This window comes from Pseudomonas lactis, assembly GCF_001439845.1.
Lineage (GTDB): Bacteria > Pseudomonadota > Gammaproteobacteria > Pseudomonadales > Pseudomonadaceae > Aquipseudomonas > Aquipseudomonas lactis.
The window spans coordinates 172,365-287,707 of sequence record NZ_JYLO01000007.1 but is presented as its reverse complement, the minus strand read 5'-3'; the positions used below and the strand labels follow the sequence as shown (position 1 = coordinate 287,707).

Here is a 115,343-nt window from a genome sequence, read left to right as displayed (position 1 = left end):
AGCGTCAACGCGGTGATTGCCTGCATGGCGGGTTCCATCGCGGTGTTCTTCGTCACCCGGCCTGGTTGGCAGGTGCTGCAGCGCTGGCTGATGGGGTCGGTATTGATGGGCTTGGCGGTGCGGATGGCGGTGGAAGGGCGCAAGTAAGTCCACGTCACAGGATGGCTTTCAGGTAATCCTTGAGTGCGTGGAGCGGGGCGTCGAGTGTTTCCAGGGTCTGTGCTTCGCGCACGTCCGCTGCGAGCCGCTGCAACTCGCGACCCATGACGGTATCGGCGCCACCCAGGGTGTCGAGTGCCAGATACAGGCATTCATCGAGCTTCACTTGGATCTCGGCCAGGTTTCCCTGGCGCACCAACAACCCAAACACCTCGCGATCATAGCCCTCCATCACGGGATCATCGCGCAGCAACGGGCTACCGTCGTCAGTCTCATGCACCAGCTTCAATGCAAACAACGCAACCGCTTCAAGCGTCAACTCCATGGTCCCGCTCCCTCCACTGCCACGCCTGGCACTTTTTTGCAGGCGAAAAAAAAGACCTTGAATTTCAAGGTCTTTTTTTAAGATGGTGCCCCGAGGGAGACTCGAACTCCCACTCCTTTCGAAAACGGATTTTGAATCCGCCGCGTCTACCAATTCCGCCATCAGGGCTCAATGGCGGCGAAGTATAGAGATGAGATTACCGTTGGTCAATCACGTTTCATGGTCTATTTTCACTATTTCCGCTAGACTTCCCGGCCCTGCTAGACGAACCCCATCATGCGCGTTGCTGACTTTACTTTTGAGCTCCCTGATTCGCTGATCGCTCGCCACCCTTTGGCCGAGCGTCGCGCCAGTCGACTGCTGACCCTGGACGGGCCCAGCGGTGCCCTCGCACACCGTCAATTCACTGATTTGCTTGAGCATTTGCGCCCAGGCGATCTGATGGTTTTCAACAATACCCGGGTGATTCCGGCGCGGCTGTTTGGCCAGAAGGCTTCCGGCGGCAAGCTGGAAATTCTGGTGGAGCGGGTGCTGGACAGCCACCGCGTGCTGGCCCATGTGCGCTCCAGCAAGTCGCCCAAACCGGGGTCGAGCATCCTGATCGAGGGCGGTGGCGAAGCCGAGATGGTCGCGCGCCACGATGCCTTGTTCGAGCTCAAGTTTGCTGAAGAGGTGTTGCCGCTGTTGGAGCGTGTCGGCCATATGCCGTTGCCTCCTTATATAGACCGCCCCGACGAAGACGCGGACCGCGAGCGTTATCAGACCGTGTACTCACAGCGCCTCGGCGCCGTCGCCGCCCCGACCGCCGGGTTGCACTTCGACCAGCCACTGCTGGATGCGATTGCTGCCAAGGGCGTCGACACCGCCTATGTGACCCTGCACGTGGGGGCCGGGACGTTTCAGCCGGTGCGTGTGGATAACATCGAAGACCACCATATGCACAGCGAATGGCTGGAAGTCAGCCAGGATGTAGTGGATGCGGTGGCGGCGTGCAAGGTGCGGGGCGGTCGAGTGGTGGCCGTGGGCACCACCAGCGTGCGTTCGCTGGAGAGCGCGGCACGTGATGGCGTGCTCAAACCGTTCAGTGGCGACACCGATATCTTCATTTTTCCAGGGCGACCTTTTCATGTGGTCGATTGCCTGGTCACCAACTTCCATTTGCCGGAATCCACGCTGTTGATGCTGGTGTCGGCATTTGCCGGTTACCCGGAAACCATGGCTGCCTACCAGGCCGCCATTGCTAACGAGTACCGTTTTTTCAGCTACGGTGATGCGATGTTTATCACCCGTAACCCGGCGCCGCGCGGCCCTGAGGACAACTTATGAGTCGTATGTCGTTTGAATTGCTCGCTACGGACGGCAAAGCCCGTCGCGGCCGCCTGACCTTCCCGCGCGGCACTGTGGAGACCCCGGCCTTCATGCCGGTCGGCACCTACGGCACCGTCAAGGGCATGTTGCCGCGCGACATCGTCGCCACTGGCGCCGAAATCATCCTCGGCAATACCTTCCACCTGTGGCTGCGCCCGGGCACGGAAGTGATCAAGAAGCATGGCGACCTGCATGACTTCATGAAGTGGCAAGGCCCGATCCTCACCGACTCCGGTGGTTTCCAGGTGTTCAGCCTGGGCGCCATGCGCAAGATCAAGGAAGAGGGCGTGACCTTCGCCTCACCGGTCGACGGCGCCAAGGTGTTCATGGGCCCGGAAGAGTCGATGCAGGTCCAGCGCGACCTGGGTTCGGACATCGTGATGATTTTCGACGAGTGCACGCCGTACCCGGCTGATGAAGACGTGGCGCGTATTTCCATGGAGTTGTCGCTGCGCTGGGCCCAGCGTTCGAAGAACGCCCATGGCGATAACACGGCGGCGCTGTTCGGTATTGTCCAGGGCGGCATGCATGAAAGCCTGCGCAAACGCTCGTTGGAAGGCCTCGACAAGATCGGCTTTGACGGCCTGGCCATCGGCGGTTTGTCGGTGGGCGAGCCCAAGCACGAAATGATCAAGGTGCTGGATTATCTGCCGGGCCTGATGCCCGCAGACAAACCTCGTTACCTTATGGGCGTTGGCAAACCGGAAGATCTCGTAGAGGGTGTGCGCCGCGGTGTGGACATGTTCGATTGCGTGATGCCAACCCGTAATGCCCGCAATGGGCATCTGTTCATCGATACAGGCGTGCTGAAGATCCGTAACGCGTTCCATCGCCATGATGATTCGCCGCTGGATCCTACCTGTGACTGCTACACCTGCCAGAACTTCTCCCGTGCTTATCTGCACCATCTGGACAAGTGCGGGGAAATGCTGGGTAGCATGTTGAATACCATCCACAATTTGCGTCATTACCAAGTCCTGATGGCTGGTTTGCGCGAGGCTATTCAACAGGGTACATTGGCCGCCTTCGTCGATGCCTTCTATGCCAAGCGTGGCCTCCCTGTGCCGCCCTTGGACTGAGTTTTCCGACCCTAAGATTCACTATTTGCAACTGGAGTGCTAAATGAGCTTTTTTATCTCTAACGCCATGGCTGACGCCGCTGCGCCTGCTGCTGCCGGCCCTATGGGCGGTGGTTTCGAGTGGATTTTCCTGGTCGGCTTCCTGGTCATCTTCTACCTGATGATCTGGCGTCCACAGGCCAAGCGCGCCAAAGAGCAGAAAAACCTGCTGGGCAGCCTGCAAAAAGGCGACGAAGTCGTGACCACTGGCGGCATCGCCGGCAAGATCACCAAGGTTTCCGATGCTTTCGTGGTACTGGAAGTCTCCGACACCGTGGAAATGAAGTTCCAGAAGGGCGCCATCGCCGCCACGCTGCCTAAAGGCACGCTCAAAGCGATCTAAGTAACAACCTTTACCAATCGACGGGGCGCGCAAGGCGCCCCGCGTTATAAGCGGGCGGCGTGATGCTGAACAAATACCCTCTGTGGAAATACGTACTGATCCTGGCGGTGCTGGCGATCGGCTTTATTTATTCCGCTCCCAATCTCTATCCTGATGACCCGGCGATCCAGATCTCTGGCGCCAGCACTTCGCTGCAGGTCAATCAGGCTGATCTGGACCGTGCGAGCAAAGCGCTCAACGACGCGGGTATCCAGGTTAAAGCGGCAACCTTGGCAGCTGGTTCCAAAGGCGGCTTGTTGCGCCTGACCAAGCAAGAAGACCAATTGCCGGCCAAAGATGTCGTACGCAAGGCCATGGGTGATGACTACGTTGTCGCGCTCAACCTGGCCCAGACCACGCCACAATGGCTGCGCAGCATTGGCGCGCACCCGATGAAGCTGGGTCTGGACTTGTCCGGTGGTGTGCACTTCCTGCTGGAAGTCGACATGGACAAGGCCCTGGACGCACGTCTGAAAGTCTACGAAGGCGACGTGAAGAGCCTGCTGCGCAAAGAGAAGCTGCGCTATCGCAGCCTGCCACAGCTCAACGGTGCCATTCAGCTGGGCTTTGCTGACGAAGCGTCCCGCGAACAGGCCCGTGCGCTGATCCGCAAGAACTTCAATGATTTCGACATCGTGCCTGCCGACCTCAATGGTCAAGCGGTACTGCGTCTGGCGATGAGCCCGGCCAAGATCGCCGAAATCCGCGAATACTCCATCAAGCAGAACTTGACCACGGTGCGTAACCGCGTCAACGAGCTGGGTGTGGCCGAGCCGATCGTGCAGCGCCAGGGTGCCAACCGTATCGTGGTTGAGTTGCCGGGCGTACAGGACACCGCTGAAGCCAAGCGTATCCTCGGCAAGACCGCCAACCTGGAGTTCCGTCTCGCGGCAGACCCAGGCGCTACGCGTGCCACTTCCGAAGAGTTCGAATTCCGTGAAGGCAACCGTCCTCCCGCGCTGATCGAGCGTGGTTTGATCATCACCGGTGACCAGGTGACCGACGCCAAGGCCGGTTTCGGCGAGCACGGTACGCCTGAAGTGAACATCCGCCTGGATGGCCATGGCGGCGAACTGATGAGCCGCGCCACGCGCAGCAACGTCGGTCGCAGCATGGCAGTGATCTTCATCGAGCAGCGCCCGGTGACCACCTACACCAAGCAGATGGTCAACGGCGTCGAGAAAGACGTGCCGGTGCAGACCTTCAAGGAAGAGAAGAAGATCATCAGCCTGGCGACCATCCAGTCGCCGCTGGGTGCTCAGTTCCGTATCACTGGCCTGAACGGCCAGGGCGAGTCGTCCGAGCTGGCGTTGCTGCTGCGTGCCGGTGGCCTGGCTGCACCGATGTACTTCGCTGAAGAGCGTACCATTGGCCCGAGCCTGGGTGCCGACAACATCACCAAGGGTGTCGATGCAGCGCTGTGGGGCATGTTGTTCGTGTCGCTGTTCATCATCGCCATCTACCGCTTCTTTGGTGTGATCGCCACCGTTGCCCTGGCGGGCAACATGGTGATGCTGCTGGCCCTGATGTCGTTGCTGGGTGCCACACTGACCCTGCCAGGTATTGCCGGTATCGTACTCACCATGGGTATGGCGGTGGACGCCAACGTGCTGATCTTCTCGCGGATTCGTGAAGAGATCGCCGCCGGCATGACCGTACAGCGTGCAATCAACGAAGGCTTCGGCCGGGCATTTACCGCGATCCTCGACTCCAACCTGACCACACTGTTGGTCGGCGGGATTCTCTTCGCCATGGGCACCGGCCCGGTGAAAGGCTTTGCGGTGACCATGTCCCTCGGGATCTTTACCTCGATGTTCACGGCCATCATGGTGACCCGCGCAATGGTCAACCTGATCTTTGGCGGGCGTGACTTCAAGAAGTTGTGGATTTAAGGGGCTGCCATGTTACGTACAATCAACTTCATGGGCGTTCGCAACGTTGCGTTCGGCGTCACCGTGCTCCTTACCGTTCTGGCGTTGTTCAGCTGGTTCCATAAGGGTCTGAACTACGGCCTGGACTTCACCGGCGGTACGCTCATCGAGCTGACCTACGAGAAGCCGGCCGACGTTACCCTGGTGCGCAGCGAGCTGGTCAAGGCCGGCTATCACGAAGCCGTGGTACAGAGCTTTGGTGCCACCACCGACCTGCTGGTGCGTATGCCTGGCGAAGACCCGCAACTGGGTCACCAGGTAGCCGAGGCCTTGCAAAAGGTCGGCGGCGATAACCCTGCATCGGTCAAACGCGTCGAGTTCGTCGGCCCGCAAGTGGGTGAAGAACTGCGCGACCAGGGCGGCCTCGGCATGCTGATGGCGCTGGTCGGCATCATGATCTACCTGGCGTTCCGCTTTCAGTGGAAGTTCGGTGTCGGCGCCATTGTGTCGCTGATCCACGACGTGGTCGTCACCGTGGGTATCCTGGCCTACTTCCAGATCACCTTCGACCTGACCGTATTGGCAGCCGTGCTGGCGATCATTGGTTACTCGCTCAACGACACCATCGTGGTATTCGACCGAGTTCGTGAGAACTTCCGTGTACTGCGCAAGGCGACGTTGATCGAGAACATCAACATCTCCACCACCCAGACCCTGCTGCGGACCATGGCGACGTCGATCTCCACCTTGCTGGCGATTGCTGCGCTGATGATCTTCGGCGGCGACAACCTGTGGGGCTTCTCCCTGGCGCTGTTTATCGGCGTTCTGGCGGGTACCTACTCGTCGATCTACATCGCCAACGTGGTGCTGATCTGGCTGAACCTCAACAGCGAAGACTTGATCCCTCCTGCCGCTACCGACAAGGAGGTCGACGACCGTCCTTGATGGGCGCTTGTTGATCCGCTGTTACAAGAAAGGCGCGAGTATTGAACTCGCGCCTTTTTTTTTGCTCCAAGGCTGGGTATAGCGCGGATCTTTCGGTCCGCTTGTGATGGTCAGGAGGTTCATGTGAACAAGTCGTTGCTGGTTGGTGCGGTATTGGGTGCTGTCGGTGTGACTGCCGGAGGCGCTGTTGCCACCTACAGCCTGGTAAAAAGCGGCCCTGAGTATGCGCAAGTGCTGGCGGTGCAGCCGGTGAAAACCCAGATTAAAACCCCTCGTGAGGTCTGCAAGGACGTCACTGTGACCCGGCAGCGTCCGGTGCAGGATCAACATCAAATCGCCGGTACCGTGGTGGGCGCCCTTGCGGGTGGCCTGCTGGGCAACCAGATTGGTGGCGGTAACGGTAAGAAGCTGGCCACCGTGGCTGGTGCAGTCGGTGGTGGCTACGCCGGTAACAAGGTTCAGGAAGGTATGCAGAACCGCGATACCTACACCACTACTCAAACTCGCTGTAATACCGTTAACGACATCAGTGACAAGGTGGTCGGTTATGACGTGCGTTACAACCTGGATGGCAAGGAAGGTACCGTGCGTATGGAGCGTGACCCTGGCAGCCAGATTCCGGTGGATAAAGAAGGTCGTCTGATCCTGGGTCAGAACCAGCAGTAATCCCCAGGTCTGGTTTCGATCCAAATGTGGGAGCAGGCAAGCCAGCTCCCACATTGGATTGTATTGAGTCAGTTGGAATTGGTTTTTTGCTAAATCCCAGGCATAAAAAAAGCACCCCGTGGGGTGCTTTTTTTTTGCTCGCTCGCTTAACGCTTCAGCGAAGCCGGCAGGTGCGGCTGGATCGCCGTCAGTACTGCCTTGAAGCATTTGGTGTTGCCAGCCACGACGTGGCCTTTCTCCAGGAAGTCATGACCACCGGTGAAGTCGCTCACCAGGCCGCCCGCTTCCTGAATCAGCAGGGCGCCAGCAGCCATGTCCCACTCTGACAGGCCCGACTCCCAGAACGCATCAAAACGACCGGCGGCTACATACGCCAGGTCCAGGCTGGCTGCACCGGCGCGACGGATGCCGGCGGTCTGGCCAACCAGGGCGCGGAACATGCCCAGGTAGTTTTCCAGGTTGTCCATCTGGTCGTCGCGGAACGGGAAGCCGGTGCCCAGCAGGGCGCCGTCCAGGCTGGTGCGGCCGCTGACACGCAGGCGGCGGCCGTTCAACTGGGCACCACGACCACGGCTGGCGGTGAATTCTTCCTGGCGAACCGGGTCCAGCACAACGGCGTGTTCCAGGCGGCCACGGTATTTGCAGGCGATGCTCACGGCAAAGTGCGGGATGCCGCGCAGGAAGTTGGTGGTGCCATCCAGTGGGTCGATGATCCACAGGTAGTCTTCGCCTTCGCCGCTGCCTTTGTGCAGGCCGGTTTCTTCGCCGAGGATGCCGTGGGTAGGATAGGCCTTACGCAGAGCGTCGATGATTTTCTGTTCGGCGGCGCGATCCACCTCGGATACATAATCCTTGGCGTCTTTTTCGTCGACCTTGATGGTATCCAGGCGCTCGATGGAGCGGAAAATCAATTCACTGGCGCTGCGGGCGGCGCGCAGCGCGATATTCAGCATGGGCTGCATGGATAGGTCACCTAAGGTTGTTAAAGAAAGCCGAGCATTCTAGCAGAAACTTTCTTCAGGTGAAGGACGACGTTCGCTTTCATGGCATAACCTTAGGCGGTTCTGTAAGATTTGCTCCCCTTTCCTGTGTCCGAGAGCGCCTCCCTTGCTGCAAAACATTCGTGTCGTCTTGGTCAATACCAGTCATCCCGGCAACATCGGCGGGGTGGCGCGAGCCATGAAAAACATGGGGCTGACGCGCCTGGTGCTGGTCGAACCGCGGATATTCCCGCACCACGAGGCTGATGCCCGTGCGTCCGGCGCCAATGACTTGCTTGAAAATGCCCAGGTGGTCGCCACCTTGGAGGAAGCCCTGGTCGGCTGCAATCTGGTGCTCGGCACCAGCGCCCGTGATCGGCGTATCCCTTGGCCGCTGCTGGATCCGCGTGAATGCGGCACCAAAGTGGTGGAAGAGGCTGCTGGCGGTGCTGAAATCGCCTTGGTATTCGGCCGTGAAGACTCCGGCCTTACCAACGAAGAGCTGCAGCGATGTCATTACCACGTGCATATCCCCTCAGATCCTGAGTTCAGTTCGCTGAACCTCGGGGCGGCGGTGCAGGTGCTGACTTATGAAGTGCGCATGGCCTGGCTGGCTGCTGCCGGCCAGCCGAGCAAAGTGGAAAAGGAAGAGGTTGCCTCAACCAAAAGTGGCGAGTTGGCCACCATGGACGAGCTGGAACGGTTCTATGAGCACCTGGAGCAAACCCTGGTCGCCATCGAATTCCTCGACCCTGAAAAGCCACGGCACTTGATGGCGCGCCTGCGTCGCTTGTACGGCCGCAGCTCGGTGAGCCGGGCTGAAATGAACATATTGCGTGGCATCCTCACGGAAACCCAGAAAGCGGCCCGTGGTGAGCTTCTTAAGCGGAAGGATTAAAAATGTTCGAGCGTTTGCGAGAAGATATCCAAAGTGTTTTCCACCGTGACCCGGCGGCGCGCAACGCCTTTGAAGTGCTGACCTGCTACCCGGGCATGCATGCGATCTGGATCCACCGCCTGTCCGGCGCCCTGTGGGGCATGGGCTGGAAATGGCTGGCGCGGCTGGTATCGAACTTCGGGCGCTGGTTGACCGGTATCGAGATCCATCCGGGTGCCAAGGTGGGTCGCCGGTTCTTTATCGATCACGGCATGGGCATTGTGATTGGCGAAACGGCTGAGATCGGCGATGACGTCACCCTCTATCAAGGCGTGACCCTGGGCGGCACCACCTGGAACAAGGGTAAGCGCCACCCAACGCTGGGCGATGGCGTGGTGGTAGGGGCGGGCGCCAAGGTGCTCGGGCCGTTTACCGTGGGTGCCGGCGCCAAGGTTGGCTCCAACGCGGTAGTGACCAAGGCTGTGCCGCCGGGTGCCACGGTTGTGGGCATTCCGGGCCGGATCATCGTCAAGCCACAAGTCGGTGATGAGCAAGAGGCCAAGCGCAAGGCCATGGCCGAGAAGATTGGCTTTGATGCCTATGGCGTCAGTGAAGACATGCCCGACCCGGTGGCTCGTGCGATTGGTCAATTGCTTGATCATCTGCAGGCGGTGGATGGCAAGCTGGAGGGTATGTGCGGGGCGCTGAAGGAGCTTGGCAGCCCGTACTGTGCCAAAGACTTGCCTGAGCTGCGCGAAGAGGATTTTGCTGAGATCAAGGACGAAACCGCTACCACCAAGGCAGGCTGAGCGTGGTCCACTGTGGGAGCTGGCTTGCCTGCGATTGCGGCGGGCCAGCAACCTATAAGCTAGCTGATAGATAGCTATCGCAGGCAAGCCAGCTCCCACATTTGATCTCCATTGGCTCAGTGGTCTTGCAGCAGGCCTGGTTGCGCTGTTCGATCCGACCCCATCCTGCTATGATTCGCGCGCCCTTTTTACGGGTAATCCTGACTAAAGTACTAGGTCTTATAGTTGACTTAAATACTCGGGAATCGCATACTTGCTCCCATTCTGAAACACCTTGGTACTTGTCCATGAGACTGACTACAAAAGGCCGATACGCGGTGACCGCCATGCTCGACTTGGCCTTGCACGCGCAAACTGGGCCGGTGTCCCTGGCCGATATCTCCGAGCGCCAAGGCATTTCCCTGTCCTACCTCGAGCAGTTGTTCGCCAAATTGCGCCGTAGCAATCTGGTTTCCAGCGTTCGCGGTCCGGGTGGTGGCTATCAGTTGTCCCGCGACATGCAGGGCATTCAGGTGGCTCAGGTGATCGACGCGGTCAACGAATCCGTCGATGCCACCAAATGCCAGGGTTTGGGTGATTGCCATGCCGGCGACACCTGCCTGACGCACCACTTGTGGTGTGACTTGAGCCTGCAGATCCATGAGTTTTTGAGTGGTATCAGCTTGGCTGATCTTGTGACTCGCCGTGAGGTGCAAGAAGTAGCCCAGCGTCAGGACCAGCGCCGTTGCAACACCAAGGCGCCGCGTCTGGACAAGATTGAAGCGTCCGCCGTCGAGTGACAGCCGAAGAGCTAACGGCACGCCAGCCAGCCTGATTTAGGAGAAAGTCCATGAAATTGCCGATTTACCTTGATTACTCAGCGACCACCCCGGTTGATCCGCGTGTCGCGCAAAAAATGAGCGAATGCCTGCTGGTCGACGGAAACTTCGGCAACCCGGCCTCCCGTTCCCACGTGTTCGGCTGGAAAGCCGAGGAAGCGGTCGAGAACGCTCGTCGCCAAGTCGCTGACCTGGTCAATGCCGACCCGCGCGAAATCGTCTGGACCTCCGGTGCCACCGAGTCCGACAACCTGGCTATCAAGGGCGCGGCGCATTTCTACGCGACCAAAGGCAAACACCTGATCACCACCAAGATTGAGCACAAGGCTGTCCTGGACACCATGCGCCAACTGGAGCGTGAAGGTTTCGAGGTCACCTACCTCGAGCCGACCACCGACGGTATCGTCACCCCGGCCATGATCGAAGCTGCGATGCGTGAAGACACCATCCTGGTTTCGGTGATCCACGTGAACAACGAAATCGGCACCATCAATGACATCGCCGCCATCGGCGAACTCACCCGCTCCAAGGGTGTGTTGCTGCACGTCGACGCTGCTCAGTCCACCGGCAAGGTCGATATCGACCTGTCCAAGCTGAAAGTCGACCTGATGTCGTTCTCTGCCCACAAGACTTACGGCCCTAAAGGCATCGGTGCTCTCTACGTAAGCCGCAAGCCTCGCGTGCGCATCGAAGCCACCATGCACGGCGGCGGTCACGAGCGCGGCATGCGTTCGGGCACCCTGGCAACCCACCAGATCGTCGGCATGGGCGAAGCCTTCCGTGTAGCCAAGGAAGACATGGCTGCCGAAAACGTGCGCATCAAGGCGCTGAGTGACCGCTTCTACAAGCAGGTCGAAAACCTTGAAGAGCTGTACATCAACGGCAGCATGACCGCCCGTGTACCGCACAACCTGAATTTGAGCTTCAACTACGTCGAAGGCGAGTCGCTGATCATGGCGCTCAAGGACCTGGCGGTATCGTCCGGTTCGGCCTGCACCTCGGCGTCCCTTGAGCCTTCGTATGTACTGCGCGCCCTGGGCCGCAACGACGAACTGGCACACAGCTCGATCCGCTTTACGTTCGGCCGCTTCACCACCGAAGAGCAAGTCGACTACGCCGCGCAGAAGGTCTGCGAAGCCGTCAACAAGCTGCGCGTTCTGTCGCCACTGTGGGACATGTACAAAGACGGTGTCGATATTTCCAAGATCGAGTGGGCGGCACACTAACTATAGAAGCCGCCACCCAAGCTCTGTAGGAACGTGGCGGAAAACGCAGGCGTTTCTACAGGGTTCCAGAGCGGCCCTGATGAGTGAGGATTCAGTACCATGGCTTACAGCGAAAAGGTCATCGACCACTACGAAAACCCGCGCAACGTCGGCAAGATGAACGCGGAAGATCCTGATGTCGGCACCGGCATGGTCGGCGCTCCGGCGTGCGGCGATGTGATGCGCCTGCAGATCAAGGTCAACGATGCTGGTGTTATCGAAGACGCCAAATTCAAGACTTACGGCTGCGGTTCGGCCATCGCCTCCAGTTCCTTGGCGACCGAATGGATGAAAGGCAAGACCTTGGATGAGGCTGTCACCATCAGCAACACCCAGCTGGCCGAAGAACTGGCGCTGCCGCCAGTGAAAATCCACTGCTCGGTACTCGCGGAAGACGCCATCAAGGCGGCCGTTCGCGACTACAAGCAGAAGAAAGGCTTGATCTAAGCATTTGGCGACGAGTAAGGAGTCAACGATGGCTATCAGCATGACAGAAGCGGCTGCGCAGCACATTCGCCGCTCCCTGAATGGGCGCGGTAAAGGTGAGGGGATTCGTCTGGGTGTACGCACCACGGGCTGTTCCGGCCTTGCCTACGTGCTGGAGTTTGTCGACGAGGTGGTTGCAGAGGATCAGGTGTTCGAAAGTCACGGCGAGAAAGTGATTATCGACCCGAAAAGTCTGACCTACCTGGACGGCACCGAACTCGATTTCGTCAAGGAAGGGTTGAACGAAGGCTTCAAGTTCAACAACCCTAACGTGCGCGGTGAATGTGGCTGCGGCGAAAGCTTCAACATCTGAGGCTACTCGTGGGTACTCCTTGTCATTTCGCTTTATTCGAGCTGCAGCCGAGCTTTCGGCTGGACCTTGAGCAGCTTGCCACGCGCTACCGTGAATTGGCGCGTGGCGTGCATCCGGACCGCTTTGCCGACGCTTCCGAGCGTGAGCAACGCTTGGCGCTGGAGCAATCGGCCAGCCTCAACGAAGCCTATCAGACGCTAAAAAGCCCCCCGAAACGCGCACGTTATTTACTGGCGATGACGGGCGGCGAGTTGCCGATGGAAGTCACCGTGCATGACCCGGACTTCCTGATGCAGCAGATGCAGTGGCGCGAAGAGCTCGAAGACTTGCAGGACGAAGCCGATGTGGCGGGTGTCGTGGTCTTCAAGCGCCGTCTGAAGGCGGCCCAGGATGAGCTCAACGAAAGCTTCGCAGCCTGTTGGGATGATGCGGCGCAACGTGAGCAGGCCGAACGCCTGATGCGGCGCATGCAATTCCTCGACAAGCTCACCTACGAAGTGCGCCAGCTAGAAGAGCGCCTCGACGATTAACCCAGTGCTGCCCGTGATGCACGCCTGATAGACAGATAAGACCTGATTACCATGGCTCTACTGCAAATCGCCGAACCCGGCCAAAGCCCTCAACCGCACCAGCGTCGCCTGGCGGTCGGGATTGACCTGGGCACCACCAATTCCCTGGTTGCTGCCTTGCGCAGCGGCCTGTCCGAGCCACTGCCTGACGCCGATGGGCAGGTGATCCTGCCGTCCGCCGTGCGTTATCACGCCGACCGCACTGAAGTGGGCGAATCGGCCAAATTGGCCGCGTCCGCAGACCCTTTGAACACGGTGTTGTCGGTCAAGCGCTTGATGGGTCGTGGGTTGTCCGACGTCAAGCAATTGGGCGACCAACTGCCGTACCGCTTTGTCGGCGGTGAATCCCATATGCCGTTCATCGACACCGTCCAGGGGCCCAAGAGCCCGGTGGAAGTGTCGGCTGATATCCTCAAGGTGCTGCGCCAGCGTGCAGAAAGCACCCTGGGCGGTGAGCTGGTAGGGGCGGTGATCACTGTTCCGGCGTATTTCGATGACGCCCAGCGCCAAGCCACCAAGGATGCGGCGAAACTTGCCGGCTTGAACGTGCTGCGCTTGCTCAACGAACCGACTGCGGCGGCGGTGGCCTACGGCCTCGATCAGCACGCTGAAGGCCTGGTCGCTATTTATGACCTGGGCGGCGGCACCTTCGATATTTCGATCCTGCGCCTGACCGGCGGTGTGTTCGAAGTGCTCGCGACCGGCGGCGACAGCGCCCTGGGTGGCGATGATTTCGATCACGCTATTGCTGGCTGGATCATCAGCAGTGCTGGCTTATCGGCCGACCTGGACCCAGGCGCGCAGCGCAACCTGCTGCAAACTGCCTGCGCGGCCAAAGAGGCGCTGACTGACGCTGCTTCTGTTGAAGTGTCCTACGGTGACTGGTCGGCACAGCTGACCCGCGAAGCCTTTGATGCGCTGATCGAGCCGATGGTCGCCCGCAGCCTCAAAGCATGTCGTCGTGCTGTGCGTGATTCCGGTATCGAGTTGGAAGACGTCGGTGCAGTGGTCATGGTCGGCGGTTCCACCCGCGTGCCGCGCGTGCGCGAAGCGGTCGCCGAAGCCTTTGGGCGCCAACCGCTGACCGAAATCGACCCGGATCAAGTCGTCGCCATCGGCGCTGCCATCCAGGCCGATACCCTGGCTGGTAACAAGCGCGATGGCGGCGAATTGCTGTTGCTCGACGTGATCCCGTTGTCCCTGGGCCTGGAAACCATGGGTGGCCTGATGGAGAAGGTGATTCCGCGCAACACCACCATCCCCGTCGCCCGTGCCCAGGACTTTACTACCTACAAAGACGGCCAGACAGCCATGATGATTCATGTGCTGCAAGGTGAGCGCGAGCTGATCAGCGACTGCCGTTCCCTGGCGCGCTTTGAATTGCGTGGCATTCCGGCGATGGTGGCCGGTGCCGCCAAGATTCGCGTGACCTTCCAGGTCGATGCCGATGGCTTGCTCAGCGTGGCTGCGCGTGAGCTGGCTTCGGGCGTGGAGGCCAGCATCCAGGTCAAGCCGTCCTACGGCCTCACCGATGGCGAAATCGCCAAGATGCTCAAGGATTCGTTCCAGTATGCCGGTGACGATAAGGTCGCCCGTGTATTACGCGAGCATCAAGTAGATGCCCAGCGCCTGCTCGAAGCGGTGCAGGGTGCCCTTGAAGCCGATGGCGAGCGCCTGCTGGATGCCGAAGAACGCATGGTCATTGACCTGCAAATGCAGGAACTGGCCGAACTGATGAAAGGCAACGATGGCTACGCCATCGAGCAACAGACCAAGCGCCTGTCGCAAGTGACTGATGCCTTTGCCGCCCGCCGTATGGATCAGACGGTTAAAGCCGCGCTGGCGGGCCGCAACCTGAATGAAATTGAGGAATAACTGATGCCGCAGGTCACTTTTCTACCGCACGCGGAGCATTGCCCGGATGGCATGGTCGTGGAGGCCGAGACCGGCAAGTCCCTGCTCGACGTCGCGCATGACAACCACATCGAGATCGAAAGTGCCTGTGGCGGTGTCAATGCCTGCACCACTTGCCACTGCATCATTCGTAAAGGTTTCGATAGCCTCAATGAGGCTGACGACCTGGAAGAAGACTATCTTGATAGGGCGTGGGGCCTGGAGCCGACGTCGCGCCTCAGTTGCCAGGCGAAAGTGGGGACTGAAGACCTCACCGTCGAAATCCCGAAATATTCGCTCAACCATGCGGCCGAAGCGCCGCATTGATTCAAGGAAGTGTCATGAGTCTTAAATGGGTTGATGTACAAGAGATCGCTATCCTGTTGGCTGATGGCAACCCGGATCTGGATCCTTACTCCCTGAACTTTGTGGCTTTGCGTGACATGGTCATGGCGTTGCCTGGGTTCGAAGATGAGCGTGATCGTGGTGGTGAAAAGGTCCTGGAAGCTATCCAGACTGCCTGGAAAGAAGAACAGGACTGACGCCTCCCTCACGCAGTTAGGCAATACCCAATAACCCGCGTATAATTCGCGGGTTTAATTTTTCGTAAATTACCGTTTCTGGAGTTACACCATGGCTGTTCAACGTACTTTCTCCATCATCAAGCCTGACGCTGTTGCAAAAAACGTCATCGGCGAGATCACCACTCGTTTCGAAAAAGCCGGCCTGAAGGTTGTAGCTTCGAAACTCAAGCAACTGTCCAAGGCTGAAGCTGAAGGCTTCTACGCTGAGCACAGCGCTCGTGGCTTCTTCGGCGACCTGGTTGCCTTCATGATCTCCGGTCCTGTTGTTGTTCAGGTTCTGGAAGGCGAAAACGCTATCGCTCTGAACCGTGAGCTGATGGGCGCTACCAACCCTAAAGAAGCGGCTGCTGGCACCATCCGTGCTGACTTCGCTGAATCCATCGACGCCAACGCTGTTCACGGCTCGGACTCCGAAGCTGCCGCTGCTCGCGAAATCTCGTACTTTTTCGCTGCTACTGAAGTAACCGCTCGCTAAGCATCGGCTTAAAGAGTGAGGGTGAATCCATGACTACATCGACTGTTAAAACCAACCTGCTGGGTCTGACTCAGCCGGAAATGGAGAAATTCTTCGACTCAATCGGGGAGAAGCGTTTCCGTGCCGGTCAGGTAATGAAGTGGATTCACCACTTTGGCGTCGACGATTTCGACGCCATGACGAACGTCAGCAAGGCCCTGCGCGACAAGCTCAAGGCCATTGCCGAGGTGCGTGGTCCCGAAGTGGTCAGCGAGGACATCTCCAGCGACGGTACCCGTAAGTGGGTCGTGCGCGTGGCGTCCGGCAGCTGTGTCGAGACCGTGTACATTCCCCAGGGCAAACGTGGCACTTTGTGCGTTTCGTCCCAGGCAGGCTGTGCCCTGGATTGCAGTTTCTGCTCCACCGGCAAGCAAGGCTTCAATAGCAACCTCACCGCCGCCGAAGTTATCGGCCAGGTGTGGATTGCCAACAAATCCTTTGGCAGCGTCCCGGCGACCGTCGACCGTGCCATCACCAACGTGGTGATGATGGGCATGGGTGAGCCGCTGCTGAACTTCGACAACGTGATTGCGGCCATGCACCTGATGATGGACGACCTGGGCTACGGCATCTCCAAGCGCCGTGTGACCCTGTCGACCTCCGGCGTGGTACCGATGATCGATGAGCTGGCCAAGCACATTGACGTCTCCCTTGCGTTGTCGCTGCACGCACCTAATGACGCATTGCGTAACCAATTGGTGCCGATCAACAAGAAGTATCCGCTTAAGATGCTGCTCGAGTCGTGCCAGCGTTATATGGCGACCCTGGGTGAAAAGCGTGTGTTGACCATTGAGTACACCATGCTCAAGGACGTCAATGACAAGCTGGAACACGCGGTCGAGATGATCGAATTGCTCAAGGACACCCCGTGCAAGATCAACTTGATCCCGTTCAACCCGTTTCCCCATTCTGGCTACGAGCGGCCGAGCAACAACGCCATCCGTCGTTTCCAGGATCAACTGCACCAGGCCGGCTATAACGTCACTGTGCGAACCACCCGTGGTGAAGACATCGACGCCGCGTGTGGCCAATTGGTAGGGCAGGTGATGGACCGCACCCGCCGCAGTGAACGTTATATCGCCGTGCGCGAACTTAACGCCGCTGAAGATTTGCCGCAAATCGCTGTGAATCGAATCTGAGAGAGGATCTCTATGCCCTTGCGCCTTGCGCTGCTTTTACTGTTTACCGGCCTCGTGGCCGGTTGCGTTTCATCGGGCCATGACAGCCCGTTGCGCACTGATAAAGGCCGTGATGAGGCGCGAGTTGCCTATGTGCAACTGGGTTTGGGGTACCTGCGCCAAGGCATGAGCGAGCAGGCCAAGGTGCCGTTGAAAAAGGCCCTTGAGCTGGACGCCGATGATGCTGATGCCAATGCTGCGCTGGCCCTGGTGTTTCAGGCCCAGGCCGAGCCCGAGCTGGCCGACCGCTATTTTCACAAGGCCCTGGCCTCCCGTCCTGCCGACCCGCGGCTGCTGAACAACTACGGCAGTTTCCTGTTCGAGCAGCAACGGTATGACCTGGCGTCACGTTATTTCCAGCAAGCCGCCACCGATACTCTCTACCCGCAGCGTTCGCGGGTGTTCGAGAACCTCGGTGTAACCTCGATGCGCCTCGGCCAACGCGACAGCGCCCGCCAGCAACTGGAAAAAGCCCTGCATTTGAACAGTCACCAGCCACGGGCATTGCTCGAAATGGCTGAGTTGTCTTACGAAGACAGGCATTATGTGCCGGCACGTGACTATTACGAGCGTTTTAGCCTGCTCAGCGGGCAAAATGCACGTAGTCTATTGCTCGGTGTGCGCCTGGCGACGGTTCATGAAGAACACGACACGGCCGCACGTTTTGGCCAGCAACTCGAACGACTCTATCCCGGTACGCCGGAATATCAGCAATACCTGTCGGAGCAATGATGAAAGCCGCGCACCCGGAAGATGTAGCAGCTAATCGCGTCAACCCAGGCGAAACCTTGCGCCAGGCCCGCGAAAGCAATGGTTGGTCGCTGGCGGAAGTGGCCCTCAAGCTCAATTTGACCAGCACCTCCCTGGCCAATCTGGAAGCCGGCGCGTTCGACAAGCTGCCTGGGCACACCTTTGCCCGCGGCTATATCCGCGCCTATGCCAAATTGCTGGGTATCGACCAGGCCGTGCTGGTCCAGGAGTTCGACCAGTTCACCGGTACCGACGCCCAGGGCAGTAATGTCCATGGGTTGGGGCGTATCGAGGAGCCAACGCGGGTTTCCCACACGATTTTGCGAATTGTCAGCCTGTTGTTGCTGATTGCCGTGGTCGGCGGCGGTTTTGTCTGGTGGCAGGACCAGACCTCCCAGCGCAACAAAGACCTGACCAGCAATGCCATGGAACATGTCGAAGTCGAAAGCGCCGACGGCACTACCCAGATTCACCCGTTGGACGAGCCGGAAGACCAGGCCGTGGTAGAAGGGCAAGCCGCGCCGCAAGCGCCGGCCACTGCCGAGCAACCCGCGCCAGACGCTGGCACGGCCCCGGCTGTGACGGCTGCGGTGCCGGCTCCGGCGGTTCCAACCGCTCCGGCAGCACCCGTGGCCCAGGCTCCGGTGGTTCCGACACCTGCTCCTGCGACCCCTGCGCCAGCCGCACCCGCAGCGCCGGCGATGTCGCCTCCCACCACCCCTGCGTTGATCGCCGGTGATGGGCGCGTACAGATTACCTTCATCGCTGACTGCTGGACGCAGGTCACCGATGGCAACGGCAAAGTGCTGTTCAGCGGTTTGAAGCGTAAGGGAGATACGCTTGACCAGGGCGGCAAGCCTCCTTTGACGCTGCGTCTGGGCTTTGCCCGTGGCGCGCAAGTGGCCTACAACGGCCAGCCTGTAGACGTGGCGCCGTTCACCAGTGGCGAGACTGCTCGCCTCAAGTTGGGACAATAGTCATGCACGGCGAATCTCCAATCAAACGTCGCGTATCGCGCAAGATCTGGGTCGGCTCGGTGCCGGTGGGTGGCGATGCCCCCATCGCAGTGCAGAGCATGACCAACAGCGACACCAACGATGTGGCCGCCACCGTGGCCCAGATCAACCGTCTGGAAGCTGCCGGCGTGGACATCGTGCGGGTGTCCGTTCCGGACATGGACGCAGCCGAGGCCTTTGGTCGTATCAAGCAGTTGGTCAAGGTGCCACTGGTTGCCGATATTCACTTCGACTACAAGATCGCATTGCGCGTGGCCGAACTGGGTGTGGACTGCCTGCGTATCAACCCCGGCAACATCGGGCGTGAAGATCGCGTGCGTGCCGTGGTTGATGCTGCCCGGGATCGTGGTATTCCAATCCGCATCGGCGTCAACGCCGGCTCCCTGGAAAAAGACCTGCAAAAAAAATACGGCGAGCCCACGCCGGCAGCCCTTGTTGAGTCTGCACTGCGCCACGTTGAACACCTTGAACGCCTGAATTTCCAGGACTTCAAGGTCAGCGTAAAGGCTTCCGACGTGTTCATGGCCGTAGAAGCCTATCGCCTGCTGGCCAAGGAAATCGTGCAACCGTTGCACCTGGGTATCACTGAAGCGGGCGGTTTGCGCTCAGGCACGGTGAAATCTGCGGTGGGTCTCGGTATGCTGCTCGCCGAAGGGATTGGCGATACTATCCGCATCTCCCTGGCGGCAGACCCCGTAGAGGAAGTGAAGGTCGGCTACGACATTCTCAAATCCCTGCGTTTGCGTTCCCGTGGTATCAACTTCATCGCCTGCCCGAGTTGCTCGCGGCAGAACTTCGACGTGGTGAAAACCATGAACGACCTGGAGTTGCGCCTCGAAGACCTGCTGGTGCCGCTGGATGTCGCAGTGATCGGTTGTGTGGTCAACGGGCCGGGTGAGGCCAAAGAGGCCCACGTGGGCCTGACCGGTGGTACACCGAACCTGATTTACATCGACGGTAAGCCGTCGCAGAAGCTAACGAATGACAATCTGGTGGATGAGCTGGAAAAGCTGATCCGCGAGAAAGCGGCCGAGAAGGTCGCCGCTGACGCAGCGCTGATCGCTCGCGGCTGATTGACCGAATTTAAGGATCTGATGTGAGCAAGTCTCTGCAAGCCATTCGTGGCATGAACGACATCCTGCCGGAGCAGACGCCACTGTGGCGCTACTTCGAGAGCACGGTCGCGCGCCTGCTGGATAACTACGGTTACAAGCAGATCCGCATGCCGATCGTCGAGTTCACCGAACTGTTCAAGCGCTCCATCGGTGAAGTGACCGACATCGTCGAAAAAGAGATGTACACCTTTGAAGACCGCAACGGCGACTCCCTGACCCTGCGTCCGGAAGGCACTGCCGCGTGCGTGCGCGCCGTACTGGAACATGGCATCACCGGTGGTGGCCAGACCCAGAAGCTGTGGTACATCGGCCCGATGTTCCGCCACGAGCGCCCTCAGAAAGGCCGTTATCGCCAGTTCCACCAGATCGGTTGCGAAGTTTTCAACCTGGACGGCCCGGACATCGACGCCGAGCTGATCGTGCTGACCTGGCGCCTATGGGGCCAGTTGGGCATTCGTGATGCGGTCAAGCTTGAACTCAACAGCCTGGGCACCAGCGAGTCCCGTGGGCGCTACCGCGAAGCCCTGGTCGAGTACCTGTCCGCCCACCTGGACAAACTGGACGAAGACAGCCAACGCCGTCTGAAATCCAACCCGTTGCGCGTCCTGGATACCAAGAACGCCGACACCCAGGCCGTGCTGGTCGATGCGCCGAAAATGGCCGATTACCTGGACGACGAGTCCCGCGTGCACTTCGAGGGCCTCAAGGCTCGCCTGGATGCAGCCGGTATTCCCTACGTGATCAACCCCAAGCTGGTGCGTGGCCTCGACTACTACAGCAAGACCGTGTTCGAGTGGGTCACCGACAAGCTCGGCGCCCAGGGCACCGTGTGTGCCGGTGGTCGCTACGACGGCTTGGTCGAGCAAATGGGCGGCAAGCCGACCACGGGCGTAGGCTTTGCCATGGGCATTGAGCGGCTGATCCTGCTGCTGGAAACCCTGGAGCAGGTCCCGCAAGAGATTTCCCGCCAGGTGGACGTGTACCTGTGCGCCTTCGGCGAGGCTGCCGAATTGGCGGCCCTGGCCTTGAGCGAAAAAGTACGTGACCAACTGCCGAGCCTGCGCCTGCAGGTTAATGCCGGCGCTGGTAGCTTCAAGAGCCAGTTCAAGAAGGCCGACAAGAGCGGTGCGCTGTACGCACTGATCCTCGGCGATGACGAGCTGGCCCAGCAAGTGGTAGGTTTCAAACCCCTGCGTGGCCAGGGCGAACAACAGAACATTGCCTTTGATGCGCTCGCTGCGCACTTGGCCACCTGCGTCGTGCAGGGTTGAAGCTGTCGAACAGCCGAATTTAGCGATTAAGGAGTATTGGGGTGTCGAGTACTGATGATGAGCAACTGGCCGAGTTCAAGGACTGGTGGCAGCGTAACGGCAAGCCCCTGGTTACGGGCGGTCTGCTGGCTTTAGTGGTGGTGTTCGGCTGGCAAGCCTGGACCAAGTATCAGGCCAACCAGTCCCAAGGCGCCTCGATCGTTTATCAGCAATTGCTGGAAACTACCCTCACACCGGACGGCAAGCCTGATCCTGCGCAGGTTGCAGACCTGGCCGGCAAGCTGAAAAACGAATTCGGCGGTAGCACCTACGCCCAATACGGCAGCCTGTTCGTCGCGAAAGTCGCGGTCGACACCGGCAAGCTGGATGACGCGGCCACCGAGCTGAAGGCCATCGCCGACAAGCCGACCAACCCGACCCTGGGTGAAATCGCACGTCAGCGCCTGGCACAGGTATTGGCGGCACAGAACAAGGCTGACGAAGCACTCAAACTGCTCGACGGCGATGCTGACAAGGCATTCGTGGCCACTCGCGAAGAGCTCAAGGGCGACCTTTTGGTCCAATTGGGTCGTACCGACGAAGCCCATGCTGCGTACCAAAAAGCCAAGGCGGCGCTGTCTGATGAAGCGGCGGTCGGTGGCTTACAAATCAAGCTCGACGACTTGGCCAAAGGGGATGCGTGACGTGATCCGTTGGAAACATGCAGCATTGCTGGCTCTGGCCGTTTTGGCCGCGGGTTGCAGCAGCAACAGTAAAAAAGAACTGCCGCCTGCCGAGCTGACCAGCTTCAAGGAAGAAGTGGTCCTGCAAAAACAATGGAGCCAATCCATTGGTGATGGGCAGGGCGACCTCTATAACCTGTTGCAGCCGGCGATTGACGGCGACAACATCGTGGCCACTGATTCCACTGGCGTTGTAGTTGCCATGGATCGCATGAACGGCGACGTCAAGTGGAAGAAAGACCTCGAACTGCCGGTTTCCGGCGGTGTGGGCGTCGGCTACGGCATGGTGCTGATCGGTACGCTCAAGGGTGACGTGGTCGCGCTGGACTCCAGCACCGGTGAAGAGAAATGGCGCGCTCGCGTGACCAGTGAAGTGCTCTCGGCACCGGCGACCAACGGCGATATCGTCGTGGTGCAAACCCAGGACGACCGCGTGATCGGCCTGGATGCCTCCACCGGCGACCAACGCTGGTTGTACGACAGCACCCCTGCGGTGTTGACCCTGCGTGGTACCAGTGGTCCGATTGTGACCAACAACCTCGCGGTTGCAGGCCTGTCGACCGGTAAAGTGGTTGCCCTCAATACCCAGAACGGCGTGCCGGCCTGGGAAACCCGTGTGGCTATCCCACAAGGTCGTTCCGAACTGGATCGCGTTGTGGACATCGACGGCGGCTTGCTGCTGTCGGGTGAAACGATCTACGTCGCCACCTACCAGGGCCGTGTTGCCGCGCTGGACCTGCAAAGCGGCCGCATCAACTGGCAGCGTGATGCTTCCAGTTATGCGGGTGTCGCCCAAGGGTTTGGCAGCGTCTATGTGAGCCTGGCATCCGGCACCGTTGAAAGTGTCGATGAGCGTTCCACCACTGCACTGTGGAGCAATGACTCCCTGGCTCGCCGTCAACTGTCGGCACCGGAAGTTTTCTCCAGCTACGTGGCGGTGGGTGACTTCGAAGGCTACCTGCACCTGCTGAGCCAGGTGGACGGTCGTTTTGTCGGTCGCCAGCGTATCGACAGCGACGGCCTGCGTGCGCGTCCGCTGGTGGTGGGTAACATGCTTTATGTGTATGGCAACGGCGGCAAGCTGGAAGCCCTGACCATCAAGTAAAGGTTTGACTATGCTTGGGGTAACCCCCAGGCGGCCCTGCTTCAATGCTCTGTGTAGGAGCGAGCTTGCTCGCGAAGGACGTCAACGATAACGCGGGTTTTCTGGATAAACGCGGCGTTCTCGGTTTTTTCGCGAGCAAGCTCGCTCCTACACTAGTAGTGCCAGAGCAGGGCATGTGGCATTTCAAATGCCGCCCCGAGCACCAGCCGCTGCCCTGCAGCGGCTTTTGTATTTTCTGAAATAACGAAGTGGAGAGCCGCATGGTTCCCGTAATCGCCCTGGTGGGCCGACCTAACGTCGGCAAGTCCACCTTGTTCAACCGCCTGACCAGGACTCGTGACGCCATTGTCGGCGACTTGTCCGGTCTGACCCGTGATCGCCAATACGGTGAGGCAAAGTGGCAAGGGCGCTCCTACATTATTGTCGACACCGGTGGTATCTCCGGTGACGAGCATGGCATGGACGAAAAGATGGCCGAGCAGTCGCTGCTCGCTATCGAAGAAGCCGATGTGGTGCTGTTTCTGGTGGACGCCCGCGCGGGCTACACCGCTGCCGACCAGATGATTGGCGAGCACCTGCGCAAGCGCAACAAGCGTTCCTATCTGGTCGCCAACAAGATCGATAACATCGATCCTGAGGCGGCCCGTGCCGAATTCAGCCCGATGGGCCTGGGTGACGCGATCCCGGTCGCCGGTGCTCACGGTCGCGGTATCACCCAGATGCTGGAAATCGCCCTGCGCGACTTCCCCAAGGATGATGTCGAGGAAGAAGAAGGCGAAGAAGAGATCGTTGCTGAAGGCGAGGAAGCCAAGCGCATTCCTGGCCCGAGCGAAAAAGACGGTATCAAGATCGCTATCATCGGCCGCCCGAACGTCGGCAAGTCGACCCTGGTCAACCGTATGCTCGGTGAAGACCGCGTTATCGTCTACGACCAGCCCGGTACTACCCGCGACAGCATCTACATCCCGTTCGAACGCAACGAGGAAAAGTACACGCTGATCGACACGGCCGGTGTGCGCAAGCGCGGCAAGATCCACGAAGAAGTTGAAAAGTTCTCCGTGGTCAAAACCCTGCAAGCCATCAAAGACGCCAACGTGGTGATCTTCGTGATGGACGCCCGCGAAGGCGTGGTAGACCACGACCTCAACTTGCTGGGCTTTGCCCTGGAAGCCGGTCGCGCCCTGGTGATCGCGATCAACAAGTGGGACGGCATGACGCCGAGCGAGCGTGATTTCGTCAAGATCGAGCTGCAACGTCGCTTGTTCTTCGTCGAGTTCGCCGATATCCACTTTATCTCGGCACTGCACGGCACTGGCGTGGGCAACCTGTACGCGTCCGTCCAGAACTCGTTCAAGTCTGCGGTCACCCGCTGGCCGACCAACCGCCTCACCCAGATCCTGGAAGACGCGGTGGGCGAGCACGCACCGCCGATGGTCAACAACCGCCGGATCAAACTGCGTTACGCCCACTTGGGTGGTGCCAACCCGCCGATTATCGTGATCCACGGTAACCAGATCGAGAAGGTGCCCAAGTCGTATGTGCGTTACCTGGAAAACACCTACCGCCGTGTCTTGAAGCTGGTCGGTACGCCGATCCGTATCGAGTTCAAGGGTGGCGATAACCCATACGAAGGCAACAAGAACACACTGACCGACCGTCAGGTGAACAAGAAGCGTCGTTTGATGACTCACCACAAGAAGGCCGACAAGAAGCGCCGTGACAAGAAATAACGGCAGCTTTGAGTGGTAAGCAACACGCTGCAAAAAAGGGCTCCTTTGGAGCCCTTTTTTGTGCGCGACCGTTTGTGCCTTGACCCGATGCAATAGGCAGCTTAAAACTTGGGGCTCACCTGCAGGGGCTTTTGATGATCACCAGTAAGCTGCCAAACGTCAGCACGACCATTTTCACCACCATGTCACAACTCGCCGCTGAAACTGGCGCGCTCAACCTGTCCCAAGGTTTCCCGGATTTCAATGGCCCGCAAGGTTTGCTCGACGCAGTGGGCAAGCATATCGCTCTGGGTCACAACCAATACGCGCCCATGACCGGCTTGCCCATGTTGCGTCAGCAGGTGGCCGCCAAGATTGCTCGCAGTTATGGCGCCACAGTCAATGCCGACAGCGAGGTGACCATCACCCCTGGTGCCACGGAGGCGATCTTCTGCGCGATTCAGGCGGTGATTCATCATGGCGATGAAGTCATCGTGTTCGACCCCAGCTACGACAGCTATGAGCCCTCGGTGGAGCTGGCCGGTGGTCGTTGCGTGCACGTGCAACTGAGCCTGGACGGTTTTGCCCTGGACTTCGAGAAGATCAAGGCGGCGCTGTCACCGCGCACCCGCATGATCATCATCAACTCGCCACATAACCCCACCGGCGCACTGATCAGCCGCGCCGAGCTGGACCAGTTGGCCGAACTGATCCGCGACCGTGATATTTATCTGGTCAGCGATGAGGTCTACGAGCACCTCGTATTCGACGGTGTACCCCACGTCAGCGTATTGGCCCATCAGGAACTGTATCAGCGCGCCTTTGTGGTCAGCTCCTTCGGCAAGACCTATCACGTGACCGGCTGGAAAACCGGTTACGTGGTCGCGCCGCCGGCCCTGACGGCCGAACTGCGCAAGGTGCATCAATATGTCAACTTCTGCGGCGTGACCCCTTTGCAGTACGCTTTGGCGGACTTCATGGCCGAACACCCGGAACATGTCGAAGAGCTGCCGGCCTTCTATCAGGCCAAGCGGGACCTGTTCTGCGACCTGCTGGCGCCATCGCGCTTGAGCTTTACCCGGGTGACCGGCACTTACTTCCAACTGGTGGATTACTCGCAGATTCGCCCAGACCTGGATGACGTGGCCATGTCCCTGTGGATGACCCGCGAACATGGCGTGGCGACCATTCCGGTTTCGGTGTTCTACCAGCACCCACCCCAAGGCCAGCGCCTGGTGCGCCTGTGCTTTGCCAAACGCGAGGAGACGCTGCGACATGCGGCGCAAAAACTATGCGTGATCTGAGTACATTGCCCAATCTGAACATTGCCCTGGTGCAGACGAGCCTAGCCTGGCATGACCGCCAGGCCAATTTCGAACACTTCGAGTTGCTGCTGGAGCAGGCCAAAGGCGCCGACTTGATCGTGCTGCCAGAGATGTTCACCACAGGGTTTTCCATGGAATCAGCAGCCCTCGCCGAGCCGGAAAACGGCCCCACCCATCATTGGCTCCAGGCCCAAGCGGCAAAGTACCAGGCCGTGATTACCGGCAGTGTGATCATCCAGGCCGCCGATGGCAGCCACCGCAACCGCTTGCTGTGGGCGCGGCCGGATGGCGAGGTGTTGCATTACGACAAGCGCCACCTGTTCCGCATGGCCGGTGAACATGACCATTACACCCCAGGCGAGCGCCAGGTGCAGTTCGAATTGAAGGGTTGGCGCATTCGTCCGCTGATCTGCTATGACCTGCGCTTCCCGGTGTGGAGCCGCGATGCCCAGGATACGGACCTGCTGCTGTACACCGCCAACTGGCCAGGTGCGCGGCGTCAGCATTGGAATCGGCTGTTGCCGGCGCGGGCGATTGAGAACCTGTGTTACGTGGCGGCGGTGAATCGGGTCGGCACGGACGGTAAGGGCTTTGCCTACACCGGCGATAGCCAGGTGCTGGATTTTCAGGGGGAGACGTTGCTGAGTGCGGGTGAGGCGGATGGGGTGTTCCAGGTGATCCTGGATGCGGCGGAGCTGGCGGCTTACCGTACGCGGTTCCCGGCGAACCTGGATGCCGATAGCTTTCAGTTTGTCTAAGGCTCTGAGATTGTTCCCACGCTCTGCGTGGGAACGCCTCTTGGGACGCTCTGCGTACCGCTTCTAAGGGCGGACGCAGAGCGTCCAGGGCTGCATTCCCACGCAGAGCGTGGGAACGATCAGGCCCCTGGATTCTCACCCAGGGGCCTTTTGCATTACGGCAATGCTTACGCGGCTTTGGCTTCCAACTGGCTCAACGAACGGTTCAACGCACTGAACAGCGCCTTGAAGCTGGCGGTAGTAATGTTTTCATCGATCCCCACACCATGCACCGGGCGTTCGCCGTTCACGCGCAGTTCAATGTAAGCCGCCGCCTTGGCATTGGTACCCGCACCAATCGCGTGCTCGTTGTAGTCCATGATCTCCACGCCAATCGGCAGGCCCGCTACCAGCGCTTCCAACGCACCGTTGCCTTTGCCCTTCCAATGCAGGTTGGTTTCGCCCTGGCCTTTGCCGGAAACTTCCACCTCGACAAAGCTGTTGCCATTCTCTTCCTGCAGGCGGTGGCTGACCAACGCGTACGGCGTGTTGGCTTGCAGGTATTCACGCTGCAGCAAGGCGTAGATCTGTGGTGCGGTCATCTCCAGGCCCACGCGGTCGGTTTCGGCCTGTACCACCTGGCTGAACTCGATCTGCATGCGACGCGGCAAGCTGATGTCGTATTCCTGCTCCAGCAGGTAGGCGATACCGCCTTTACCCGACTGGCTGTTCACACGGATCACTGCCTCGTAGCTGCGGCCAATATCGGCCGGGTCGATCGGCAAGTACGGCACTTCCCACAAGGCATCGTCTTTCTGCTGGGAGAAGCCTTTACGGATCGCGTCCTGGTGCGAGCCGGAGAACGCGGTGTGTACCAAGTCGCCGACGTATGGGTGACGTGGGTGCACCTGGATCTGGTTACATTCCTCGACCACTTTGCGTACGCCGTCGATGTCGGAGAAGTCCAACTGCGGGTCCAGGCCCTGGGTGTACATGTTCAGCGCCACGGTGACCAGATCGACGTTACCGGTGCGCTCGCCGTTGCCAAACAGGCAGCCTTCAACACGGTCGGCACCGGCCATCAGGCCCAGCTCGGTGGCCGCCACGCCAGTGCCACGGTCGTTGTGGGTGTGCAGGCTGATAATCACGCTGTCGCGACGGTTGATATGGCGACCGAACCACTCGATCTGGTCGGCATAGATATTCGGCGTGGCGCATTCAACCGTGGCGGGCAGGTTGAGGATCATCTTGTGCTCAGGCGTGGGGTTCCACACCTCGATCACTGCGTCACAGACTTCCTTGGCGAATTCCAGCTCAGTGGCGCTGAACGTCTCTGGGGAGTATTCGAACGTCCACTGGGTTTCCGGCTGCTGGGCAGCGTACTTGACGAACAGCTTGGCCGCGTTGACCGCGATGGCCTTGATGCCGTCCTTGTCCTGGTTGAACACGATGCGGCGGAACGACGGCGAGGTGGCATTGTACAAGTGCACAATGGCTTTCTTGGCGCCGCGCAGGGATTCGAAGGTGCGTGCGATCAAATCTTCACGGCCCTGGGTCAGCACCTGGATGGTGGTGTCCTCGGGGATGTGGTTGTCTTCGATCAGGGTACGCACGAAGTCGAAGTCGGTTTGCGAAGCAGCCGGGAACGAGGCTTCGATTTCCTTCACGCCAACGGCCACCAGGGTCTTCCAGAAGCGCAGCTTTTTCACCGCGTCCATCGGCTCGATCAGCGACTGGTTGCCATCACGCAGGTCGGAGCTGCACCAGATAGGCGCTTGGGTGATGGTCTTCGACGGCCAGGTACGGTCCGGGATGTCGATGGTCGGGAACGCGCGGTATTTCGAAGACGGGTCTTTGAGCATGCTCATCGGGAAATCCTTGGTTGTAGGGGCCGAGAAAAGGCGGCCTGCCGTAGAACTGTTATTGGGGATAAAACTTGAGGACGAGGCAGATCGATTCAGCCTGGCAGTCGTGCGCTGACTAGGCACAGGCTGCGGTGCTGGCGGAGCTGAATGAGGGTGTGAGAGGTTTTCATAAGCCCAACCCTAACCGTGGCCAAGTGAGATGGCAAGGTGGCCAGGAAAAATTGATAGATTTTCTGTGTAAAACAAGCTTTATAGATATTTATTGCTAATAATATCTTATGTTCTTCACATTGTTGCGCTGCTGTAGGTGGTGGCGCAATTTTGGTCATGAGGTTTTCACGTGTCCCAGCATGCGACAGTGAGAGGCTCACCATCGCGCAAACAACGCACGACGGTGATTGCTCAAGTGACTTTATGGAAGATCTGATAATCCCCTACCGTGAGGCTATTCGTGACGTTAGCCCCGGGATCTCTCGGGATTGATGGGCCGCTGATGGCAACACTTTTGTTGAATGTTGTGTCGGGGTACACGCCTATGCCCACCCCTCCATTGAGTTCCGCCAGACCTGGAACGTTTCGGGCCGTGTTCATATGGGCCCGGCCTACCAAGGCGAGTACTTTTTCGCCCGGCTTGCGTGTTTCCAAGATACGGCTCGCGAAGTAATTGAATTCTTGCAGGCGAGTAATACCTTCGTCGTTGTCCCCAACGTACTTATAGAAATCGGGCATATCCGATCGGCGGGTCAAGTAGTGGTGCTCGAGGGATTTGACGGTGATTCCATTGTCATTGGCAAGTTGAACCAGTTCCGAGAGCGTGGGAGACGCGCCTTGAGGACGGTGGGCCCCCATGCCCACATCCATGAGCTGGCCCGCGGCATTGGTTTCGACATTCTCAAGATAAAGTGTGGTAACCCCAGACTCTTTGAGGGCCTGCATATTCTCTTTGAGCATCTGGAAACTGGCGATTTCGTTATGGCGCTCGCCCAGTACCACCACATCAGTGATTTCGTAGGCCTTACGCAACAGGTCGGCCGGCGAGGTGCCGGGTGCGAGCTCCAGCCGGGGCGGGCGCGGCGGCATCTGGCCTTGAGTGAGCATGTTCTTGTAGAAGTTATACAAATCCCGCCTGAACCAATACCTGGCCACAGGCAAGGTTTTAGCGGTGAAGTCGGCTTCGACCAGCCGCCCTCTGTTGAGGCTGAAATACTCGGCGTCTGGTAACGCTGGTCGGGCAGGGGCCCCGGCGCCTGTCGTCGAAGTTCCCGGTGTCGGCGTGGGGGCTCCACCGGGCAGTTGATTCAGGCGCCATTCACCGTTGCCCGCATGTTGTACAGAGGCGACGATCCTGCTGCTTTTGGGCGCAGTTGATGGGACGTTCGGGTCGATGATATTGACCCAGCCACTGCGAGCGTGAAAGGCTGAATCGATCTGATAAACCCTCCTCACGCGGGTACTGTCGGTAAATCGGATGAACCACTCGTCGCCAACGTTATAGGTACCGTCACTCCTGAGCGTCCGACCGTTGATCATGTCGCCAGGCCTGGCGTACGCACTCAAGTCGCGCTCTGGAATGACGGCGTCGTTGGGCGTGCGTGAGCCGGCAATAGTGTTGCCGGTGCTGGCGAAGGGGCGCGCCGGCACTGGGCTGACGGGCGCAGGCAGTGCTCTTGGCCCAGGGCGCGGGGTAATCGCGCCTGTGGCCGTCGACGATTTGAATACCGGGCGCATGGGGGCCGCGCGAACATTGGAGATACCCGACGCAGACAGAGTGAAATCACTGTAGATCGCCCGTCCCAGGCCGGGTCTTTTGATCAGGTGTGGCAACACTCTGCTGTTGGCACGCAGTGCGCTGATGCCGGCTTTGCCCAGACGAAAACCCGCAGACACGCCCTTGCCAGCCACGGGTATCAGGTCAGTAAAGATCAATGCCACTTCAATGCCGAACTCGATTTTGTTCTTGAGCGATTGCCGTGCGACCTGCGCACTGCTTACGGACTGGTGATCCGCTCGGTCGATCGCCATCTGTACGTGTTGCTTGTACAGATGGTCTTGGAAATCACCTTTTATGGGCTCAAGGCGAGTGGCGCCTCCCAGCAGCTTGACCGACGAAACCACCAGTTCGGGGGACATCAATTTCGTTGGGTTGTACGCAACTTCTTTAAGCGCTCCCTTGAACTGATCGATCTCATCTTTACTGACCGGTGATTTTCTTTGCGCGATATAGGTTGCCCACTCTTTTTTCTCCAGGAGGGTGTTGAGGGCCGTGTGATCCGCCACTTCGCGATAAGTAATGCCGTCGGGAGCCTTGGGGGTGTACAGCACCAGTGATGGATCTGTCTGGTTGCCGATCACCATTACGCCCTGCACCGCTAGCCCCCTGTGGAGCAGGCTGTTGGCGACGATGGTTTTCCCATCGACTTGAGGGCGGGTGGCCGGGTCGGGGTGAGTCAGTACCGCATCCGCCCACTGCGCCGCGCGTTTATGGATGTTGTCGCTGGCCAGTTCCGTATAGGCGTCGGGGCTGAGTTCTGCCAGAAACGCCTCTTTGTCCATCGCGTCTGCCAGATGAGCTTTCCACGCTGTGCGCAAGTGCACAGCGTTCCCCGATTGGGCATCTGGGGCCATTTCCTGTTTGAGCAGTTTGGTGTATTCGCCCCCGACATCGGTGGTATTGACCAGTGCCTTGAGATCGTCGGTATCCAGGGTAACCGGCTTGCCGCTCAGGTCTCGCACAGGCTTGCCGTGCTTGTCGCGCAGAGGCAAGGTCATTTTCTCATCGGTGTATACACCTCTTTCGACGGCAGGGAAGCCACTGGGATTCTTCAGCGCCAAGTCGGTCAGGGACACCGCGTCTTGTTTCGAATAGAGGGGTTGGCCAGTCCCTCTCCCACCGTGGATGGCGGTGCGGGTGTGGACCTGCACCATGAGTTGATCCGCATCGATTTCTGCTGCCGGGTATCGCTGTTTGATGGCTGCATTCAGGCGATCACGGGCGAAGGTGTTCAGCGCCGGGATTTTTTCAAGCAGGGGCGTCAGCGCATCCAGGCTCTGTTCCTGCGCCTTTTCCAAGTGCAAAAACAAGGCTTCTTGAAAGGGGCTTAGATTCTTCAACCATTCGGGTTGGAGTTTGTCGGTCAGTTTGTCGTCCCGGGCCAGCATGGCGTTGGTGCCATCGATGAGGTACGACCAATCGGCCGCATTATCGATACCTTCCAATGTGGCACTGTCGAGAAGAGGGTTGACGGTTTTGCCTGGCGCCAATGCTGTGCTCAGGTGGGTATTAATGTCTGCCCGCTGGCGTTTGAGCATCCAGGGGATGGATTGCGCCAACACATCCCCGGCCGATGGCTCGACACTGGACATCAGATCTTTTCCGGTAATAGGATCGGGCCGGTTTTGCAGAGCCGGGGGCAGGCCTTGCAGGAGCAACTTGGCCTCGACACCGCCCTGGTCCAGGCGGCTGGCCAAAGCCTGGCGCGCCTGGGCCGGGGTTGCGAATTCCTCGAAACCTTCGCTGGGCGTGTACATCACGACGGGGCCATTGTCATCGTTGAGCGCAAGTGCGCGCCCATTCGGCCAGGTGGGCGGCGTAGCATATGAGCCGTCTTTTCGGGTGATGAGAAAGGCCCCTGGCAGCATCGCGCCATGTTCCGTTTGGTCATCCACAGTGACGGGGTACACCCCAAAGCGATCACCGTCGGTGAAGCGTTTTTCTCGGTCTTGCAGGGTGGGGTAGCGCAATGCGGAGTCGATCAGGTCTTTGCCGGTCGCGCTCAGGGTGCCATCGCTCAGGCGCAGTGAGGCGAGGATCGACAGCTGTTTTTTGTGCAGGAACAACAGTTGCTCTTGCGGCGGCATCTGGAGAGTCGGCTGATTTTCCACCGGCCGTGGTGTGCTCCAGTATTCTTCAAGCGCCTGCGGGTATTGCGTGGTAATGCTGCGAGCAATGGATTGCAGTGTGCTTTCGGTAAAGACCGGTACCGCCAGGTCGGCAATGGTTCGTCGATGAGTGAATTGAGTGCTTATGCCCCGCTCCGGGCGCATCAACGCATTCGGGTTGGCCTGGATGTCGCGGATCATCCTGGCCAGCGCAGTCATCAGGGGTTCTGAAGAGGCCAGTGATTCGCGTCCATCGCCCACGCGGTAGCGATTGAAACTGAGCATGTCGGTATCCAGCGGCCTGATCGCGGGGAACGCCTCCTCAAGTTGCGCCTGCACAAAGGCCTTGAAGCCGGGTTGCTGGCTGTGCAGGCGTTGCATGTCTTCAGTCAGCATCGCGTGTTCAGTGGTGAACTGTATTTCATTGCTGGGTTTGAAATGCTTCACCAACTGTTGGTATCGCATTTTCGCCGGGGTTATACCTGACGAGGCGGGAGTAGGCGGGTGATCGGGGGCGTAATTGGCGGCGGCTGGCAAGGGGACTGATGCAGGTTGTTGCAGAGTTGCGGGTGGTGTAGGCGGGCTGGTCGGGGGGGTACCGGGTGAGGCGTGAGATGAGGTCAAGAGGTTTTGCGAATGTCGCTCTGACAGTGCTGGGGTAAGGGACATGGAAAGAGTCTCATGGGAATTGGATCTCCAATGCTCAGGTCCTGCTCATTACGTCCGTGTAAATCGCTGGTTGAGTGAGTCTCGGGTGTCGGATGGTTCATCGCAAAAGTGTAAGAAGATCACAGTGCATTGCAGCGAACCTGCGGCAGATCAGGCGTCAGCGCAGGAAATCACTGACGCCCCTCACGGCCACGGTATTCAGGGTTGAAACGCGCCGATAAAAATCGCCGGATCTACCCGTGCATCGTTCAGGCTGACGTTCCAGTGCATATGCGGCCCAGTGGCCCGGCCTGTCGAGCCTACTTTGCCGACTACCGCACCGCGCACCAGTTGCTGACCCACCCTCACATCGATCTTCGACATATGGCAGAACATGCTGATAAACCCCTGGCCATGGTCGACAAACACGGTATTGCCGTTGAAGAAGTAATTGCCGACCAGAATCACCTTGCCATTGGCGGGTGTCTTGATCGGTGTGCCGGCCGGTACGGCGAAGTCCAGGCCCGAGTGCGGGTTGCGCTCTTCGCCGTTGAAGAAGCGTCGCACCCCGAACTTGCTCGACAGCGGCCCGTTCACCGGTTTATCCAGCACCAGATTGCTCGGCAAATTCGGGCTGAAGCTGCGGTAAGCCTTGAGCTGCACTGCCAATTCGCCTTCGATGCGCTTGAGCTGGGCCGGGTCGGGGTTGACCTGGCTTTTGTTCTTCAAGGTGATGCGTTGTTCCGGATACTTCTTGTAGCCGACGATAAACGGCAGGTTGCGCCCCCCGCTGCTGATGCGCTCGTTGCCAGGCTTGACCGTCAACGGGATGCCGACAATCGCCAGCCAGTTGTCCTGCTCCTTGACCACCAGCACCGGCTTGCCCTGGTAGGTGGCTTTCGGCGCTGTGGCCGAAGGGCCTAGTTCGACGACGGCCACGCCGCCAGGCACGGGTTTGTTCAGGGTTCGCGTGATGTAGCTGTCGGCGTGGGCGTTAAACGTGAGGCACAACAGCATCAACAGGCTCAGTAGGCGTGGCATCGATCAATCCAATAATGAAAGGGTGACGGGTGTCAGGTGGTTGTCTTCCACCCGCACTTGCAATTGGCCTTCACCCAGGCGCGCGGTGAGGCGCTGGCCGGTGTGGGTTTGTGCGGCGTTGCGAATCGCCTGGCCGCGCTCGTCCAACAGGATGCTGTAGCCACGGCCCAGGGTCGCCAGCGGGCTGACCACCTGCAACGTCTGCACCTGGCTCTGCAGTTGCAGGCGCCGCGCCTTGAGACCTTCGCGCATGGCGCGGGGCAGGCGTTCGGCGAGGCTGTCCAGGCGCTGGCGCAAGAGGGCCAGTTGACGGCCAGGATGCTGGCCGGCGAGGCGGGTTTCCAGGCGGATCAAGCGCTCGCGACGGGTATTGAGGCTGCGCTCAAACGCACGGCGCAAGCGCATGTCCAGGTCATCCAGGCGCTGGGCCTGTTGGCGCAAGCGCTCACCAGGGTGACGCAAGCGGCGGGCCATGCCTTCCAGGCGCAGGCGGCTGTGGCTCAGGCGGTTGCGCATCAGCATCACCAGGCGGCGCTGCAAATTTTCTACTTGGCGCACCAGATGGCTGGCGTCTGGGGCCAGCAACTCGGCGGCGGCGGAGGGGGTAGGGGCGCGCACGTCCGCCACGAAGTCACTGATGGATACATCGGTTTCATGGCCGACGGCACTGACGATGGGGGTAACACAGGCATCAATTGCGCGAGCCACCGCCTCTTCGTTGAAACACCAGAGGTCTTCCAGGGAGCCACCGCCACGGGCCAGGATCAGCGCGTCGAAACCGCGTGCGTCGGCGAGTTTCAGCGCCCGCACAATCTGCGCGATTGCTTCGCGGCCTTGCACGGCGGTAGGGATCAGGGTCAGTTCAACGTTCGGCGCACGGCGGCGGAACACGCTGATGATGTCGCGAATCACCGCGCCGGTGGGTGAGCTGATAATGCCGATGCGCCGAGGATGCACCGGCAGCGCCACTTTGCGTTCGGCACTGAACAGGCCTTCGGCGCTGAGCTTTTCCTTCAGTGCATCAAAGGCCAGGCGCAGCGCACCATCACCGGCCGGCTCCACGGTATCGAGGATCAGTTGGTAATCGCCACGGCCCTCGAACAACGAGACCTTGCCGCGCACCTTCACCGCCAGGCCGTCCTTCAACGCCTGGCGTACCCGCGCCGCGTTATTGCGAAACAGCGCGCAACGCACCTGGGCGCCACTGTCCTTGAGCGTGAAGTACACATGGCCGGAGGCCGGGCGGGCGAGGTTGGAGATCTCGCCTTCCACCCAGATATTGGTGAACACGTCTTCCAGCAACACCCGCGCACGGCCGTTGAGTTGGCTGACAGTCAGGACTTCGCGGTCCAGGCCCAAGCGGGCAAAAGGATCTTTAATCATGGGCGGCAGTTTATAGGCATTCGTGCAGGGTTTGACAGAATTGCTCCACCAGCGCGTTTGGCGCTTGCGCGCAGGCCAGCGCTACGGTGCTGTGGCAGTCCGGGTCGGCCAAGGGCAAAAAATGCACGTTGGGCGGGGCGATGTCCTGCATGGATTTTGGTAACAAGGCAATGCCAAAACCGGCCTGGATCAATTGCAACTGCGTGGTCTTGCGCGACATCACCCGCGCTGCCTTGGGGAAAAAACCTGCACGCATGCACAATTCGGCCGACAGATAACTCAGCCCGCCGCGCTGAGGATGGGGGATCGAGATAAACGCTTGGTCCTTGAGTTGCGCCAACTCCACCGCTGCGTCGCTGCGTGCCAACGGGTGACCTGTCGGCACCGCCAGCGCCAACGGCTCGGTGTACAACGGCACCACGCGCACGCCTTCGCGCTGGCGCAACACCGGCAACCGCAGCAGGCCGACGTCCAGTCGCCCCTCGGCGATTTCCTCCAGTTGGGCTTCGGAGGAGAGCTTGACGATATCCATCGACACACCCGGACAGCGCTCCAGCCACGTGCTGATGCCTTGCAGTAACGCGCCGCTCATCGGCACGGTACTCGAGTGGCTCAGGCGCAGAGTGCCGAGTTGGCCCTGGCCCACTTGCGTCGCCAGGTCGCTGGCCTTGAGCAACTCACTCAGCAGGTTGCGCGCCCGTGGGTAGAAGGCTTCGCCGGCGGCCGTCAGCCGTGGCTGGCGTGCAGTGCGTTCGAACAGCGGGGTTTGCAGTTGTGATTCCAGCTCCTTGATCTGCCGGCTCAACGCCGATTGCGCCACGAACAGGCGTTCGGCCGCGGCACTGAAGCTACCGCTCTCGGTGATTTCGACGAAATAACGCAGTTGGCGAGTGGAGATCAAAAGTCATGCCTTTTTGAGATGGGTAGCGAGCTTTGAAGATATTAGTCGCAACACTCCTCGATGGCTAAAGTGAGTGGCATCTGAAATAGAAGGAATAAGTCATGAGCCCGGTTGAGCTGATGAGCCAGTGGTCGTTCGGCGGTGTTGATTGGCTGGTGATCGGCCTGGGTGTGGCGGTGGCTTACATCGTGTTCGGCATTGCCGGGTTTGGCACCGCGCTGGTGGCGGGGCCGATCCTGATTCTATTCATGCCGCTGTCGAAGATCATCCCGTTGCTGGTGCTTCTGGACTTTGTCGCGGCGTTTGGTGGCCTGCTGCAAACGCGGCGCGATGTGAACAAGCCAGAACTGTTGCGGTTGCTGCCCTGCATGGCCATCGGCTGCACCCTGGGGGTGGTGTTTTTGCTCAACCTGCATTCGGACCTGCTGCTGTTGTTGATGGGGCTGTTTATCAGCGCCTACGCGATTTACAGCCTGGCGGTGAAAGCACGGCCGAGTCAGCTGGCGGCGGGGTGGTCGATTCCCATGGGCACTGTGGGTGGCCTGTTTGGTGCGCTATTTGGCAGTGGCGGCTTTTTATATGCGATCTATCTGAATAGCCGTTTGCCCAAGGACGCAGCGCGGGCTACGCAAAGTGCGCTGATCAGTTGCAGCACGGTTGTGCGTTTGAGTCTGTTCCTGATTGCCGGGGTTTATGCAGATTGGCCGTTATTGATGTTGGCGGTTTGCCTGTTGCCAGCGATGGCCCTGGGGCTGTGGTGTGGGCGCAGGCTGACGATGCGGCTGTCTCGTGAGGCGTTCGTGCGGTTGGTGACCTGGTTGGTATTGGCCAGTGGTATTGCGTTGATCGGGCGGTATGTGAGTACTTGACCTGATTTTTTCAGGGATTAAGCTGCCGTCCTCCCGGGCGTCATCGCGGGCAAGCCCGGCTCCCACACTGGAATGCGATCAACTGTGGGAGCCGGGCTTGCCCGCGATGGCGCCAGTAGCCACACCGCAGGACTCCCATGAATTCCCAAAGCATCCTTGTCCCGAAAATCTCCACCTTGCCCGTCCACGAACCCCGCGCCCGGGCGATTGTGCGCTGGCTGGTGCGCAAGAACATCATCAAGGAAGAGCTCACCACTTGCGGCCGCACCGGCAACCGCATGGGCTACGCCCTGGCCGATGGCGCCCGCGCCGTGGTGCTGCATCCCGAGGCGTTGCCGTTCAACGAGCCGGTCAATGGCTTGGAGATCATCTATAAGCGTTGCATCTATACCCCGGCCAAGGGCTTTCTCGAGGAGGCCGGTTGCCCGGAGTGCCTGAAGGAGGTCGGAGAAGCGCTGTTCGAAAGCCTGGAAGACTGGATGCCCGGCCACACCGATAACTTCACCTGCCCGCTGTGTGGGCATGAAGACGACATTAATGGCTTTTTATTCTTGCAGGAGTGCGGGTTTTCCAACCTGGGCTTCATTTTCAACAACTGGGCGGAGGCGGGGTTCAAGCAGAGCTTTATCGACGAGTTTGCCGATTGGTTGGACCAGAAGGTGAGCTGGGTCAAAGTCGAGCTTTAAACCATCTATCACTATTACCAAGTTTGTCAGAGTTTTACATTGAGCCCGGCAGGGTGCATGTATATAATGGCGCGCTTCCATTTTCCCGCTCGGGAGCCCCCGCGATGCTGCGTATCAGCCAAGAAGCTCTGACATTCGACGACATTCTCCTAGTGCCCGGTTATTCCGAGGTGCTTCCTAACGAAGTCAGTCTCAAGACCCGCCTAACCCGTGGCATCGAGCTGAATATTCCCCTGGTTTCCGCTGCCATGGACACCGTCACCGAAGCCCGTCTGGCCATTGCCATGGCTCAGGAAGGCGGCATCGGCATCATCCACAAGAACATGACCATCGAGCAGCAAGCTGCCGAAGTGCGCAAGGTCAAGCGTTACGAAGCCGGTGTGGTGAAAGATCCGATCACCATCGAAGCTGACGCCACCGTGCGTGATCTGTTCGAACTCACTCGCATGCACAACATCTCCGGCGTCCCGGTGCTGCACGATGGCGACCTGGTCGGCATCGTCACTTCCCGTGACGTGCGTTTCGAGAACCGCCTTGAAGTGACCGTCCGCGAAGTGATGACGCCTAAAGAGCGCCTCGTCACCGTCAAGGAAGGCGCCGACAAGAACGATGTGCGCGAACTGCTGCACAAGCACCGCATCGAGCGCGTGCTGATCGTCGACGACAAATTCGCCCTCAAAGGCATGATGACCGTCAACGACATCGAAAAAGCCAAGGCTTACCCGCTGGCCAGCAAGGATGACCAAGGTCGTCTGCGCGTTGGCGCTGCGGTTGGTACCGGTAAAGACACCGGTGACCGCGTCTCGGCCCTGGTTGCTGCCGGTGTTGACGTGGTGGTGGTCGACACCGCTCACGGCCACTCCAAAGGCGTGATCGACCGCGTGCGTTGGGTCAAGCAGAACTTCCCTGACGTACAGGTGATCGGCGGCAACATCGCCACCGGCGCTGCCGCCAAGGCCTTGGCCGAAGCTGGCGCCGATGCAGTCAAGGTCGGTATCGGCCCAGGTTCCATCTGCACCACGCGCATCGTTGCCGGTGTGGGCGTGCCGCAAATCAGCGCCATCGCCAACGTCGCCGCTGCCCTTGAAGGCACGGGCGTACCGTTGATCGCCGACGGTGGCATCCGGTTCTCCGGTGACCTGTCCAAGGCCATCGTTGCCGGTGCCTCCTGCGTGATGATGGGCTCGATGTTCGCCGGTACCGAAGAAGCGCCAGGTGAGATCGAACTGTTCCAGGGCCGTTCGTACAAGGCTTACCGTGGCATGGGTTCGCTGGGCGCCATGTCCCAGGCGCAAGGCTCTTCCGACCGTTACTTCCAGGACTCTTCGGCAGGCGCCGAGAAGCTCGTACCGGAAGGTATCGAAGGCCGTGTGCCGTACAAAGGCACCCTGAGCGCGATCATTCACCAACTGATGGGCGGCCTGCGTTCCTCGATGGGTTACACCGGCAGCGCCAACATCGAAGAAATGCGCACCAAGCCAGAGTTCGTGCGAATCACCGGCGCCGGCATGGCTGAATCCCATGTCCACGACGTGCAGATCACCAAGGAAGCGCCAAACTACCGTGTAGGTTGAGCCTTCCAGCAAAATGTTAAGTAACCGGGGCTGTTCTTCAGCCCCGAGTTGTTTCTGATTCATTAGACGAGACTGACTTCATGGCCCTCGACATTCACGCCCACCGCATCCTGATCCTCGACTTCGGTTCCCAGTACACCCAACTGATCGCCCGCCGCGTGCGTGAAATCGGCGTGTACTGCGAACTGCACCCGTTCGACATGGACGATGAAGCGATCCGCGAATTCGCCCCCAAAGGCGTCATTCTCGCCGGTGGCCCCGAGTCCGTTCACGAAGCCAACAGCCCGCGCTGCCCGCAGGCGGTATTCGACCTGGGCGTACCGGTATTCGGCATCTGCTACGGCATGCAGACCATGGCCGAGCAACTGGGCGGCAAGGTTGAAGGTTCCGAGCTGCGTGAATTCGGTTATGCCCGTGTGGACGTGGTTGGCAAGAGCCGCCTGCTGGACGGCATCGAAGACCACATCGACGCCGACGGCCTGTTCGGTCTCGACGTGTGGATGAGCCACGGTGACAAGGTCACCAAGATGCCGGAAGACTTCCACATCCTGGCCAGCACCCCGAGCTGCCCGATCGCCGGTATGTTCAGCGACGAGCGTCGTTACTACGGCGTGCAGTTCCACCCGGAAGTGACTCACACCAAGCAAGGCGGGCGCATCCTGTCGCGCTTCATCCTCGACATCTGCGAGTGTGAAGCCCTGTGGACCCCGTCTAAAATCGCTGAAGACGCCATCGCCCAAGTGCGCGCCCAGGTCGGTACCGACAACGTGCTGCTCGGCCTGTCCGGCGGCGTTGACTCCTCGGTTGTGGCGGCCTTGCTGCACAAGGCCATCGGCGACCAGCTGACCTGCGTATTTGTCGACAACGGCCTGCTGCGCCTGCACGAAGGTGAGCAAGTGATGGCCATGTTCGCCGAGAACATGGGCGTCAAGGTGATCCGCGCCAACGCTGAGGACCAGTTCCTCAACAACCTGGCCGGCGAGTCCGACCCGGAGAAGAAGCGCAAGATCATCGGTCGTACCTTCATCGACGTATTCGATGCCGAGTCCACCAAACTGGACAACATCAAGTACCTCGCCCAGGGCACCATCTACCCCGACGTGATCGAGTCGGCCGGCGCCAAGAGCGGCAAGGCCCACGTGATCAAGTCCCACCACAACGTGGGTGGCCTGCCTGAGGAAATGAACCTCAAGCTGGTAGAACCGCTGCGCGAGCTGTTCAAGGACGAAGTCCGCCGTCTGGGCCTGGAACTGGGCCTGCCGTACGATATGGTCTACCGCCACCCATTCCCAGGCCCGGGCCTGGGCGTGCGTATCCTCGGTGAAGTGAAAAAGGAATACGCCGACCTGCTGCGTCGTGCCGACCACATCTTCATCGAAGAACTGCGCAAGGCCGACTGGTACCACAAGGTCAGCCAGGCGTTCGTGGTGTTCCAGCCGGTGAAATCGGTTGGCGTTGTAGGCGATGGCCGTCGTTACGCATGGGTTGTTGCGCTGCGTGCCGTAGAGACCATCGACTTCATGACGGCGCGTTGGGCTCACCTGCCTTACGAACTGCTGGAGACGGTCAGCGGCCGGATTATCAATGAGATCGAAGGTATTTCGCGCGTTACTTATGACGTGTCGAGCAAGCCGCCGGCGACGATTGAGTGGGAATGATCCTGCGATAGCAGGTGAGGACTGAATAACAGAACCCCGGCCATGTGCCGGGGTTTTTGCATGTTAGGCGAGTAGGTTAGAAGAACTCATCCTCTGTACATCAAGGAAGCTGTTCAATACAAAATGCATTGTATATTATGCAAAATTGTAATTTATGAGGTTTTGCATTGTATAGGATGCGATATAGATGGAGGATCTAGGAATTCTGATCAAAACCCTGCGAAAGTCCGCAGGCCTTTCGCAAAGTCAGCTAGCACAGCGGCACGGCATGAGTCGCGCCACCATCTCGGGGATCGAAAACAATACCATCCCTGAAATAGGTATTCGCAAGGTCGCAGCGATTCTTGAAGGCTTGGGATACGAATTGACCGCCACCCCCAATCCTCGACGCATGACTCTCGACGAATTGAAGGCAGGAGGTGTCCATGACTAGCCAACGTGATCGGTTGTACATCGGCACCAACGGTGTGCCTGCTGGAACGCTCGGGCGACGTAATGAAAATCAGCGTGACTCGATTTTTTCGTATAACGACACGGTGGCCCAAGAGCAAGCAGTGTCCTTGACCATGCCGGTGCGCCTGGAAAGCTACAACTGGGAGTACGGCATTCACCCGTTGTTTGAGATGCACATTCCTGAAGGGCATCTCAAGGCCGAACTCGTACGGCGTTTCAGCAAATCGGTGCGCGGTTTTGATGACTTTGCTTTATTGGGCATCGTAGGTCCGCACCAATTGGGTCGTATCAGCGTTGCCCATCAAGCGGGTGATGCGTCGTTGCCTGGGGTCAAGCTGGCTGACCTGCTGGTGTACGACGGGGCTGAAGACCTGTTCGATGAGCTTCTGAAAACCTACGCTGCTTATTCAGGGGTGTCGGGCGTTCAGCCGAAAGTGCTGGTTCGCGATGTTGGCGATATGGCTGCTGATATTGAACGTCTTACCCACAAGGGCGCCACGCATTTGGTAAAGGCGTTCAATGAGTCGGACGTTCCTCAGTTGGCGGCCAATGAATTTTTCTGCATGCGTGCCGCATACCATTGTGGTCTTGAGGTGCCTGAGGTCCAGCTCAGTCATAACGGGAAGTTTCTGGTAGTGAAGCGGTTCGACATCGGTGAAAACGCCTACCTCGGATTTGAGGATATGTGTGTTCTATCGGGATGGGGAACCGGGAAAAAATATGACGGCAGCTATCAAGGGTGCGCAAAACTGATCAGGTCATTTGTCACGCCAAGCCGGGTAGCCAGGGCTCTTGAAGACTTTTTCATAATGGTGGCGCTCTCGGTCGGTATTCAGAACGGTGATGCACACCTGAAAAACTTCGGCTTGCTTTATGAAAACTGCGCCGAGGATGCCGATGTCTGGCTTGCCCCCGTTTATGACCTGGTGACCACTACGGTCTACGCCGGCAACGACATCATGGGGCTGTTGCTTGGCGGTTCGAAGGCGTGGCCAAAGCGCAAGATGCTTGTGCAGTTCGGGCGCAGTTCGTGCAGTTTGACGCAGGCGCGCTGTAACGAATTGCTCGCCAGAGTGGACGATGGCATGAGTCGCGCCATGGCGGAGCTATCCGAGTATCGAAGTACCCACCCGGAGTTCGAAGCCGTGGGGGAAAAGATGGCCGGCGCATGGGCAGCAGGCTTGGCCAGGAGTATCTCGGTGTCGTGAGGGGCCGGGTTTAAGCGAGCCCCAGGGAGCAGCCGGGTTTAGCGCCGTGCCACATCCGAAAAATAAAACTTATCCAACGTATGCCGCGACTCGGTGTACTCGAACTGCCTTCCATCCTGCAAGAACGTCTGGTTGCTCACCACAATCACATGGCTTTGCCCATCCAGATCCAGATGCGCCTGGTCGTCCTTGCTGCGCGGCAAGGCTTCGATGGTGCGCTGCGCATAGCTGATCTGCAGCTGCAGTGTTTGCTCGATAAACGCGTAGATCGACTGCTCGGCGATGTCGCGGTCCAGGCCGGGAATCAGGTCACTGATGAAGTGGTTGATGTCCAGGATCACCCGTTTGCCACCGATGCGGCGTACCCGTTTGATGCGCGTAATGAGGGTGCCGGGTTCGGCCTCGATGTGCTGCAGCAGTGAGCCTTCCAGTGGAATCTGGGTGAACTCGACCACCTCGGTGCGTACGTCATCACCCAGGTCGGCGTGGGTTTCGTGGAAGCTGACGATGCCGCCCAGTTGGAACTCGATCGGGTTGGGCGACAACACAAAGGTGCCCTTGCCGTGGATCTTTTGCGCAAAGCCACGTTCCTGCAACTGCTCGATGGCGCGCCGCACGGTGCCACGGCTGGCCTGGTAGGCGTCCATCAGTTCGGTTTCGGAGGGAAGGCGCGTACCGCGCTGCAGGCGCTCGGTGGTGATGCTGGCAAGCAGATCCGTATAGATCTGGTTGTATTTGCTCATGGGATGGCTCTTGCCCGGCGTTATGAAGGTGGACTGCGCGTTCAAGGCAGGAACCATAGTGGCAGAGGTGGGGTTTGTCCATTGGACGGAGGTACGAGCCGGGGAAAAATCTGACAGAAAGCTCGCAGGCATAAACAAAAGTGTAACTCGTACAGACGAGTTGTTGATTTAACTCGTACAGACGAGTACTTTTCCCTCCTCGGCGTGCTGCCAACGACTGCCACCCATAAAAACAATCACAGTGGAAAACGAGCATGAGCCACGACTATTCAACGATTGCCCGCGAGATTCTCGACAACCTCGGGGGCCGCGAAAACCTTGAGCAGGCTGCCCATTGCGTGACCCGCCTGCGCCTTGCGCTCAAGGACCCTAGCCTGGTCAACAGCAGTGCCATGAACCAGGTCGACCTGGTCAAGGGCTCGTTCTTTACCGGCGGCCTGTTCCAAGTGGTGATCGGCCCCGGCGAAGTGGAGAAGGTCTACGCCGCCCTGCGCGAATTGACCGGCCTGGCCGCGTCGACCATTGCCGACGTCAAGAAAGCCGGCGGCGACAAGACCAACCCCATGCAGCGCCTGGTGCGGGTGTTCTCCGATGTGTTCATGCCGATCCTGCCCGCGCTGATCATCGCCGGCCTGTTGATGGGCGTGAACAACCTGATGGGCGCCAAGGGCATGTTCATCGAAGGCCAGACGCTGCTGGAGGCCTACCCGAACCTGGATGGCCTGTGGAGCCTGATCAACCTGATGGCCAACACCTCCTTCGTGTTCCTGCCGGCGCTGGTGGGCTGGTCGGCGGCCAAGCGGTTCGGCGGCAGTGAAATCCTCGGCATCGTGCTGGGCCTGATGTTGGTACACCCGGACCTGCTCAATGCCTGGAACTACGGCAAGGCGGTCGCCGGCCTCGACGGCCAGAGCCTGCCGTACTTCGATATCTTCGGCTGGTTCCAGATCGAGAAGGTGGGTTACCAGGGGCAGATCCTGCCGATCCTGATGGCCGCCTTTGTCATGAGCGTGATCGAGAAGTGGCTGCGGGCGCGGGTGCCGAATGCCATTCAACTGCTGGTGGTGCCGATCACCACCATCGTTGTCACTGGTGTGCTGGCCCTGGCGATCATCGGCCCGGTGACTCGTCACCTTGGCATCCTGATCACCGAAGGCCTGGTGACCCTGTTCGAGATCGCCCCCATGGTCGGCGGCGCGATTTTCGGCCTGCTCTATGCGCCGCTGGTGATCACCGGCATGCACCACATGTTCCTGGCGGTCGACCTGCAGCTTATCTCCACCCAGGGCGGCACCTTTATCTGGCCGATGATTGTCATGTCCAACCTGGCCCAGGGCAGCGCCGCCCTCGGGGTGTTCTACATGACCCGCAATGCGCGGGACAAAAGCATGGCCTCGACCTCGGCGATTTCCGCTTACTTCGGCATCACCGAGCCTGCGATGTTCGGGGTGAACCTGCGCTTCAAGTTTCCGTTCTACGCCGCGCTGCTGGGCTCGGCGCTGGGCAGCATCTTCCTGTCGTTGAACAAGGTACAGGCGTCGGCCATCGGTGTCGGTGGGTTGCCCGGGTTTATCTCGATCGTGCCAAGCGCGATTCCGATGTTCGTGATCGGCATGGTCGTGGCGATGGTCGTGCCGTTTGCGCTGACGTGCATGTTGAGCATGAAGATCGTTCGGCCTGGTTACCGGGTCGCCTGAAGATCGCTATCGCAGGCAAGCCAGCTCCCACAGTGATGTGTGAACACATTCAAGTGTGGGAGCTGGCTTGCCTGCGATGAGGCCAGAAGGGCCAGCACCCAACTCTACTGAAGGAACCCACCATGCAAACCTGGCAACACTCGGTGATCTACCAGATCTACCCCAAAAGCTTCCACAGCCACGCGGGTAACGCCACCGGTGACCTGTTGGGCATCGTGGACAAACTCGACTACCTCAAATGGCTGGGCGTGGATTGCCTGTGGGTCACGCCGTTCCTGCGCTCGCCCCAGCGCGACAACGGCTACGACATCAGCGACTACTACGCCATCGACCCCAGCTACGGCACCATGGCCGATTGCGAGCTGCTGATCAGCGAAGCCGCCAAGCGTGGCATCAAGCTGATGCTCGATATCGTGGTCAACCACACCTCCATCGAGCACGAATGGTTCCAGCAGGCGCGCAGCAGCCTCGACAATCCCTACCGCGACTTCTATATCTGGCGCGACCAGCCGAACAACTGGGAATCCAAGTTCGGCGGCTCGGCCTGGGAATACGAAGCACAGACCGGCCAGTACTACCTGCACCTGTTCGACCACACCCAGGCCGACCTCAACTGGGACAACCCCCAGGTGCGCGCCGAGGTGTTCAAGATGATGCGTTTCTGGCGCGACAAAGGCGTGGGTGGGTTCCGCCTGGATGTGATCAACCTGATCTCCAAGCCCGCCGATTTCCCCGAGGACAACAGTGACGGCCGCCGTTTCTACACCGACGGCCCGAACGTGCACCAATACTTGCAGCAAATGCATCGTGAAGTCTTTGAAGGCCATGACCTGATCAACGTCGGCGAGATGTCCTCCACCCGCCTGGAACATTGCATTCGCTATTCGAATCCAGCGTCGAAAGAGCTGTCGATGACTTTCAATTTCCACCACCTGAAAGTCGATTACCCGAACCTGCAAAAGTGGGTGAAGGCCGACTTCGATTTCCTTCAACTCAAGCAGATTTTTTCCGACTGGCAGATGGGCATGCAAGCCGGTGGCGGCTGGAACGCGCTGTTCTGGTGCAACCACGACCAGCCACGGGTGGTCTCGCGTTTTGGTGACGACGGCGAATACCGCGTGGTCTCGGCCAAGATGCTCGCCACGGCGCTGCACTTTCTGCAGGGCACGCCGTATGTGTATCAGGGCGAAGAGCTTGGCATGACCAACCCCGGCTTCGACAGCATCTCGCAGTACCGTGATGTGGAAACCCTGAACATCTTCCGGCTCAAGCGCGATGCGGGCGAGTCCGAAGCCGCAAGCATGGCGGCGATCATGCAGAAGTCCCGCGACAACGGGCGTACGCCCATGCAGTGGAGCACCGAAGCGAATGCGGGGTTCAGCCGCGGTGAACCCTGGATCGGCATCCCCGCCAATGCTGCGCAGATCAACGTCAACAGCCAGATGGATGACCCGGATTCGGTGCTGCATCACTACCGCAGGCTGATCGACTTGCGCCGTCGCGAACCGCTGATACAGCAAGGCGTTTACCGCCCGTTGCTGCAAGACCATCTCCAGGTCTGGGCGTACCTGCGTGAAGGCCATGGCGAGCGCCTGTTGGTACTCAACAACTTCTATGGATCGCCATGCGAGATCCAACTGCCAGAAGGCGTGATCAACGCCGAGAGCGAGCAACGCCTGTTGATCAGCAACTACCCCGACTGCCCGCTGTGCACGAGCACGGTGGTGCTACGCCCCTATGAATCCTTCGTGCTGCACCTGACGGGTTGAAACACCCCCTGTAGGAGCGAGCTCGCTCGCGAAGATCGCCAACGAAAACGCGCCCCTCCAGGTGTTGCGTGGAGGCTGCAAATTCTTCGCGAGCAAGCTCGCTCCTACAGGTGATCGCGTCACGCAAGACAGTAAGAAAAAACAATAAAAAGAAAAGGAGCGCTTCATGAAAACAACAATAAAGCTGGGCCTTATTGCCTCCTGCCTCACGGTGCCTTTTGGCGCGCAAGCCCTGGAGTTTGCCGGGTATTTGCGCAGCGGCGTGGGTACGTCAACGGGCAGCGGCAAGCAGCAATGTTTCCAACTGCCGGGTGCGCAAACCAAATACCGCCTGGGTAACGAATGCGAGCAGTACGCCGAGCTGGAACTGCGTCAGGATTTGCTGACCTTCGACGACGGTTCGGTGCTCAGCGTCGATGCCATGGCTTCCCTTTATAACAAGTACGATCGTGCCCTGAAATTCCAGGGTGAAAACAACGGCTCGGCGCGCATGCCGCAGATGTATGCGCAATGGTCCAACCTGCCCAGCCTCAATGGTGGTTCGCTGTGGGCCGGGCGGCGTTACTACAAGCGTAACGATATCCATATCTCCGACTTCTACTACTGGAACCAGAGCGCCACCGGTGGCGGGATCGAGGACGTGCTGATCGGCGGTTTGAAATACAGCTACGCCCTGTCGCGCAAGGACAACCTGTACCAGAAGGAATACGCCACCCGTCACGACTTCAATGTCGCAGGTTTCAAGACCAACCCCGGTGGCGAACTGGAACTGGGCTTGAGCTACATCGCCAAGGCCGGTGGGCGTGACACCAACAGCGGCTGGGCGCTGACGGCGCAGCATGTGCAAGCAGCCTTCCTGGGTGGCAAGAACAAGTTTGCCCTGCAGTACGGCGAAGGCCCCGGCACCGGCCTGGGCTACACCGGCAATACCGCGCTGGACAAGAGCAGCAAAAGTTACCGCGCGGTGGAGTTCTTTGATTGGCAACTGACTCCGCGTTTTGGCGGGCAAGTTGAAGCGGTGTACCAGAAAGATGTGCGCCCAGGGCGTCAGGACCAGAACTGGATGTCCCTGGGTGTGCGCCCGGCGTATGCGCTCAGCGAGCAATTCAAACTGGTTGCTGAGCTGGGGCACGATCAAGTCGATGCCACCGGCGGTACGCGCAAATTGAGCAAATTTACCTTCGCCCCGACCTGGTCGCCCAAAGGCCCTGAATTCTGGGCGCGGCCGGAGGTGCGGTTGTATTACACCTATGCGTCCTGGAACAAAGCGGCCAAGCGTGCGGCCAATGAGCTGGCGGCGGGCACGGCGTTGTCCGACACCGGCGCCTATGGCACGGCGCGGCATGGGTCGAACGTCGGTGTGCAGGTCGAATATTGGTGGAAGTAATCAGGAGGGAGTACGCGGGCTAATGTGGGAGCGGGCTTGCTCGCGAATGCAGTGGGTCAGTCAGTGAATGTGTCGCCTGATACACCGCTTTCGCGAGCAAGCCCGCTCCCACACTGACCTTCGTCAACCTCAACCTTGCATCGACTCAATGATTTTTAAAGAACAACACAAACAGGTGAAGTCATGATCACATCTCAACCCCTGGAACTGCTGGCACCCTTGTCCGGGGTTTTGCTGGCGCTGGACCAGGTGCCCGACCCGGTATTTTCTGGCCGCGTGATTGGCGATGGCCTGTGCATCGACCCCACCTCGCAAACCCTCTGCGCGCCGTTGGCTGGGGTGATCAGCAACATTCAGGACAGCGGCCATGCGGTCAGCGTCACCGCCGATAACGGTGTGCAAGTGCTGCTGCATATTGGCCTGGACACTGTGAACCTGGCGGGCCAGGGCTTCACCCGGCTGGTCGAGGAGGGCCAGCGGGTGGAGGCCGGACAGCCGCTGATTGAGTTCGATGCCGACTATGTCGCGCTCAATGCACGCAGCCTGCTGACCTTGATGCTCATTGTGAGCGGCGAGCCGTTTGTGCCGTTGGTGGCCGGTCAGGCGCTGGTCGAGTCCGGCCAGCCACTGTTGCAGGTCTCACCGGGGCAGATACCCGCAGAGGTGGACGAGGAGGAGGGCAATGCGCTGTTCTCCAAGCCAGTAACCCTGCCCAATGCCAGCGGCTTGCACGCCCGCCCTGCGGCGGTGTTTGCCCAGGCGGCGAAGGGGTTCAGTTCCAGCATTTTCCTGCACAAGCAAACCCTGAGCGCGAATGCCAAGTCTCTCGTGGCGATCATGGCGCTGCAGACCTCCCAGGGCGACAGCGTGCAAGTGAGCGCGGCGGGGGAGGATGCCGAGGCGGCTATCCAGGCGCTGGTGGCGTTGTTGCTCGACGGCTGTGGCGAGACGCTGCCGGTAGCGATCAAGAAAATCAGCAAGCCCGCTGCGCCTGCGTCTTCGGCCTCCGTATTGCGAGGCGTCTGTGCGTCGCCGGGTTCGGCGTTCGGCCAGGTTGTCCAAGTGGCTGAGCCAGCGCTTGAGATTCCCGAAGCCGGTGCGGGAGAAACCTTCGAACGTACTGCATTGGCGCGTGGCCTGCGGGCTGCAAACGAGGCGTTGCAAGCGTTGCAGGCCAAGGCGGCCGGCAGCGCCCAGGCCGAGATCTTCCGCGCCCACCAAGAACTGCTCGAAGACCCGACCCTGCTTGAACAAGCCCATAGCCTGCTGGCCGAAGGCAAGAGTGCCGCCTTTGCCTGGAACACGGCAACGGTGGCGACCGCCAAACTTTTTGAAGGCTTGGGCAAAGCGCTGCTGGCTGAGCGTGCGGCGGACTTGGCCGACGTCGGCCAGCGCGTGCTCAAGTTGATCCTGGGCGTGCCAGAGCGGTCCATGGAGCTGCCGGAATGCGCCATCCTGGTCGCTGAACAACTGACACCCTCACAAACCGCCGGCCTGGACACCAGCAAAGTGCTGGGCTTCGTCACGGTCGCCGGTGGCGCTACCAGCCACGTGGCCATCCTCGCCCGGGCCCTCGGCCTGCCATCCCTTTGCGGCGTACCCAGCCAAGTACTGGCCTTGGCCAACGGCAAGCGGGTATTGCTCAATGCCGACAAAGGCGAGCTGCAGCTGGAGCCGAACCTGGCCGAAATCGAGCAACTGCAGGCGGTGCGCCAACAGCAAAAGCTGCGGCTGCAGCGTGAGGTGGCGCAGGCCTCACGGGCAGCGGTCACCCGCGACGGTCACCACGTCGAGGTCACAGCCAACGTCGCCTCGTTGCAGGAAGTGGAACAATCCCTGACCCTGGGCGGTGAAGGCGTGGGCCTGCTGCGTTCGGAGTTCCTCTACCTGGAACGCAACCGTGCGCCGAGCGCAGAGGAGCAGGCCGACACCTACAGCGCCATCGCCCGCGCCCTCGGCACCGAGCGTAATCTGGTGGTACGTACCCTGGATGTGGGCGGCGATAAACCCTTGGCCTATGTGCCGATGGAAAGCGAGACCAACCCATTCCTTGGCCTGCGCGGTATCCGCCTGTGCCTGGAGCGTCCCGAACTGCTGCGTGAACAGTTGCGTGCGATTCTCGCCAGCGCCGGCTTGGCGCGGCTGCATATCATGTTGCCGATGGTCAGCCTGCTGTCGGAACTGCATCTGGCGCGCAGAATGCTCGAAGAGGAGGCGCAGGCGCTTGGCCTGAGCGAACTGCCCAAGCTGGGCATCATGATCGAAGTGCCGAGCGCGGCGTTAATGGCGGATGTGTTTGCGCCCCATGTGGATTTCTTCTCTATCGGCACCAACGACCTCACCCAATACACCCTGGCCATGGACCGCGACCACCCCCGGCTGGCCAGCCAGGCCGACAGTTTTCACCCGGCGGTGCTGCGCCTGATCGACATCACCGTCAAAGCGGCCCATGCCCACGGCAAATGGGTCGGCGTGTGTGGTGCGCTGGCGTCCGAAACCATGGCGGTGCCGGTGTTGATCGGCCTGGGCGTGGATGAGCTGTCGGTCAGTGTGCCGCTGATCCCCACCATCAAGGCCACCGTGCGCGAGCTGGACCTGCACGACTGCCAGATCATCGCCCGCCAGGTGCTGGGCCTGGAAGAAGCCGACCAAGTACGCGAGGCCCTGCGCCTGTACCACGCGGCCACCGTTGAAACCTCACCTGTTGTGGAGCACTGAGCATGTTCGAGAAATTGCAGCGGGCGTTCTGGAAAGCCCTGACGCCTGATTTGGTGGCGGAGACGGTTACCGCGTCGACACCCAGCCTGTTGTCGGCCGAGGTGCTGAGTGCATTGGGCGGGGAGTGCAACGTCACGTCACAGCAGCGCGTGGCGCTCACGCGGGTGCGGGTGCAATTGAAGGAGGTGGGTGGGTTGGATGAGTCGGCGTTGAAGGCTGCCGGTGTACCCGCAGTGATGGTACTGCCGGGCGGCGTGGTTCATCTGCTCACCGGCCTATAAGGCGACGATGATCAGATGTGGGAGCCGGGCTTGCCCGCGATAGCGGTGTGTCAGGCGCCGAATACCTTGACTGTCAGGCCGCCATCGCGGGCAAGCCCGGCTCCCACAGGGATTTGCAGTGTGCGGGCTGTCGTAATCAGAGTTGTGGGGTGTCTTGCGCAGGCTTGGTCTTGTCCACACCCGGCACATGCAGGTTGCCTTCCACCACCTGGTTACCCTCCAGCTGCGGCTGGGTCACCCAGGTGAGGATGTCGTAGTAACGCCGGATGTTCGCCACAAAATGCACCGGCTCGCCGCCGCGGGCGTAGCCGTAGCGGGTCTTGCTATACCACTGCTTCTGCGACAGGCGTGGCAGCATCTTCTTCACGTCCAGCCACTTGTTCGGGTTCAGGCCTTCTTTCTTCGCCAGGATGCGCGCGTCGTCCAGGTGGCCGGTGCCCACGTTATAGGCGGCGAGGGCGAACCAGGTGCGGTCGGGTTCGGCGATCTTGTCGTCCAGCTCATCCTTGATCCTGGCCAGGTACTTGGCGCCGCCCATGATGCTCTGCTTGGGGTCCAGGCGGTTGGACACGCCCATGGCTTGGGCAGTGTTCTGGGTCAGCATCATCAGGCCACGCACGCCGGTCTTGGACGTGACCGTGGGTTGCCACAGCGATTCCTGATAACCAATGGCTGCCAACAACCGCCAATCGACTTTCTCGGCCTTGGCATAGGCGCGAAAGTGTTTCTCGTACTTGGGCAGGCGTTGTTGCAGGTGCTGGGCAAAGGTATAGGCGCCGACATAGCCGAGTACATCGACGTGCCCGTAGTAGCGATCTTTCAGACGCTGCAGGGTGCCGTTTTTCTCGACCTTGTCCAGGTAACTGTTGATCTCGTTGAGCAGGCTGTTGTCTTCACCGGCCGCCACCGCCCAGCTCTGGTTGCTGGCATTACCGAGGTCGAAGGCCACGCGCACGTTGGGGAAGTACACCTGGTTCATGGCCACTTCGTTGGAGTCCACCAGGGTCAGGTCGATCTGCCCTTCGTCGACCATGCGCAGCAGATCCACCACCTCAACGGCATCGGATTCTTCGTACTCAATCGCCGGGTTCTGTTTTTTCAGTGCCGCCAGTTGTTCGGCGTGGGTGCTGCCCTTGAGCACCATGATCTTCTTGCCCACCAGGTCGGCGGCGTTGGTGGGGCGCGATTGGCCGTTGCGGTAGATGATCTGCGGGGTGACTTCAAGGTACGGGTGGGAGAAGCGCACCTGCTGCTGGCGCTGGTCGCTACTCACCAGGCCGGCGGCAGCGAGTACCGGGCCGTTGGGTTTGCTCAACTGGTTGAACAGGTCGTCAAGGTTGTCGGCCGTCTCGATTTCCAGCTTCACGCCCAGGTCGTCGGCAAAGCGCTTGACCAGTTCGTATTCGAAGCCGGTTTCACCGTTACGGTCCTGGAAATACGTAGCGGGACTGTTGCGAGTGACCACCCGCAATACGCCATCCTCCTTGATTCGCTCCAGTGTGCTGGGTTTATCAACACAGGCACTGAGCATCAGGAAGAGCAAGGTGGCGATGAGCCATTTGACGCATCGCAGGCGCGAAACAGTTGGGAAGAACATCTGCGCAGTATACGCAAACGGCTCACGGCGCCATATCTCGACAGCGGCGCACTTGTCTGCTAGCCAGCGCAAAACTGTGCTGCAGCCCGCAGAAACGGGGCTTGGCGAGCGTTTGTGACGGTTAAAATAACTGCGCCCAATGCCCTGGATAACGCCCTGATCCCAGGCAAAGCGTGCCAACTGACGTTCGGCGGCCGCCACCGGTAGCGTTTCGGGTGCCGTTGGCGAAGGTTTACGCTAGAATGCACGGCCTCAAAGCACACCCCTTCCCGAGGCTGTCCCGAAGATGTTGATCCTGCGCGGCGCTCCTGCCCTTTCTGCCTTTCGCCACAGCAAACTCCTTGAGCAACTGAGCCAGAAGGTTCCAGCTGTTACAGGCCTGTACGCTGAATTTGCTCACTTCGCCGACGTAACCGGCGTCTTGACCGCCGACGAACAGCAAGTGCTGGCACGCCTTCTGAAGTACGGCCCAAGCGTTCCCGTTCAAGAGCCGACTGGCCGCTTGTTCCTGGTTCTGCCACGGTTCGGCACCATCTCGCCCTGGTCGAGCAAGGCCAGCGACATCGCCCGCAACTGCGGCCTGGACAAAATCCAGCGCCTGGAGCGTGGGATCGCCTTCTACGTCGCCGGCCAGTTCAGCGACGCCGAGGCGGAGCTGATCGCCAGCAGCCTGCACGACCGCATGACCCAGATCATCGTCAGTCAGCTGGAACAGGCTGCCGGCCTGTTCAGCCACGCCGAGCCGAAGCCGCTCACCGCCATTGACGTGCTGGGCGGTGGCCGCGCCGCCCTCGAGAAGGCCAACACCGAGCTGGGCCTGGCCCTGGCCGAAGACGAGATCGACTACCTGGTCAACGCCTTCAACGGCTTGAAGCGCAACCCCCACGACATCGAACTGATGATGTTCGCCCAGGCCAACTCCGAGCACTGCCGTCACAAGATCTTCAACGCCAGTTGGGACATCGACGGCCAAAGCCAAGAGAAAAGCCTGTTCGGCATGATCAAGAACACCTACGTGATGCACAGCGAAGGCGTTCTGTCGGCTTATAAGGACAACGCCTCGGTGATCGTCGGCTCCGTCGCCGGCCGTTTCTTCCCGGACCCGGAAACCCGCCAGTACGGCGCGGTGCAGGAGCCGGTGCACATCCTGATGAAGGTTGAAACCCACAACCACCCGACCGCGATTGCCCCGTTCCCGGGCGCAGCTACCGGTTCGGGCGGTGAAATCCGCGATGAAGGTGCTACCGGCCGTGGCGCCAAGCCCAAGGCGGGCCTCACCGGTTTCACCGTATCCAACTTGCAGATCCCGGGCTTTGAACAGCCGTGGGAAGTGCCGTACGGCAAGCCTGAGCGCATCGTCACCGCGCTGGACATCATGATCGAAGGCCCGCTGGGCGGCGCCGCGTTCAACAACGAATTCGGGCGCCCGGCGCTCACCGGTTACTTCCGGACCTTCGAGCAGTCCATCACCACCCCGCGTGGCGATGAAGTGCGCGGTTACCACAAGCCAATCATGTTGGCTGGCGGCATGGGCAACATCCGTGAAGAACACGTCAAGAAAGGCGAGATTCTGGTTGGCTCCAAGCTGATCGTGCTCGGCGGCCCGGCGATGCTGATCGGTCTGGGCGGCGGCGCGGCTTCTTCCATGGCCACCGGCACCAGCTCGGCAGACCTGGACTTCGCTTCCGTACAGCGCGAAAACCCTGAGATGGAGCGCCGCTGCCAGGAAGTCATCGACCGTTGCTGGCAGTTGGGTGACAAGAACCCGATCAGCTTCATCCACGACGTCGGTGCCGGTGGTTTGTCCAACGCCTTCCCGGAACTGGTCAACGACGGCGACCGTGGTGGCCGTTTCGAGCTGCGCAACATTCCAAACGACGAGCCGGGCATGGCCCCGCACGAAATCTGGAGTAACGAATCCCAGGAACGCTACGTACTGGCCGTCGGTCCTGAAGACTTCGCACGCTTCCAGGCCATCTGCGAACGCGAGCGTTGCCCGTTTGCCGTGGTCGGCGAAGCCACTGCCGAGCCGCAACTGACCGTCACCGACAGCCACTTCGGCAACAGCCCCGTGGACATGCCGTTGGAAGTGCTGCTGGGCAAGGCCCCGCGCATGCACCGTTCGGCCAACCGTGAAGCTGAACTGGGCGATGATTTCGACCCAAGCACGCTGGACCTGGCCAACAGCATCGAACGCGTGCTGCACCATCCGGCCGTGGCGAGCAAAAGCTTCCTGATCACCATCGGCGACCGCACCATCACCGGCCTGGTGGCTCGTGACCAAATGGTCGGCCCATGGCAGGTGCCGGTGGCCGACGTTGCCGTCACCGCCACCAGCTTCGATGTGTACACCGGTGAAGCCATGGCCATGGGCGAGCGCACACCGTTGGCCCTGCTGGACGCTCCGGCGTCGGGCCGCATGGCCATTGGTGAAACCCTCACCAACATCGCCGCCTCGCGTATCGGCAAGCTGTCCGACATCAAACTGTCGGCCAACTGGATGTCCGCTGCCGGCCACCCGGGTGAAGATGCGCGCCTGTACGACACGGTTAAAGCCGTCGGCATGGAGCTGTGCCCGGAACTGGGTATCACCATTCCGGTGGGCAAGGACTCCATGTCCATGGCCACCCGTTGGAACGAAGACGGCACCGACAAGAGCGTCACGTCGCCGCTGTCGTTGATCGTCACGGGTTTTGCGCCGGTCACCGACATCCGCCAGACCCTGACCCCGCAACTGCGCATGGACAAGGGCACCACCGACCTGATCCTGATCGACCTGGGCCGTGGCCAGAACCGCATGGGCGCCTCGATCCTGGCGCAAACCCACGGCAAGCTCGGCAAGCAGGCCCCGGACGTCGACGACGCCGAAGACCTCAAGGCCTTCTTCGCCGTGATCCAGGGCCTGAACGCCGACGGCCACCTGTTGGCTTACCACGACCGTTCCGACGGTGGTTTGCTGACCAGCGTTGTCGAAATGGCCTTCGCCGGTCACTGCGGCTTGAACATCGTGCTCGACAGCGTTGCCGAGGATGCTGCCGAAATCAACGGCATCCTGTTCAACGAAGAGTTGGGTGCGGTGATCCAGGTGCGCCAGGACGCTACCCCAGACGTGCTCGCGCAGTTCAGCGCTGCTGGCCTGGCCGAGTGCGTGGCGGTGATTGGCCAGCCGATCAACAACGGCGAAGTCAATATCTCGTTCAACGGCGACACGGTCTTTACCGGCCAGCGCCGCTTGCTGCAACGCCAGTGGGCCGAGACCAGCTACCAGATCCAACGCCTGCGTGATAACGCCGACTGCGCCGAGCAGGAATTCGACGTGATCCTGGAGGAAGACAACCCGGGCCTGAGCACCATGCTCAGCTTCGACGTCAACCAAGACATCGCCGCGCCTTACATCAAGAAGGGCATCCGCCCACAGGTTGCCGTGCTGCGTGAGCAGGGCGTCAACGGCCAGGTGGAAATGGCGGCCGCGTTCGACCGCGCCGGCTTCAATGCGATTGACGTGCACATGAGCGACATCCTCGCCGGTCGCGTTGACCTCAACGAGTTCAAAGGCCTGGTGGCCTGCGGTGGTTTCTCCTACGGCGACGTGCTGGGTGCCGGTGAAGGCTGGGCCAAGTCGGCCCTGTTCAACAGCCGTGCCCGCGATGCGTTCCAGGGCTTCTTCGAGCGCAACGACAGCTTCACCCTGGGTGTGTGCAACGGTTGCCAGATGATGTCCAACCTCAGCGAGCTGATCCCGGGCAGCGAGTTCTGGCCGCACTTTGTGCGCAACCGTTCCGAGCAGTTCGAAGCCCGTGTTGCCATGGTGCAGGTGCAGGAATCCAACTCGATCTTCCTGCAGGGCATGGCCGGTTCGCGCATGCCAATCGCCATCGCCCACGGTGAAGGCCATGCCGAATTCAGCAGCGAAGAAGCGCTGCTTGAAGCCGACCTGTCCGGCACCATTGCCCTGCGCTTTGTCGATAACCACGGCAAGGTCACGGAAAGCTACCCGGCCAACCCGAACGGCTCGCCGCGTGGGATCACCGGCCTTACCAGCCGCGACGGCCGCGTGACCATCATGATGCCGCACCCGGAGCGCGTGTTCCGCGCCGTGCAGAACTCATGGCGCCCGGAAGAGTGGAACGAAGACGGCGCCTGGATGCGCATGTTCCGCAACGCCCGCGTGTGGGTGAACTAAGGCCGTGTACAAGCTCGCCTTCTTCGTGCCCGACAGCCATGTGGAGACGGTAAAAACCGCCGTCTTCGCAGCCGGCGGCGGGCGCATCGGCGACTACGACAGCTGCGCCTGGCAAGTGCTGGGTCAGGGCCAATTCCGCGCGTTGGACGGCAGCCAGCCGTTTATCGGGCAGGTGGGCCAGGTTGAAGTGGTTGAAGAGTGGAAGGTTGAGTTGGTGGTGGCGGATGAATTGATCGTGGCTGTCGTGGCTGCTTTGAAACTCAGTCACCCGTATGAGACACCGGCGTATGAGGTGTGGCAGTTGGCGGATTTTTGATCTGTTGGCTGCATAAACAAGAAACCCGCTGGGCCAGTTTGGTCGGCGGGTTTTTTGTTGGCTGTAAGTGCCAATCGCAGGCAAGCCAGCTCCCACATTTGACCCCGTTGTCAGACCGTACATCAATCCCATGTGGGAGCTGGCTTGCCTGCGATGGCGTCGGTGCAAGCGCCTCAGAACTTTCCGACAAGCCTTTCAGGTTGTCCGTCGGAATCTGTCTCCCTAGCCTCAATCGGTCGCTGATAACTCAGTGATCGGGGCTTGAATTCAAGACCCGTCCAGCAATGATCTTGCGTACGGTTTGAAATTCTATATGCAAATTCCAGATTTCGTTGTTCCTCGCCTCAATACCAGCTCTGCGCTAGGGCAAGCTCTGATTTCAATGTTCAGAGCCATTGAAATGGAATTGACGCTCGAAGGCGCCAGTCCGGGCGCGGTCCAGGTCATTGTATTCGGTGGTTGTGCTGTTCATTTATATACCCACCACCGTGTGTCCACCGACGTGGATGCGGAGATTTATTGCGCAAATACTCAAGACACGCTGCGCCTACGAACATTGCTTGCAGAGTTTCCAGAACAGTTTTTCGATGAGCAGTCTGGCCGTGTCATGGAGTTGAACTATGACCTCCAATACAACACTAGCTTTGGTCCGCTCCACGAAGACTACTGGGAGCGAAGTCTTCCCCTGGAAGAGTTTCCTCTTGAGTCTGCGTTGCATCTTCATGTAGCTGCGCCTATCGACATTGCAATCTCCAAATTGGGCAGAGCCACTGATCAGGATGTAGATGACATCATGGCGTTGCTCAGGGCTGGCTTCATAGTGACCGCTGAGCTCCGTCAGCTGGCATTGCAGGCGATTGATATGTATGTTGGCAACAAAGAGCCACCCAGATCCATACTGACCAATATCTTGCACGATTATCTGGAGACTGCAGATGGCGAAGCCCTTTAACGGTCCGGTCCTCTCTTCCGCCTTGGACACACTGGTCAAAAGCCCCTTGAATCAGGCTGATGATGCTGCCTTGGTCAGTGCAGCGAAAGCTGTGTGGTATTCGGATACCAATCTTGTGGGCGAGGTGAGGGCGTTCATTCAGGAGCACTCCAGTGAGGTAGAGCTTCGTCGCGCAGGCTATTTGCTTGAGCGCTTCACACGCTTTTCGTGTGCGACCGATAGTCGGGTAAAGGAAGCGTTGAAGGCGCTTGAACTGTTCTCAGCCTCAAGGCAATACGTGAAATCCCAAGGCGCTGTTGCGTTGCGCAGTCGTCGTGACGAACTGGCAATGTCCTGGGGATTAAGTGAGGGTCTGGGTTTGAAGGTTCAGACCTTGATGCCTTTTCAGACCCGCCACTATGAAGCCGACCAGCGTGCGAAGTCTGCCTAGGTATAGATAGCTATCAAAGAACTCGGCTTAGGCCTAATGCCGTTCAGTTAAGCGTATATCGCCCTCTGTAGGAGCGAGCTTGCTCGCGAAAAGCGTCAACGATAACGCGTGCTTCCTGAATGAACGCGGCGCCTGTGAGTTTTTCGCGAGCAAGCTCGCTCCTACAAAATGCCTTAACTGAACGGCATTACGGCTTAGGCCGAGTTTTTGCTGTCTGCGATATCTTCAGCTCTCGGAGATTTCCGACAAGCCTTTCAGGTTGTCCGTCGGAACGGGTACCACTAACCTTCGTCAGTCGCTGCCAATTCAGCGACCGGGACTGCAAGCCCGCCGAAACCTCACCAGTTAGTCACAAGCGCCTTTATAATTGCGGCGCTTTTTCATGGTCGCCATTTATGGCGGCTGTGTGCGGGAGACCTTCGGGTCTACCGAGACTTGCTGGTGACTCTCGGTCTTGCAGGCCCGCACACAGCTGCCACCCATCATCTGCAAGTGATGCTGGTAGTTCTTACTTCACACCAGAGGTTTACCATGATCAAAGACAGTCCAAATCCCCCATCTGATTCCCAGCCCACCGACCAAATCTTCACCATCCTAACCAACCTGAACAGCGAAACCCTGCTCGCCAACGCCTCCCAAGACCTGGCATCCGTGCAGGCACTGGCGGGTCAACTGGCTTTTGATGTCGACGGCCCCCTGCGTGATGCAGTGCTGGGGATTCATCGGATGGTGGAAGGGATCCAGTTGATGGTGGATCGGGTGCTGGATCTTCACGAAGTGTCAGCAGCCACCGCTAACTGATCGTTCCCACGCTCCGCGTGGGAATGCATCCTGTGACGCTCTGCGTCACCCTTGCGCAGGGCGGGACGCAGAGCGTCCGGGGCGGCATTCCCACGCAGAGCGTGGGAACGATCGGTCAGGCGTTGATAGGGCGGGTAACCAACCGCTCCAAAGCCTCACCCAAACCTAAAGCCTTGTCACCAATCAACAAGTGCCAAACCCCGCTATCCAGCTGGCTCACACCCTTGCAACCCAGCGCAGTGAGGTCCGCTTCAGACAGCACCGAATCATCCCCCAACTCCACCCGCAACCGGGTCATCGCCACCGCTTCCAGCTGGCGCACATTCCCTCGGCCACCCAGAGCATTCAGCCATTTTTCGGCCTCGTGTACATTCACGGCCACCGGCTTATCCACAGGCGCAACCGCTACAGGCGCTGCAGCAACAAACCCCGGCATCGCCAAGCGAATTTCATCAGCAATGCTATCGGCCATCGGCCCGACCACTACCTGCAAACTGCCGCCGTTCCCCGGCCGCACCACAGCCATGGCGCCCAGCGCTTTCAACGCTGCATCCACCGCCTTGTTGCGATCCACCATGTCCAAGCGCAGCCGCGTGGTGCAAGCACCCACACTCAGCAGATTCTCAGCACCACCCAACGCCTGGATATAAGCCGTCGCACGCTGGTTATCACTCATCGCTTCAGCCTGCACCACCTGGATATCTTCCCGGCCCGGTGTCTTGAGGTTGAAGCGGCGGATGCAGTAGCTGAACACCGTGTAGTAGATCACCGAGTAGGCCAGGCCCACCGGTACCACCAGCCAGCCATTGGTGGACTTGCCCCAACCCAGCACCATGTCGATAAAGCCGCCGGAGAAGGTAAACCCGAGGTGGATGTTCAGCATGTTAGTGACTGCCATCGACAGGCCCGTCAGCACGGCGTGGATCAGGTACAGGAACGGTGCGAGGAACATAAACGCGAATTCAATCGGCTCGGTCACCCCGGTCAAGAATGACGTCAGCGCCATGGACAGGAAAATCCCGCCCATCACTTTACGGCGCTCCGGCAACGCATTGCGGTACATCGCCAGGCACGCAGCCGGCAGGCCGAACAGCATCACGGGGAACATGCCGGTCATGAACTGGCCGCCTTTCGGGTCGCCGGCAAAGTAACGAGTCAGGTCGCCGGTGACCACCGCGCCGGTCACCGGGTCGGTAAAGCTGCCGAACACGAACCAGGCCATGTTGTTAAGGATGTGGTGCAAGCCGGTGACGATCAGCAGGCGGTTGAACACGCCAAACACGAACGCGCCCAGGCTGCCGCTTTCCATCAGCAGCACGCCGAAGCTGTTGATGCCGTGCTGGATCGGCGGCCAGATCAGGCCGAAGATCACGCCCAGGCCCACCGCGCTGAAGCCGGTGACAATCGGCACAAAGCGTCGCCCACCGAAGAACGCCAGGTACTCCGGCAACTTGATGTCCTTGAAACGGTTGTACAGCCCGCCGGCCATCAAGCCGCTGGCGATACCGGCGAGCATGCCCATGTTGATGGTGGTGTCCATCACCTTGAGCGTGGAGATCATCACCAGGTAACCAATCGCCCCGGCCAGGCCCGCAGTGCCGTTGTTGTCACGGGCAAACCCCACGGCAATGCCGATGGCGAAGATCAGCGCCAGGTTGGCGAAGATCGCCTGGCCGGCATCGTGCATCACCGCAATGTTGAGCAAGTCGGTGTCGCCCAGGCGCAGCAACAGGCCGGCAATCGGCAGGATCGCGATCGGCAGCATCAGGGCGCGGCCCAGGCGTTGCAGGCCTTCGATAAAGTGTTGGTACATGGCGTGTCTCCCTATTCTTGTTGTTTTCAGCTCAGCGGCCAGTGGTGTTGACAGGCTTGGCGAACGGCTTTAGCGCTGCTCAGGTCGAGCAGTGCCTGGCTCAGTTGCCGGCATTGCGCCGCGTCCAGATGACGAACGCGGTCCTTGATCTCTCCGATCTGCGGCGGGCTTACCGACAGCTCGGTGACGCCCAGGCCGACCAGTACCGGCGTGGCCAGCGGGTCGGAGGCCAGCGCGCCGCACACGCCAACCCAACGGCCATGCTTGGCTGCGCCGGCGCAGGTTTGGGCGATCAGCCGCAACAACGCCGGGTGCAGCGCGTCGACACGGGCGGCCAGGCCTGCGTGGTCGCGGTCCATGGCGAGGGTGTACTGGGACAGGTCATTGGTGCCGATGGACAAAAAGTCCGCATGCTCGGCGAGCTTTTCGGCCATCAGCGCGGCGGCGGGCACTTCGATCATCACCCCCAGTTCGGGGCGCTGGCTCAAACCCAACTCGGCGCACAGTTCATCCAGGCGCTGGCGAATCTGCAGCAGTTCATCCACCTCGCTGACCATCGGCAGCAGGATGCGGCAACGCCCCAGCGGCGCGACTTGCAGCAGGGCACGCAGTTGCTGGTCGAGCAGTTCCGGGCGTACCTGGGCCATGCGAATGCCGCGCAGGCCCAGCACCGGGTTGGCCTCGACGGGCAGCGGCAGGTAGTCGAGTTGCTTGTCGCCACCCACGTCGATGGTGCGGATGATTACCGACTTGTCGCCCATGGCATCCAGCACGGCTTGATAGGCCTGGCGTTGCTCCTGTTCATCCGGCGCAGTGCGGCGGTCGACGAACAGAAATTCAGTGCGCAGCAGGCCGATGCCGTCGGCGCCGTTGTCAAACGCCACCTTGGCTTCGGCGCTGGAGGCGACATTCGCGGCGACTTCAACCGTCACGCCATCGGTGGTGCTCGCCGGTTGTTGGGCTTGGGCCTGTTGCTGCTGGCGTCGTAATTTCTGTGTTTCGCGAATCTGGTGAACTTCGGTGTGGCGCGCTTCGCTGGGGGCCAGTTCCAGGCGGCCGTTGGCGGCATCGAGCACCACCCGCTGGCCTTGGGGTACGTCGAGCACTTCATTGCCCAGGGCGACGAGGCACGGCAGGCCTTTGCCCCGGGCCAAAATCGCCACATGGGAGGTCGCACCGCCTTCGGCCATGCAGATGCCAGCGGCCTGTTGCGCGCTCAGTTGCAGCAAGTCCGAAGGCGTCAGCTCATGGGCGCTGACAATCGCCCCCGCCGGCAATTCGAAATGCCAGGCTTCACCCAGCAACGCCCGCAGCACCCGTTGTTGCAGGTCGCGCAGGTCATTGGCACGCTCGGCAAACAGCGGCTTGCCCAACGCCAACAGCATGGCGCATTGGGCCTGGATCGCATCACGCCAGGCGTGGGTGGCGGCGCTGCCTTGTTCGATGGCAGCGGTGGCTGCGTCGAGTAATGCCGGGTCTTCCAGCAGGGCGAGGTGGGCGGCGAAGATCTCTTCTTCTTCGACATTCTTGCGTTGGCGCGCCTGGTCCAGCGTGTTGCGGATTTCGCCGCGCACTTGGTCAAGGGCGGCATCCAGGCGTTGCAGTTGTTCGTCGACGCTATGATTGCCGCTGTCTTGCGGCAGCTCGATGCCCGTCAGGCGGAACAATGGCCCACATACCAGGCCCGGTGCCGCGCATACGCCTTGCAGCACATTGGCTTCGGTATTCGCTCGGCGTGGTGTGGCAACGACCGGCGCGTGATGCTCCGCGTGGATCGCCACGGACAGCGCGGCGACCAATGCCTGTAACGCCGCCTCGCCATCCTTGCCACGGCAGGTCACCCGTACCTCGTCACCTTCGCCAATACCCAGCCCCATCAGGCCGATCAGGCTGTCGCAAGCCGCGGTTTTATCACCGAAGTGCAGCTGCGATTGGCTGCTGAAGCCCTGGGCAGTCTTGCGGATCAGCGCGGCAGGGCGCGCATGCAAGCCGCCACGGTGGGTGATGCGCACCGTGGCGCTCACTTCTGCGACCGAGTTATCCACAGCGGTTTGAACCGGCGCGGATGTGCGCAGGGCAATGCGCATCAGCGCTTCACCGACCTTCACGGTCTTGCTCGCGATGGGTTGCAGCTCGAAGCGGTCACTGTTGGTGAGGATGATCAGGCTCACCAAGCTCTTGCACTGGCGCGCAATACGATCCAGATCAAACTGCACCAACGGCTGGCCCTGGCTCACCCGTGTGCCTTCCTTCACCAGCAAGGCAAAGCCTTCGCCATTGAGCTCAACAGTGTCGATGCCGATATGCATCAACACTTCGGCACCGTTGTCGGCGCGAAGCGTTAGCGCATGCCCGGTGCGGGCGACATGGATGATCACGCCGTCGCAGGGCGCCTGCAGGCAATCGTTCAGCGGGTCGATAGCGAGACCGTCGCCCATGGCGCCGCTGGCGAACACTTCGTCGGGGACGCGGTTCAGGGCCAGCACCGGCCCACTCAAGGGGGCGCTAAGGGTCAATGGATTATTGTTGTTGGGCATGGGCACGGTACTCATCAGGAAAACGCCGCTTTAGTGCGTGCGGGTGACTTTGCTCAGGTGGCGCGGCTGGTCCGGGTCCATGCCCCGAGCTTCAGCCAGGCCGGCGGCCATCACGTAGAAACTCTGGATCGCCAGGATCGGGTCCAGGCTTGGGTGTTCAGCGCGGCTCAGGGTCAGGTCGCGTTCGGCGATGTCATCCGGCGCAGCCAGCAGCACGCGGGCACCGCGTTGGCGCATATCGGCGGCCAGGCTCAACAGGCCGGCCTGCTCGGCGCCGCGTGGGGCGAACACCAGCAAGGGGTAGTTCTCGTCGATCAGCGCCATCGGCCCGTGGCGCACTTCGGCGCTGCTGAAGGCTTCGGCCTGGATCGCCGAGGTTTCCTTGAGCTTGAGCGCGGCTTCCTGGGCGATGGCAAACCCGGCGCCTCGGCCGATGACCATCAAGCGCTGGCTGCCTTTAAGGGCGTCGATGGCCGTGCGCCAATCCTGTGTGGCGGCGTCACGCAGGCCATCGGGCAAGGCCTGACAGGCTTGCAGCAAGTCGGCTTCCTGATTCCAGTGGCCGATCAGTTGCGCACTGGCGCTGAGGGTGGCGATAAAACTTTTCGTGGCGGCCACGCTGAGTTCCGGCCCGGCGCACAGCGGCACATGGAATTCGCATGCGGCTTCCAGTGGCGAGTCTTCGGCGTTGACCAGCGAGATGCTCAAGGCGCCACGTTTGCGTAACAGGCGCAGGCTATTGACCAGATCCGGGCTCTGCCCCGATTGGGAGAAACCAAACGCTACCTGGCCGCTGACTTTCATCGGCGCCTGCAACAGGGTCACCACCGACATCGGCAGCGACGCCACGGGAATGCCCACGTGCTGCATGGCCAGGTAAGCGAAGTAACTGGCGGCGTGGTCGGAGCTGCCGCGGGCGATGGTCATCGCCACTTGCGGTGGCTGGCGGCGCAGGCGCCCGGCGACTTCTTCCAGCATGGGATTCAGGCGTTGCAGTTGGGCCGCGACGGCGTCGCAGGAGGCCAGGGCCTCTTCAAGCATTTTTGAAGTCAATGGTGTCTCCTTCGACCATTACGTCGGTGAGTGTCAGGGAGCGGTCCAGGCGCACGCAGTCGGCAAAGCTGCCGGGTTGCAGGCGGCCGCGTTCTTCCAGGCCCAGGTAGTCCGCAGGAAATTGCGACAGGCGTTGTGAGGCTTCACTGATTGGCAGGCCGATTTTCACCAGGTTGCGCAGCGCCTGATCCATGGTCAGGGTGCTGCCGGCCAGGGTGCCGTCGGCCAGGCGCACGCCGCCCAGGCATTTGGTCACGGTGTGGCTGCCCAGCTTGTATTCGCCATCGGGCATACCGGCGGCGGCGGTGGAGTCGGTGACGCAGTACAGGCAGGGGATCGAGCGCAACGCCACGCGCATGGCGCCGGGGTGCACATGCAGCAAGTCCGGGATCAGCTCGGCGTACTGGGCGTGGGCCAGCGCGGCGCCGACGATGCCGGGTTCGCGGTGATGCAGCGGGCTCATGGCGTTGTACAAGTGGGTGAAGCTGGTGGCGCCAGCGGCCAGGGCGGCAACGCCTTCTTCATAGCTGCCCAGGGTGTGGCCGATCTGCATGCGCACGCCGCGTTCGCTGAGGGCGCGGATCAGAGCGTCGTGGCCGGCGATTTCCGGGGCGATGGTGATCACCCGGATCGGCGCCAGGCGCAGGTAGGCTTCCACTTCCTGCATCAACGCGGTGTGGGCGAAGTTGGGTTGGGCGCCGAGTTTTCCCGGATTGATGTAGGGGCCTTCCAGGTGCACGCCGAGTACGCGGGCGCTGCCGGCTGGCCGCTGTTCGCAGAACGTGCCGAGCTCACCGAGTACCCGGGAGATTTCTTCCACCGGCGCCGTCATGGTGGTGGCCAGCAGCGAGGTGGTGCCAAAACGCACGTGGGTACGGGTAATGGTCTCGAAGGCGCCCGCACCTTCCATGATGTCCGCGCCGCCACCGCCATGCACATGCAGGTCGATAAAGCCCGGCAGCAGGTAGGGCAGGTCGTTGTCGGCCGGGTCGCACGGCGTGCCGTCAATGGCGACAACCTTGCCGTGCTCATGCACCAGGCGACCGCGCATCCAGCCGCTGGGCGTGAGGATATTGTCTTCAGTCATGGGCAGTTCTCTAAGTTCGCAATTCGGCGGAATAATCATGGCGGCGCAGCTCTGCGACAAAGTCGTAGTAGTCGTTGCGGCAGTAGGTGTCGGTGATCTCAATCGGCGTGTTGTCGGCGGTGTAGCCCACGCGGGTCATCAGCAGCATGGCGGTGCCGGGGGCGATGCCCACCAGCGCGGCAAACTCATCCGAGGCATTGATCGCCTGGATATGCTGCAAGGCGCGCACGATGGGCTTGCCGATGCTTTCCAGATATTCGTACAACGAATTGCCGATGGCCTGGGGGTGGGGCAACACCGACGCTGGCATGGCAGTCATTTCAATCGCCATCACCGTGTCATCGGCTTTGCGCAGGCGCTTGAGGCGCGCCACTTTGTCGGTGGGCGACAGGCCCAGGCGGATCAGTTCTTCATGGGTCGGCGGGGTGATGTCGCGTTCCAGCCACTGGGATGTGGGCACAAAACCCTTGAGCCGCAGCATTTCGCTGAACCCCGACAGGCGCGACAAGGGTTGTTCCAGGCGCGGCGTGATAAAGGTGCCGGAGCCTTGGCTGCGACGGATCAGGCCTTGAGCCAGCAACACTTCCAGCGCTTTACGAGCGGTGACCCGTGAGATGCTCAACTGCTCGCTGAGGGCGCGTTCCGAAGGCAGGGCCTGTTCGGATTTCCACTGGCCGGCATGGATCGCTGCTTCAAGGCTGCGGGCCAGTTGCAGGTACAGCGGCGTGGATTGCTTGTCGTCGGGGCGCAGGGCCAGGATGGGGTTCATCTGTCAGGTTTCCGATGCGTTATTGGAGTGTTGTCGCCCGGTAATGGCCGAAAACTAATACCACTTAAATACCATGTCAATGCTACCAAAACGGTGCGAATCCCGGTTTCAAGGCACTTTAATGGGGCTTGGTATCAAGTGGTATTAGAGAGGTCTTTGTGGCGCGCATAAGTGCAGGGTCCCGCGCGGTGAACTGGTATTCACCGGCAAGCGCTGCCTGGGGCAGGAATTATTTTCGAATTATTTTACGAACGGCGTGGGATTACGGCCGAATCTCGATGAGGGTGCCGTCTTTGACCAGGTTCCACACTTCGCGCATATCCACGTTGCGCATGCCGATGCAGCCGTCGGTCCAGTCCAGGGTGTGAAACCACTGTTCCGGGTAGTCTTCGGTGTCGGGGGTGCCGTGGATCATGATCATGCTGCCCGGCTTCACGCCTTCGCGGCGTGCGCGGGCGGCGTCGCTGATGTTCGGGTAGGAAATGTGCATGGCCAGGTTGAAGCGGTCGCTGGTCTTGCGCCAGTCGAGCCAGTAGAGGCCTTCGGGCGTGCGGCGGTCGCCTTCGATCAGCTTGTGGCCCTTGGGGTTCTTGCCCAGGGAAATGCGATAGGTCTTGAACGGCTTGCCGTCGTTGATCAACTGCAGCTGGTGGGCGGACTTGAGTACCAGGACTTTCTCGACCGTTTTACCGCCAAGGGTTTGCACCGTGGAGGCCGGAGACAGCGTGGCGAACGACAGGCAGATCAGAGCAAGCAACCAACGCATTGAAACGGTATCCCTTTGGCGACATTGGCCGGCTTGTTATTGGGCGGGCTTGGACAGCGGTGGCACAGATTCGCTACGTACCGGGTACGCCTGTTGGCGACGGTCAGCGAAGAAGCATTCTAAGGTACGCCCGACCGTGCGGAAAGCCAGCTCGGACCAAGGGATATCGGCTTCGTCGAACAGCCTCACTTCCAGGCTCTCCTGGCCAGCGGCGAAGTCCAGATCGATCAATTCGGCGCGGTAGAAGATATGCACCTGACTGATGTGCGGCACATTGATCAGGGTATAGATGCTTAAGTTGCGCACCCGGGCGCAGGCTTCTTCCAGGGTTTCACGCATGGCGGCCTGTTCGACGGTCTCGCCATTTTCCATAAAGCCGGCGGGCAGGGTCCAGTAACCCAGGCGTGGCTCGATGGCGCGGCGGCAAAGCAGCACTTGGTCGCCCCACACCGGCACGGTACCGGCGACGATATTGGGGTTCTGGTAATGAATGGTCGAGCAGTGATCGCATACATAACGCAGGCGCGCGTCGCCTTCGGGAATACGTTGGGTCACCGGTTTGCCGCACTGGCTGCAGAAATTCATGCTGGGGTTCCTGGAGAATGGGCACATCTTGGCTTGGTGCCGGGCGTTCCTGCAAGTTGTCGTTTAGCGACAGCTCTGCGGTTTTGGGGTTGGGCGCTCGCACGCTTTGGTGCATGATGCAAGGTAGCCAACAGACCGAGATGACTCATGCTGGACGAGCTACTTCGCCGGGTAAGCAATCACACCCCCCATACCCTGGAAACCGACGGGCGTTTCCCCGAGGCGGCGGTGCTGGTGCCGATTACCCGCAGTGACGAACCCGAGCTGATCCTGACCCTGCGCGCCAGCGGGCTGTCGACCCACGGTGGCGAAGTGGCCTTTCCCGGCGGGCGCCGCGACCCCGAAGACCCGGACCTGATCTTTACCGCTTTGCGCGAAGCCGAAGAAGAAATCGGCCTGCCGCCGGGGCTGGTTGAAGTCATTGGCCCGTTGAGCCCGCTGATTTCCCTGCACGGCATCCGCGTAACGCCCTATGTGGGCGTGGTCCCCGATTACGTCGAATACCTGGCCAACGACGCCGAGATTGCCGCCGTTTTCAGCGTGCCTTTGGACTTTTTCCGACAGGACCCACGCGAACATACCCACCGCATTGATTACCAGGGCCGCAGTTGGTATGTGCCCAGCTACCGGTTCGGCGAATACAAAATCTGGGGGCTGACGGCAATCATGATTGTCGAGCTGATCAACCTGCTCTATGACGATGCCAAGATCAGCCTGCACCAGCCACCCAAGAGCTTCATCAATCTATAAGCCATCGTTTAAATGGCAAGCCGTGAGGAAAAACCATGAAGTACCGCCTGGGCGACGCCCGCGTCGAGATGCACCCCCACAGCTGGGTGGCACCCAATGCCACCCTGGTGGGCAAGGTCAGGCTGGAGGAGGGCGCCAACGTCTGGTTCAACGCGGTATTGCGTGGCGATAACGAGCTGATCCTGATCGGCAAGAACAGCAACGTGCAGGACGGCAGCGTGATGCACACCGACATGGGCTACCCGCTGACCCTGGGCACTGGCGTGACCATTGGCCATAACGCCATGCTGCACGGCTGCACCGTCGACGACTACAGCCTGATTGGTATCAACGCGGTGATCCTCAACGGCGCCAAGATCGGCAAGCACTGCATCATTGGCGCTAACTCGCTGATCGGCGAAGGCAAGGAAATCCCCGATGGCTCGCTGGTCATGGGCTCGCCAGGCAAAGTGGTGCGTGAGCTGACCGAGGCGCAAAAGCGCATGCTCGAAGCCAGCGCCGCGCACTATGTGCATAACGCGCAGCGTTATGCCCGTGACCTGGCTGAGCAGCAGGAATGAGCACAATTGAACGACCGGTCGCCTCGCCCTGCGTGAGCATTTGCGCACTGGATGATGACGATATCTGCACCGGCTGCCAGCGCAATGTGGATGAAATCACGCGCTGGAGCCGCATGGACAACGCCGAGCGCCGGGTGGTGCTGGGGTTGTGCCATGAACGGGCGGTGGCGAGTGGGATGATGTGGATGACCCCTGGGAAATCCGGCGCCTGACAGGCCGCCATCTCCCACCCTTGATGTGTGAATACCGTCAAATGTGGGAGCTGGCTTGCCTGCGATGAGGCCCTGCCAGACGACATCCTTGTAATTGTGTACCCTGTGCGGCATTACCCACAGGTCCATCCCCATGTTTTTCCTGATCGCCTACATCAGCAGCGTCGTGCTGATCAACTTCGCCTTCTCCACCGCCCCGCACCTGGACGTTATCTGGTCCGCCTGGGGCGGCCTGGTATTTATCCTGCGTGACATGGTGCAAACCCGCTTCGGCCACGGCGCAATCATCGCCATGCTGGCGGCGCTGGTGCTGTCCTATATCACCTCCGACCCGTCCATCGCCCTGGCCAGTGCCACGGCGTTTGCGGTGTCCGAGTGCATCGACTGGCTGGTGTTCAGCATCACCAAGCGCCCGCTGCATGACCGCCTGTGGATAAGTTCGGCGCTGAGCATTCCCCTCGACACCTTTATCTTTTTCGGCCTGATCGGCGCACTGACGCCGGCGGTGGCGGGCACGGCGTTGGTGTCCAAATTCGCCGGGGTCACCGTGGTCTGGCTGATCATGGCCTGGCGCATCCGCCGGCGGGCTGTCGCCAACTGAGGCCAATTTTTGCAGTTCATGTAAAATGCCGGCCTTTCTCCCCCATGATCCGCTCCCCTGAGGACCTGTGATGACCCGAATCGGAACTCCATTGTCGCCAACCGCGACCCGCGTTTTGCTGTGTGGCTGCGGTGAGCTGGGCAAGGAAGTGGTAATCGAACTGCAGCGCCTGGGCGTTGAAGTGATTGCCGTGGATCGCTACGCCAACGCGCCGGCCATGCAGGTGGCGCACCGTAGCCATGTGATCAACATGCTTGACGGGGCCGCGCTGCGTGCGGTGATCGAGGCGGAGAAACCGCACTTTATCGTGCCGGAAATCGAAGCCATCGCCACCGCGACCCTGGTCGAGCTGGAGGCCGAAGGTTTCACCGTGATCCCCACCGCCCGCGCCACGTCGCTGACCATGAACCGTGAAGGCATCCGTCGCCTGGCCGCCGAAGAGCTGGACCTGCCGACCTCGCCGTACCACTTCGCCGATACCTTCGAAGACTACAGCAAGGCCGTCCAGGACCTGGGCTTTCCGTGCGTGGTCAAGCCGGTGATGAGTTCGTCGGGCAAGGGCCAGAGCCTGTTGCGCAGCGCCGACGACGTGCAGAAAGCCTGGGACTACGCCCAAGAGGGCGGGCGTGCCGGCAAGGGCCGGGTGATCATCGAAGGTTTTATCGACTTCGACTACGAAATCACCCTGCTGACCGTGCGCCACATCGGTGGTACTACTTTCTGCGCGCCGGTGGGGCATCGCCAGGAGAAGGGCGATTACCAAGAGTCCTGGCAGCCACAGGCTATGAGCCCGGTTGCCTTGGCAGAATCCGAGCGCGTTGCCAAGGCGGTAACCGAAGCCTTGGGCGGTCGTGGTCTGTTTGGTGTGGAATTGTTCATCAAGGGCGATCAGGTGTGGTTCAGCGAAGTGTCGCCGCGCCCCCATGACACTGGCCTGGTGACCCTGATTTCCCAGGATCTGTCGCAGTTTGCCCTGCACGCACGCGCCATTCTCGGCCTGCCGATCCCGTTGATCCGCCAGTTCGGCCCTTCGGCGTCGGCGGTGATTCTGGTGGAAGGGCAGTCCACCCAGACCGCATTCGCCAACCTTGGCGCCGCGCTGAGCGAGCCGGATACAGCGTTGCGTCTGTTTGGCAAACCTGAAGTGAACGGCCAGCGCCGCATGGGCGTGGCACTGGCGCGGGACGAGTCGATTGAAGCGGCTCGTGCCAAGGCGACCCGTGCTTCCCAAGCAGTTGTTGTAGAGCTCTAAACCGCCACGCTCGTTCCCACGCTTTGCGTGGGAATGCCTCTTGTGACGCTCTGCGTCGCGCTTGGGGACGCAGAGCGTCCCTAACTGCATTCCCACGCAGAGCGTGGGAACGAGCATGGGGTCAGGCAACCTTGTTCAAGTCGTTATCCCGCGTCTCTTTCAGGCACAGCACCGCAATCAAACTCAGCAACGCTGCCGCCGACACATACCCCCCGACATAACTCAGCCCGCCCATCGCCACCAGCTTGGTCGCGAAGAACGGCGCCGCCGAGGCCCCCACGATCCCGCCCAGGTTATACGCCGCCGATGCACCGGTATAACGCACGCGGGTCGGGAACAATTCCGGCAGCAGGGCGCCCATCGGTGCGAACGTCACGCCCATCAAAAACAGCTCCAGGGCCAAAAACAGCGCCACGGCCCAGGTGGAGCCATGGGTCAGCAGCGGCTCCATGGTAAAGCCCGACAGAATCGCCAGGACCGCACCGACGATCAACACCGGCTTGCGCCCGTAGCGATCACTGGCCAAGGCGGCCAATGGTGTCGCCAGCCCCATGAATAGCACCGCAAAGCACAGCAGGCCGAGGAAGGTTTCACGGCTGTAGCCCAGGGTGGAAACGCCGTAGCTCAACGAAAACGCCGTGGTGATATAGAACAGCGCGTAGCACACCACCATCGACGCGGCGCCCAGCAGTACCGGCAGCCAATGCTGGCTGAACAGCTCCACCAGCGGCACTTTCACCGGTTTTTCCTTGGCCACGGCATTGGCGAATACCGGCGTCTCATGCAGTTTGAGGCGCGCATACAGGCCCACCATCACCAGTGCGGCGCTGAGGATGAACGGAATGCGCCAGCCCCAGCTGCGAAATTGCTCGTCATTCAGGCTCATGGCCAGAATCAGAAACAAGCCGTTGGCCGCCAGGAAGCCAATCGACGGGCCCAACTGCGGGAACATGCCGAACCAGGCGCGTTTGCCCTTGGGCGCGTTCTCGGTTGCCAGTAAGGCCGCACCGCCCCATTCCCCGCCCAGGCCCAGGCCTTGGCCGAAGCGCAAAACACACAAGAGAATCGGCGCCCAGGCACCGATGCTGTCGTAGCCCGGCAGCAAGCCGATCAAGGTGGTACATACCCCCATCAATAGCAGCGAAGCCACCAGGGTGGATTTGCGGCCGATACGGTCGCCGAAGTGACCGAACAACGCCGACCCCAGTGGCCGGGCGATAAAGGCGATGCCGAAGGTCAGAAACGACGCCAGCATCTGCGCGGTGCCGGAGGTCTGGGGGAAGAACACCGGACCGATCACCAGGGCGGCAGCCGTGGCGTAGATGTAGAAATCGTAGAACTCAATGGCGGTGCCGACGATGCTCGCCGTGGCGACGCGGGCGGTCGAGTTGGCAGGTGCGGCGCTCGCGGCCTCTTGGTAGGTGGTGCTCATAACGTTATCCCTGACGGTTATTGCGCGTTTGGACGCGGATTATTATTGGTCGAACACCCATGGATCAGGGCTGTGCGCGGGGCGGCTCGGGATGGGAGCAAACACCGGTCGGACATGGTAAGGCGGTGCCAGGACACGCTGGGTGCGGGTAGCACGCGGTCGGGCGGGGCTTGGGTAAGCCGCAGGGATTATAGGAAGGGGGCTAAGGATCCAACAAGGGGCTGGTGAGGATCTATGGCCTGGAACTGGATCAATGTGGGAGCTGGCTTGCCTGCGATAGCATCACCTCGGTTCAACTGAAGGACCGAGTCGCCTGCATCGCAGGCAAGCCAGCTCCCACATTGACCGGGTTGAGCCTGCTGAGGTCAGGCGGCCACTGGCACGTGGCTGGTATGCCAGATCAACACCTTGCTCACCCGGTTGTCCTCGGTCTCGAGGATTTCCAGGCGATAACGGCCGACTTTCAGGCACACCGCGCAATCGGGGATGGTCTCCAGCGCCTCGGTCACCAGGCCGTTGAGGGTCTTGGGACCGTCGCTGGGCAGGTGCCAGCCCAGGCTTTTGTTCAGTTCGCGGATCGAGGCGGCGCCATCGATGATGTAGCGACCATCGGGCTGGGCTTCGATATGCGGGTTATCCACAGCCTGATCGCTTTCGAATTCGCCGACGATCTCTTCCAGAATATCTTCCAGGGTGACGATGCCCAACACTTCACCGTACTCGTCCACCACCATGCCCAGGCGCCGCTGCTGCTTGTGGAAGTTCAGCAGTTGCAGCTGCAACGGCGTGCTTTCCGGCACGAAGTAAGGCTCGTGGCAGGCGGCGAGCAGGGCCTCTTTGGTCAGGCTGGCGTCAGGCAGCAGGTGTTGGACCTGCCGGGTATTGAGCACGGCCTGCACCTGGTTGATGTCGCTGTGGAACACCGGCAAACGGGTGCGTGGTGACGTGCGCAACTGTTCGATAATGTCCTCTATCGGCTCATCGAGGTTGATGCCGTCCACTTCGCTGCGCGGCACCAGAATGTCGTTGACCGTGATGTTGTCCAAGGCATGGATGCCGGGCAGGCCGGGAGTGCGGTCGGCGTCGGTGTCGGGCTCTGGGTCGTCATCATGGTCTGGCAGGGGCTCGTCGCTGTTTTTCACCACGCCGGATTTGCGTGCAAACGGGCGCAATAACAGCAGGCTGATGCCATTGAGCAGCCAGGCCAGGGGGTAGAGGATTTTCAGCGGCACGCCCAGCAATGTATTGCCAAAGCCCAGCACTGCTTGCGGGTGACGGGTGGCCAGGGTGCGGGGCAGGTAGTCGGCCAGCACCAGCAGCCCTGCGCAGGAAATCAGCCAGCCCAGCCAGGGCCCGTTCTCTGCCCAGGCATAGATCGCCAGCAGGGTGCAGAGAATCACCACGGCGGCGCGGCACAGGCTGTTGCACAGGATCAGGCTATGGCGCGGGAAGCTCAGGCGTGCGGCCGCCTTGTCGCCCTGGCGGGTGCCGGGGCGCAGGGCCAACAGATGCTGTTGTGCGGCTTCGATGGCGGTAAACAGTGCTGCCCATAGAATAAGCAGGGCAATTACAGCGAGCATCGGCCCTAAGGGCAAGTTGTCCATGATCACTGCTCGTCAGATATGCAGGATGTATTCGCGAACCAGCTTGCTGCCGAAATAGGCCAGCATCAACAGGCAGAAACCGGCCAGGGTCCAGCGGATGGCCTTGTGCCCCCGCCAGCCGAGGCGGTTGCGCCCCCACAGCAGCACGCTGAACACCACCCACGCCAGGCACGCCAGCAAGGTTTTATGCACCAGGTGTTGGGCAAACAGGTTCTCGACGAACAGCCAGCCGGAGATCAGCGACAGCGACAGCAGAGTCCAGCCGGCCCACAGGAACCCGAACAGCAGGCTTTCCATGGTTTGCAGCGGCGGGAAGTTCTTGATCAGCCCGGAGGGGTGCTTGTGCTTGAGCTGGTGATCCTGCAGCAGCAGGAGCAGGGCCTGGAACACCGCGATGGTGAACATGCCGTAGGCAAGGATCGACAGCAGGATGTGGGCGAGGATGCCCGGCTCCTCGTCGATCACCTGTACGGTGCCGGTGGGGGTGAACTGCGCCAGCAGCACCGTGAGCATTCCCAGGGGGAATAGCAGCACCAGCAGGTTCTCCACCGGAATCCGGTAGCAGGCCAGCAGCGTCAGCGCGATGACGGCCGCGGCGATCAGGCTGGCGGCGCTGAAAAAGTCCAGGCCCAGGCCAACCGGGGTCATCAGGTGGGTGAACAGGCTGGCGGCATGGGCCAGCAGGGCCAGCACGCCAAGGCCGACGAGCAGACGTTTGTCCGCTTTGGCGCCTTGGGCCAGACGAGTGCCCTGATAGAGGGTCGCAGCGGCATACAAAATGGCGGCGGCGAGGCTGGGTAGCAAACTGGGTGACAAAGGGAGCATAAATCCTGGTAGGCAAGCCCGAAAGGCGTTGAGTTTGGCACACACCTGCGTTGCACGAAAGACTCCCGCGCCAGACAGCGGGTGTGCATGGGCGCAGTCTTCGCTATAATCCGCGACCTGCCCACGCCGCAGGCTCGGCGAACGCTGTTTTTAATAGCGCTTTCCCCCAGCCTGGGCCGCCATTACCTCGGTCTACCTGCATTTCGATGAGTAGGGCCTGAAAGGATCGCGCATGTTTGAAAACTTGACTGACCGTCTCTCGCAGACGCTGCGCCACGTTACCGGCAAGGCCAAGCTGACCGAGGACAATATTAAAGACACCCTGCGTGAAGTGCGCATGGCGTTGCTGGAAGCCGACGTGGCTTTGCCGGTGGTGAAGGACTTCGTCAACTCGGTCAAGGAACGTGCGGTCGGCACCGAAGTGTCCCGCAGCCTGACCCCGGGCCAGGCCTTTGTGAAGATCGTCCAGGCCGAACTCGAAAGCCTGATGGGCGCGGCCAACGAAGATCTGAACCTCAGCGCCGTGCCGCCAGCCGTCGTGCTGATGGCGGGCCTGCAAGGTGCGGGTAAAACCACCACCGCCGGCAAACTGGCGCGCTTCCTTAAAGAGCGCAAGAAGAAATCCGTGATGGTGGTGTCGGCCGACGTGTACCGTCCGGCGGCCATCAAGCAGTTAGAAATGCTCGCGGGCGAAGTGGGCGTGACCTTCTTCCCGTCCGACCTGAGCCAGAAGCCGGTCGACATCGCCAACGCCGCTATTAAAGAAGCCAAGCTGAAGTTCATCGACGTGGTTATCGTCGATACCGCCGGTCGCCTGCACATCGACGAAGAGATGATGGGCGAGATCAAGGCGCTGCATGCCGCGATCAACCCGGTCGAGACCCTGTTCGTGGTCGACGCCATGACCGGCCAGGATGCGGCCAACACCGCCAAGGCCTTTGGTGACGCACTGCCGCTGACCGGCGTGATCCTCACCAAGGTCGACGGCGACGCCCGTGGCGGTGCCGCGCTGTCGGTACGTGCCATTACTGGCAAGCCGATCAAGTTCATCGGTATGGGCGAGAAGAGCGAAGCGCTCGAGCCGTTCCACCCTGAGCGTATCGCCTCGCGCATTCTCGGCATGGGTGACGTACTCAGCCTGATCGAGCAGGCCGAAGCCACGCTCGACAAGGACAAGGCCGACAAACTGGCCAAGAAGCTGAAGAAGGGCAAGGGCTTCGACCTCGAAGACTTCCGCGACCAGCTGCAACAGATGAAGAACATGGGCGGCCTCGGCGGCCTGATGGACAAGCTGCCCAACATCGGCGGTGTGAACCTGGCGCAAATGGGCAACGCCCAGGGTGCGGCAGAGAAGCAGTTCAAGCAGATGGAAGCCATCATCAACTCCATGACCCCGGCCGAGCGCCGCGACCCTGAGCTGATCAGTGGTTCGCGCAAACGCCGGATCGCCATGGGCTCCGGCACCCAGGTGCAGGACATCGGTCGCTTGATCAAGCAGCACAAGCAGATGCAGAAGATGATGAAGAAATTCTCCGCCAAGGGCGGTATGGCCAAGATGATGCGCGGCATGGGCGGTATGTTGCCCGGCGGCGGCATGCCGAAAATGTAAAGTATTCGAGCGCAAGCCTTGCTTGCGCTCCGCCCCACAGGGATGTGGGATCTCCAGCAAACCCGCCGTTGGCGGGCGCTGACTCGCCGTTTTAACCGACGGCTCTATAGCAGATCTGAATGGCACGCTGATAGGCGCCAGAAAAAGACATTTGCAAAAGTCCGGATATTCCTTAGAATATGCGGCCTTTCGGGCACCTATGCCCGCTGTGCATTTAGATTTGCAGCACCGACTACAGGAACGATGTTCACATGCTAACAATCCGTCTTGCCCTTGGCGGCTCCAAAAAGCGCCCGTTTTACCACTTGACCGTAACCGACAGCCGCAACCCGCGTGACGGTTCGCACAAGGAACAGGTTGGTTTCTTCAACCCTGTTGCTCGTGGTCAAGAAGTTCGTCTGTCCGTGAACCAAGAGCGCGTAGCCTACTGGCTGAGCGTTGGCGCACAGCCATCCGAGCGCGTTGCAAAACTGTTGAAGGACTCGGCTAAGGCCGCAGCCTGAGCAATATGAACGCGACGCCAGCTGTTGCTGATGATTTGATCGTTATCGGCAAGATTTACTCTGTTCATGGCGTTCGCGGCGAAGTGAAGGTGTATTCCTTTACTGATCCGACTGAAAACCTGTTGCAGTACAAAACCTGGACGCTCAAGCGCGAAGGGAGTGTGAAGCAGGTTGAGCTGGTCAGTGGACGCGGGAGCGACAAGTTCCTGGTCGCAAAGCTCAAGGGTCTTGATGACCGTGAAGAAGCTCGTCTTCTGGCCGGTTATGAGATCTGCGTGCCGCGCAACCTGTTCCCTGAATTGACCGACGGCGAGTACTACTGGTACCAGCTGGAAGGTCTGAAGGTTATTGATCAACTCGGGCAATTGCTGGGGAAAATCGATCATCTTCTGGAAACCGGCGCCAATGATGTAATGGTGGTCAAGCCTTGCGCTGGCAGCCTGGATGACCGTGAACGCCTGTTGCCCTATACCGAGCAATGCGTGTTGGCCGTCGACCTGGCCGCGGGCGAGATGAAGGTGGAATGGGACGCGGACTTCTAAGCGTGGCTAATTTGCGCATTGAAGTGATCAGTTTGTTTCCCGAGATGTTTTCCGCCATCAGCGAGTACGGCATCACCAGTCGGGCGGTGAAACAGGGGCTGTTGCAGCTCACCTGTTGGAACCCGCGAGACTACACGACGGATCGACATCACACTGTGGACGATCGCCCATTTGGCGGTGGCCCGGGCATGGTGATGAAGATCAAGCCCCTGGAAGATGCGTTGGTTCAGGCCAAGGCAGCCGCCGGGGAGAAGGCGAAGGTAATTTACCTGTCCCCTCAAGGCCGTCAGCTGAAACAGGCGGCGGTACGCGAACTGGCGAATGAGGAAAGTTTGATCCTGATTGCCGGTCGCTATGAAGGCATTGACGAGCGTTTTATTGAAGCTCATGTCGATGAAGAGTGGTCGATTGGGGACTATGTCCTGTCTGGCGGCGAGCTGCCGGCGATGGTCCTGATAGATGCGGTTACACGACTGCTGCCCGGAGCTTTAGGGCATGCGGACTCCGCGGAGGAAGATTCCTTCACGGATGGTTTGCTGGATTGCCCGCACTACACCCGTCCGGAGGTGTATGTGGATCAGCGTGTTCCCGACGTATTGCTAAGTGGCAATCACGCACACATCCGGCGTTGGCGTTTACAGCAGTCCCTTGGTCGGACCTATGAACGACGCGCCGATCTTCTGGAAAGCCGCTCGCTTTCTGGAGAAGAGAAGAAGCTGCTCGAGGAATACATCCTCGCGCGGGACGATAGTTAACAACGTATCGATGGTAGGTCCATTGACTTACCTTAGGAGCACAGCATGACTAACAAAATCATCCTTGCACTCGAAGCAGAGCAGATGACCAAAGAGATCCCTACCTTTGCCCCGGGCGACACCATTGTCGTTCAGGTGAAAGTGAAGGAAGGCGACCGTTCGCGTCTGCAAGCGTTCGAAGGCGTGGTAATCGCCAAGCGTAACCGTGGTGTGAACAGTGCTTTCACTGTTCGTAAAATCTCCAACGGTGTTGGCGTAGAGCGTACTTTCCAGACCTACAGCCCGCAAATCGACAGCATGGCCGTTAAGCGTCGCGGTGACGTACGTAAAGCCAAGCTGTACTACCTGCGTGACCTGTCCGGTAAAGCAGCTCGCATCAAGGAAAAACTGGCTTAAGTCCAGCTTCCCGATGCAGAAAAAAGCAGCCTACGGGCTGCTTTTTTGTGCCTGAAATTTGCCTATCTGTTGGTATTGACCATGACCACCCGCCTCGAAGAAATCCAGCGCCGCACCGATCTGTCGGTCACTCACGTGACCAAGGCCGTGTTCCCGCCCACCACTAACCACCACAACACCCTGTTCGGCGGCACCGCCCTGGCATGGATGGACGAAGTGTCGTTCATCACCGCCACGCGTTTCTGCCGCTTACCTTTGGTGACGGTCTCCACTGACCGTATCGACTTCAACCACGCGATCCCGGCTGGCTCTATCGTTGAGCTGATCGGTCGGGTGATCAAGGTTGGCAACACCAGCCTCAAGGTCGAGGTTGAAGTGTTCGTGGAGAGCATGAGCGCTGATGGCCGTGAAAAAGCGATCCAGGGCGTGTTCAGCTTCGTCGCGATTGACGCAGATAAACGCCCTGTCCCGGTACTGCCAGGCTTTGTTGACTGATTACTCGGCGGTGCTGGCCTGCGGTTGAATGACCGCCAGCAAGGTCCAGCCCGCTACAGGCTTCAAGTTGCTCTCGGGCGAGACCACGTGTACCCAGCCGCTGGTGTCCCTGGCAAACAGCAAGGTGGCGCGCTCGCCGTGCAACGCCTGGTACTGCTCCCACCCAAAGCCGTCGGTGAGGCTGGTGCTGTACAACTCGGCGCCTTGGCCCAGCAGGCTGGCCAATTTGGTGTAGCTCAAGGGTTGGCTGCCCAGCAAGTGTCCGCGGTGTTCATGGCTGGCCTTGTGCTTGTCGGTGCGACGGTTTTCCTGGCTGCTGGCCAGGGCGAACAGGCGATGGCCGAAGTCATGGCGAAAACGCATGGTGGCCAAGGCATTCAGTTCGCCAGAAGGCGAGAGCGCGAGCAGATGCCCCAGGCCGACCAGGTCCAGATGGGACTCGGCATGCTGGGAGGCCGGGTTACCGAAGTACGTAGGCAAGCCTTCCATACGACTGGCGCGGATGTTTTCCCAGCTTGAGTCGGTCAGCAGTACGCGGCTGCCCAACTGCTGCAACGCCTTGCCGAGCGCCCGCGCCGGGCCGTTCGCACCCACGATCAGGAAGCCGCTGGGTGCCGGCTCAGCGACTTTGAGCAGGCGGGCCAAGGGGCGTGCCGTAGCGCTTTGCAGCACCACGGTGCCGATGATCACTGCGAAGGTCAGCGGCACCAGCAACAACGCACCTTCGTGGCCGGCCTCATCCAGGCGGATCGCAAAGATCGCTGACACCGCCGCCGCCACAATGCCCCGTGGGGCGATCCAGGCCAGCAGCGCGCGCTCGCGCCAGTTCAGCCCGGAGCCAAAGGTCGAAAGCGCCACGTTCAACGGGCGAGCAATGAATTGGATGATCAACAGCAGGATCAACACAAACGGGCCCAGGGCGATCATGGCGTTCAGGTCCAGGCGTGCCGCCAGCAGAATGAACAGCCCGGAAATCAGCAACACACTGAGGTTTTCCTTGAAGTGCAGGATGTGCCGTACATCCACGCCTTTCATGTTCGCCATCCACATGCCCATCAGCGTGACCGCCAGCAGGCCGGACTCATGCATCACCTGGTTGGAGGCGATGAAGATGCCCAGTACACCGGCCAGCGTCGCCAGGTTATGCAGGTATTCCGGCAACCACTGGCGGCGCATGATCTGCCCCAGCACCCAGCCACCGGCGATGCCGAACAGGCTGCCGCAGAGGATGACGCCGCCGAAGGTCAGCAGGCTGTGGCTCAAGCCGTCGCCCGACGCACTGGCGATGATGAAGCTATACACCACTACCGCCAGCAGTGCGCCAATCGGATCGATGACGATGCCTTCCCAACGCAGGATATTGGCGATGGAGGCTTTGGGGCGTACCACACGCAACATGGGCACGATCACCGTCGGGCCGGTGACCAGTGTCAGGGTGCCGAACAGCAGCGCCAGCATCCAGTCAAAACCCAGCAGCCAGTGGGTGGCCAGGGTGATCACTGCCCAGGTTGACAGGGCGCCAACCGTGACCAGGCGATGCACCACGCTGCCGATTTCCTTCCATTCCGACAGGTGCAGGGTCAGGCTGCCCTCAAACAGGATCAGCGCCACTGCCAACGACACCAATGGCATCAACAGAGGGCCGAACATTTCCTGCGGGTCGAGCCATCCGAGTATCGGCCCTGCCAGAATCCCGCTCAGGAGAAGAAACAGAATCGCTGGCAGTTTAAGGCGCCAGGCCAGCCACTGGCAGCCGAGTGCGGCCACGCCAATGCCGCCAAAAGCCAACAAAATCTGTTGTTCGTTCATTAAAGCTTCCTGTTCCTTGAAATAGCGGGCTATGAAAGACTAATGGCTCTTGCCACAGTTCACTAAATAATTCGCGTATTGCCTTGTGCTAAGTCGCTTGAGTGCCCATGCCAGCCATTGACCATCCCCTGATCGACCGCTTCCTCGACGCCCTTTGGTTAGAAAAAGGCCTCTCGGACAACACACGCCAGGCGTACCGCAGCGACCTGGCGCTGTTCAACGGCTGGCTGCAGGAGAAAAACCTTGAACTGATCAATGCCGGGCGCGAGCTGATCCTCGATCACCTGGCCTGGCGCCTGGAGCAGAACTACAAACCACGCTCCACCGCGCGATTTCTCTCCGGTGTACGTGGCTTTTATCGCTACCTGCTGCGGGAAAAACTCATCGCCGTCGACCCGACCCTGCAAATCGACATGCCGCAACTCGGCAGGCCGTTGCCCAAGTCCTTGTCGGAAGCCGACGTCGATGCCTTGCTCGCGGCCCCGGACCTGAGCGAGGCCATCGGCCAGCGCGACCGCGCCATGCTTGAGGTGCTGTATGCCTGCGGCCTGCGCGTCACCGAACTGATCAGCCTGACCCTGGAGCATGTCAACCTGCGCCAGGGCGTGTTGCGCGTGATGGGCAAGGGCAGCAAGGAGCGGCTGGTGCCCATGGGCGAGGAGGCGATTGTGTGGGTCGAGCGCTACATGCGCGATGCGCGCCACGAACTGCTCGGTGGGCGCCCCAGCGACGTGCTGTTCCCCAGCCTGCGCGGCGAGCAGATGACCCGCCAGACCTTCTGGCACCGCATCAAGCACCAGGCCAAAGTGGCCGGGATCGGCAAGGCGCTGTCACCCCACACCCTGCGCCATGCGTTCGCCACCCACTTGCTCAACCACGGCGCGGATTTGCGCGTGGTGCAAATGCTGCTTGGGCACAGCGACTTATCCACAACCCAGATCTACACCCATGTGGCGCGCGCACGTTTGCAGGACATGCACGCCAAGCACCACCCACGCGGATAAAACCGTCAGAAATGGCCCATTTTACCTGTCGCGGGCTGCCCTCCCGCCCAACTGTGGTAGGCTTTGCCGGTTCGCAAAGGGGACGGCATCCATTGTGGTCCAGATCAGTATTCTGCTCCCGTCCCTGCCTCTGCCTTCAGGAGTTCCCATGCGCTTGACCCAGATTATTGCCGCCGCAGCCATTGCGTTGGTTTCCACCTTTGCGCTCGCCGATGATGCGGCCGAGCAGACCATCCGCAAGAGCCTGGCCAACCTGGCGCTCGACACGCCTATCGAAAGCATCAGCGCCAGCCCCATGGCCGGCCTGTACGAAGTCAAGCTCAAGGGCAGCCGCGTGCTGTACGCCAGTGCCGATGGCCAGTACATCGTCCAGGGCTACCTGTTCCAGCTCAAGGACGGCAAGCCGGTCAACCTGACCGAGAAGGCCGAGCGCCTGGGCGTGTCCAAGCTGATCAACGGCATTCCGGTGGCTGAAACCGTGGTTTACCCCGCTATTGGCGAAACCAAGACCCACATCACCGTGTTCACCGACACCACGTGCCCGTACTGCCACAAGCTGCACGCTGAAATCCCGGCGCTGAACAAGCTGGGCGTGGAAGTGCGCTACGTTGCCTTCCCGCGCCAGGGCCTGGGTTCGCCGGGTGACGAGCAGTTGCAGGCGGTGTGGTGCTCGGCCGACAAGAAAGCGGCCATGGACAAGATGGTCGATGGCAAGGAAATCAAGTCGGCCAAATGCGCCAACCCGGTTTCCAAGCAGTTCGCCCTGGGCCAGTCCATTGGTGTGAACGGTACACCGGCCATCGTTTTGGCCGACGGCCAGGTGATTCCGGGCTACCAGCCGGCGCCGCAAGTTGCCAAACTGGCACTGGGTGCCAAGTAAGCATTTATCGTTGAGCCTTTGACGATCATGGCCCGCCGAACCGTCGGTGGGTCATTAATTGAGAGCCGCAGTTGTGCGGCTGTTTTCACGGCCGACCTAGCGTCGGCCGTTTCATGGGGAGTTCTTCAGTGAAACCGGTCAAAGTAGGCATCTGTGGGTTAGGGACCGTCGGTGGCGGTACCTTCAACGTACTTCAGCGTAACGCTGAAGAAATTTCCCGCCGCGCAGGTCGCGGGATTGAAGTGGCGCAGATTGCCACGCGTTCGCCAAAGCCTCAGTTCGAAACGACCGGTATTGCGATTACCAACGATGTGTTCGCCGTGGCCACCAACCCTGAGATCGATATCGTTATCGAGCTGGTGGGCGGCTACACCGTGGCCCGCGAACTGGTGCTCAAGGCCATCGAGAACGGTAAGCACGTGGTCACCGCCAACAAGGCGCTGATCGCCGTGCACGGCAACGAGATCTTCGCCAAGGCCCGCGAGAAGGGCGTTATCGTGGCGTTCGAAGCCGCGGTGGCCGGTGGTATCCCGGTGATCAAGGCGATCCGTGAAGGCCTGTCCGCCAACCGCATCAACTGGGTGGCCGGCATCATCAACGGCACCGGTAACTTCATCCTCACCGAAATGCGCGAGAAGGGCCGTACCTTCGAAGACGTGCTGGCCGAAGCCCAGGCCCTGGGTTACGCCGAAGCCGACCCGACCTTCGACGTGGAAGGTATCGACGCGGCCCACAAGCTGACCATCCTGGCGTCCATTGCCTTTGGTATCCCGCTGCAGTTCGACAAGGCCTACACCGAAGGCATCACCAAGCTGACCACCGCCGACGTCAACTACGCCGAAGCCCTGGGCTACCGTATCAAACACCTGGGCGTGGCGCGCAGCACCCCAGCCGGTATCGAGTTGCGGGTTCACCCGACGCTGATCCCGGCCGACCGCCTGATCGCCAACGTCAACGGCGTGATGAACGCGGTGATGGTCAACGGCGACGCCGCCGGTTCCACCCTGTTCTACGGCGCTGGTGCCGGCATGGAGCCAACCGCGTCGTCGGTGATCGCCGACCTGGTGGATGTGGTTCGCGCCATGACCAGCGACCCGGAAAACCGCGTGCCGCACCTGGCCTTCCAGCCGGACTCGCTGTCGGCTCACCCGATCCTGCCGATCGAAGCCTGCGAAAGTGCCTACTACCTGCGCATCCAGGCCCAGGACCATCCAGGCGTGTTGGCCCAGGTGGCCAGCATCCTGTCGGAGCGAGGTATCAACATCGAATCGATCATGCAGAAGGAAGTCGAGGAGCAAAACGGCCAGGTGCCGATGATCCTGCTGACCCACCGCGTGCTCGAGCAGCACATCAACGATGCCATCCACGCCCTGGAAGCCTTGCAAGGCGTAGTGGGCCCGGTGGTGCGGATTCGCGTCGAACACTTGAACTAACCGATTTGTTCCAGGGGCCCCGTCCATTCGGTGGCCTCTGTTCGAGAATGTTTTAGAGGAGCCAGTCATGCGTTACATCAGCACCCGCGGCCAGGCACCGGCCCTGAATTTCGAAGACGTTCTGCTGGCAGGCCTTGCCACCGACGGCGGCCTGTATGTGCCGGAAAACCTGCCACGCTTCACCCAGGAAGAAATCGCCTCCTGGGCCGGCCTGCCGTATCACGAGCTGGCCTTCCGAGTGATGCGCCCGTTTGTGACCGGCAGCATTCCGGATGCGGACTTCAAAAAGATTCTGGAAGAAACCTATGGCGTGTTTTCCCACAACGCCATCGCGCCCCTGCGCCAACTGAACGGCAATGAGTGGGTGCTGGAGCTGTTCCACGGCCCGACCCTGGCGTTCAAGGACTTCGCCCTGCAACTGCTCGGTCGCCTGCTCGACTACGTGCTGGAAAAGCGCGGCGAGCGCGTGGTGATCATCGGCGCCACCTCCGGCGATACCGGCTCGGCAGCCATCGAAGGGTGCAAGCACTGCGAGAACGTCGACATCTTCATCCTGCACCCGCACAAGCGTGTGTCCGAAGTTCAGCGTCGCCAGATGACCACCATCTTCGGTGAGAACATCCACAACATCGCCATCGAAGGCAACTTCGATGACTGCCAGGAAATGGTCAAGAACAGCTTCGCTGACCAGAGCTTCCTCAAGGGCACGCGCCTGGTGGCGGTCAACTCGATCAACTGGGCGCGGATCATGGCCCAGATCGTCTACTACTTCCACGCCTCGCTGCAGTTGGGCGGCCCGGCGCGTTCGGTGTCGTTCTCGGTGCCGACCGGCAACTTCGGCGATATTTTTGCCGGTTACCTGGCGCGCAACATGGGCCTGCCGATCAACCAGTTGATCGTCGCCACCAACCGCAACGACATCCTGCATCGCTTCATGAGCGGCAACCAGTACGTGAAGGAAACCCTGCACGCCACGCTGTCGCCGTCCATGGACATCATGGTGTCGTCGAACTTCGAACGCCTGCTGTTCGACATGCACGGTCGCAACGGCGCAGCCCTGGCCGAGTTGATGAACAGCTTCAAGCAAGGTGGCGGTTTCAGCGTCGAGCAAGAGCGCTGGACCGAAACCCGCAAGCTGTTCGATTCCCTGGCCGTGGACGATGCACAGACCTGCGAAACCATCGCGCAGGTCTATGCCGAGACCGGCGAAGTGCTCGACCCGCACACGGCCATCGGCGTGAAAGCCGCCCGCGAGTGCCGCCGCAGCCTGGATATTCCAATGGTGATCCTCGGTACCGCGCACCCGGTCAAGTTCCCGGAAGCGGTGGAGAAGGCCGGCATTGGCAAGGCCCTGGAGTTGCCGGAGCATTTGACCGACCTGTTCGAGCGCGAAGAGCGCTGCACCGTGTTGGCCAATGACCTGAAGGCGGTGCAGGCGTTCGTCAGCCAGCACGGCAATCGGGGCAAGCCGCTCTGATCGACAGGGCTGCCTGACGGCCGAGGGGCATCTTTGTGCTGCCCCACATTCAAGCTGATTTCATCCACCCAAGACATGGTGGGGCAACAGTCAGCTTTTTTTGCAGTCGGCCAAGCCCGTCCTCGTGACGGGCTTTTTCATTCTGGCGAGCCATACTTGCCCATTCGCCCAATCAAGGAAACCCAACCGGTGCAGGTGTTGATCCAATGGACGTTGAAGCTGGTGTGCCTGTTGTGGCTCACCCAGGTACCCATGAGCCTGGCCGCTGTCAGCCTGCCGTTCAAACTGGTGCCGGCGTTTATCGCGCTTGGACCTATGCCCCTGGCGCCGACCGAGCAGCAGTGGTTGGCGGCGCATCGGACATTGAAGGTGGGCATCTCGATCGATGACTACCAGCCGATCGACATCACCCGCGACCGCAATCGCTACCAAGGCATCAGCGCCGATTACTTGAGCCTGGTCGGCGCGCGGCTGGGTGTGCCCATGCAAGTGCTGGGCTTCTCCGAGCGCGCCCAGGCGGTTGAAGCGCTGCGCAATGGCACCATCGATATTCTCACCAGTGCCAATGGCTACGAGCGAGATGTACCCGGCCTGCAGTTCACCCCGGACTACATGCCCGACCGTTCAGTGGTGGTGCTGCGCCGCGACGATACCCAAGGCGACGATCTGGCCGGCAAGAAGCTGGTATTACTCGACGGCTACGCCAACGTGCAGAAGGTTCACGCCGCCTACCCCGACAGCCACATCATGCTCGCGCCCAACCTCTACAGCGGCCTCGAAGCCCTGAAGCAAGGCGATGTCGATGCGTTTATCGGCAATGAAGTGATTGTGCGCGCCTATAAATCGCTGCGGCCTTATCTGGGGTTGCAGATCAAGGAGCAAAGCCGGTTGGCGCCCATCGGTTTTGCCTTCGCCACCCGCCAGGCCGATCCGTTGTTGGGGGCGATGATGAACCGCGCGCTGGCAAGCCTCGACGAGTCGGTGCAGCGCGAAATCCTCGCACGCTGGACCACCGGGCTCGGTGTCGGCATCAGTGGTGAGCGCATTGCGTTGTCGACATCGGAACGGGCCTGGGTGCGCGAGCATCCCCATGTCGTGGTGGTAGCCCAGCAAATGTCGCCTTATATCTTCAGGGACCAGGACGGCCACTGGGTTGGCTTGAATGTCGACCTGTTGAATCGCATCTCGCGCATGACCGGTTTGCAGTTCATTTATGAAGAGGTGGGTTCTACCGCACAAACCCTGGAATGGCTGGAAACCGGCCGGGCGCAGATGAACACCACCCTGGCGGTGAATCAGGAGCGCAGTGCGCTGCTCAACTTCAGCCATGGTTTTGGCGGCTCCGGCTGGGTGTTTATCGAACGTGCCGATGCCGCGCCCCTGACGGGTTTGAACCAGTTGGACGGCAAGGTGCTGGCATTGCCGGCACGCCACGTCATGGAGAGCCAGATTCGCCATGACCACCCGCGCATCAAGTTGCGCCTGATGGACAATTACACCCAGGCCCGTGAGTTGGTACGACGGGGCGAGGCCGCCGCCACGATACAGACTGAAGTGGAAGTGCAGAGTTATGCGCAGGAAGGCCTGCGTATGGGCCGCAGTGTCGACGGCCAGTGGTCGTCCAACTGCCTGTCGGTGCGCAAGGACCAGCCTGAATTGCTGAACATTCTGAACAAAGCCCTGGAGGCGTTGCCGGTGGCTGAGTTGAGTGCCTTGCGCCTGCGTTGGATCGGTGCCGTGACGATTCCCCCGCCAGTCTGGCAGCGTGTACCGCCCTGGGCCTATTGGACGATGGCCACGGCGCTGCTGTTTGTGTTGGTGTCGTTGGTGTGGAACAGCCGGCTCAAGCGCCAGATCCGCCAACGGCTGGAGGCCGAGCAACGGCTCAATGACCAGCTGGCGTTCAAGCGCGCATTGCTCGACGGTATGCCCAACCCGCTCTTTGTCCGCGACCTGGATGGGCGGCTGGTAACCTGCAACAAAAGCTATGAACAGCAACTGGCGACCCGGCTGGAGCTGATCCAGGGCCTGACGCTGATGGAAAGCAAGGTCGTGCCCGACGCCACGGCGGCGCGCCTGCACGAAGGGCACATGGAGCAATTGGCCACGCAGCAGTCGTTGTTTGTCGACCGGCAATTGGAGCTCAATGGCGGTACTTATCACGTCTACCAGTGGACCGTGCCCTTTTTCGACGCTCAGGGCCGCTTGCAGGGGTTGTTGGGCGGCTGGATCGACATCAACGAACGCAAAGACCTGGAGCGCCAGCTGATGGACGCCCGCCAGGCAGCCGATGAGGCGAACTACGCCAAAAGTGCATTTCTCTCGGCCTTGAGCCATGAGATTCGCACCCCCATGACCGCCATCATTGGCTTGCTCGAACTGGAGCAAGAGCGTTGCCTGGCAAGCGGCCAGCCGGTTTCCGAGGCGCTGCAAGTGGCCCATCGTTCGGCGCGCGAGCTGATTGCGCTGATGGGCGACAGCCTGGACTTGGCCAAGATCGAGGCCGGTCACCTGCAACTGGCGCCACAGACCACCGAGCTCAAGAGTTTTTTCGAGGGTATCCAGAGCCTGTTCGAAGCCACGGCGCAAAAGAAGGGCCTGCATCTGACCCTGGCGTTTGATCCGGCTGCTCAGGGCTATTACTGGTTCGACCCGCTGCGGTTACGCCAGGTGATGCACAACCTGTTGGGCAATGCGCTCAAATTCACCGAGCGGGGCGGGGTTCACCTCAGCGTGACTTGCCAGCGGGATGAGCGCGATAGTGAATACCTGCACCTGTGCGTCAAGGACAGCGGCCCGGGCATCAGCGCCGAGCAACAGCCGCGGGTGTTCAAGCCATTTACCCAGGTAAGCGCCTTGACCGCCGCGCAACACGGCGGCACTGGCCTGGGCCTGAGTATCTGCAAGCAACTGGTGGAATTGATGGGCGGGAGCATTTACCTCGACAGTGTGGTGGGCGAGGGGACGGTGGTGTGCATTGACCTGCGCCTGGACCGGGTCAGCACCGATGATGTGCCGGCAATGCCTACCGCGACGTTGTCACCGACGGGGCGTAGCCTGTCGGTGCTGGTGGTGGACGATTTGGCGGCCAACCGCCTGGTGCTGGCGCAGCAGTTGCAGTTCCTCGGTCACCAGGTGGTCGCCCTGGAGTCGGCCGAGGCCGCGTTGCAACGCTGGCGTGAGCAGCGTTTTGACGTGCTGGTCACCGATTGCCAGATGCCCGGCATGTCCGGCTATGCCTTGAGTGCGGCGATCCGACGCCTCGAAGCCGAGGAGCAACGGCCTCGTCTTGCGCTGATCGGTTGCACCGCGAACGCTATGAAAGATGAACAACGCCGCTGCGAGGACGCCGGTATGGATGAACTGCTGGTCAAGCCCGTGACTCTGGAACACTGGACCCAAGTGCTGGCCCGCGTGGCGCCCCTGCGTTCGTTCGATATCCAGGCCCTGCGCACCATGACCCAGGCCGACGGGCCGGTGCTACAGAGCATGTTGCAGGAACTGGCCAAGAGCCTGGACCACGAACACGAGGTATTGGCGGGTGCCCTGGCCGAGCGCGACGTGGCACGCTTGAATGCATCGCTGCACCGGCTCAAGGGCATTTGCTCGCTGGTGGACGCACTGCCACTCGCCAAGGCCTGCGTCGCCCTTGAGCAGTGCGCCCGTGAACAGCGCGGCGCCGAGCTTGAAGCACCCTGGTTGCGCTTGTCCGAGGTGCTCAAGGCGTTTCGTCGCGACCTGCAACCCTATCTGGATGCCTGACACATTGTAGGAGCGAGCTTGCTCGCGAAAAACTCACAGGCGCCGCGTTTACCCAGGAAGCCCGCGTTATCGTTGACGTTTTTCGCGAGCAAGCTCGCTCCTACAGACCACATTTAGGACACGTCCTATGGGATACGGCGTAGCGTATGGCTACTGTGCAGGACTTTCTCTGTACCGACACCCTTACCCATGCGATCCCTGAACGTCCTGATCCTCGAAGACAACCCGTTTCAACTGATGGCCCTGCACCAGATGCTCAATGCCAACGGCGTGTTCAATGTACGCGCCGCGGAAACGGTCGAAATCGCCCGCCAATCCCTGGACAGCAAAGGCCCGGTGGATATCGCCATCTGCGATCTGTACCTGGAGCAGGGCGATGGCCTGGCGTTGATCCGTGAGTTGGCGGAACGCCGCCTGGCCCAAGTATTGATCCTGCTCAGCAACGCCGAGCCCGACGTTCTGGAAGGCGTGGCGAACATGGCGCGCCAATTGGGGCTCAAGGTCTTGGCGTGCTTGCCCAAACCGGCTTCGGCCAAGCTGATCGGGCAAGTACTGAGCGACTGTCAGGAGCACTTGCGTCCAGGGCCAGCGGTGCTGTCCTGGGAGCGCGTCCGTCAACTGCTGAGCTTGAGCGAGCGGGAACAACTGCCGCCCTCGGCGGATGTCAGCCAGGCGACTATCGCAGCCTGTGGCAGGGTCTGGTACCAGCCCATCGTCAGTCAGGCCGGTGTGTTGCAAGGGGTGGAGGCGCTGGCGCGTTGGCAGTTGCAGGACGGTGAGCTATTGCTGCCTGACGAGTTCCTGCCGGTGTTGGAGTTTGCCGGCATGGAAGAGGCGTTTACCTGGCATGTGCTGGAGCAGGCGCTTGGCCTGGCGAACCAGGTGATGGGCGAAAGCGGCCAAGTGCTGCCGGTGGCCGTGAATATTCCCGGGCGCATGCTGGAGCGTGAGCACTTCCCCCAGGTGCTGCAAGGTTTGCTGCAACTTCATGGTGTGCCCGCCCATAGCCTGACCCTGGAGTTGGTGGAAACCTCGACGCTGAAAACCGACAGCGCCCATGTCACCGGGTTGCTGCGCTTGCGCATGTTGGGTTGCCAGTTGTCCATCGGCGACTTCGGCATGGGCGGCACCAGCCTGCAGCATTTGCTGGAACTGCCTTTTACCGAGCTGAAAATCCCCCCGGCGTTTGCCTGTGGGATGGCCAATGATGACCGCAAGGCCGCGGTGGTGGCGGGCGCCATGAGCATGGCGGCGCGCCTGGACGTTGCGGTAGTGGTCACCGGCGTGGAAACCGCCGCCGACTATCACGCCGTGGGCGAACTGGGCGCGGCGTGGCTGCAAGGCTGCTTTATCGCGCGGCCGATGGAGGCCGCGGCGCTCAAGCAATGGATCGCATTTCAGGCTAGGCCAGCCCGTGTTCCTGCACGTAAATAAACAGGGCGGCATCATTGACCAGCCCGAGCTTGCGCATGGCGCTGACTTTTTGCGCGCTGACGGTCTGCTTGCTGCGGTGCAGGTGCGCGGCGATCTCGCCCACCGTCATGCCACCGGCCAACAGGCGAATCACCTCCAGCTCCCGGGGTGACAGGTGCTCCTGGGAATGCAGTCGATCAGCGCCGACTTCCCCGGCCAGGCTCAGCGCCTGGCGGATGGTTTGGGCCACGTAGGTGCGTTGCTGGCGCACCTGGCGGATCGCCTGGGGCAGCTCATCGGCCAGGCTGGCCTTGCTCAGCAGGCCCATCACACCCAATGCCAGGATGGAATGAAACAACCCGGCATTGTTGAGCATGGTCACCACCACAATGGGCAGGTGCGGATAGTGCCGGCGCAGTTGCTCGATCAAGCGCAACCCGTCGGCCTGGGGCTCGACGGGCATCATGAAGTCGGTCACCACCACATCGCAGGTACTGTGTTGCAACAACGCACTGAGGGCCTGGGGGGAATTGGCCTCGCCGACGATGCTGATGTGCGGGTCACGTTCGAGCACGGCGCGCAGGCCAATCAGGAAAATCGGGTGATCGTCGGCAATCACGATACGCAAGGGCGGTTCAGACGCGGCTCTCAAGGCAGGCTCCCGGGATAATCCAGGGATTCTAGCCTGTGCGCCGTTGTTTTTTCTCTGTCATCTTTTCCGTGCATGCTCGTTTTCCTCAAGCAGTGGATTACACAAAAGGTAGAACTTTCTGCTTTGAGCACGGGTCACTTGAATGTCAGCCTCTTCGTGACATTTTTGTTTTTCGAACCTTTTTCGAATGATTGAGTGGTGATCGAGATGGAAAGTATCAACCTATTGCTCAGCCAAGCACTGAGCCCTTATCAGGTTACGCTGACCTCTGCCGGTATGCGCGACGACTGCCTGGTAACCGTGAAGAACCCCGGTGGCGCCATCGTGGTTGAACGTGAAGTCGATCGTGCGCAATTGAGCGACAAGCGCGCGCTGGTGGATGTGGTGGATTGCCTGCTTCGCGACCTGAAAATTGCCGAAGGGCGCCTGGAACCTTCAGTCATCGCTGCCTTGCGCAACGCCTCCCAAACCCGTGGCGGCGCACTGGCATGAAACATTATTTTTCTTCGGAACCTTCCTACAAGGTGGTCAGTCAGAGTTTGTAACAGCAAGAGCAGGCATTGTGCTCCGGTGTTTGTCGCTTGCTGTGCGGGTCTTTTTGTAGACCACGTTTAACCCCGAGTTGTCTCCCCACTGCTCGGGGTTTCTTTTTGCCTGGGATTTGTCAGATCGCGCCATCCTCGCGCAGGCGAGTGATAGCCGCCGCGTCGTAGCCCAAGGCATTGAGCACCAGGCTGTTGTGTTCACCCAGTTGCGGGCCGACCCATTCGCAACTGCCCGGTGTGTCCGAGAGCTTGGGCACGATGCCGGGCATCTTGAAGTCCTTGCCGCCCGGCAACTGCGCCTTGAGGAACATTTCCCGGGCCAGGAATTGCGGGTCACCCAGCATGTCTTCGGCGCTGTAGATACGGCTGGCGGGCACCTCGGCTTTATTCAGTTGCTCAATCACCTGGTCGAGCGACAGCGAATTGACCCAGCGATCAATCACGCCGTACAGCTCGTCGCGGCGAGTGTCACGCCCGTCATTGCTGGCCAGTGCAGGGTCGTTCGCCAAGTCGTCACGGCCGATCACCTGCATGAAGCGCTTGAAGATCGCATCGCCATTGGCGCCGATTTGCACATGCTTGCCGTCTGCGGTGGTGTGGATCGAGGACGGGGTGATGCCGGGCATGATGTTGCCGGTGCGCTCACGGATAAACCCGAACACATCGAACTCGGGGATCATGCTTTCCATCATGGCGAAGATGGCTTCGTACAGCGCCACATCCACCACTTGGCCCAGACCGCCGTTGACCTCGCGGTGACGCAGTGCCATCAGCGCGCCGATCACCGCCCACAACGCGGCAATCGAGTCGCCGATGGAAATCCCGGTGCGCACTGGCGGGCGGTCTTCGAAGCCGGTGATATAGCGCAAGCCGCCCATGGACTCGCCCACCGCGCCAAACCCCGGCTGGTCCTTCATCGGCCCCGTCTGGCCGAAGCCCGAGAGGCGTACCATCACCAGCTTGGGGTTGAGGGCGTGCAGGGTTTCCCAACTCAGGCCGAGTTTCTCCAGCACGCCTGGGCGGAAGTTTTCGATCAGAATGTCGGCGTCGGCCAACAGTTGCTTGAGAATCGCCAGGCCCTCAGGGTGCTTGAGGTTGAGGGTCAGCGACTGCTTGTTGCGGGCCTGCACGAACCACCACAGCGAAGTGCCTTCATACAGCTTGCGCCATTTGCGCAGCGGGTCGCCGCCGTCCGGGGATTCGACCTTGATCACTTCGGCGCCGAATTCGGCGCAGATGCGTGAGGCAAACGGGCCGGCGATTAGAGTGCCCAGTTCGATGACTTTCAGGCCGGCAAGTGGTTTGGCATTAAGCGACATGGGGATCCTTACAAGCGCGGGACGATGATGTACTGCTTTTTAACATAGGCGAGCTGCGTGGATGCAGCGCAGTATTCGTTCAATGCCCTCGCCATCGGTTAGACTGGCCGTCTTTCCTTGTCTTTAGAAGCCCGTTCATGGCCCAGCCGTCCACGACCTACAAATTCGAACTCAACCTCACCGACCTCGACCGCTCGGTGTATGAGAGCGTCAAACAGACCATCGCCCGCCACCCTTCGGAAACCGAAGAGCGCATGACCGTGCGCCTGCTGGCCTACGCCCTCTGGTACAACGAGCAATTGGCGTTCGGGCGTGGCCTGTCGGATGTGGACGAACCAGCCCTTTGGGAAAAGAGCCTGGATGATCGGGTTTTGCACTGGATCGAAGTCGGCCAGCCGGATGCCGACCGCCTGACCTGGTGCTCGCGCCGCACCGAACGCACCAGCCTGCTGGCCTATGGCAGCCTGCGCGTGTGGGAAGGCAAGGTGGTGCCGGTGGCCAACAACCTGAAAAACGTACATATCGCTGCCGTGCCCCAGGAAGTGTTGGAGACCCTGGCCAAGGACATGCCCCGCGTCATCAAGTGGGACGTGATGATCAGCGAAGGCACGATCTTTGTGACCGATGACCGTGGCCAGCATGAAGTGCAACTGCAATGGCTGGTCGGCGAGCGCGGTTAAACCTTGGCTGAACCCGGCTCCCTGTAGGAGCGAGCTTGCTCGCGAAAAACTCCAGGGCACCACGATCACCCAGGCACACGCGTCATCGTTAACCACCTTCGCGAGCAAGCTCGCTCCTACAATGATTAAAGAGAAGTTATCACCACCGTATGCGTATCGATCCCCGCCCACTGCCCGCCGTCCTGCCTTTTCTCGGTGAACTGCCGCCGCTGTTGACCCGCCTTTACGCCGCACGCGGGGTGCAATCGGAAGCCGAGCTGGACAAGAGCCTGGCGCGGTTGATTCCCTATCAGCAGCTCAAGGGTATCGACGCCGCGGTGGACTTGCTGGTGACGGCCCTGGAGCAGCGCCAGCGCATCCTGATCGTCGGTGACTTCGACGCCGATGGCGCCACGGCGAGCACCGTGGGCACTCTGGGCTTGCGTTTGCTCGGCGCGGCCCATGTCGACTACCTGGTGCCCAACCGCTTCGAATACGGCTACGGCCTGACCCCGGAAATCGTCGCGGTGGCGCTGGAGCGCGAGCCGCAGTTGCTGATCACCGTGGACAACGGTATCTCCAGCGTCGAAGGCGTGGCGGCGGCGAAAGCGGCGGGGTTGCAGGTGCTGGTCACCGACCACCACTTGCCCGGCGATGAACTGCCGGCCGCTGACGCCATCGTCAATCCGAACCAGCCGGGCTGTGGGTTCCCCAGCAAGGCCCTGGCCGGGGTCGGCGTGATCTTTTACGTGTTGATGGCCCTGCGTGCGCGGTTGCGCAGCCTGGGTTGGTATGACAACAAGCCCCAGCCGAACATCGGTGAACTGCTTGACCTGGTGGCCCTGGGCAGCGTCGCTGACGTGGTGCCGCTGGACGCCAACAACCGCATCCTCGTGCACCAGGGCCTGGAGCGTATTCGGGCCGGTCGGGCACGGCCGGGGATCAAGGCGATTCTGGAAGTGGCCAAGCGTGATCATGCGCGTATCACCTCCACCGACCTGGGTTTTATCCTCGGCCCGCGCCTGAATGCCGCCGGACGCCTGGATGACATGAGCCTGGGCATCGAATGCCTGCTCACCACCGACTTCGCCGCCGCACGGCAAATGGCCGCGCAACTGGACGGCATGAACCAGGACCGTAAATCCATCGAGCAAGGCATGCAGCGCGAGGCCCTGGCCCAGCTCAAGGACTTGCCGGTGGAGTCGATGCCGTACGGCTTGTGCCTGTTCGACCCGGAGTGGCACCAGGGGGTGATCGGCATCCTCGCGTCACGCATGAAGGAGCGTTATTTCCGCCCGACCATCGCCTTCGCCGATGCCGGCGATGGCCTGCTCAAGGGCTCTGGACGCTCGGTGCAGGGCTTTCATATCCGCGATGCGCTGGCAGTCGTCGCCAGCCAGCATCCCAACCTGATCACCAAATACGGTGGCCACGCCATGGCGGCGGGGCTGACCTTGCCTGAAGCCAACTTCCCGTTGTTCGCCGAAGCCTTTGATGCCGAAGTGCGTCGGCAACTGCGCGAAGAAGACCTCACCGGCCGCCTGCTTTCAGACGGTACCCTGGCGGTGGAAGAGTTTCACCTGGAACTGGCCCGCGCCGTGCGCCATGCCGGCCCGTGGGGGCAGCACTTTCCCGAGCCGTTGTTTCACGGGGTATTTCAGTTGGTGGAGCAGCGGGTGGTGGGCGAGCGGCATTTGAAAGTGGTGCTCAAGAGCGAATGCGGGTCGGTGAAGCTCGATGGCATTGCCTTTGGCGTGGACCGCGAAGTGTGGCCGAACCCGACCGTGCGGTGGGTGGAGTTGGCCTACAAACTGGATGTGAATGAGTTTCGTGGCAATGAGACGGTGCAACTGATGATTGCGCACATCGAACCGCGCTAGTTTTCATCAACACCACGTACCACTGTGGGAGCGGGCTTGCCCGCGATGGCGGACTGTCAGTCAACGCTACTGTAACTGAGCCCGCGCTATCGCGGGCAAGCCCGCTCCCACATTGGGTCTTGGATTAAGCTGGAATTATTCGGCTTTGGCCTGATGCTTGACAATAATATCCACCAACCGCTTGGCCAGCGCCGGGTAGTTCTCATCGAAGTGATGCCCGCCCGGCAGCTTCATGGCTTCGCCCACGGCGGTCTTGTCGGTGCAGCCGCTCTCGTCGACTTCTTCGGCACCGTAGATGCACACGACTTTTTCAGGCGGCAGCTTGGCCATTTCCGGGCCGGTGGCGGCTTCTTTGCCGGCGTTGCCCAGCCAGCCTTCCACTTCGATTTCAAAGCTGCCGGTGCGGGCGAAGGCCAGCAGGATGATCGCGTCTACCCGTTGCTGTTCGTTCTCTGGCATACGGTTGTAGATCGCCGGCAGTACGTCGGCGCCGAACGAGTAACCGGTCAGCACGAAGCGCTTGGTGCCCCATTTCTGCCGGTAGTGTTGCATCAGCTCGGTGAGGTCCTTGGCGCTTTGCTCGGGGCTCTTGTGCTGCCAGTAATAGCGCAGGGTGTCGATGCCCACCACCGGGTAGCCGATCTTCGCCATCTCGCCCGCCACGTCGCGGTCCAAGTCGCGCCAGCCGCCGTCACCGGAGAGGAACAGGGTCACGGTGTCCTTGGCTTGGCCGGCAGGCACCTCCACCACCGGAATCGCCAGGCCGCCGTTGTCCGAACCGACCAGTTGCTTGCGCAGTTCGTTGTTCAGCACCTGTGGGTAATGAATGTCGTAGTCGCTGATGCTGGTCGTAGCGCGTGGTGTGTCACGTACGAAACTGGCGCTCTCATCGTCGGGGTTATCGTTCCACGCCACCAGCCAGTTGCCATGGGCGGCGGTTTTCGGCAGCGGGTCGTTGCAGCCTTCCTGTTTCAGGGCGAAGCCCACAGAGATGGCGTTGGCCTTGTCGTCGTTCTGGGTGGCCAGCCAGCGCCAGGCGAGTGCGGCGCCAGGGCCGATGCCGCTGACCAGGGTCGCCGGGCCTTTGAGCTGGGCCAGGGCGTCTTGCAGGGCTTTTTCCTGCAATGCGCAGTCATCTTTGGGCAGCACCACCTGAACCAGTTGCGCAGCACCGCCCTGGCTCAGGGCCATCAGTTGGCTGTCGGTCAGGGTTTCGTCGGCCATCACCGCCACGGCCACGCGGGCTTTTGCGTTGCTGGCCGGGGTCACGCGGGTCATTACCGAACCGTCGGCCTGGGGCAAGTGCTCCAGGGTCGGCTGCGGGGCAGGGCGGTTCCAGTACCAGAAGCCACCCGCCGCGATCAGCGCAAGCAGCACCACTAAAGCCAATACATACCGCCAGGAGCGTCGAATCATCAGCGTTTCACCAATCCAGTCAAGCCGCCCGCGATCAGGGCGGCGGTATCGGCCAATGCCACCAGCGGATCCAGTCCTGCGGGCACAGCCATGTAACGGGGTTCCCAGTCGGGCTGGAACTTGTCTTTGAAGCGGCGCAAACCTTGGAAGTTATACAGTTGCTCGCCACGGCGGAACACCATCGAACCCAGGCGTTGGGTCAGCGGTGCGCCACGGCGCGGTTGCAAGCCCGACAACGGCACCATGCCGAGGCTGAAGCGCGCGTAGTCGTGGCTCTTATAATGTTGAATCAGGCCCACCATCATGAATTCCATGGTCAACTTGGGCGCGTCCGGGTGGGCACGCATCAGGTCGAGGCTGGCCAGGTCATGGTTGTAGGTTTCGAGCAGGTTGGCGAAGGCCACCGGGCGCCCTTCGAAGCGAATGATCGCGATACGAAAGTGCTTGAGGTAATCATCGCTGAAACGGCCCAGGGAGAAGCCCTTTTCCCGCACATTCTTACCTGTAAGCCAGGCATCGGAGATGACTTTTAATTCATCCATTGGCGCCTTGCCCGGTTCGCAGATCTCCAGGGACAGCCCGTCCCGGGTGCCACGGTTCCAGGTGTAGCGCAAATCCTTCATTTCTTTGCCCTTGGCTTCCAGGTCAAAGCGTTTCAGGTCGACGCGGGCTTCTTCACCCAGCTTGATCGCGGTGAGGCCGATGTCCATGTAGTACGGCAGGTTCTCGGCGCGTACCTGGTAGAACACCGGGCGGGCGTGGTGGATGTCGCACAGGTCGCGGAACTGCCAGATCATCTCGGCGCGCGGCTGGGTCGGGCCGATCGGGTCGTACAGGGCCACCAGGCTACGCCCGCGACGGGCATACATCAGGAAGGCTTCATCGTTGGGGTGAAACAGCAGCGCCTTGTCGCCGGTGAGCGCCAGGCCTCCGTCGGGTTGGGACGAGGCCATCAGGATCTTGCTGGCGCGTTCCAGTTCTTCCGGGGTCGGCAGGTGGATAACCGGGCGTGCCGTGCGCAGCAGCCAGGTCAGCGACACGATCACCAGCAACACGGCGGCGCCGAGAAGCGAACGCAAGCCACGTGGGGCGTTGGCGTCGAGGGTGAACTGCCACCAGAGTTGATGGCTGTAGGGCACGTCCTGATAGGCAAACAGCAGCAGCCATATCGAGGCACCGAGCACACACACACTGGCCACCAGGTACAGCGGCGAAAACGGCAACTCGGTCAGGCGACTGGCGCGGTAGAACGAGCGGCGGAAGATGGCCAGCAGCACTGCGGTCATGGTCATCAGGCTGGCTTCTTCCCAGTCGAAGCCTTTAAGCAGCGAGAGCAGGGCGCCAACCAGCAGCAACACCATGGTCAGCATCCAGGCGGCCGACAACCGCCGGCGCAGGCCCTGGGCGAGCAACAGGCACAACACGCCGATCAGGCTGGCACCGAAGTGCGACGCGTCAATCAGACGATGGGGGATCAGGAAGCCGATGTTTTCCAGGCGTGAGTCGATTTCTGGCGTGGCGCCGGAAAACAGCAGGACCACGCCGGACAAAAAAACCAGGACGGCCAATACTGGCGCTGCCAGCCCCGACGCTACCCGCAGGCTCTGCTGGGTCTGGAACAGGCGCTGGGCCTCGTTGACCAGCAGGAACACACAGGCGATCAGCAGAGGCAGCACCACGTAGATCATGCGGTACAGCAGCAAGGCCGCGGCCAGGGGCGCGGCACCGAGTTTGTCGGCAAAGGCCGCCAGCAGGATCGCTTCGAATACGCCCACGCCGCCCGGCACATGGCTGAGCACACCGGCGGCCAGGGCCAGCAGATACACCAACAGGAACGGGCCGAAGGGCGGCGCTTCCGGCAACAGCAGATACAGCACGGTAGCGGCCGCGGCGACGTCCAGTGCGGTGATGATCAGTTGCAGGAACGTCAGGCGTCGGCCTGGCAGGCGCAGGGTACGGCGCCCGGCCTTGACCAGCAGGTTGTCGGGGTAGGGCTGTTCCGGCAGGCGGCGGCGATAGATGCCGATGCACAGCAGCACCGACAACAGCAGCACGGCGCCGGCAATGCCACCGAGCAGGCTTTGCGATAAATGCAGGTAAGTGGAAGCGGCCGGCAAGTTGCTCAACGTGGCCAGCGCGGCCAGCGGCGGCAGGGCACAGCCAAGGGCCAGGCTGGCGAATACGGTCATGTGCGCCACTTCCGAGGCGCCGATGCCATGCCGTGCATATAAACGGTAGCGCACCGAACCGCCCGAGAGCATCGACAAACCAATGGCGTTGCCAATGGCAAAGGCGGTGAAACCACCCAGGGCCAGGGTTTTGGCGGGCAATTGCACGCCGGCATACCGCGCACCGGAGAACTCATAGCCGAGCAGGATAATGAAGCCGGCGACCGCTGCCGCGAAGGCACCCAACAGGGCGGGCTTGGGCACTTCCAGGATCGAATCGTGCAGGGCGTAGAGGTCCAGCTCCAGCAGCAGGTGCCGGCAGGCGATCAGGGCGATTGCAAACAGCAGAAGCGTCACGGCCAGGCCGATGGGCTGGCGATACTTGCTCAACAGGTCCAGCCACCGCAAACGGGTGGGAGTGATCGGTTGTTCTGCTGTGACGGTGTCTTGTGGTTCAGACGAGTTGGCGCGCATCAATCACCTCGTGGATTGTGCGCGACAGGATGGAGGTATCCAGCCAAGTTACCAATCCCTATGGACAAAATAATTACAAATATTAACGCGGATCACCGGGCGCGGCGACTGCGGCCATTGGTCGTAGAGGGGGAGCGCTTGAGCAGTGAGCATAGCGTGCAATGAGATGGACTCTGCAAACCGTCTACGGTTTCATGAAAGATGCCATGCCATTGTTTCAGAAGAACTTTTTCGTCAGATACAAAAAAGGCCACTCTTTCGAGTAGCCTTTTTTGATGTTTGGTTGCGGGAGCCGGATTTGAACCGACGACCTTCGGGTTATGAGCCCGACGAGCTACCAGACTGCTCCATCCCGCGTCTGTGGGCGGCATTCTACAGCCCAGCGGCAGGGTGTCAACCGTTAATGAGCCGATCGCTGAAATAAGCGCTAATTATTCTGAAATCAAGGTGTTGGGCGCATTGTGCAGGCAAAAACAGACGCGCACAAAAAAGGCCACTCTTTCGAGTAGCCTTTTTTGATGTTTGGTTGCGGGAGCCGGATTTGAACCGACGACCTTCGGGTTATGAGCCCGACGAGCTACCAGACTGCTCCATCCCGCGTCTGTGTGTCGGCATTCTACAGAGGAACGCGAGTGTGTCAACCCGTAAACTCAAGAAAAGCGCTTGTGCTTCAATCGGTTAGCGCTTGATGAGGTGCCTCTTGAGGGCTTGAAGCCAGGCAGGGCAAGGCTTTCAGCTCTATTGGGATGCGATATTCGATTGAGAAAATATATTCATCTACGAAATTTCCTACCGCTCAGGCAGAAGATTCAAACTACTGGTGCTATATACAGGGGTGAGTGCGATACTGGCCACCCGTTGGTTAACACCCCGTTTATATGACGCAGCGCAAAATCATCCACGTCGACTGTGATTGCTTCTACGCCGCCATCGAGATGCGCGACGACCCGAGCCTGGCACAAAAGCCCTTGGCTGTCGGTGGCTCGGCAGATCGGCGCGGCGTGATCGCCACCTGCAACTACGAAGCGCGGGCGTATGGGGTGCGTTCGGCCATGTCGTCACGTCATGCCTTGAAGCTGTGCCCGGACTTGACCATCGTTAAGCCGCGCATGGATGCCTATAAAGAAGCATCCAAAGAAACCCAGCTGATTTTTCGCGACTACACCGACTTGATCGAGCCGTTGTCGCTGGACGAGGCCTACCTCGACGTGTCCGACAGCCCGCATTTTGGCGGCAGCGCCACGCGTATTGCCCAGGACATTCGGCGCCGGGTCTCCAACCAGTTGCATATCACCGTGTCTGCCGGCGTGGCGCCCAACAAGTTTTTGGCCAAGATCGCCAGCGACTGGAAAAAACCCAACGGCCTGTTCGTGATCACGCCGGACCAAGTCGAAGACTTTGTCTCGCAGTTGCGTGTCAGCAAGCTGCATGGCGTGGGCAAGGTCACCGCCGACAAGCTGGCGCGCCTGGGCATCGAAGACTGCCTGCAATTGCGCGACTGGAACAAACTGGCACTGGTGCGCGAATTCGGCAGTTTTGGCGAGCGCCTGTGGAGCTTGGCGCGTGGGATTGATGATCGCGTGGTGCAAAATGACAGCCGTCGGCAATCCATCAGTGTAGAAAATACCTTCGACGTGGACCTGCCGGACCTTTCAAGTTGCCTGGCGAAACTGCCGGAACTGATGGAAACCCTGGCCGGGCGCATGGCGCGTATCGACAGCAGCTACCGTGCGGGCAAGCCGTTCGTCAAAGTTAAGTTTCATGACTTTACCCAGACGACGCTGGAGCAGGCCGGGGCAGGGCGGGATCTGGAGAGTTATGAACAGTTGATGACCCAGGCGTTCAATCGCGGGGGCAAGCCGGTGCGGTTGCTGGGGGTAGGCGTACGGTTGCTAGACCTGAGCGGCGGCAACGAACAGCTCGAGTTTTCCTGGTAAAAACCCGAAACAAATGTGGGAGCTGGCCTGCCTGCGATAGCGGAGTGTCAGTCAAGAATGCTTTAACTGATACACCGCTATCGCAGGCAAGCCAGCTCCCACAGTTTGATCTTCACAGGTATTGCACGATCAGCGTGCGCCAGGATCGGCGACTAACCGCCCCCCATCCTTGGTCAACGCCTGCACAAACTCCTGCTGCAACTCCGGATCATTGCGCGTCAGTTCAATCAGGCTTTGTTCCAGCTCGCTGGCTTCTTCTTCCAGGCCCAGCTCCGACAGGCGTTTGACCCGGTGCACCCACTGGTTCACCTCGTCATCTTCCAGGTCGTCGTAGATCAGGGCATGGGCTTCGAGCAACTTGCTGCGCAGCGTGTTGCTGACCGCCAGGGTCGAGTCGGTATGCACGTCGTCCTGGCCATCCTCCACACTGATTTTCAGCGTGGTGACGCGGTTCAGGTCTTGCTCGGCAAACGGGCTGTCCAACAGGTTCAGGCGCAGTATGCCGCTGCGGTCCGTGGTCAGTTCGTGGGTCTGCTTGCCGGCGGTGACTTGTACCGGGCGCTCGCTCCAGGGCAGGCTCGAATACTCCAGGCGCTTGTCACGCTGGACTTCATCGATAGCGGCCAGGTTCTGTTGCGCACGGCCGTGGGATTGCACGTTCATGAACGGGTTGATGCCGTCCACGCCGTAGCTCAACCAGTCACGGGTCACGCTCGTGGGCAGGTTGCCGAGGGCGAAGATGTTCGCCACGTTGGCACCCACGCCCGCCACCAACGCCACGGCACCCAGGGGCATCTCATAGAGTTTGCGCCAAGGCTGGTAGGGCGTGTAGCGGTCGTAGCGACGGGTGACTTCGAATTCGGTGACCTCGAAGGTCTTCTGCTCATGAATGCGAACCCGGCGTTGCGGCAGCTCCAACACTTTGGGTTCGCCTACATCGATCTGCAGGCTGTGGTCGAGCAACTTACGCTCGACCCGCTCCTCGTGCTCGCTGCGTTGCGACATCTGATTGGCGCAGCCGCTGACCAGCAGGGCGCCGCACAAGGCGACGCCCCCCAGGGCTCTGGTATTTCGCTTGAACATGACTTCTCTTGATCTGGTTTTCAGCGACGAATACGCGCCTGGAGGAAAGACAGCACGTCAGCCACCGGCAACGGTTGGGCTTCGGCTTCGGTCCGGCTCTTGTATTCCAGATTGCCATCCGCCAGGCCGCGGTCACTGACCACGATCCGGTGCGGGATGCCAATCAGTTCCATGTCGGCGAACTTGATGCCCGGGCTGGTTTTCTTGTCCCGGTCATCGAGCAGCACTTCAAAACCGGCAGCGGTGAGCTCCGCGTACAGCTTGTCAGTGGCTTCGCGCACTTGCTCGGTTTCATAGCGCAACGGCACCAGGGCCACCTGGAACGGCGCCAGGGCGTCACTCCAGATGATGCCTTTCTCGTCGTTGTTCTGCTCGATGGCAGCGGCAACCACGCGGGACACGCCGATGCCGTAGCAGCCCATGTCCAGGGTGATCGGCTTGCCGTTCTCGCCCAGTACTTCGCACTTCATCGCCTTGCTGTACTTGTTGCCCAGCTGGAAGATGTGCCCGACTTCGATGCCGCGCTTGATCTCCAGGGTGCCCTTGCCATCCGGGCTCGGGTCGCCGGCCACGACGTTGCGCAGGTCGGCCACGGTCGGAACCGGCAGGTCACGCTCCCAGTTCACGCCGAAGTAGTGCTTGTCGTCGATGTTGGCGCCGATACCGAAGTCGCTCATCAGCTCTACCGAACGGTCGATGATGATCGGCAGCGGCAGGTTCAGCGGGCCGAGGGAACCGGCACCGGCGCCAATGGCGTCGCGCAGTTCAGCATCGGTGGCCATGACCAGCGGGCTGGCTACGCCAGGCTGGTTGGCGGCCTTGATTTCGTTGAGCTCGTGGTCGCCACGGATCACCAGGGCGATCAGCTTGCCTTCTTCTTCGGCGCGCACGATCAGGGTCTTGATGGTCTTTTCAATCGGCAGATTGAATTTCTCCACCAGGGCCGCGATGGTTTTGGTGTCTGGCGTGTCGACCAGGCGCAGCTCCTCGGTGGGAGCAGGGCGCGAGGTTTCACGTGGTATGGCTTCGGCCTTCTCGATGTTCGCCGCGTAGTCGGAACCGTTGCTGAACACGATATCGTCTTCGCCAGACTCGGCCAGCACGTGGAATTCGTGAGAGCCGGCACCGCCGATGGAGCCGTTGTCCGCTTCAACCGGGCGGAACTTCAGGCCCAGGCGCGTGAACACGTTGCAGTAGGCCTGGTGCATGCGGTCGTAGGTCGCTTGCAGGGAAGCCTGGTCGGCGTGGAACGAATAGGCGTCCTTCATGATGAATTCGCGGCCACGCATCAAGCCGAAGCGTGGGCGGATTTCATCACGGAACTTGGTCTGGATCTGATACAGGTTCAGCGGCAACTGCTTATAGCTGCTCAACTCGTTGCGCATCAGGTCGGTAATGACTTCTTCGTGGGTCGGGCCGGCGCAGAAATCGCGGCCATGACGGTCTTTAAAACGCAGCAACTCAGGGCCGTACTCTTCCCAGCGCCCGGATTCCTGCCACAACTCAGCCGGTTGGGTGCTCGGCATCAACACTTCCAGAGAGCCGGCAGCGTTCATTTCTTCACGAACGATGGCTTCGACCTTGCGCATCACCTTCAAGCCCATGGGCAACCAGGTGTACAGGCCCGAGGCCAGTTTGCGGATCATGCCGGCGCGCAGCATCAGCTGATGGCTGATCACAACCGCGTCGGAAGGCGTTTCTTTCTGTGTGGCGAGCAAATATTGACTGGTACGCATGGTAGGCCGTTGTCGGTTGCTTGGACTTGAAATGACTTGGGATTGTACGGGCGCTTGTCGCCGGAGTACAGGCGTGAGGTGGCAGGGTGTATCTGTCGTAACCGTCGCTTGTGTGGGAGCTGGCTTGCCTGCGATAGCGGCGTTGGGTTCACCATCGCTATCGCAGGCAAGCCAGCTCCCACATTGACCGAGTCGTGTCAGTCTTCCTGCGGGGGATTCAGCCGGGCGCGGCGGTTCTCCTGGAACCAGTGCAGCGCAATCAGCAGCAGCGTCGGCACGCCCAGCAGGCAGGTGATCAGAAAGAAGTTGTGATAGCCGAACTTCTCCACCATCACCCCTGAATACCCACCGATCAAACGTGGCAGCAACAGCATGATCGAGCTGAGCAACGCATATTGGGTTGCGGAGAACTTGAGGTTGGTGAGGCTCGACAGGTAAGCCACGAATGCTGAGGTGGCCATGCCCGAACTGAAGTTGTCCAGGGAGATGGTGACGATCAACATCTGCAGGTCGGGGCCCATGTCGGCGAGCATCACGAACAGCAGGTTGGTGCCGGCCGAGGCCACGCCGCCGATGAGCAGGATCGGCAATATCCCGAACCGCACGATCAACAGCCCGCCCATGCCGGCACCGAGCAGGGTCATGATCAGGCCGAAGATCTTGCTCACCCCGGCGATCTGGTCCTTGGTGAAACCCTGGTCGATATAAAACACGTTGGCCATGACGCCCATCACGGTGTCGGACATGCGATAGGTCGCAATCAGCCCGAGCAGTAGCAGCGCCTGCCAGCGGTAGCGCAGGATAAAGTCGTTGACCGGCGTCAGCACCGGCGCCAGGCCCCGGCGGCCCATGGCCGAAAGGCACAGCGCAGTGAGGGTGATATAGAGGATGGCACGCAGGAAGGCGCGGTCTTCCATCAGCAGTTCCCACAGGCTCACGCCCTGGAACAGTACGCTGGCAAAGTCGGTGTTATACAGCTGGGTAAACATCGCCGGCACCGAGACCAACAGCACGATCAGTACAAACACCGACACCAACTGGTGCGCGAAGCTGTAGCGCCCGGCCTGCAGTTGGGTGCGCAGTGGCACATCGGGTTCACGCATAAACAACGTGGTGAGCAACGCCGGCACCATCAACACGCCGAACAGCACATAGGTGCCGGTCCAGGCCGAGTGTTTATAGTTGAAACCGGTGGAGCCGAAGCCTTCGGCAAAGAACAGCGCACCGGCCGTGGCCAGCAGGGCGGCGATGCGATAACCAGACATGTAGCTTGCCGCCAGGGCGGCCTGACGGCTGTCGTCGGCGATTTCCAGGCGGTAGGCATCCACAGCGATGTCTTGGGTGGCCGACGCGAAGGCGACGACCACCGCAATGGCGATCAACCAGGACAGGTGTTTTTGCGGGTCACAAAAACCCATGCCGATCAATCCGAGGATCACCAGCGATTGGGCCAGCACCAGCCACGAGCGACGGCGCCCCAGTTTACCCAGCAACGGCAGGCGCCATTGGTCGAGCAGCGGCGACCAGACCCATTTGAAGGCGTAGGCCAGACCGATCAGGCTCGCATAGCCAATGGTCTCGCGGGCCACACCGGCTTCACGCAGCCACACTGAAAGCGTCGAAAACACCAACATGTAAGGCATGCCGGCGGCGAAACCGAGCAACAACAGCACTAACGTCGAAGGGCTGGCATAGGCGGCGAGCGCGGCGCGCCAGGTTTTACGGGGCATGGGCTGGAGTCTGCCTCAGATTTGCGGAAACAAAGCGCGCACTCTAACCGCTGTGCTCTACCGGGCGCCAGCCATGACGCTGAATATCAACACGATTGTTCAGGATAGTGACGCCTTCGCTACGTAAACGCGCACGTTGTTCGTCACCCGAGGCACTGCCCACCGGCAGACTTATCCGACCGCCGGCACCCAGCACCCGATGCCAGGGCAATCGCGTGTCCTGCGGCAACTGGCTCAGGGTGCGCCCGACCCAACGGGCAGCACGCCCCAAACCTGCCAGGTGTGCCAGCTCGCCGTAACTGACCACGCAGCCTTCGGGCACCTGCGACAGTGTCAGGTAAAGGGCAGTGCGGCGTATCTCGGCGGGGCTTTGTGGCGTGTCGGCAGGTGAGATCACTGTGGGCATATCCGTTGAGATCGTCGTTGTTTTGTCAGAAACGTCTGTAAACATGGCGATGAGTATTGAACTCAATATAAATCCTTGAGTCAGTTCTAGCCATGTAACACTATAACGCCCCTTTTTTCGCCTATCCTGAGCCCCGTACTTGCTTATGTTGTCCAGAACCCTGTTGTGCCTTGCTGTTCTCAGTGCTTCCACGCCCTTGCTCGCCGATACCGTCTGGTTGAAAAACGGTGATCGGCTCACCGGCAAGATCAAAGTCTTCGACGGTGGCAAGTTGCTGATCCAAACCACCTACGCAGGCTCCATACCGGTGGACTGGAAACAGGTCAAGACCCTGGAAAGCGACCAGGAACTGTTGGTCAAGCAGGACGCCTACACCGGTGAAAAGGCCAAGTCGTTGCAGGCAGCCGATGATGGCAAGGTGGTGCTGGCCAATGGCGAGGCACCCAAGACGGTGGAACTGGCAAGTATCCAACAGATCATGAAGCCCAAGCCGGTGATCGAAGACCTGGTGTGGAAGGGTAACGTCGACCTGGCGCTGGACTACAAGCGCGCGGACAAAGACACCAACGACTACGACATCGACTTCAAGACCTCGGCCCGTCACGGCCAGTGGCGTCATACGGGCAAGGGCGAATACAACCGCGAGTTCCAGGACGACGTCACCACCACCGACAACTGGGCCCTGGAATACGACCTGGACCGCTTTATCACCGAGCACTGGTTCTGGCAGGGGCGCCTGACCTACAAGCGCGACAAGGTCGAAGACCTGGCGCGCCAGCGCACCGTGGGTACCGGCCCGGGCTACCAGTTCTGGGACGATGAGTTGGGCGCGTTCTCCCTCGGGTCGCTGGTCAACCGTACCGATTACGAATATGCCGACGGCGGCAAGGACAACTTCTACTCTCTGGCCATGAAGTGGAACTACAACCGCTACTTGGTGGGCAAGACCGTAGAGTTCTTCACCAACGGCGAATTGGGCAAGCCTCTGGACGGTCCGGCCGATTACTCCCTGGATGCCGAGATGGGCCTGCGCTACAAAGTCACCGAGTGGGCGTCCCTCAACCTCAAGGCTGAGCGTGACGTCATCAGCGGCGACTCCGACAGCAGCTTGAGCAAGACCCGCTACACCGCAGGCTTTGGCGTGGCCTGGTAAACCGGCGTCGGCCCCTCTGGCAACCTGCGCAGATATTGATTACCTTGTGTTGAGATCCATTCCCATATGCCATGGGTCGCGGAACATCCGAGGAATCCTATATTGAGCACGCAGGTTGCCAAGAACGCCCGAGAGCTGTTGCTCAAGGAATACCGTGGGGCGCTCGCCACACAGTCCAAAGCCATGCCCGGCTTTCCCTTCGGCTCGGTGGTGCCCTACTGCCTGGACGAGCAGGGCCGCCCGCTGATCCTGATCAGCCGCATTGCCCAGCACACCCATAACCTGCAAAAAGACCCCAAGTGTTCGCTGCTGGTGGGGGAGCGTGAGGCCGACGATGTACAAGCCGTCGGGCGTCTGACCTACCTGGCCGAAGCCGAGAAGCTGGAAGACGCCGCCGCCATCGAAGCGGCTGCAGAGCGCTACTACCGCTACTTCCCTGATTCGGCCAACTACCACAAGGCCCACGATTTTGATTTCTGGGTGCTCAAGCCGGTGCGCCACCGTTATATCGGTGGGTTTGGCGCGATCCATTGGGTCGACCAGTTGACCTTGGCCAACCCGTTTGCGGGCAAGGCCGAGCGCAGCATGATCGAGCACATGAACAGCGATCACACCAAGGCCATCGCCCATTACGTTGAGTTGGGCGGTTTGCCAACCACCGAGCCTGCGCAGTTGGTCGGTATCGACAGCGAAGGCATGCACCTGCGCATTGGCCAATCGTTACATTGGCTAGGGTTTGCCGAACCCTGCAATACGCCGACACAAGTGCGCGAAGCCCTGGTTTCATTGGCGCACGCTGAAGTCTGGCCGAAAAAAACCGCGGCCACTGCTTGAATTCACACAACGGCGACGTCATCTAAGGTGAACTGGCAAGGCATTCTTGCGTTGAGGAACCATTTGATGCGCCCTTTTTTATTGCTCTTTCTGCTGTTCCCGGTGCTGGAGCTGTTCGTATTCGTTAAAGTCAGCGGTGCGATCGGTTTCTTCCCGGCGCTGCTGCTGATCATCGTAGGCTCCATGCTCGGCGTGCTGGTGCTGCGTGTCGCCGGCCTGGCGACCGCGCTGCGGGCCCGTGAAAGTCTGAACCGCGGCGAACTGCCGGCCCAGACCATGCTTGAGGGCCTGATGATGGCCCTGGCCGGTGGCTTGCTGATCCTGCCGGGCTTTATCAGCGATGTGCTCGGCCTGGTGCTGTTGCTGCCGTTCACCCGCAAGCTGCTGGCCGGCAAGATGCGCCAGCGTGCTGAAGAGGCCGCGATGCGCCAGCGTGCGTTCGCCGACGACCTGCAACCCCGTGGTGGTCCGGCTCCACGCCAACCCCTGGGGCGTGAAGGTGATGTGATCGAAGGCGAATTCGAACACCGCGACCCTAAGTAACCGCTTCACTGGCACGGCACCTTCGGGTGCCGTGTTGCATTTACCCTTGAGTCGACACAAAAAATTTCATCCTCGGCCCCTTGTAATAAGCCTGGGCGCCCTTATGTAACGGTCACCGCAAGGTTTCTGGTGGTGACATCAGACAGACTTCCGCGTCTCGCCCCGCGAGCCGCGACCGGCACCGCCGGAATTTAACCCGCCGGAATTGATACCGGCCGATGAAAAACACAATTAGGAGAGATCGACAATGAAGCTTCGTCCTCTGCACGACCGCGTCGTAATCCGTCGCAGCGAAGAAGAAAAGAAAACCGCTGGCGGGATCGTTCTGCCAGGTTCGGCTGCTGAAAAAGCCAACCACGGTGTAATCGTCGCTGCTGGCCCAGGCAAAACCCTGGAGAACGGTGATGTACGCGCACTGGCCGTGAAAGTGGGTGACAAGGTTGTTTTCGGCCCTTACTCCGGCAGCAACACTGTGAAAGTAGACGGCGAAGACCTGCTGGTAATGGCTGAGAACGAAATTCTCGCCGTTCTGGAAGACTGATTTCCTCGCTCATTTTCCCGTTACTACAAAGTATTTAAGGAATATCGATCATGGCTGCTAAAGAAGTTAAATTCGGCGACTCCGCCCGCAAGAAAATGCTCACTGGTGTCAACGTACTGGCTGACGCAGTAAAAGCGACCTTGGGCCCGAAAGGCCGTAACGTGATCATCGAGAAGAGCTTCGGCGCTCCGACCATCACCAAGGACGGCGTTTCCGTAGCAAAAGAAATCGAACTGGAAGACCGTTTCGAGAACATGGGCGCGCAGCTGGTCAAAGACGTTGCCTCCCGTGCCAACGATGACGCAGGCGACGGCACCACCACCGCTACCGTCCTGGCTCAGGCGATCGTCAACGAGGGCTACAAGGCCGTCGCTGCCGGCATGAACCCGATGGACCTCAAGCGTGGCATCGACAAGGCGACCATCGCCATCGTTGCCGAGCTGAAAAATCTGTCCAAGCCATGCGCCGACACCAAGGCCATCGCTCAGGTAGGCACCATCTCCGCCAACTCCGACAGCTCCATCGGTGACATCATTGCCGAAGCCATGGAAAAAGTCGGTAAAGAAGGCGTGATCACCGTTGAAGAAGGCTCGGGCCTGGAAAACGAACTGTCGGTTGTAGAAGGCATGCAGTTCGACCGTGGCTACCTGTCTCCGTACTTCGTCAACAAGCCTGAGACCATGGTTGCCGAGCTGGACAGCCCGCTGATCCTGCTGGTCGACAAGAAGATCTCCAACATTCGCGAAATGCTGCCAGTACTGGAAGCCGTTGCCAAAGCCGGCCGTCCATTGCTGATCGTTTCCGAAGACGTTGAAGGTGAAGCCCTGGCGACTCTGGTTGTGAACAACATGCGTGGTATCGTCAAGGTTGCAGCCGTCAAGGCTCCAGGCTTCGGCGACCGTCGCAAGGCCATGCTGCAGGACATCGCCGTATTGACTGGCGGTACCGTTATCTCCGAAGAGATCGGCCTGAGCCTGGAAAGCGCCACCCTGGAAAACCTGGGTAGCGCCAAGCGCGTGACCATCTCCAAGGAAAACACCATCATCGTTGACGGTGCTGGCGTTGAAGGCGACATCGAGTCCCGCATCGCGCAGATCCGTGCCCAGGTTGCTGAAACCTCCTCGGACTACGACCGTGAAAAACTGCAAGAGCGCCTGGCCAAGCTGTCCGGCGGCGTTGCGGTGATCAAGGTTGGCGCTGGTTCCGAAGTTGAAATGAAAGAGAAGAAGGCCCGCGTTGAAGACGCCTTGCACGCAACCCGTGCAGCCGTTGAAGAAGGCGTGGTACCTGGCGGTGGCGTTGCGCTGATCCGTGCTCTGGAAGCCCTGACCAACCTGAGCGGCGACAATGCCGACCAGAACGTTGGTATCGCTGTGCTGCGTCGTGCCGTTGAAGCACCGCTGCGCCAGATCGCTGCCAACTCCGGCGACGAGCCAAGCGTTGTGGTCAACGAAGTCAAGAACGGCAAAGGTAACTACGGTTACAACGCTGCGACTGGCGTCTACGGCGACATGATCGAAATGGGCATCCTGGATCCAACCAAGGTGACTCGTTCGGCGCTGCAAGCAGCAGCCTCCATCGGTGGCTTGATCCTGACCACCGAAGCTGCCATCGCTGACAAACCGAAGGCAGAAGGCGCAGCTGGCGGCGGTATGCCAGACATGGGCGGCATGGGTGGCATGGGCGGCATGATGTAAGCCAGCCTTACCCGGCACTATAAAAAGCCCCGCCTGCAGTGATGCAGGCGGGGCTTTTTTATGCACGGTTGCATGCTGGACCTGTGGCGAGGGAGCTTGCTCCCGTGACTGGCGCAGTTCTCCCAGACACCCCCGCGATCCAACTGTGGGAGCTGGCTTGCCTGCGATGACGCCCTGCCAGCCGACGGCAATCTCCCTGACACCCCACCATCCCAATGTGGGAGCGGGCTTGCTCGCGAAGGCGGCCTGGCAGGCGACACAGTTGGATTGTGTACATATCCATTGTTGCGGTAACGGCCGCTTAGGGTTCCGCCCTGACGGCGGGTCACTTTGGAAAAGCCCCAAAGTAACCAAAGGGCTCTTGCCCCACCACTCGGCACCTCGCTTGGGCTCGGTGTGCCCGAACACAGGCTTGAATCCGTGGGCCGCCGCCACGCGCCATCCATGGCGCGGGGCGGCTAACCCGGCGTCCTGCCGGGTTACCCACGGATTCAAGCCTGTGTTCGGCCAGCGTGGTTTAACGGGGCGCCTGAGATCAAGATCACAAGCAGATCAAGAGCGACTCGCTTCGCATCGTGGTTACCGTTGGCTTTCGCAGGCAGCCCTAATGGCTTTTTTGTAGGAGCGAGCTTGCTCGCGAAAAACTCAAAGGCGCCGCGTTCATTCAGCAAGCACGCGTTATCGTTGAAGTTTTTCGCGAGCAAGCTCGCTCTTACAGAAAGCTACGACCGTTGCCGTGCAGGCCGGTACAGCAACAAGCAATACAACCCCAGGCAGATCAGCCAGCAAAAAATCGCTGTCCAAACATTGTGGGAAAAAAAGTGCGCTCCTTGCAGCATACGGCTGACGGAAAACACGCTGCCCAGGCTGACAGCAAAGATGAACGCGTAGCGCGCCAGGCGTGGCCGTCGATCCCGCAGGGCGAAGAACCAGGCGAACAAGGCAAACCCGGTGGCGGCATGCCCGCCGGGCCAGCAGCGGCCGGGTTTATCGGTAGGCGGGCGCGGGCTGAGCAGTTCGCTGTAGGTTTCCTGGCCGCCGAACTCCTTGAGACTCCAGGGGCATTGCACGGCGGTGATGGTTTTCAATGGCGACACGAACGCCGTCGCCATGCCCAGCGATAGCACCAGGCACACCAGCTCACGGCGGTACGGTTTGAGCCGCTGCAGGATGAAGCTGCCGACCAGGCCGAGAATCGCCAGTACCGAAAACAGGATCACCAGTTGCTTGGCACGGTCATGCAGGATGTCTTCAAGAAAGAAGCTATAGCGGCCAATGAAGCCGCCCGCCTCTGCGCTGTAGAAATGCCTGGCCAGGTCCATGTCCAGGGACGTCAGTTCCAGCAACAGCAAGGCCACTGCAGCGCTGGCAGGCAGGCCCAGGCACAGCCAAAAATTAAGCGGTTTGGAAACCGGTAAAGACGAAGGGGATTTCATCACGAACCTTGGTGAAAAAGCCCCGTGCTACCTGCACGGGGCTTTTTGATTAGCGTTTGCTTAAGACTGGAGCTTCTTCCTTGGGCGCTTTCCAGCTCAGCAGTTGCTGTTTGTAGTCGTAACTGGCGGCCTGGTAGTAGGTGATCGCCCGTTGGATCAAGGGGTCATCGCTACCGACGCGCAGCTCCTGGCTCTCGCCCAGGGCCTGGTCGTGGCGACGCAAGCCTTGGCGCGGGCTGAGGATTGCCAAGTCCTTGCCATCAAACAGACCCAGGTGCTGGTAATTGCCCACCACCACCCGTGCAGGCAATGGGTTGTCCTGCAGCAGGTTGCGGCCAAAGAATGTCGATTCGTAGCTCAGGTTGAGCAGGCCCAGCAAGGTCGGCGCCAGGTCGATCTGGCTGGCCAGTTGGGCGGATTCCCGAGCCTCGATCAGCTTGGGCGCGTAGATAAACAGCGGAATCTGGTAGTTGGTGATCGGCAGGTCTTCCTTGCCTGCGCTGCCGGCCGTGTGGTCGGCGACGAACACGAAGATCGTGTTATCGAACCACGGCTTCTGGCGCGCTGCCTCAAGGAACTGGCCGATGGCGTAGTCGGTGTATTTCACCGCACCGTCGCGGCCCTTGCCAGACTTGATGTCGATACGCCCGTCCGGGTAGGTGTAGGGGCGATGGTTGGAGGTGGTCATCAGTTGCAGCAAGAACGGCTGTTGCTTGGCGTAATCGGCGTCGGCCAGTTTCAAGGTCTGTTTGAACAGGTCTTCGTCGGCCATGCCCCAGGCGTTTTTGAATGAGATTTCTGCTTCGGGCACGCTGCTCTGGTCCACCACCCGATAACCGTTGCCGCTGAAGAACGCGTTCATATTGTCGAAGTAACCGCGCCCGCCATAGACAAACACGCTGTCATAACCGATGGCCGAGAGCTGTTGCCCCAGGCTGGCGAACCCGCTTTCACGGCCGATGCGCTTGACGATCGAACGCCCCGGCGTCGGTGGAATTGCCAGGGTAATGGCTTCCAGGCCGCGGTCGGTGCGCGTACCGGTGGCATAGAAGTTATTGAAGTACAGGCTCTGTTGGCGCAACGCATCCAGGTTGGGCGTGAGGTTGCGCGCATCGCCATTGCTGCCCATGTACTTGGCGCTGAAGCTCTCGATGGTCACCAGTACGATGTTGGGTTTGCGCAGTGTGCCGGGGTTGGTGATGGCACGGCGAATATCCAGCGGGTCCGGGTCGATAAAGCGGGCGTTGGGCTCACTCAGTTCGGCGCGCAACTGCTTGGCGACGATGTCGGTCGGCAGGCTT

The 115,343-nt window shown here is 60.4% G+C and carries 101 protein-coding genes and 3 tRNA genes (2 of these 104 cut by a window edge); 71 read left to right on the top strand and 33 right to left on the bottom strand.

The window, feature by feature from the left end; translation table 11 throughout:
- Window positions 1-147: the 3' portion of a LysE family translocator gene (locus TX24_RS13860; protein ID WP_057710521.1), read on the top strand. It extends 489 nt beyond the left edge of the window; the window shows 147 of its 636 coding nt (coding positions 490-636); its start codon lies off the left edge, out of view; it ends in the stop codon at window positions 145-147.
- 7 nt (window positions 148-154) lie between these two features.
- Here TX24_RS13860 and TX24_RS13855 read toward each other — a convergent pair whose 3' ends face one another.
- Complete coding sequence (locus TX24_RS13855; protein ID WP_057710520.1) at window positions 155-484, bottom strand: hypothetical protein; 330 nt, start codon at window positions 482-484, stop codon at window positions 155-157.
- Between the two features lie 83 nt (window positions 485-567).
- Window positions 568-652, bottom strand: a tRNA-Leu gene (locus TX24_RS13850).
- 108 nt (window positions 653-760) lie between these two features.
- On the opposite strand from TX24_RS13850, the gene queA reads away from it, so the two are divergent.
- The 6 genes from queA (at window position 761) to TX24_RS13820 (ending at window position 6,834) form a co-directional block, all read left to right on the top strand.
- Window positions 761-1,810: a tRNA preQ1(34) S-adenosylmethionine ribosyltransferase-isomerase QueA gene (gene queA, locus TX24_RS13845; protein WP_057710519.1), complete on the top strand. Its 1,050-nt coding sequence runs from the start codon at window positions 761-763 to the stop codon at window positions 1,808-1,810.
- Window positions 1,811-1,815: 5 nt separating this feature from the next.
- Window positions 1,816-2,931 carry a tRNA guanosine(34) transglycosylase Tgt gene (tgt, locus tag TX24_RS13840; RefSeq protein WP_032803964.1) on the top strand — a complete coding sequence of 372 codons (1,116 nt, stop codon included), beginning with the start codon at window positions 1,816-1,818 and terminating at the stop codon, window positions 2,929-2,931.
- 43 nt (window positions 2,932-2,974) lie between these two features.
- Complete coding sequence (gene yajC, locus TX24_RS13835; RefSeq protein WP_003175975.1) at window positions 2,975-3,313, top strand: preprotein translocase subunit YajC; 339 nt, start codon at window positions 2,975-2,977, stop codon at window positions 3,311-3,313.
- Window positions 3,314-3,375: 62 nt separating this feature from the next.
- Window positions 3,376-5,244 (top strand): protein translocase subunit SecD, encoded by a 1,869-nt coding sequence (gene secD, locus TX24_RS13830; protein ID WP_003194025.1) that lies wholly within the window; start codon window positions 3,376-3,378, stop codon window positions 5,242-5,244.
- Window positions 5,245-5,253: 9 nt separating this feature from the next.
- Complete coding sequence (secF, locus tag TX24_RS13825; RefSeq protein ID WP_003194024.1) at window positions 5,254-6,168, top strand: protein translocase subunit SecF; 915 nt, start codon at window positions 5,254-5,256, stop codon at window positions 6,166-6,168.
- Window positions 6,169-6,291: 123 nt separating this feature from the next.
- Window positions 6,292-6,834, top strand: a complete 543-nt coding sequence (locus tag TX24_RS13820) for a glycine zipper 2TM domain-containing protein (protein WP_003194023.1) — start codon at window positions 6,292-6,294, stop codon at window positions 6,832-6,834.
- Between the two features lie 146 nt (window positions 6,835-6,980).
- On the opposite strand, the gene suhB is transcribed toward TX24_RS13820, so the two are convergent.
- Window positions 6,981-7,796, bottom strand: a complete 816-nt coding sequence (gene suhB / locus TX24_RS13815) for a type III secretion system regulator SuhB (protein WP_003175971.1) — start codon at window positions 7,794-7,796, stop codon at window positions 6,981-6,983.
- A 145-nt stretch (window positions 7,797-7,941) separates the two neighbouring features.
- Here suhB and trmJ point away from each other — a divergent pair, with 145 nt between their 5' ends.
- The 22 genes from trmJ to TX24_RS13705 all read left to right on the top strand — a co-directional run bounded on the left by trmJ (window position 7,942) and on the right by TX24_RS13705 (window position 26,891).
- On the top strand, window positions 7,942-8,712 hold the full coding sequence (trmJ, locus tag TX24_RS13810; protein WP_003194022.1) for a tRNA (cytosine(32)/uridine(32)-2'-O)-methyltransferase TrmJ: 771 nt from the start codon (window positions 7,942-7,944) through the stop codon (window positions 8,710-8,712).
- Window positions 8,713-8,714: 2 nt separating this feature from the next.
- Window positions 8,715-9,500 carry a serine O-acetyltransferase gene (gene cysE / locus TX24_RS13805; RefSeq protein ID WP_003194021.1) on the top strand — a complete coding sequence of 262 codons (786 nt, stop codon included), beginning with the start codon at window positions 8,715-8,717 and terminating at the stop codon, window positions 9,498-9,500.
- Between the two features lie 287 nt (window positions 9,501-9,787).
- Window positions 9,788-10,279, top strand: coding sequence for a Fe-S cluster assembly transcriptional regulator IscR (gene iscR, locus TX24_RS13800; RefSeq protein ID WP_003194020.1), 492 nt, complete (start codon window positions 9,788-9,790; stop codon window positions 10,277-10,279).
- 50 nt (window positions 10,280-10,329) lie between these two features.
- Window positions 10,330-11,544 carry an IscS subfamily cysteine desulfurase gene (locus TX24_RS13795; protein WP_003194019.1) on the top strand — a complete coding sequence of 405 codons (1,215 nt, stop codon included), beginning with the start codon at window positions 10,330-10,332 and terminating at the stop codon, window positions 11,542-11,544.
- Window positions 11,545-11,643: 99 nt separating this feature from the next.
- Window positions 11,644-12,030, top strand: a complete 387-nt coding sequence (gene iscU, locus TX24_RS13790) for a Fe-S cluster assembly scaffold IscU (RefSeq protein WP_003175965.1) — start codon at window positions 11,644-11,646, stop codon at window positions 12,028-12,030.
- Between the two features lie 28 nt (window positions 12,031-12,058).
- A complete protein-coding gene (gene iscA / locus TX24_RS13785) occupies window positions 12,059-12,382 on the top strand; it encodes an iron-sulfur cluster assembly protein IscA (protein WP_003175963.1) in 324 nt (107 codons plus the stop codon).
- Window positions 12,383-12,390: 8 nt separating this feature from the next.
- Window positions 12,391-12,912, top strand: a complete 522-nt coding sequence (gene hscB / locus TX24_RS13780) for a co-chaperone HscB (protein ID WP_003194018.1) — start codon at window positions 12,391-12,393, stop codon at window positions 12,910-12,912.
- Window positions 12,913-12,963: 51 nt separating this feature from the next.
- Window positions 12,964-14,826, top strand: coding sequence for a Fe-S protein assembly chaperone HscA (hscA, locus tag TX24_RS13775; RefSeq protein WP_057710518.1), 1,863 nt, complete (start codon window positions 12,964-12,966; stop codon window positions 14,824-14,826).
- A gap of 3 nt (window positions 14,827-14,829) precedes the next feature.
- Window positions 14,830-15,171, top strand: coding sequence for an ISC system 2Fe-2S type ferredoxin (gene fdx / locus TX24_RS13770; RefSeq protein WP_005791182.1), 342 nt, complete (start codon window positions 14,830-14,832; stop codon window positions 15,169-15,171).
- A 14-nt stretch (window positions 15,172-15,185) separates the two neighbouring features.
- Complete coding sequence (gene iscX, locus TX24_RS13765; protein ID WP_003194015.1) at window positions 15,186-15,386, top strand: Fe-S cluster assembly protein IscX; 201 nt, start codon at window positions 15,186-15,188, stop codon at window positions 15,384-15,386.
- 91 nt (window positions 15,387-15,477) lie between these two features.
- Window positions 15,478-15,903: a nucleoside-diphosphate kinase gene (gene ndk / locus TX24_RS13760; protein ID WP_003175956.1), complete on the top strand. Its 426-nt coding sequence runs from the start codon at window positions 15,478-15,480 to the stop codon at window positions 15,901-15,903.
- A 29-nt stretch (window positions 15,904-15,932) separates the two neighbouring features.
- Complete coding sequence (rlmN, locus tag TX24_RS13755; RefSeq protein ID WP_003194014.1) at window positions 15,933-17,081, top strand: dual-specificity RNA methyltransferase RlmN; 1,149 nt, start codon at window positions 15,933-15,935, stop codon at window positions 17,079-17,081.
- Window positions 17,082-17,093: 12 nt separating this feature from the next.
- Entirely contained in the window at window positions 17,094-17,852 is a 759-nt protein-coding gene (pilW, locus tag TX24_RS13750; protein ID WP_003194013.1) for a type IV pilus biogenesis/stability protein PilW, read from the top strand.
- Entirely contained in the window at window positions 17,852-18,847 is a 996-nt protein-coding gene (locus TX24_RS13745) for a RodZ domain-containing protein (RefSeq protein WP_034133609.1), read from the top strand. Before pilW ends, TX24_RS13745 begins: the two co-directional genes overlap by 1 nt.
- A gap of 2 nt (window positions 18,848-18,849) precedes the next feature.
- Window positions 18,850-19,959 (top strand): flavodoxin-dependent (E)-4-hydroxy-3-methylbut-2-enyl-diphosphate synthase, encoded by a 1,110-nt coding sequence (gene ispG, locus TX24_RS13740; protein ID WP_003175952.1) that lies wholly within the window; start codon window positions 18,850-18,852, stop codon window positions 19,957-19,959.
- 23 nt (window positions 19,960-19,982) lie between these two features.
- Window positions 19,983-21,272, top strand: coding sequence for a histidine--tRNA ligase (hisS, locus tag TX24_RS13735; RefSeq protein ID WP_003194011.1), 1,290 nt, complete (start codon window positions 19,983-19,985; stop codon window positions 21,270-21,272).
- 41 nt (window positions 21,273-21,313) lie between these two features.
- Window positions 21,314-21,955 (top strand): YfgM family protein, encoded by a 642-nt coding sequence (locus TX24_RS13730; RefSeq protein ID WP_003194010.1) that lies wholly within the window; start codon window positions 21,314-21,316, stop codon window positions 21,953-21,955.
- Window positions 21,948-23,099 carry an outer membrane protein assembly factor BamB gene (bamB, locus tag TX24_RS13725; RefSeq protein WP_003194009.1) on the top strand — a complete coding sequence of 384 codons (1,152 nt, stop codon included), beginning with the start codon at window positions 21,948-21,950 and terminating at the stop codon, window positions 23,097-23,099. The genes TX24_RS13730 and bamB overlap by 8 nt, the downstream gene beginning before the upstream one ends.
- Before the next feature lie 65 nt (window positions 23,100-23,164).
- On the top strand, window positions 23,165-23,338 hold the full coding sequence (locus TX24_RS32800; RefSeq protein ID WP_157255553.1) for a hypothetical protein: 174 nt from the start codon (window positions 23,165-23,167) through the stop codon (window positions 23,336-23,338).
- A 21-nt stretch (window positions 23,339-23,359) separates the two neighbouring features.
- Entirely contained in the window at window positions 23,360-24,829 is a 1,470-nt protein-coding gene (der, locus tag TX24_RS13715) for a ribosome biogenesis GTPase Der (RefSeq protein ID WP_003194008.1), read from the top strand.
- A gap of 134 nt (window positions 24,830-24,963) precedes the next feature.
- Window positions 24,964-26,112, top strand: coding sequence for a pyridoxal phosphate-dependent aminotransferase (locus TX24_RS13710; RefSeq protein ID WP_057710516.1), 1,149 nt, complete (start codon window positions 24,964-24,966; stop codon window positions 26,110-26,112).
- Entirely contained in the window at window positions 26,100-26,891 is a 792-nt protein-coding gene (locus TX24_RS13705; protein ID WP_032897777.1) for an amidohydrolase, read from the top strand. The genes TX24_RS13710 and TX24_RS13705 overlap by 13 nt, the downstream gene beginning before the upstream one ends.
- A gap of 167 nt (window positions 26,892-27,058) precedes the next feature.
- Here TX24_RS13705 and leuA read toward each other — a convergent pair whose 3' ends face one another.
- The 5 genes from leuA to TX24_RS13680 form a co-directional block, all read right to left on the bottom strand.
- The gene (gene leuA, locus TX24_RS13700) at window positions 27,059-28,738 is read right to left on the bottom strand and encodes a 2-isopropylmalate synthase (protein ID WP_014719812.1); all 1,680 of its coding nucleotides are present in this window, start codon (window positions 28,736-28,738) and stop codon (window positions 27,059-27,061) included.
- A 399-nt stretch (window positions 28,739-29,137) separates the two neighbouring features.
- The gene (locus TX24_RS13695) at window positions 29,138-33,151 is read right to left on the bottom strand and encodes a membrane-targeted effector domain-containing toxin (protein ID WP_208604733.1); all 4,014 of its coding nucleotides are present in this window, start codon (window positions 33,149-33,151) and stop codon (window positions 29,138-29,140) included.
- A 330-nt stretch (window positions 33,152-33,481) separates the two neighbouring features.
- A complete protein-coding gene (locus tag TX24_RS13690; protein WP_003194003.1) occupies window positions 33,482-34,303 on the bottom strand; it encodes a M23 family metallopeptidase in 822 nt (273 codons plus the stop codon).
- Window positions 34,304-34,306: 3 nt separating this feature from the next.
- Window positions 34,307-35,686 (bottom strand): exodeoxyribonuclease VII large subunit, encoded by a 1,380-nt coding sequence (gene xseA / locus TX24_RS13685; protein WP_003194002.1) that lies wholly within the window; start codon window positions 35,684-35,686, stop codon window positions 34,307-34,309.
- A 10-nt stretch (window positions 35,687-35,696) separates the two neighbouring features.
- On the bottom strand, window positions 35,697-36,587 hold the full coding sequence (locus TX24_RS13680; protein WP_057710515.1) for a LysR family transcriptional regulator: 891 nt from the start codon (window positions 36,585-36,587) through the stop codon (window positions 35,697-35,699).
- A 101-nt stretch (window positions 36,588-36,688) separates the two neighbouring features.
- Between TX24_RS13680 and TX24_RS13675 the strand changes: the two genes are divergently transcribed.
- From TX24_RS13675 to TX24_RS13650, 6 genes are all read left to right on the top strand, one after another.
- The gene (locus TX24_RS13675) at window positions 36,689-37,456 is read left to right on the top strand and encodes a sulfite exporter TauE/SafE family protein (RefSeq protein ID WP_003194000.1); all 768 of its coding nucleotides are present in this window, start codon (window positions 36,689-36,691) and stop codon (window positions 37,454-37,456) included.
- Window positions 37,457-37,593: 137 nt separating this feature from the next.
- Entirely contained in the window at window positions 37,594-38,142 is a 549-nt protein-coding gene (locus TX24_RS13670) for a hypothetical protein (RefSeq protein ID WP_003193999.1), read from the top strand.
- 104 nt (window positions 38,143-38,246) lie between these two features.
- Window positions 38,247-39,716, top strand: a complete 1,470-nt coding sequence (guaB, locus tag TX24_RS13665) for an IMP dehydrogenase (RefSeq protein WP_003193998.1) — start codon at window positions 38,247-38,249, stop codon at window positions 39,714-39,716.
- A gap of 80 nt (window positions 39,717-39,796) precedes the next feature.
- Window positions 39,797-41,374 (top strand): glutamine-hydrolyzing GMP synthase, encoded by a 1,578-nt coding sequence (guaA, locus tag TX24_RS13660; protein WP_003193997.1) that lies wholly within the window; start codon window positions 39,797-39,799, stop codon window positions 41,372-41,374.
- A gap of 187 nt (window positions 41,375-41,561) precedes the next feature.
- Window positions 41,562-41,807 carry a helix-turn-helix domain-containing protein gene (locus TX24_RS13655; protein ID WP_003193996.1) on the top strand — a complete coding sequence of 82 codons (246 nt, stop codon included), beginning with the start codon at window positions 41,562-41,564 and terminating at the stop codon, window positions 41,805-41,807.
- Entirely contained in the window at window positions 41,800-43,035 is a 1,236-nt protein-coding gene (locus TX24_RS13650; protein WP_057710514.1) for a type II toxin-antitoxin system HipA family toxin, read from the top strand. The genes TX24_RS13655 and TX24_RS13650 overlap by 8 nt, the downstream gene beginning before the upstream one ends.
- A gap of 38 nt (window positions 43,036-43,073) precedes the next feature.
- Here the strand turns inward: TX24_RS13650 and treR are convergent, their stop codons facing one another.
- On the bottom strand, window positions 43,074-43,778 hold the full coding sequence (gene treR, locus TX24_RS13645; protein WP_032895407.1) for a trehalose operon repressor: 705 nt from the start codon (window positions 43,776-43,778) through the stop codon (window positions 43,074-43,076).
- 254 nt (window positions 43,779-44,032) lie between these two features.
- Here treR and treP point away from each other — a divergent pair, with 254 nt between their 5' ends.
- From treP to TX24_RS13620, 5 genes are all read left to right on the top strand, one after another.
- Window positions 44,033-45,475, top strand: a complete 1,443-nt coding sequence (gene treP / locus TX24_RS13640; RefSeq protein WP_057710513.1) for a PTS system trehalose-specific EIIBC component — start codon at window positions 44,033-44,035, stop codon at window positions 45,473-45,475.
- A 122-nt stretch (window positions 45,476-45,597) separates the two neighbouring features.
- Window positions 45,598-47,244, top strand: coding sequence for an alpha,alpha-phosphotrehalase (gene treC / locus TX24_RS13635; RefSeq protein ID WP_057710512.1), 1,647 nt, complete (start codon window positions 45,598-45,600; stop codon window positions 47,242-47,244).
- Window positions 47,245-47,410: 166 nt separating this feature from the next.
- Entirely contained in the window at window positions 47,411-48,631 is a 1,221-nt protein-coding gene (locus TX24_RS13630) for a maltoporin (RefSeq protein ID WP_003193991.1), read from the top strand.
- A gap of 183 nt (window positions 48,632-48,814) precedes the next feature.
- A complete protein-coding gene (gene ptsP, locus TX24_RS13625; RefSeq protein WP_057710511.1) occupies window positions 48,815-51,349 on the top strand; it encodes a phosphoenolpyruvate--protein phosphotransferase in 2,535 nt (844 codons plus the stop codon).
- A 2-nt stretch (window positions 51,350-51,351) separates the two neighbouring features.
- Window positions 51,352-51,630 (top strand): PTS sugar transporter subunit IIB, encoded by a 279-nt coding sequence (locus TX24_RS13620; protein WP_003193989.1) that lies wholly within the window; start codon window positions 51,352-51,354, stop codon window positions 51,628-51,630.
- A gap of 136 nt (window positions 51,631-51,766) precedes the next feature.
- On the opposite strand, the gene mltF is transcribed toward TX24_RS13620, so the two are convergent.
- Entirely contained in the window at window positions 51,767-53,227 is a 1,461-nt protein-coding gene (mltF, locus tag TX24_RS13615) for a membrane-bound lytic murein transglycosylase MltF (protein WP_003193988.1), read from the bottom strand.
- A gap of 286 nt (window positions 53,228-53,513) precedes the next feature.
- Here mltF and purL point away from each other — a divergent pair, with 286 nt between their 5' ends.
- From purL to TX24_RS13590, 5 genes are all read left to right on the top strand, one after another.
- Entirely contained in the window at window positions 53,514-57,410 is a 3,897-nt protein-coding gene (purL, locus tag TX24_RS13610) for a phosphoribosylformylglycinamidine synthase (RefSeq protein ID WP_057710510.1), read from the top strand.
- A gap of 4 nt (window positions 57,411-57,414) precedes the next feature.
- Complete coding sequence (locus TX24_RS13605; RefSeq protein ID WP_003193986.1) at window positions 57,415-57,726, top strand: YqfO family protein; 312 nt, start codon at window positions 57,415-57,417, stop codon at window positions 57,724-57,726.
- Window positions 57,727-58,039: 313 nt separating this feature from the next.
- A complete protein-coding gene (locus TX24_RS13600; protein WP_005791146.1) occupies window positions 58,040-58,678 on the top strand; it encodes a DUF6036 family nucleotidyltransferase in 639 nt (212 codons plus the stop codon).
- Complete coding sequence (locus TX24_RS13595) at window positions 58,662-59,108, top strand: hypothetical protein (RefSeq protein ID WP_032900861.1); 447 nt, start codon at window positions 58,662-58,664, stop codon at window positions 59,106-59,108. Before TX24_RS13600 ends, TX24_RS13595 begins: the two co-directional genes overlap by 17 nt.
- Window positions 59,109-59,639: 531 nt before the next feature.
- Window positions 59,640-59,909 (top strand): DUF6124 family protein, encoded by a 270-nt coding sequence (locus TX24_RS13590; protein WP_020301367.1) that lies wholly within the window; start codon window positions 59,640-59,642, stop codon window positions 59,907-59,909.
- A gap of 115 nt (window positions 59,910-60,024) precedes the next feature.
- On the opposite strand, the gene nagE is transcribed toward TX24_RS13590, so the two are convergent.
- The 7 genes from nagE to TX24_RS13555 form a co-directional block, all read right to left on the bottom strand.
- Window positions 60,025-61,722 (bottom strand): N-acetylglucosamine-specific PTS transporter subunit IIBC, encoded by a 1,698-nt coding sequence (nagE, locus tag TX24_RS13585; RefSeq protein ID WP_057710509.1) that lies wholly within the window; start codon window positions 61,720-61,722, stop codon window positions 60,025-60,027.
- Window positions 61,723-61,748: 26 nt separating this feature from the next.
- Window positions 61,749-64,259, bottom strand: a complete 2,511-nt coding sequence (ptsP, locus tag TX24_RS13580) for a phosphoenolpyruvate--protein phosphotransferase (protein WP_057710508.1) — start codon at window positions 64,257-64,259, stop codon at window positions 61,749-61,751.
- Between the two features lie 30 nt (window positions 64,260-64,289).
- Window positions 64,290-65,300, bottom strand: a complete 1,011-nt coding sequence (locus tag TX24_RS13575; protein ID WP_034133595.1) for an SIS domain-containing protein — start codon at window positions 65,298-65,300, stop codon at window positions 64,290-64,292.
- The gene (gene nagA / locus TX24_RS13570; RefSeq protein ID WP_003193979.1) at window positions 65,293-66,399 is read right to left on the bottom strand and encodes an N-acetylglucosamine-6-phosphate deacetylase; all 1,107 of its coding nucleotides are present in this window, start codon (window positions 66,397-66,399) and stop codon (window positions 65,293-65,295) included. Before nagA ends, TX24_RS13575 begins: the two co-directional genes overlap by 8 nt.
- A 10-nt stretch (window positions 66,400-66,409) precedes the next feature.
- Window positions 66,410-67,168: a GntR family transcriptional regulator gene (locus TX24_RS13565; protein WP_003193978.1), complete on the bottom strand. Its 759-nt coding sequence runs from the start codon at window positions 67,166-67,168 to the stop codon at window positions 66,410-66,412.
- A 262-nt stretch (window positions 67,169-67,430) separates the two neighbouring features.
- Window positions 67,431-67,934: a L,D-transpeptidase family protein gene (locus tag TX24_RS13560; protein ID WP_003193977.1), complete on the bottom strand. Its 504-nt coding sequence runs from the start codon at window positions 67,932-67,934 to the stop codon at window positions 67,431-67,433.
- 36 nt (window positions 67,935-67,970) lie between these two features.
- Window positions 67,971-68,519: an NUDIX hydrolase gene (locus tag TX24_RS13555; RefSeq protein WP_003193976.1), complete on the bottom strand. Its 549-nt coding sequence runs from the start codon at window positions 68,517-68,519 to the stop codon at window positions 67,971-67,973.
- A 147-nt stretch (window positions 68,520-68,666) separates the two neighbouring features.
- Here TX24_RS13555 and TX24_RS13550 point away from each other — a divergent pair, with 147 nt between their 5' ends.
- The 5 genes from TX24_RS13550 to purT all read left to right on the top strand — a co-directional run bounded on the left by TX24_RS13550 (window position 68,667) and on the right by purT (window position 71,894).
- Window positions 68,667-69,269 carry a CoA pyrophosphatase gene (locus TX24_RS13550; RefSeq protein ID WP_003193975.1) on the top strand — a complete coding sequence of 201 codons (603 nt, stop codon included), beginning with the start codon at window positions 68,667-68,669 and terminating at the stop codon, window positions 69,267-69,269.
- A 35-nt stretch (window positions 69,270-69,304) separates the two neighbouring features.
- Window positions 69,305-69,829, top strand: a complete 525-nt coding sequence (locus TX24_RS13545) for a gamma carbonic anhydrase family protein (RefSeq protein ID WP_057710507.1) — start codon at window positions 69,305-69,307, stop codon at window positions 69,827-69,829.
- Window positions 69,826-70,041: a DUF1289 domain-containing protein gene (locus TX24_RS13540; RefSeq protein ID WP_003193973.1), complete on the top strand. Its 216-nt coding sequence runs from the start codon at window positions 69,826-69,828 to the stop codon at window positions 70,039-70,041. Before TX24_RS13545 ends, TX24_RS13540 begins: the two co-directional genes overlap by 4 nt.
- A gap of 133 nt (window positions 70,042-70,174) precedes the next feature.
- Window positions 70,175-70,642, top strand: coding sequence for a preQ0 transporter (locus TX24_RS13535; protein ID WP_003193971.1), 468 nt, complete (start codon window positions 70,175-70,177; stop codon window positions 70,640-70,642).
- A gap of 70 nt (window positions 70,643-70,712) precedes the next feature.
- Window positions 70,713-71,894, top strand: coding sequence for a formate-dependent phosphoribosylglycinamide formyltransferase (purT, locus tag TX24_RS13530; protein ID WP_003193969.1), 1,182 nt, complete (start codon window positions 70,713-70,715; stop codon window positions 71,892-71,894).
- Between the two features lie 121 nt (window positions 71,895-72,015).
- Here the strand turns inward: purT and TX24_RS13525 are convergent, their stop codons facing one another.
- The 3 genes from TX24_RS13525 to TX24_RS13515 form a co-directional block, all read right to left on the bottom strand.
- A complete protein-coding gene (locus TX24_RS13525; protein ID WP_003193968.1) occupies window positions 72,016-73,326 on the bottom strand; it encodes an MFS transporter in 1,311 nt (436 codons plus the stop codon).
- Between the two features lie 365 nt (window positions 73,327-73,691).
- Window positions 73,692-74,930 (bottom strand): transporter associated domain-containing protein, encoded by a 1,239-nt coding sequence (locus TX24_RS13520; RefSeq protein ID WP_034133592.1) that lies wholly within the window; start codon window positions 74,928-74,930, stop codon window positions 73,692-73,694.
- Window positions 74,931-74,942: 12 nt separating this feature from the next.
- Complete coding sequence (locus TX24_RS13515) at window positions 74,943-75,755, bottom strand: cytochrome C assembly family protein (RefSeq protein WP_003193966.1); 813 nt, start codon at window positions 75,753-75,755, stop codon at window positions 74,943-74,945.
- A 232-nt stretch (window positions 75,756-75,987) separates the two neighbouring features.
- On the opposite strand from TX24_RS13515, the gene ffh reads away from it, so the two are divergent.
- The 6 genes from ffh to TX24_RS13485 all read left to right on the top strand — a co-directional run bounded on the left by ffh (window position 75,988) and on the right by TX24_RS13485 (window position 80,055).
- Entirely contained in the window at window positions 75,988-77,364 is a 1,377-nt protein-coding gene (gene ffh / locus TX24_RS13510; protein ID WP_003193965.1) for a signal recognition particle protein, read from the top strand.
- A gap of 251 nt (window positions 77,365-77,615) precedes the next feature.
- A complete protein-coding gene (gene rpsP, locus TX24_RS13505; RefSeq protein ID WP_003175899.1) occupies window positions 77,616-77,867 on the top strand; it encodes a 30S ribosomal protein S16 in 252 nt (83 codons plus the stop codon).
- Between the two features lie 5 nt (window positions 77,868-77,872).
- Window positions 77,873-78,409 (top strand): ribosome maturation factor RimM, encoded by a 537-nt coding sequence (rimM, locus tag TX24_RS13500; RefSeq protein ID WP_003175898.1) that lies wholly within the window; start codon window positions 77,873-77,875, stop codon window positions 78,407-78,409.
- The gene (gene trmD / locus TX24_RS13495) at window positions 78,391-79,164 is read left to right on the top strand and encodes a tRNA (guanosine(37)-N1)-methyltransferase TrmD (protein ID WP_153475158.1); all 774 of its coding nucleotides are present in this window, start codon (window positions 78,391-78,393) and stop codon (window positions 79,162-79,164) included. The genes rimM and trmD overlap by 19 nt, the downstream gene beginning before the upstream one ends.
- 45 nt (window positions 79,165-79,209) lie before the next feature.
- A complete protein-coding gene (rplS, locus tag TX24_RS13490) occupies window positions 79,210-79,560 on the top strand; it encodes a 50S ribosomal protein L19 (RefSeq protein ID WP_003175895.1) in 351 nt (116 codons plus the stop codon).
- 81 nt (window positions 79,561-79,641) lie between these two features.
- The gene (locus tag TX24_RS13485; protein ID WP_003193963.1) at window positions 79,642-80,055 is read left to right on the top strand and encodes an acyl-CoA thioesterase; all 414 of its coding nucleotides are present in this window, start codon (window positions 79,642-79,644) and stop codon (window positions 80,053-80,055) included.
- On the opposite strand, the gene TX24_RS13480 is transcribed toward TX24_RS13485, so the two are convergent.
- Window positions 80,056-81,864, bottom strand: coding sequence for a cation:proton antiporter (locus TX24_RS13480; RefSeq protein ID WP_014719784.1), 1,809 nt, complete (start codon window positions 81,862-81,864; stop codon window positions 80,056-80,058).
- A 107-nt stretch (window positions 81,865-81,971) separates the two neighbouring features.
- On the opposite strand from TX24_RS13480, the gene xerD reads away from it, so the two are divergent.
- The 6 genes from xerD to TX24_RS13450 all read left to right on the top strand — a co-directional run bounded on the left by xerD (window position 81,972) and on the right by TX24_RS13450 (window position 91,854).
- Window positions 81,972-82,868 carry a site-specific tyrosine recombinase XerD gene (gene xerD / locus TX24_RS13475; RefSeq protein ID WP_057710506.1) on the top strand — a complete coding sequence of 299 codons (897 nt, stop codon included), beginning with the start codon at window positions 81,972-81,974 and terminating at the stop codon, window positions 82,866-82,868.
- A 148-nt stretch (window positions 82,869-83,016) separates the two neighbouring features.
- Window positions 83,017-83,748 (top strand): thioredoxin fold domain-containing protein, encoded by a 732-nt coding sequence (locus TX24_RS13470; protein WP_003193960.1) that lies wholly within the window; start codon window positions 83,017-83,019, stop codon window positions 83,746-83,748.
- 128 nt (window positions 83,749-83,876) lie between these two features.
- A complete protein-coding gene (locus tag TX24_RS13465; protein WP_003193959.1) occupies window positions 83,877-85,181 on the top strand; it encodes a homoserine dehydrogenase in 1,305 nt (434 codons plus the stop codon).
- A 67-nt stretch (window positions 85,182-85,248) separates the two neighbouring features.
- Complete coding sequence (gene thrC, locus TX24_RS13460; protein ID WP_003193958.1) at window positions 85,249-86,658, top strand: threonine synthase; 1,410 nt, start codon at window positions 85,249-85,251, stop codon at window positions 86,656-86,658.
- A 189-nt stretch (window positions 86,659-86,847) separates the two neighbouring features.
- Window positions 86,848-90,420: an ATP-binding protein gene (locus TX24_RS13455; RefSeq protein WP_057710561.1), complete on the top strand. Its 3,573-nt coding sequence runs from the start codon at window positions 86,848-86,850 to the stop codon at window positions 90,418-90,420.
- Window positions 90,421-90,609: 189 nt separating this feature from the next.
- Window positions 90,610-91,854 (top strand): EAL domain-containing response regulator, encoded by a 1,245-nt coding sequence (locus tag TX24_RS13450; protein WP_034133590.1) that lies wholly within the window; start codon window positions 90,610-90,612, stop codon window positions 91,852-91,854.
- Here the strand turns inward: TX24_RS13450 and TX24_RS13445 are convergent.
- The gene (locus tag TX24_RS13445; RefSeq protein WP_057710505.1) at window positions 91,823-92,485 is read right to left on the bottom strand and encodes a response regulator; all 663 of its coding nucleotides are present in this window, start codon (window positions 92,483-92,485) and stop codon (window positions 91,823-91,825) included. The genes TX24_RS13450 and TX24_RS13445 overlap by 32 nt on opposite strands.
- A gap of 207 nt (window positions 92,486-92,692) precedes the next feature.
- Here TX24_RS13445 and TX24_RS13440 point away from each other — a divergent pair, with 207 nt between their 5' ends.
- Complete coding sequence (locus tag TX24_RS13440) at window positions 92,693-92,977, top strand: DUF3509 domain-containing protein (protein WP_020301357.1); 285 nt, start codon at window positions 92,693-92,695, stop codon at window positions 92,975-92,977.
- A 172-nt stretch (window positions 92,978-93,149) separates the two neighbouring features.
- Here the strand turns inward: TX24_RS13440 and TX24_RS13435 are convergent, their stop codons facing one another.
- A complete protein-coding gene (locus tag TX24_RS13435; protein WP_057710504.1) occupies window positions 93,150-94,349 on the bottom strand; it encodes a CaiB/BaiF CoA transferase family protein in 1,200 nt (399 codons plus the stop codon).
- Window positions 94,350-94,486: 137 nt separating this feature from the next.
- On the opposite strand from TX24_RS13435, the gene TX24_RS13430 reads away from it, so the two are divergent.
- Together TX24_RS13430 and recJ are read left to right on the top strand one after the other, a co-directional pair.
- Entirely contained in the window at window positions 94,487-95,029 is a 543-nt protein-coding gene (locus TX24_RS13430; RefSeq protein ID WP_003193952.1) for a YaeQ family protein, read from the top strand.
- A gap of 149 nt (window positions 95,030-95,178) precedes the next feature.
- A complete protein-coding gene (gene recJ, locus TX24_RS13425; RefSeq protein ID WP_057710503.1) occupies window positions 95,179-96,888 on the top strand; it encodes a single-stranded-DNA-specific exonuclease RecJ in 1,710 nt (569 codons plus the stop codon).
- Between the two features lie 135 nt (window positions 96,889-97,023).
- Here the strand turns inward: recJ and TX24_RS13420 are convergent, their stop codons facing one another.
- The 4 genes from TX24_RS13420 to TX24_RS13405 all read right to left on the bottom strand — a co-directional run bounded on the left by TX24_RS13420 (window position 97,024) and on the right by TX24_RS13405 (window position 101,546).
- The gene (locus TX24_RS13420; protein WP_057710502.1) at window positions 97,024-98,304 is read right to left on the bottom strand and encodes a virulence factor family protein; all 1,281 of its coding nucleotides are present in this window, start codon (window positions 98,302-98,304) and stop codon (window positions 97,024-97,026) included.
- The gene (gene mprF, locus TX24_RS13415; protein WP_003193949.1) at window positions 98,304-100,946 is read right to left on the bottom strand and encodes a bifunctional lysylphosphatidylglycerol flippase/synthetase MprF; all 2,643 of its coding nucleotides are present in this window, start codon (window positions 100,944-100,946) and stop codon (window positions 98,304-98,306) included. The genes TX24_RS13420 and mprF overlap by 1 nt, the downstream gene beginning before the upstream one ends.
- Before the next feature lie 280 nt (window positions 100,947-101,226).
- Window positions 101,227-101,303, bottom strand: a tRNA-Met gene (locus TX24_RS13410).
- Between the two features lie 166 nt (window positions 101,304-101,469).
- Window positions 101,470-101,546: transfer RNA gene (locus TX24_RS13405), tRNA-Met, on the bottom strand.
- Window positions 101,547-101,824: 278 nt separating this feature from the next.
- On the opposite strand from TX24_RS13405, the gene dinB reads away from it, so the two are divergent.
- Complete coding sequence (gene dinB, locus TX24_RS13400; protein WP_057710501.1) at window positions 101,825-102,883, top strand: DNA polymerase IV; 1,059 nt, start codon at window positions 101,825-101,827, stop codon at window positions 102,881-102,883.
- A gap of 129 nt (window positions 102,884-103,012) precedes the next feature.
- Here the strand turns inward: dinB and TX24_RS13395 are convergent, their stop codons facing one another.
- The 4 genes from TX24_RS13395 to TX24_RS13380 all read right to left on the bottom strand — a co-directional run bounded on the left by TX24_RS13395 (window position 103,013) and on the right by TX24_RS13380 (window position 107,838).
- On the bottom strand, window positions 103,013-103,966 hold the full coding sequence (locus tag TX24_RS13395) for a hypothetical protein (protein WP_057710500.1): 954 nt from the start codon (window positions 103,964-103,966) through the stop codon (window positions 103,013-103,015).
- A 20-nt stretch (window positions 103,967-103,986) separates the two neighbouring features.
- On the bottom strand, window positions 103,987-105,702 hold the full coding sequence (locus TX24_RS13390) for a proline--tRNA ligase (RefSeq protein ID WP_019817246.1): 1,716 nt from the start codon (window positions 105,700-105,702) through the stop codon (window positions 103,987-103,989).
- 197 nt (window positions 105,703-105,899) lie between these two features.
- Entirely contained in the window at window positions 105,900-107,432 is a 1,533-nt protein-coding gene (locus TX24_RS13385) for an AmpG family muropeptide MFS transporter (RefSeq protein WP_003193945.1), read from the bottom strand.
- Between the two features lie 43 nt (window positions 107,433-107,475).
- Entirely contained in the window at window positions 107,476-107,838 is a 363-nt protein-coding gene (locus TX24_RS13380; protein ID WP_034133585.1) for an MGMT family protein, read from the bottom strand.
- A gap of 145 nt (window positions 107,839-107,983) precedes the next feature.
- Between TX24_RS13380 and TX24_RS13375 the strand changes: the two genes are divergently transcribed.
- The 5 genes from TX24_RS13375 (at window position 107,984) to groL (ending at window position 112,606) form a co-directional block, all read left to right on the top strand.
- Window positions 107,984-108,991 (top strand): DUF481 domain-containing protein, encoded by a 1,008-nt coding sequence (locus TX24_RS13375; protein WP_003193943.1) that lies wholly within the window; start codon window positions 107,984-107,986, stop codon window positions 108,989-108,991.
- A gap of 102 nt (window positions 108,992-109,093) precedes the next feature.
- Window positions 109,094-109,825: a HugZ family pyridoxamine 5'-phosphate oxidase gene (locus TX24_RS13370; protein ID WP_057710499.1), complete on the top strand. Its 732-nt coding sequence runs from the start codon at window positions 109,094-109,096 to the stop codon at window positions 109,823-109,825.
- A gap of 66 nt (window positions 109,826-109,891) precedes the next feature.
- A complete protein-coding gene (locus TX24_RS13365; protein WP_003193941.1) occupies window positions 109,892-110,368 on the top strand; it encodes an FxsA family protein in 477 nt (158 codons plus the stop codon).
- Between the two features lie 247 nt (window positions 110,369-110,615).
- Entirely contained in the window at window positions 110,616-110,909 is a 294-nt protein-coding gene (locus TX24_RS13360) for a co-chaperone GroES (protein ID WP_003193940.1), read from the top strand.
- A 50-nt stretch (window positions 110,910-110,959) separates the two neighbouring features.
- Entirely contained in the window at window positions 110,960-112,606 is a 1,647-nt protein-coding gene (gene groL / locus TX24_RS13355) for a chaperonin GroEL (RefSeq protein WP_057710498.1), read from the top strand.
- A gap of 722 nt (window positions 112,607-113,328) precedes the next feature.
- Here the strand turns inward: groL and TX24_RS13345 are convergent.
- The gene (locus TX24_RS13345; RefSeq protein ID WP_034134540.1) at window positions 113,329-114,042 is read right to left on the bottom strand and encodes a phosphatase PAP2 family protein; all 714 of its coding nucleotides are present in this window, start codon (window positions 114,040-114,042) and stop codon (window positions 113,329-113,331) included.
- A 49-nt stretch (window positions 114,043-114,091) separates the two neighbouring features.
- Window positions 114,092-115,343, bottom strand: the 3' portion of a protein-coding gene (locus TX24_RS13340; protein WP_057710496.1) for an LTA synthase family protein. 698 nt of this gene lie beyond the right edge of the window; the window shows 1,252 of its 1,950 coding nt (coding positions 699-1,950); the start codon falls outside the window, past its right edge; it ends in the stop codon at window positions 114,092-114,094.

Coding starts and splice junctions, on each gene's coding strand:
- TX24_RS13855 (WP_057710520.1), bottom strand. CDS start 484: ATGGAGTTGACGCTTGAAGCGGTTGCGTTGTTTGCATTGAAGCTGGTG.
- queA (WP_057710519.1), top strand. CDS start 761: ATGCGCGTTGCTGACTTTACTTTTGAGCTCCCTGATTCGCTGATCGCT.
- tgt (WP_032803964.1), top strand. CDS start 1,816: ATGTCGTTTGAATTGCTCGCTACGGACGGCAAAGCCCGTCGCGGCCGC.
- yajC (WP_003175975.1), top strand. CDS start 2,975: ATGAGCTTTTTTATCTCTAACGCCATGGCTGACGCCGCTGCGCCTGCT.
- secD (WP_003194025.1), top strand. CDS start 3,376: ATGCTGAACAAATACCCTCTGTGGAAATACGTACTGATCCTGGCGGTG.
- secF (WP_003194024.1), top strand. CDS start 5,254: ATGTTACGTACAATCAACTTCATGGGCGTTCGCAACGTTGCGTTCGGC.
- suhB (WP_003175971.1), bottom strand. CDS start 7,796: ATGCAGCCCATGCTGAATATCGCGCTGCGCGCCGCCCGCAGCGCCAGT.
- cysE (WP_003194021.1), top strand. CDS start 8,715: ATGTTCGAGCGTTTGCGAGAAGATATCCAAAGTGTTTTCCACCGTGAC.
- iscR (WP_003194020.1), top strand. CDS start 9,788: ATGAGACTGACTACAAAAGGCCGATACGCGGTGACCGCCATGCTCGAC.
- TX24_RS13795 (WP_003194019.1), top strand. CDS start 10,330: ATGAAATTGCCGATTTACCTTGATTACTCAGCGACCACCCCGGTTGAT.
- iscU (WP_003175965.1), top strand. CDS start 11,644: ATGGCTTACAGCGAAAAGGTCATCGACCACTACGAAAACCCGCGCAAC.
- iscA (WP_003175963.1), top strand. CDS start 12,059: ATGGCTATCAGCATGACAGAAGCGGCTGCGCAGCACATTCGCCGCTCC.
- hscA (WP_057710518.1), top strand. CDS start 12,964: ATGGCTCTACTGCAAATCGCCGAACCCGGCCAAAGCCCTCAACCGCAC.
- fdx (WP_005791182.1), top strand. CDS start 14,830: ATGCCGCAGGTCACTTTTCTACCGCACGCGGAGCATTGCCCGGATGGC.
- iscX (WP_003194015.1), top strand. CDS start 15,186: ATGAGTCTTAAATGGGTTGATGTACAAGAGATCGCTATCCTGTTGGCT.
- ndk (WP_003175956.1), top strand. CDS start 15,478: ATGGCTGTTCAACGTACTTTCTCCATCATCAAGCCTGACGCTGTTGCA.
- rlmN (WP_003194014.1), top strand. CDS start 15,933: ATGACTACATCGACTGTTAAAACCAACCTGCTGGGTCTGACTCAGCCG.
- pilW (WP_003194013.1), top strand. CDS start 17,094: ATGCCCTTGCGCCTTGCGCTGCTTTTACTGTTTACCGGCCTCGTGGCC.
- TX24_RS13745 (WP_034133609.1), top strand. CDS start 17,852: ATGAAAGCCGCGCACCCGGAAGATGTAGCAGCTAATCGCGTCAACCCA.
- ispG (WP_003175952.1), top strand. CDS start 18,850: ATGCACGGCGAATCTCCAATCAAACGTCGCGTATCGCGCAAGATCTGG.
- bamB (WP_003194009.1), top strand. CDS start 21,948: ATGCGTGACGTGATCCGTTGGAAACATGCAGCATTGCTGGCTCTGGCC.
- der (WP_003194008.1), top strand. CDS start 23,360: ATGGTTCCCGTAATCGCCCTGGTGGGCCGACCTAACGTCGGCAAGTCC.
- TX24_RS13710 (WP_057710516.1), top strand. CDS start 24,964: ATGATCACCAGTAAGCTGCCAAACGTCAGCACGACCATTTTCACCACC.
- TX24_RS13705 (WP_032897777.1), top strand. CDS start 26,100: ATGCGTGATCTGAGTACATTGCCCAATCTGAACATTGCCCTGGTGCAG.
- leuA (WP_014719812.1), bottom strand. CDS start 28,738: ATGAGCATGCTCAAAGACCCGTCTTCGAAATACCGCGCGTTCCCGACC.
- TX24_RS13690 (WP_003194003.1), bottom strand. CDS start 34,303: ATGCCACGCCTACTGAGCCTGTTGATGCTGTTGTGCCTCACGTTTAAC.
- xseA (WP_003194002.1), bottom strand. CDS start 35,686: ATGATTAAAGATCCTTTTGCCCGCTTGGGCCTGGACCGCGAAGTCCTG.
- TX24_RS13675 (WP_003194000.1), top strand. CDS start 36,689: ATGAGCCCGGTTGAGCTGATGAGCCAGTGGTCGTTCGGCGGTGTTGAT.
- TX24_RS13670 (WP_003193999.1), top strand. CDS start 37,594: ATGAATTCCCAAAGCATCCTTGTCCCGAAAATCTCCACCTTGCCCGTC.
- guaB (WP_003193998.1), top strand. CDS start 38,247: ATGCTGCGTATCAGCCAAGAAGCTCTGACATTCGACGACATTCTCCTA.
- guaA (WP_003193997.1), top strand. CDS start 39,797: ATGGCCCTCGACATTCACGCCCACCGCATCCTGATCCTCGACTTCGGT.
- TX24_RS13655 (WP_003193996.1), top strand. CDS start 41,562: ATGGAGGATCTAGGAATTCTGATCAAAACCCTGCGAAAGTCCGCAGGC.
- TX24_RS13650 (WP_057710514.1), top strand. CDS start 41,800: ATGACTAGCCAACGTGATCGGTTGTACATCGGCACCAACGGTGTGCCT.
- treR (WP_032895407.1), bottom strand. CDS start 43,778: ATGAGCAAATACAACCAGATCTATACGGATCTGCTTGCCAGCATCACC.
- treP (WP_057710513.1), top strand. CDS start 44,033: ATGAGCCACGACTATTCAACGATTGCCCGCGAGATTCTCGACAACCTC.
- treC (WP_057710512.1), top strand. CDS start 45,598: ATGCAAACCTGGCAACACTCGGTGATCTACCAGATCTACCCCAAAAGC.
- TX24_RS13630 (WP_003193991.1), top strand. CDS start 47,411: ATGAAAACAACAATAAAGCTGGGCCTTATTGCCTCCTGCCTCACGGTG.
- ptsP (WP_057710511.1), top strand. CDS start 48,815: ATGATCACATCTCAACCCCTGGAACTGCTGGCACCCTTGTCCGGGGTT.
- TX24_RS13620 (WP_003193989.1), top strand. CDS start 51,352: ATGTTCGAGAAATTGCAGCGGGCGTTCTGGAAAGCCCTGACGCCTGAT.
- mltF (WP_003193988.1), bottom strand. CDS start 53,227: ATGTTCTTCCCAACTGTTTCGCGCCTGCGATGCGTCAAATGGCTCATC.
- purL (WP_057710510.1), top strand. CDS start 53,514: ATGTTGATCCTGCGCGGCGCTCCTGCCCTTTCTGCCTTTCGCCACAGC.
- TX24_RS13600 (WP_005791146.1), top strand. CDS start 58,040: ATGCAAATTCCAGATTTCGTTGTTCCTCGCCTCAATACCAGCTCTGCG.
- TX24_RS13595 (WP_032900861.1), top strand. CDS start 58,662: ATGGCGAAGCCCTTTAACGGTCCGGTCCTCTCTTCCGCCTTGGACACA.
- TX24_RS13590 (WP_020301367.1), top strand. CDS start 59,640: ATGATCAAAGACAGTCCAAATCCCCCATCTGATTCCCAGCCCACCGAC.
- nagE (WP_057710509.1), bottom strand. CDS start 61,722: ATGTACCAACACTTTATCGAAGGCCTGCAACGCCTGGGCCGCGCCCTG.
- ptsP (WP_057710508.1), bottom strand. CDS start 64,259: ATGCCCAACAACAATAATCCATTGACCCTTAGCGCCCCCTTGAGTGGG.
- TX24_RS13575 (WP_034133595.1), bottom strand. CDS start 65,300: ATGCTTGAAGAGGCCCTGGCCTCCTGCGACGCCGTCGCGGCCCAACTG.
- nagA (WP_003193979.1), bottom strand. CDS start 66,399: ATGACTGAAGACAATATCCTCACGCCCAGCGGCTGGATGCGCGGTCGC.
- TX24_RS13565 (WP_003193978.1), bottom strand. CDS start 67,168: ATGAACCCCATCCTGGCCCTGCGCCCCGACGACAAGCAATCCACGCCG.
- TX24_RS13560 (WP_003193977.1), bottom strand. CDS start 67,934: ATGCGTTGGTTGCTTGCTCTGATCTGCCTGTCGTTCGCCACGCTGTCT.
- TX24_RS13555 (WP_003193976.1), bottom strand. CDS start 68,519: ATGAATTTCTGCAGCCAGTGCGGCAAACCGGTGACCCAACGTATTCCC.
- TX24_RS13550 (WP_003193975.1), top strand. CDS start 68,667: ATGCTGGACGAGCTACTTCGCCGGGTAAGCAATCACACCCCCCATACC.
- TX24_RS13545 (WP_057710507.1), top strand. CDS start 69,305: ATGAAGTACCGCCTGGGCGACGCCCGCGTCGAGATGCACCCCCACAGC.
- TX24_RS13540 (WP_003193973.1), top strand. CDS start 69,826: ATGAGCACAATTGAACGACCGGTCGCCTCGCCCTGCGTGAGCATTTGC.
- TX24_RS13535 (WP_003193971.1), top strand. CDS start 70,175: ATGTTTTTCCTGATCGCCTACATCAGCAGCGTCGTGCTGATCAACTTC.
- purT (WP_003193969.1), top strand. CDS start 70,713: ATGACCCGAATCGGAACTCCATTGTCGCCAACCGCGACCCGCGTTTTG.
- TX24_RS13525 (WP_003193968.1), bottom strand. CDS start 73,326: ATGAGCACCACCTACCAAGAGGCCGCGAGCGCCGCACCTGCCAACTCG.
- TX24_RS13520 (WP_034133592.1), bottom strand. CDS start 74,930: ATGGACAACTTGCCCTTAGGGCCGATGCTCGCTGTAATTGCCCTGCTT.
- TX24_RS13515 (WP_003193966.1), bottom strand. CDS start 75,755: ATGCTCCCTTTGTCACCCAGTTTGCTACCCAGCCTCGCCGCCGCCATT.
- ffh (WP_003193965.1), top strand. CDS start 75,988: ATGTTTGAAAACTTGACTGACCGTCTCTCGCAGACGCTGCGCCACGTT.
- rpsP (WP_003175899.1), top strand. CDS start 77,616: ATGCTAACAATCCGTCTTGCCCTTGGCGGCTCCAAAAAGCGCCCGTTT.
- rimM (WP_003175898.1), top strand. CDS start 77,873: ATGAACGCGACGCCAGCTGTTGCTGATGATTTGATCGTTATCGGCAAG.
- trmD (WP_153475158.1), top strand. CDS start 78,391: ATGGGACGCGGACTTCTAAGCGTGGCTAATTTGCGCATTGAAGTGATC.
- rplS (WP_003175895.1), top strand. CDS start 79,210: ATGACTAACAAAATCATCCTTGCACTCGAAGCAGAGCAGATGACCAAA.
- TX24_RS13485 (WP_003193963.1), top strand. CDS start 79,642: ATGACCACCCGCCTCGAAGAAATCCAGCGCCGCACCGATCTGTCGGTC.
- TX24_RS13480 (WP_014719784.1), bottom strand. CDS start 81,864: ATGAACGAACAACAGATTTTGTTGGCTTTTGGCGGCATTGGCGTGGCC.
- xerD (WP_057710506.1), top strand. CDS start 81,972: ATGCCAGCCATTGACCATCCCCTGATCGACCGCTTCCTCGACGCCCTT.
- TX24_RS13470 (WP_003193960.1), top strand. CDS start 83,017: ATGCGCTTGACCCAGATTATTGCCGCCGCAGCCATTGCGTTGGTTTCC.
- thrC (WP_003193958.1), top strand. CDS start 85,249: ATGCGTTACATCAGCACCCGCGGCCAGGCACCGGCCCTGAATTTCGAA.
- TX24_RS13450 (WP_034133590.1), top strand. CDS start 90,610: ATGCGATCCCTGAACGTCCTGATCCTCGAAGACAACCCGTTTCAACTG.
- TX24_RS13440 (WP_020301357.1), top strand. CDS start 92,693: ATGGAAAGTATCAACCTATTGCTCAGCCAAGCACTGAGCCCTTATCAG.
- TX24_RS13435 (WP_057710504.1), bottom strand. CDS start 94,349: ATGTCGCTTAATGCCAAACCACTTGCCGGCCTGAAAGTCATCGAACTG.
- TX24_RS13430 (WP_003193952.1), top strand. CDS start 94,487: ATGGCCCAGCCGTCCACGACCTACAAATTCGAACTCAACCTCACCGAC.
- recJ (WP_057710503.1), top strand. CDS start 95,179: ATGCGTATCGATCCCCGCCCACTGCCCGCCGTCCTGCCTTTTCTCGGT.
- TX24_RS13420 (WP_057710502.1), bottom strand. CDS start 98,304: ATGATTCGACGCTCCTGGCGGTATGTATTGGCTTTAGTGGTGCTGCTT.
- mprF (WP_003193949.1), bottom strand. CDS start 100,946: ATGCGCGCCAACTCGTCTGAACCACAAGACACCGTCACAGCAGAACAA.
- dinB (WP_057710501.1), top strand. CDS start 101,825: ATGACGCAGCGCAAAATCATCCACGTCGACTGTGATTGCTTCTACGCC.
- TX24_RS13395 (WP_057710500.1), bottom strand. CDS start 103,966: ATGTTCAAGCGAAATACCAGAGCCCTGGGGGGCGTCGCCTTGTGCGGC.
- TX24_RS13390 (WP_019817246.1), bottom strand. CDS start 105,702: ATGCGTACCAGTCAATATTTGCTCGCCACACAGAAAGAAACGCCTTCC.
- TX24_RS13385 (WP_003193945.1), bottom strand. CDS start 107,432: ATGCCCCGTAAAACCTGGCGCGCCGCGCTCGCCGCCTATGCCAGCCCT.
- TX24_RS13380 (WP_034133585.1), bottom strand. CDS start 107,838: ATGCCCACAGTGATCTCACCTGCCGACACGCCACAAAGCCCCGCCGAG.
- TX24_RS13375 (WP_003193943.1), top strand. CDS start 107,984: ATGTTGTCCAGAACCCTGTTGTGCCTTGCTGTTCTCAGTGCTTCCACG.
- TX24_RS13365 (WP_003193941.1), top strand. CDS start 109,892: ATGCGCCCTTTTTTATTGCTCTTTCTGCTGTTCCCGGTGCTGGAGCTG.
- TX24_RS13360 (WP_003193940.1), top strand. CDS start 110,616: ATGAAGCTTCGTCCTCTGCACGACCGCGTCGTAATCCGTCGCAGCGAA.
- groL (WP_057710498.1), top strand. CDS start 110,960: ATGGCTGCTAAAGAAGTTAAATTCGGCGACTCCGCCCGCAAGAAAATG.
- TX24_RS13345 (WP_034134540.1), bottom strand. CDS start 114,042: ATGAAATCCCCTTCGTCTTTACCGGTTTCCAAACCGCTTAATTTTTGG.